Here is a 115343-nt window from a genome sequence, read left to right as displayed (position 1 = left end):
GGCGGCGAAAACTTGCCCAATCACCAATGCGGTAAGAGAGGCTGGGTAAGCCTGGGCGGTTATATATTTCTGGGATATTTTTATTAGAGTTCATAGAAGTTTGGATATATTTTTTACTTAGTAAAATTCATATTTTTTTGTCTCACGCAGAGGCGCATTCGGCGAAGCCGTTCCCGAAGGGTAGGCGCAAAGAAGAATATAAAATTCTATTCTCAATACAAGAAAAACTCTCTTTAACTTCTTCCTTAGCGTCCTTCGCGTCTTCTCTGCGAGACGCTTCGCGAACGCGGTTCGTTACTCTTCCCTCCATTACAACCCACCCTCCATCAAAAACTCAATCTTTCCCCTTGTTGGCGTATTTGGATCGTTCTCCAACAAAGCAATTTCTAAACGCCCAAAGCTAATTTGACCCGCTTTAATTTCCTCCTCCGAAGATTGTTTTTCTAAATTCCAACGCTGAAATTTCTTCACCTTCACAGATAAAACCCCTGTAACTTGCATCGCCGTGGCTATCACTTGACTTAAAAATACAGGTTGAGCAAAAGTAAAATTATCCGGGTGAAAGAAACCTAATTGACCATTGCGTAATACCCGATTACTAAATACATTCAATAGTTCTTCTTTGACTTGACTGTTAAAATAACTCGGCGCAACTTTCACCGTCATCGCAATATCTAAAGGTACAAATATCGGCCCGTCAATTCTGATATCTTGACCTACTAAACGGTAACTTTCTAAAAAATTCCCTAACTTACTTTTAAATCCATCAACATCATCTACTGGCTTTCCACTCTCCCGGTCTACAGTAATAAAAATTGTGTACCAACTACCAGTCCACCGTCGCGTAGCTACAGCTTTACGTACCCCAGGGAAACGTTGGGCTATGGTTGCATAGTCTTCTTCTGTGACAGCGCGTTTTTGAATGCGGAAGGCTTGCGGTGCATACAACCGCACTTGTTCCAGATCTTCTGGTTCCACACCACCCCGCGCCGGTAAGGGGTTACGGACTGTTTCTACCCATTGACGTAATTGTAGAGAATTGCGATCGATTTGGTTAATTGCTTCCGCAGCTACATTCCCAACTGTCCCGTTACCAATGCGATAGGTGGCTAAAAATTGGGTTTGGGCTTCCGGTTCTTTACCTAATACCCCATCACCAAACCGCAGATAAGCCCGTCCATCTTCTTCTGTCTCCACGACAAACTCGCGGGCGAAGCTATCACTATTGAGTAAATCACGTTGCGATCGCCAACGTTTACCTATAGAGTAAGAGGCGGGTAATGGTGATGTGGGCAGAGGCGAAGATCCTGGATCTGGGCTAGTTAATACGCTAATCTGTCGCATCTGGGTTAAAGTCAATTTCCTTTTCCCCGTTTCTGCTATCTCTTGTAACCAAATTTGCGGTAAAACATAACGCATATCCTTTTCTAACGCCTCAACAGCCGGCGCTTTGAGATTAAACGGACGTTTGCGGTTTTGGGCGTAAGCTTGCTGTGTCAAAGGCCCAAACTGCAATCGTGGGCGATAGCGTCCTTGTTCTGGAACTTCTGGGAGTAGTTCTTGTACTGTACACCCATGATCTACCAGTACCACATTACCCCGTGCCACGCTGATGTTAGATATTGGTTTATCATCAATAATTGTGGCAACGCATAAAGCAAAGGGTAATGCATCCTCAGCCGCCCATTCAATTTCTAATAACTCTTTGTTTTCATGTAAAGGGTCAGTATTTTTAGTTACTTTAGTTAATCGCACTACATGACGCTGATTTCTATCCGCATCTATGGTTAAACCTGTATCTACGCCCTTAATTTCTTCAAAAATCAAGACATCGCCAACTTGCAGCTTGAGGTTTTTGTTTTCTAGTGTGGCTTTTGTTGCCCCTGCTTTTAAATAATATTCCTGAGCATCCCAGGTATAAAAATTAATTTGATTATGCGCTCTATATAAAGTAATTTCGTGCATCGTTTCAAATATCTGCACGCCAGAATTGACTAATGAGGGGTAGTCATCAAAGGTGAATTGTTCGCTCAGGGGTGCAACTCTAGTATAAAATCTGGTTCCTGGGCGATTGTTATTAATATCGGGGCCTAGTAACTTCTGATTATTCCCCAATTCATTCACTTCCAGCGTTAACCATGCACGGGCATTGCAACCATCATGCATGGGATAATCTAACAGTCGCGCGTGACGACGGATAGACACTCGCCGCCTAGCTGTACCTAAATAAGCTTCCGTCGCCACTGCATCTTGAAAATAGCTAAGCCTGTCAGCCGTGTATGCGAGTAACTCCACCAACATCACCCCAATATCAGAGGGGTTACGTTCTTGCCATTGAGGGATAGTTACAGTCATGCGGTCAAGCATTAACTGCCGAAAACTTGCATAATCTTTAGCTAGGTAATCAATAATTGGTGGTGTTATCCTCTCTTGATTGGAGTCTAAAACAGGCTGACAATCAAACTCGCTCAAACTATCAACCCGAAAGGTAAATTCCACTACCGATAACTGGGGGTCAAAGCCTTGAAGTTGTTGAGATGTATCAGTGATATCTACTAGGCTCAATGTATAAGTAGAAAATTCATCGCCTGTAGTATTAACTCTGACAGTCAAGACATTAGCAAAGCTGCTAACAGAGATTGCAGAAATATCTTTGATGGTAACGCCGCCAGTAATGAGTAAATTGTCTTCAGTTAAAGATGGTGAATTCGCGGGGACACCCTCTTCCTGTCCGGGGAGATTGTGGATAAAATGCACCAGCAGAGTTTTGCGGTCTTTTGCCAACTCTATATAATCAATACCATTGAGGTTTTTTTGATTGCGAGCGATCGCTCTTCGTTGTTCGCTACCAGCTTTATGCTTGTAAACTTGATTTGGCGACGTAACCATCTCATACCTCACGCGAGAATACTCCGATTTGTCTTTCTTGAGTCCGACGCACCAAGAACCGAATAGTAATTTCCAATTTGGAATCGATAGCTTCTACCCGCAAAGCCTCCACTTCAATGACATCACCTAGCCATTGTTCCAATGCACCTTTAACAATAAACTCCGTAGCCGCAGCCAATTCTGTACTATTGGGTGCAAAGATAAGTTGCTGTAAACCACAGCCAAAATCGGGACGATTCACCCGTTCGCCAGGGATAGTAAACAACACTTGTTCAATCATTTGGCGAATATGGTCATCTTCCGTAGCCTCAGCTACTCGTCCGCGTCCATCAATCCGAAAAGGATAAGCGATTTGCATAATTAGTCAGTGGTCAGTTGTCAGTTGTCAGTTGTCAGTTGTTAAGGGTCAACGGTCAACGATAAATGCTTCAGGGTAATGATTGATTTAACTGTGGACTATTGACTATTGACTATTGACTAATCACATTGCTTTTACTCGCGTTTGTGTCAGTACAACAGTTAACGGTGTACCAGTAGGCACACATATAGCTTGACTATCCATCAATAGCACCGGCATTCCCATCGACTTGACACGGAGGGAGGCGACAACCCAGTTACCAAGAACACAAGGGCCGACATTGGCGGGCGGTGGTGGATTGACGCAACCTGCAATGATATAGGGCGGCCCCTGGGTGGCGGTGGGTAAACCCATCGCCCGCACTCGCACGTTAGGAACAGAGGGTTTAGCTTGTCCACCGTGAACGCACAAAACAGTGCTACTCAAATTGAGCAAAAAACCAGGCATTAAATCACCTCCAAAGCACCATTATTAACATTGACGGAAACAGGCGACATTTTAATACTGGCTGCACCAATGGTTAACTCAATACTTGCAGGTGTCAGCTTTGTATTAGCTCCTGGGTTACTTAATTCAATACCCGTACTTGCTGTTAATTTAATATCTCCAGGCGGACTCTTTAATTCAATTTGATTACTGGTGAGATTAACCTCTACAGTTCCTTCTTTGACTTGAATATTATTAGCTGTAAGAGTTACAGTAGAATTTGCCCGATTTTTTAATTCAATAATATTTTCCGTAATTTTTATTGTTAGCTCATCATTATTATTTATTTCAATTCCTTGAGGATTAAAAACCATCTTGAGTGGTCTATTAACTACAGGTTCTTTGACTTCAATAGATAAACCTTTATTATCTAAATTATTCCAGGTAAATGTAATACCATTAGTTTTCAAAACTTGTACTTTATCGGGTTCGCTCACCCTCGCAGCTTGTGGTAGTTCGTCTTCACCCCAAAAGCAACCACTCCAAATTGGATAATCTGTGTCGCCTCCCTCAAATTCTACCCATATATTTGAACCTACAGGAGGGACAGTAAAAAAGCCGATATCTTTCCCAGCATAAGGCGTTGCAGGCAGCGCCCAGCTTGCACGGCCTTCACCAAAAATTGCTGGTACGCTTACTTGAACTCGACCTAAATTTAATGGGTCTTGACTACTAGTAACTTTGCCCCGATATTTACCATAATAACGTTGTTGCATATTGTTATTTGTTAGTTGTCAGTTGTTATTTTTTTATTTGTCCTTTTATTTCCCATTTTCTATCTTCTGCCCTCTGCCTTCTGCCTTCTGCCTTTTATTCACACGATCGCCACCTGCATGATTGTTGTCCCCAAGCCTTCACGAGTGAGTATAAAAAGTTGTCTATACTCCCCTCCTCCTAATCTATGAGTGACTGAATTGATGTAATAACGACCATCGTAGGTGTAACCAACACCGCGCAATTCTACGATTTTGCCCATGTTTAATACATCGCCGTAGGTCAAAGTATCTAGTTCCCCGTTAACGGTAATTACCCGATCTATAGAGCGATTAAGCATGGCTTGAGACCGAGAATCTGCTTGTAGTTGCAATCTTGCAGTTTCGCGAAATTGGGTTTTACGTATGGAGCTTTGATTTTGCAGTGCTGGTTTTCTTGATAAATTCTCGCGAGTGCTGTCATTAACCTGAATTGGGTGAATTTGGTTGGTTTTGCGGTCTTGTACGCTTCCGCCTACAATTGCAGGCGCTAGAGCATTCATCTGGAGATTGATACTATCAACGTTAGTAGAGGAACCCATGTTGACTGTTAATGCTTTTTGCGGCGCTGCATTTAGTTGCGGTGGCCCCCAATAGGCGGTATTTTTCCCCGTTACTGGCCCAGGAATAATGTAAAACAGGTAAGAATGGCGTTCTGCTAAATATTGAATATATTCCAGGTCAGTTCCTTGCTGTACGGGTGTGCGTTCGTTGGGGGTGGGGCGATCGCTGATTGGCGGGTTAATGATTTGCCCAACTAAACCGTATTTAGAGTAACTAGAGATAATTTGGTTAATAATATCCTGTTCTGCCAAACCGGGATGTTCAATAGATTTTTCTTCCAAGTCCATCATGACGCTGACATCTTCGCCAGTAATAATCAAGGTAGATTCTCCTGGATCATTGCTGGGTGCAAATTCTTGGCGAGTAATGATTCCATCCATCAATACTTTTGGCATGGCATTGATAACGACAGAGATAATGACTCGATTGAAAGGATTAAGTAGTTGACTAGAAAGTAATTGCTCGTCACCTTGGTCGCTAATAGAACGACTAGCAGCAAAAGTAATTTGAAAAACCGATCTACCAGTAACGTTTTGGATAATTTCTATATTATTGATTGATTCTACTAACCAAAAGGGCGCTGGTTGGGGATTATTTTGCCCAATAAATAAACTTAAATTAATGCCAGTAAGCATAATTACCTCCTTAAGCACGAGGTAATGGGACGCGAATTCTTTGACCTGGTTCGGCGGTCAATTCTGCTGGTTTCATGGCATTATTAGCATCACATATTTGCCAAAATTGGTCAGCGACTCCTAAGGTACGTGCTGCAATTACATCTAGGCGATCGCTATTTTTCACGGTGACTTCCATTAATAATGGTAAATCTTGCCCCTGTGGTAAAAAGCGTCTTTCTTTAAACGCTATTTTGCGACCGTCAGCAGTGGTTAACTGTAATGTTTGTAAGTTGTAATAACGACTAGTTGGGTCAAACATTGAATAATCCTATACAATTATTAAAAAATCTTACCTAGTACATCACGGCGTAAATAAACATACCATTCCAAATCTTAATTTTGAATTTTGAATTTTGAATTCCGTCTTGCGGTACTAGCTCCTAGAGTTAATTTCCCCATCGTCAACGCTATAACTCTGATAAAGTCCGGTTGACATTCACCCCTGTAATTTGAGTGCGATCGCCTCCACTAGACAAATTCGCCAGTTGCTCTTTCTTCTCTTGGTATTTCAAAAATAGTTTGGCACCGCGCTGATCCCAAGGTAAATCGTCATAACTCAACACTCGGAAGCCGAACCTAATCTTGGCACGAATTGGATTTAGTTTGACATCAAAAGCTGTTTCATCAATCGTTAAATCCATCAGTCGCCCTGGAACTACCCGATTTTCTCCCCACACTAACAAAGTTAAAGGAGCCTCTAAAGGCACAATTTCCACATTTCCCTGACGTGCATTATCCATCTTTCTTCTCACCTGAAGACTTTTCGGATAAACTAGGATTTCCAGCGCCGAAAGTTGGGGATAAATGCCATAATCCTTAATACTCTGATCGTCTCTTTCTAGTTGGTCTGTGGCGTCAATCTCTACTTCATTAAAATTTATCGTCTCTGTTGGCGCTCCTTGCAAACGTAAAGCCTCTGTTCTGGCATTTTGGTCATTGTTTTCTGCTCGAATATTTAATGTGCGAGTTAGTTTTTCTGGGTTGTATTGAAAGGCTACTGTACTAACTATCGTGTTGGATAAATTATCTAGGGCAACAATTGCCCCTTTAAACACACGCGGAAAGTCAACAAAGACAGACATAGGCAATACCTTGGCATCGATTACTGATAAAACTACTTGTACCGATACACACAATCGCAGTCTAATAACTACAAATATAGATATTTCAGTTCCGGAAAATTAAGTTGATTATTTTTACACTTAAGTTTTCCACGTTAAAATTATCCTTGTGAAATAAGATACCGTTTTCTTGACAATTAGACCCATGACGTAACTATAGTTCACAAAAGCAAATCGCACAACTGACATATACTTACGTATGCATAAAATAAGTTAAAAAAGTTATTTCTTTAAAATCATTTAAGCTGTATAAAGAATAACTAAATACTGAGGACATAATTCTTGACAAATTGATACAATTTGTTTAGATTTCCATACATTCTGATGTCAAAGTTGCCGTTTACAATAAAAATCAGTCTTGAATAGTAGGACAACAAGTAATACTGAATTCTTGGTCAGCGATGATTCTAAATCAGGCAATACTCTAGCAGGATATCGCTAGAACAACTGAACCTAGTTAGGTGGGCTAAATGAGATTTATTTATCGCTAAAGATTGCTCAATAGTTGATGAAGAATTATTACATTCAATAAACAAATAAATCTGTTCGCGGCTATTACCCAATTATCCACAATGGAGACAACCAGTTTATGAATCCCATCCAAAATCAAGCTGTCGAATTATGGCAGAATATATCGGATAAAGACACAGCTTTAACTTTAAAGAAAGGCTTGCAAAAGTTTTGGGAGTTGCTACAGCAAACATTACAACTCTGCTTTTTTATTGTGCTGTTGGGAGTAGCTTTGATAATTTGGTTTTGGAGTATTGGTTACCAAAGCGGCCGCTATTTTCGTAATTGGACGGAAAATGATGTTAAATCTCCAGATGACTTGGTCACTCAGTTAATAAATATGCTACTCAAGCCGTTGCAAGTTTTACCAGATTGGGCAAAAACGCAAATTCAAGAATTATTAGGAATTGAATTAAAAGCACTACCATCTGCAAAAACTCAAAATATCTTACCTGCAACTAAAGATACTAGTCTTGCGGTAGATGTGAAAAAAGAAGTTTTAGAAAATGAAACTTCCAGTTTACGCAAGTGAGAAAAGACGGCAGAGGGTACACTTCCAAAGGGTATATCCACAGTTTCTCTTCTCTTCTGCCGTCTGCCATCTACCTTATTTGCTCAAGTAGTCTTTTTCAAGACAATGTGAATTGTCTGTAGTAATTGGTTAATGGTGTAGGGTTTGAGTAAAAAAGCTTGCACGCTAATACCATGAACTTCTAAAACTTTGCGATTGGATGTAAATCCGCTCATGGCAATTATTTTGACAGATGGATTGATATGTTGTATTATCCGCGTCGCCATTAATCCATCTATTGACGGCATCTGTACATCCATCACAACTAGGCTAATTTCATTTTTGTGCTTGGTGTAAAGAGAGATTGCTTCTACCCCGTTCATCGCGGTAATGGTTTTGTAATTGTATTCTGCTAGTAATGTTTTGGTAACCTCTTGAATCGATGCTTCGTCATCGACAATCATGATTAATTCGCCGTCACCTCTAGGTAAATCGCAATTATCGGCTTCTGGTGTTGAACATTGCTCAATAGCTGGTAAGTAAACCGAAAACTTACTTCCTTTACCGAGTTCGCTCTTGACTTGCACAAAACCACCGTGATTTTTCACAATTCCCATAACAGTAGAAAGACCTAATCCAGTACCTTTATTTAGTTCTTTAGTAGTAAAAAAAGGCTCAAAAATTCGCTCTAAGAGATTTTCTGAGATACCGCATCCTGTATCTGCAACTGAAATCGCTACATAATTACCGACTTTTGCTGCTAAATCCATCTTGGCATAAGCTTCATCGACAAAAAAGTTTTCGGCAGAAATAGTGAGAACGCCACCATCAGGCATAGCATCATAAGCATTGACGCATAAATTCATCAATACCTGATGGATTTGTGTCGGATCTACCCAGATTGTGAAAAGATTTGGTGTGGATATATCAATACAGACTTCGATTGATTTGGGAAAGGTACTGCTGATAATTTGCTCAATTTCTCTAAGTAGGTGTTTAATTTGTAAGGGAATTTGCTTACCTTCTGAGCCGCGAGCAAAGGATGTAATTTGCTTGACCAATTCCCCACCGCGTTTAGAATTATCTGCCAAAATCTTGAGTAATTGGCGGTTTTTATCATCTAAATTCGGAAATTTATACAGTAGTAGTTGAGCAACTGTTAATACAGGTGAAAGGATATTATTTAAATCGTGAGCAATTCCACTGGCTAAAATGCCAAGACTTTCTAAACGCTGTGTTCGGTAAAATTGTTGTTCTAGTTGTTTTTTTTCCGTAATATCAGTATCAACTGTGAGAATTGATTGTGGTTCTCCCATTGGGGAATACATGAGAGTCCAGCGACTAGAAACAATTAATTCTTGCCCAGATTTAGTAATTTTATTGAGATCGCCATGCCATTCTCCTTGGTCAACAACAGTTCTTAAAGCTTCTTCTACTTGCGGCGATATCTGTTTATATAAAAATTCATGACATTCCTTACCCAGAATCTCGGCAGATGTCCAGCCATATAAGCGTTCCGCACCTTTGCTCCAAAATAAGATTTGATAATTCAAATTACGGACAAAAATTGCATCTGGTGAGATATCAATTAAAGCTGCTTGTTCGTGGAGTTTCTGTTCTGCTTGTTTGCGTTCGGTGACATCTCTACCAACAGCTTGTATTTCAATAACTTCACCTTCTTGATTGCGTAAACCTGCAACTTCCCATTGAAACCAGCGGATACCTTTGACTGTGAATGCGCGTTGCGCTTGTGTAGTTAAGCGGTAAGGTGGTGAGGACAAAGCTTGCATATTTGCCATGACATCAGGTAAATCATCTGGATGCACAAACTGAAGTATGGACTGACCAAGAAACTCATCCGGTTTAAAACCAAATGTCTCACCTGTAACTGCATTCGCAAATGTCAAGCAACCATCTATGTCCATACGGATAATCAGATCGGTTTGGCTTTCAACTAATTTACGGTAAAGTTTTTCGCTGTTTTCTAGCTGTTTAATCAAGCGCGTTCTTTCTAAGACTTTTTGAATCGCTAAGCGCAAACTAACTGCTGTTACATGTTTTTTAATGAGATACTCAGCAGCACCGCTTTTCATCGCCTGTAATGCTATCTGTTCGTTTCCCTGATCTGTCAAGATAATGACTGGTAAGTTGGTTAAATCTAATTGAATTTTTAAATCACTTAAAAAATCCAGTCCATCCACATCAGGAAGTAGATAATCTAAGACGATCACGTCTGGGAGTTGCTGCTGACATAATAAAAGTGCTTGTTTACCAGTTTCCGCCTCTAAAATTTGATAGGTATGTTGCTGATCTCGCAGCAAATAGCGTTGGTAGGTTTCCCTTTCTTCCCAAGACTCATTAACCAGTAAAATTACTTGTAGTTTTTCACTCATATCTACCTCCGCTAATCTATTTAAAAATTTCATCGAGCTAGTTAGGTGGGAAATGCGATCGCCTCTTGCTCTTTCTTGACCAACATGGAAAAATACAGCTTTTTTACTGGGTTCTCATCGAGGGCTGATGGAGGTAGTACGCACAACTGAAATTCAGTAAGATATTAATTTTGCACAATTATGGGCGATCGCTCCATTGAATGTTTTCGTTACTAACAATAGCCGCAGACATTAATAAATGAGGTTTATTTCATTTGATGGTGATATTGATCAAGTCGATTTGTAATAAAATCAATCTTGGGAAATAGAAATTAATATTTTTATCTCCTCCTGATAGCAGATTTAATTTAAATTTAATAAAAAACTTTGAGTAACTTGTGAGGATAAATTTTATTAGGCAACGCTTGTCAGTTTTTCTGCCACTGACAACTGTACGGGCGGGTTCACAGATATCCTTAAATATCCATAACGATCTCCCATAAACCCGCCCCTACTGACTACTGACAAAATAGATATATTGGGCACTAAACGAATACTGAGTACGTCATTGATTTTTAGTTGCTGAGTTTGCTTTAAACAAAGTCAGATCAAGATTTCGATGGACAGGGAATGCATATCTACCAGTTAATCAATTTTCTAGTAGGCATAAATGCTTGTAGACTATATGACTAGTAGATTTCATCATCAAAGCCTGCGCGTGTGGGTAGCTAATGCATTAATCAAACCTATGAAACTAATTTTGAAAGTAATTTCTGTTTTTCAAGGTTGGCGACGTAGACACGCGTCCACTTTTAGTCAGACATTGCGCAAGCGTCTTTTTGCGATCCTAGTCTTGATGTCGTGTATAACGATATTACTGGTAGATAACTTCACTGCGGCGATCGCTCAGAATCCCCCATTACCCCGCCAAGAAATTCGCGGAGTTTGGATGACTAACAACGATATTGACGTTCTCAAGGAACGAGCCAAAGTCACTGAGTCCGTCAGCAAACTCCGCAGACTAAATTTCAACACAATCTATCCTGTAATCTGGAATTCCGGCTACGTCATGTATCCTAGCGCTGTCGCCAAGCGTACAGGTATTCAACCCTTTGTCTTGCGAGGCTCAGACGGACATGATATTTTAGCAGACCTCATAAACCAAGCCCATCGTCAGGGATTACTCGTAATTCCTTGGTTTGAGTTTGGCTATATGGCTCCGCCAACATCAGAATTGGTAATGGAGCATCCCAACTGGTTTACCCAAAAGCAAAACGGCGGTCAAACCTCGATTAGTGCGGCTGGTGAGGTCATGTGGCTGAATCCTTTTCATCCAGAAGTCCAGCAGTTTATCACTAGTCTGGTAATGGAAAACATCACCCAATATGATGTGGATGGCATTCAGTTTGACGATCACATGAGTTTGCCAGTTGAATTTGGCTACGATAAATACACCGTTGCGTTGTACGCTCAAGAGACAAAGAAAAACCCTCCCACTAATCCTCACGATCCGGCATGGGTGCGCTGGCGTGCAGATAAAATGACAGCATTCATGGTACAACTCAACCAAGCTGTTAAAGCCCAAAAACCTCGGTTGATTTTCTCTGTTGCGCCTAACTACTACGACTTTGCTTACAAGTTTCAACTCCAAGACTGGCTCAACTGGCTCAGGCTGAATATTGTCGATGAGCTAATTGTGCAAATTTATCGCCCCAATCTGCAAAGTTTTGTGGCTAATATTTCTCGCCAAGAAATTCAAGAAGCGCAGAAATCTATTCCCACTGGTGTGGGAATTATGGCAGGTTTGCGAAACAATCCCGTATCAATACAGCAAATTAAATCTCAAGTGCGAGCTGCTCAAGAACGGGGTTTAGGGGTATCTTTCTTTTATTACGAAAGTCTTTGGGAATATCCTAAAGAAACATCTACACAAAGACAAGAAGCATTCCAAACCCTTTTCCGCTCTCCAGCACTGCGGGCGAGATTAGAGTAAGCTCATAAGTTGCATGATAAGTTGCATGAGCTGAATTTTTGAGAACAGCGAAGAGTCCAGAGTTAATTTTGACTTTGGACTCTTGACTATAGCGATGGTTAATCGTTCAACTTCTTGCTCGCATTAAATTTGTATCCCATGTATACAATCCAACTTTTTCGGGAACTCTAGAGAATCGCCCTGTACGATAACCCCGCGATAGCTCATTCAGCACCTTACTTTTAACCTCTCGCAGTTCATCCGCATCTAGTTCGCCATATAGCCCAGCGATCACTTCCGCTACGGTAAAAACTTTGCCGGAATTTTGCCTTAACAAAGAGGTGATGGCGTCAATTAAAAATTGGCCCTCATATGCTCTGAGCATGGGGACTATTTTGCTCTTGGAAAGAATTATGGGTTTCTTCTTTTTCTGGGAGAGAGTTCTGGTAGAAGCGTGGCTATTATTTGCATTGAGCAACTTTAGATCCAAGGTATAACAACCAGGTTCGTCGGGTATGGCAGACCAACTACTACCTTTACCTTGAGTAAGTGAAGATTGGACTCTACCTTTAACTACTTTGAAAATACTTGGGTCTAAATCTCCATAGAGCGATCGCACGATGAAATCTATATGACATACTGTACCGCTATATGCCTGCAAGACCCTTTTGATCGCTTCGATGCGATTGATACAGTCTCGATACTCAGGTAGCATCGGAAAGTCCTGTCCTTTGATTGATTGCTCTTTAGTTTCTAAAGAGGACTCACCGGGGAAATTAATACTTGCAGATTCAGACTCTCCATCATCTGTAGTCGCAGACGATAGATTCTCTGGCTGTAAATTTTGCGAGTCTGGAAGTTCAGGTTCTGGAGATTTTGAGTTAGTAGACTCTAGCAAATCGCTATCCGCATCAGAAATGCTATCTAGGGATAATATCTCTTGTGCTTGACGAGCTAATGTCTCATCAGTTACATCAGAACTGACAATTTTTTGACTGGTAGCTAAGTTTGACCAGTTAGATAACAACGCTTCTACATGATTGAGATGTGATCGCGCTTGTGTATATAAGCGTTCGTACTCTTCTACAATGCGTGCATAGTAGTCTCTTAATTCCAATAGTGGAGAGAGGTAAGTATCAGGAGGAGGTTCTAATTTTCCCTTAACAGTCATAAAAAATTAATCAATCCAAATCAGATTTACTTTTGTAAGTCATCGGTCTGGGCTTAGCTTTAGCCGCTGGTTTCTGCGGTTTTTTCGGCGCTTGGGGAGGGCGACAGCGTTCACAATATAACGGTCGAGGCCCATAAGTCTCCCGTTGTGTACTCTCATTACACTCCTTGCAGATAAAGTGAAAAACACGAGTGTGGATTTCTCTTTGATGTGCCCGAACTGTGTACTCTCTAACGTTTATTAACTTACTTGGCATAATAACAAGTTGTGAATTTCCGTCCTATCAATATAGCTATTCAAGCAAATGAAATAGCATCAGTGTGTATCTAGTTGCCGATTTTCGGCAATTTTTTTGGCTTAAGCTATAGACTTTGTCATGACAAGAATCCTATGGAGTTGGAAATAAATATTATCCACTCTCATCAGAGTCCGTCTAAAAAGTCATTACCGATACACTAAGCAAGTTAACATTCCTCTAAACCGCCCTGAAAAAGGGAGACTTAAAGCTGCACTTGTCCCCGTTCACAGTTGGCTAGGGAGCAAGAACAAAATATCTAATATTTCAAGATACATCCTATCTGAAGAATTTTGCTTCTAAATTAAGTCATACTTTATCAAGAAAACTAGATAACAGTTATGTAGTGTGAATGCAGTTTTTGCATTGCGATTTATGAACGAGGTCTCAGGGAGCAGTAGAAGGAAGACAACTTACCAATGATTAATGACAAGCGAGCGTTAATTTTAAAGCTGTGTTGCAAATATTAGGGAAGCTGAGGCTGATATAAGACAATAGAGTGTGTTCAAAAGTTGATCGATCGTCGTCACCTAAGAGCGGTAGTACCTACTTTCAAATATATCTAGGATGGGGTAGCGATCGCTAGTGACGACAAATTATAGAGGGCAGAAGGAAATTCCCACAAATCATTGCGCTGAAACTGTATCAAGAAAATCCCAGTTGATTTTTTGCCTAAATTTCAACTGCATAGCAGAGAACTGAGAACTGACTTTAAAACAAAAATTATACTTTTTCCTCCTGAATTGACAGAATCATTTCTTTGCGTCTTTACATCCCCTTGTCTGTTTGTCTCGCTTACATCGATGACGATGAAAATTTGTCATCGGGGCTGCTTCCTCTGTCCTCTGCTTTTCTTCAGTAACCTAAACTAAGTCAATAACTTGGGATATGGATGTACTAAAGCGTCGCATTGGTCTTGAACAAGAGTTTTTTCTAGTAGATGAAGCTGGCGATCTCAGTCATCGTAGTGATGAGTTTTTGCAGGGTTGTCATTTGATGGCTCAAGCACAAGGTTTAAACCCTCAATACTTTGTGCCAGAGTTCGTCAAAAGTATGATTGAAATTAATACTCCGCCCGCTTACTCAGGTACAGAACTGGCCGCTGAGTATCTCAAAAATCTGAAACTGGCGCTAGCTGTAGCCCGACAGATGGATTTACGGCTGTATCCGCTTTCCAGCTATCCTTTGCATATTATGCCAGTAATGCGCGATCGCCCCAATTACCATATTCAAGCCCGCACTGTCGGCTACGATCGCTTTTTGCACGCCGGCAAATGTACGGGCACGCACTTACATTTAGAAGTACCGACAGGAGTCATAGATCCTCGTGTTGCAGTCGCCTATAACTCTACAGCCAATGAGCGAGAAGAATTACTGAATATCTACAATTTGGCTACTGCTTTTGACTCAGCGCTGATTTCTTTGGGGCGGGCTTGTCCTTTTTATGAAGGTGAGGCGATTGGGCTAGCTGCACACACAATTCGTTATCGTGGTAGTGAAATCTTCGGTTGGGAGGGAGTGTATACTTATTTGCAGCCCGTAGGTGGACTGATGCCCTATGCTGAGACTGTAGAAAGTTTAGTAGAACAGCAATTTTCCCGTTATCATGCTTGGTTGCAAGCCTTAGATAAAGCCGGAATCGAACGTCACCTGTTCTTAGAAGCTGGCGGAAGCTTACTGAAATCTGCTTGGAATCCGATTCGACTCAATAAACTGGGAACTGTAGAAATTAGATGTATTGACAGCAATTACCCATCGGTAATTCTGGCTATTATTGCACTACTGGAAAAAGCTGCCCACCGAGTCAGAAACGAGCAGTTAAAAGTCAAACCAGCCAAGGATGTATATACCTTTGAACTTGACGGTAATTTCCTTTGGGTACCAGATTTTGACTATTTAAATGGTGAATTGCTGTATGCGGCGGCGACAGAGGGAGTTAAACACCACAAAGTCAAGGCTTACGTCGATTCTATTTTGCAGTTTGCCATTACAGATGGTGGTGATGGCGCAAAGTATTTAACAAAATTGCGAACTCAATTAGATAAATATCAAACTATCGAAGCCGATATTCTTCAAGAATTTACCCCAGCAACTGCTAAACTTTCGCGAGATGAAGGTTTGCGTTTGGTGCGAGAATGTTGTGACAAATTAGAAGCCCAAGTTGCATGGCTGGATACTAACCACCCCCTAGCGGCTTTGGATGAAGAACCAGTTACTTTATGAACAGATAGGAAAGCGATCGCATCTTCATGAGATCCTAGATGCGATCGCCACCTTAGCCAATCTTAGATAAATTCAGGCCACTTGAGGCTTGTAGCAGGGCAAAGTATTGTTTCCTATGCCCTATGCCCAAAACCTACCCAATATTAACCTTGACCGATTTTTGCTTATCTGACATCGATTTCGGTAAAGTTAATCGAAGAATGCCATCTTTATATTCGGCTTCTACCCGATCATTTTGCACTTCCCTCGGTAATGGAATCACTCTTTGAAATCTGCCATAACGGAACTCAGAGCGAGCTATACCTTTTTCTTCTGTCTTAGTTTCTGATTTCCGTTCACCGCTAATAGAAACTGTATCAGAAGTGACTTCTACATTAATATCTTTAGCTTCCAAACCTGGTATTTCTAGTCTTAGGTGAATTGCGTCTTCAGTTTCTTCCAGTTCTGCTGCTGGAACGAAACCAAAGCCAATACCTTCATCACCATTGTTTGTTGGCATTAACCGATCAAATAGGCGATTCATTTGCCGCTGTAAAGTGTCAATATCGCGGAATGGTTCTAACCGTTCGATATCCCGAAATGGATCCCAACGAATAAGTGCCATACTGTCACCTCATTAGAAGCAATCTTTTGTTTTCAGAAGCTCAATCTCAAGCTTCCTAATTAATAGATTAGTCCAACTTCAGAGGCTTGTTAGTTCGGTTTTATTACCAAGACATATAGCAATAGCCGTACCAGTTGTTTAGTGTCGTAAAAGGGAAGGAGGACAAATGACTAATGACTAATGACTAATCACTATCGTCTTCTTTGCAACTGCATAAAAACTGCACCAATAATTAATCCGGCTGCTTGTGCCCAGTAGCCCATGCTAAATTTATTGACTCCCCAAGGTGGTATATTTAAACTGCCAATTCCGTAAAAAAGTTGTTGGATAAACCACCAAATTAAATAAGCAAAAGCTGGTAGTTTGGCAGGAATATAAACAATTATCAAGGGAATTACGCTATCAATTTTCGCTTGAGGAAACTTCATCATATACGCCCCTAAAATACAGGCGATCGCACCGTTAGCACCAATTAAGGGAACTGATAAACTGGGTTCAGCCACAATTTGGACTAATGCTGTCCAAATACCACTTAATAAATAAAATCCTAAATACCTGCCATGTCCAAGAATGTTTTCTAAAGTCTTGCCAAAAACCCATAAAAAGATAATATTCCCTAATATTTGGCTAAAACTACCATGTAGAAACATTCCCACCGGTAAAGCAATCAACCGCCAACAGACAACTATCCAAGCTGCTGGGTTAGCGATCGCATTTGTCATCGCTCCAGCAATCTGTGCAGGAATTACACCCCAACTATAAATAAATTCACCTAATTTATTACCGAGTTCTAATTGGATTTCCCATAAAAACACGGCAAGATTAATGCCAATCAGCCAGTAATTAATAATTGGGCGATGGCGAGTGCGCACATTATCACTAATAGGAATCATTAATGGGCATGGGGCATAGGGCATTGGGCAACGCAACAGTCAGTAGGGGCGGGTTTATTGAGAATTATCATTGATCGGTGAGGATATTTGTGAACCCGCCAGTACAACCGTCAACCGTCAACCGTCAACCTTCCAGAATAGAACTCAGCAGATGTTAGGATAAACCATCATGACAAATGATTATGAATCCGTAAAGAAATGTAAAATTTAATTGCGGTATTGTAAAAAGAAGCTTGCTATTAAATTTAAGCTATGAGCCAGTCAGAAGACAATCTTGCCTCAACGGCTTCTTTGACGAACCACGATCGCAAACCAATTCACCTACCTGGCTCTATCCAACCTCATGGTGTACTCCTCGCTCTCAATTCCCAATTACATATAGTACAAGTTAGTAGCAATACCCAAGAAATCTTGGGTAAATCTATTTCGGAATTGTTGGGTAAACCCCTAAATAGCTTACTTGATACTCAACAAGTTGAAGCGATCGCCCAATGTTGGACAAAAAAGGCTGGTATTTACACAAACTATAAAGTATTTATCAATACTTTCAATCGCGAGCAATATTTTGACTGCATTGCTCATCGTACAGAAGACACTCTGATTTTGGAGCTAGAGCCGAGTGAATCTCAATCGGAATTGAGTTTTTTAAGTTTCCATGCTTTAGTCAGTGAAGCGATCGCGGATATTCAAAAAACATCCAATTTGAGTGACTTTTTGCATCTAGTCGCCAGTCAAGTCAGAGAAATCACCGCTTTTGACAGGGTGGTAATTTATCAATTTGACCATGAGGGAGCCGGTTCGGTGGTTGCGGAAGCAAAACGAGAGGATTTACCACCATACTTAGGGCTACATTATCCGGCTACAGATATTCCTGTCCAGGCGAGAAATTTATACAAGCGGGGTATACTGCGATTCGCGCCTAATTTAACTGCGACCGCTGTCAAGCTAGTCCCCCTCGACAACCCCATCACCCAGCAACCTCTAGATTTAAGCTTATCTGTACTCCGGAGTGTTGATAGTTGCTGTATTGAGTATTATCAAAATATGGGTATAACCGGGATTTTGGTAATTGCACTCATTCAAGATCAAAAACTTTGGGGTTTAATTTCCTGTCATCACCACACCCCTCAGCATCTTTCCCATGAAATGCGGCAAATTTGCGCCTTTTTGGGGCGAATTGTCTCATCGGAGTTAACCCATAAAGTTAACGAATTAGAATTAGATTATCAAGTCAAACTCAAATCTCTCCAATCTGAGTTTATTGAATCGATTTCCCAAGCCGATAATTTTATCGATGCGCTAATTAAACCCGAAATCCGCTTACTAGATGTTGTCAGCGCTTCTGGTGCAGCAGTTTGTTTAGATAATGAAATTACCCTCGTCGGGACAACACCGGCAATTGAGCAGGTTCGTGCTGTAATTGAATGGGCAGATGATCAAATTAAAGACAATCTGTTTGCAACTAATTCCCTACCCCAGCTTTATCCAGAAAGCGTTGCGTTTAAAGACACAGCTAGTGGATTGTTACTACTGCGAATTTCCCAAGTCCGGCGTTATTACATTCTCTGGTTTCGTCCTGAAGTGATTCAAACAGTAAACTGGGCAGGTAACCCTAATCAAGCTGTTCAAGTTACCGAGGTAGATGGTACTGTGAGCTTGAGTCCGCGAAAATCTTTTGCGAAATGGCAACAAACAGTCAGGTTAACTTCTCTACCTTGGAAAGAATGCGAACTTGATAGCGCGATCGCTCTCAGAAATGCGATCGTTGGGATTGTTCTTTCTAAAGCCGATGAATTAGCCAAAATTAACCGTGATTTAGAACGCAGTAACCGCCAATTAGCCTCTTTTGCTTACGCTGCTTCCCACGATCTCAAGGAACCTTTGCGCGGTATCTACAATTACTCAACTATTCTTCTAGAAGATTACGCCCAAATATTGGATGCTGACGCCCTGGAATGTCTAGAAACAGTGGTAAGTTTATCGGTGCGCATGGAAACTCTCATTAATGCACTCTTAAGACTCGCCCAGCTAGGACAAGCACAATTACGCAAACAACCTACCGATTTTAATGATCTAGTCAACGAATTAATTGATGTCTTTCGTGCTAGTCGTCCAGATGCTCATCTGTTTAATATTCGCATCCCTCAACCTTTACCAACAGTTCAGTGTGATTCAGTTCTCGTGAACGAGGTATTTAGTAATCTGATTACCAACGCATTTAAATACAACGATAAAGCCGAGCAATGGGTGGAAATTGGCTACCTAAATTCCCACCCACAGCAGAGAAAACAACAATCTTCTGTCACGCCTATATTTTATGTCCGCGATAATGGTATTGGCATTCCCGAACATCATCGCGAAACCATCTTTCGACTATTCAAACGCCTTCATTCCCAAGAAAAGTATGGTGGGGGAGTCGGTGCAGGATTAGCAATTGTGAAGAAAATTGTTGAACTTCACAACGGGCAAATTTGGGTGGAATCGACCCTAGGCATTGGCTCGACCTTCTATTTTACGCTGGAATAGTTTAAGATAAGTAACAAAAATCTTTTAATTATTACGTTTTGTTAAGACAACTAATGACGACAAAACTTCATGAACCTCTACTAGTCGTTGAGGACAGCAATGAAGATTTTAGGATGCTACAACGGCTGATGCGTCGCATGGCTGTAAAGAATCCTATATATCGCTGTACTAATGGAGACGAGGTTTTAGATTTGCTTTATCAAAACAGCAGGAGTGAAAATCCTCAGAAGACCCTGAGACCCTCTGTAATCCTGCTGGATTTGAATTTACCAGGTATTGACGGTCGTGATATCTTAGAGCGGCTGAAACAAGATATTAGTCTCCGAGAAATCCCGATCGTTGTTTTCACCACATCGTCTAATCCAAGAGATATTGAGTTCTGTTACCAAAAAGGCGCAAATGGCTATCTCGTGAAGCCAATGGATGCACAAGAACTACAAAAGACAATTCAAGCATTTGTAGACTATTGGTTAGCAACTAATACTCCGCCTGTCTCAACGTAATTTGTGTATTTCTGGTTGATGAGATAGTCGGGAGCAGAAAAGTACGCGGAGCCTGATACAGCAATAGACTTTGTTCGTCTATTGGTGCTGGTGTTTCGTACTCATACTGCATATAGGTTCTGAGTAGATCTGTGTCTCTGTATCTTCGAGATCTCTTAGTTCTCCGCGTCACGCTGTCTCCCCCCTCTCTCTAGCGATGTTTGCGATTTACTCTGTCACTATTGGTGCGTCGGCTAATACTTACGTAATTTTTTCAGCACTTTAGCCGAGCACTTAAAGTTTTTTCAAGAAATTTTAGATTTTATTTATATTTATTTTAGATTATTTTTAGAATTATGCAATAGCTACATAGACTAAAACAATCCCCCTTATTCCCCGATCCTCATAATTTTATGGTGGACACATGGACGCTACTGATTGTTGATGATTGTGCAGCGGATCGGAAAATTTATCGTCGATATCTTTTGCAAGATCCGTACAATACCTATAAAATTTTCGAGGCAGACTGTGCAGAAAGCGGGCTAGCTTTGTGCCAAAAAATGCATTGCGATGTGATTCTGCTAGATTTTTGCCTACCGGATATGAGTGGTTTGGAACTATTCGATCGCCTAAATAAAGAAATCCTTGATACTCCAAAAACAGTAATTATGCTGACTGGGAGGGGTGATGAAGAAGTTGCCGTACAGGCAATGAAACGGGGTGCGCAAGATTATTTAGTTAAGCAATATCTCAAACCAGATGTGTTGCAATTAGCTGTGCGGAATGCGATTAAACAATCGTACTTGCAAGCCCAACTCTACAAAACACGAGAAAGACAGCGCTTAATTGCGACAACGGCGTTACGAATTCGCCAGTCTTCAGATTTAGAGCAAATATTGAATACAGCGGTAGTAGAAGTACAGCAACTTCTCAAGTGCGATCGCGTTTTATTGTATCAATTTGCCCCAGATAATCGCGGTAAAACCGTAGCTTCTTCTGTTGAATCTGGAGAAACTTTAGCCGCATCTCATGATATCCAAGATATTTGCCAAGAAGTAGGCGGCGAAAACCATGTGTGGGGATGTAAATTACCGATTACTCAAGTTTGTGAAGTTGGATTAAGTAATGATTATTTACATTTATTAGAACAATTTAAAACAAAAGACAATTTAGTTGTGCCGATTCATTTAAGTAACAATGGCGATCGCGAAAATCCGCTTTGGGGGCTGTTAATTGCGCACCATAGTTCTCAAGAACGCCAATGGCAAACTGATGAAGTGGAAATGCTCAATGAATTATCAGTACAATTAGCGATCGCCATCCAACAAGCTGAATTACTAGCCCAAACACAAGCCGCCCTCCTCAAAGAAAAGCAACTTAATACCTTTAAATCGCAAATTGTCGCCACAGTTTCCCACGAGTACCGCACGCCGTTGACTTCCATTTTGGCGGCTGCATCAACTTTAATCAAATATGGTCAACAATTAAATGAATCTAAACAACAAAAGTTTTTAGGCATGATCGAGGAAAAAGCTAGGTCAATGTCTAAACTAGTGGATAACATGTTGATGGTTAACCAAATTGAACTGGATAAAACTAGATTTAAGCCGATTCCACTCGATTTGCTGCAATTTTTTACCGATATTCTCGAACAAGCACAAGAGACATTAACTCACGAGCATGAATTAATTTTTAACAGTAGTGGAAATTATCAAGACTTTTGGGGCGATCGCGGGCTTTTGCAACAAATTTTTATAAATTTAGTTTCTAATGCTATTAAATATTCTCCAAATGGCGGCAACATTAAATTTGAGTTGATTGGTACTGAATCAGATGTGATGGTTTACATCAAAGATGAGGGGATTGGTATCCCCATAGCCGATCAACAAAAGTTATTTCAATCCTTCAGTCGTGGAAGTAACGTTGGTACAATTCCCGGTACAGGTTTAGGATTAGCGATCGCCAAATCTTGTGTCGAGTTACATGGGGGTAATATTCAATTATCTAGTCAAATTGGGCAGGGAACTAAAGTGATAGTTAGTTTACCCAAACAGCCGAGTTTTGTTTAAGTATAGGGCATTGGGCATTGGGCATTGGGCATTGGGCATTGAAAGGCGGTAGTTGAGCGAAGCCGAAACTACCGCGTGGAGTCCGCACACTGAGCGTTCGCGCAGCGTCTCCCCTTGGGAGAAGTCGAAGTGTCGAAGTGTCGCTGCTAAGGCAACCAAAAATCAGGCAGAATAGATTTGCTTAAATGACGCACTGTTTGATTGAGCGATCGCGCTACTTGGATATGGGCTTCATCGGCTTCTACAGGTAAAATCTCAGATGGCTGTCCTTGTCCTAAATAGGAAACTACCAAATTTGCCGCTTCTAAACCAGTAACATAAGCCTTTTCCTGCGACCATGAACCATGACGGTTAACAATCCAATCACCACTCATAAACACATTTGCCAAACTCGTCTTGGCTGGTAACATATGACGATAGCTTCCTGGGGCAAAATGAGTCACTGCATTAGGTAACCGAATCACACTACTATCAATCACCTTGGCTTCTCGAAAACCTGGAATGCAAGTTGTTAAATAACGCTGCACTATGGGAATAATTTCCTCATCAGCTAAATGTAAAAACTGATTTGCGTGATAAAAATCAGCTTCAATAACTGTTCCTGATTCATTTTTATATTCATCATGCAGGGCATTTAAATCAAAAAATGTCCAACCTGTAGTATCATCAAATCCAAAACAAGCATTAGAAGGACGCGGAATATTTAATTTTCTATCAAACCATAAGCGAGTTGCTAAAACATCAATTGCGCCCAAATTATTTAAATCACGAAATTCTTGCCGACTTTGTAAACTGGGGCTATTGGCAACAATTTTCTTCATTCCTGTCACCCCAACAGCAAAAATTACAGCATCAGCATCGAATACTTCACCATCACAAACCACGCCTTTAGCATGATTATTACTATCAACAATGACATCAGTTACCCGCCGTTTTGGTAAAACCTTAGCGCCAGCTTTTTCAATGCGTTCTACCCAAGGACGGAATATTTTTTCGCCCACCGTTCCCCGACACCAAACCACATCAAAATCGCTTTGATGTGCCAAAATAAAAAAGTACAACATTCCTAAAGTGGCGGCGGCGGAACACTGTTCGCCAGGTGCAAATAAACCTACCAATAACATTGGTTCAAATGCATCTTTATAGAGTCGTGCTGACACGCCAAAATCCTTAAATAATTCTCGCGCTGTGACAAAATCATAACGCCGCCATGCATCATGAGAATTATCAAAATCAACTACAGCATAAAGTAAAGGTAAGGCACTCAAACGGTCAACTAATGGGAGACGTTGAAAATGTGTGTAGAGAAAAGTTCCTAAAGGCGAGGGAAGTCTGGGTAACTCTTGAAAAATTGGTGATTCTACTTCCAAACCCGCAGGGGAATATTGCGCCGAACGAGTCCAAGATGTAAAAGGATTAATTCCTAATTCATTGATGAGTGCAAAAATATTTCTGTAAGGATACCAAAAGCCATGTATACCTGCTTCTACAGAACGTCCTGCGGCGGTTTTCCAACCCGCAACCAGTCCCCCAGGATAAGGCCCAGCTTCTAGAAGCGTCACATCATATCCTTGTTTGGCTAAGTGGTAGGTTGCACCTAAACCAGCCCAACCTGCGCCCACAACTACTACCCGTTTTTGTTGTGACTCTTCATTCATTGCCGCACAGTCTCCGATAATTGCCGTCTATAATTTAATTTAAAGTATTTGTAAACTGATTTAACTCTTTAGTAGTAAAAATACTGACAAGCAACAACAATTCTCTGGGAGAATTTTGGGCAAATATTGTTGTTTAACAAATTTTTTCGTTACCAACGACCGCGTTTTTCAGTAGTTATCAAACTCTAGATAAATTTTATCGGTAGCTAAGTCCACTTGGATGGATAAATTATAGAGAAATTATCGTTAATTTTTAAGCTATAAGTATCGATAAAATCCAACGCTGGCGACTAGTGAATACCCTAGATATAAATATACGTAATTTTTTTGAGAACTTAAATTTAATTACTTAGATAAAATTACACTTGCAGGTAATTATTATTTAGGAGTATAACAGGAAAAATGGCTAGTTATCCTTATAAATACTCTTATGACTCAATTAGCAAATTCTCCCAGCAGCTTAAGTGAATTTCAATTGCGTGATGGCATATATTTTCCGCATAATTATGCACAGTTAAATAATACTGCACATAAACAAAAATGGGATGCAATTGGTAAGACCTACTATGGTTCCCAAAAAATTGAGACAATAACAGAAACATCAGCCATTAAACAAGATTACACATTGTTAGGTGGTAGACCTGGGGGAACTTGGAATAAGTTTCCTATGAATAAATCTGTGGATTCTATTCTAGAAATTGGTTGTGGCTATGGTCGCGCTCCCTTACATCTTTCTAAAGATAAAAATCTGCAATGTCAAAAATATTATGCTATTGATATTTCCGAATCTTTATTGAGGCGACTAATTAAAGTTAAAGAAGAATATAATTTTTTTCCCGATGCTGAATTTAATATAATTTGTAATTCGGCTGAAAATTTACCTTTAGCAGATAACTCTATGGATTTAGTAATTTCTAACTGTGTATTTATGCACATACCACATGCACAGTTAAGAAATTTATTGACTGAGATATTCCGAGTTTTAAAGCCTGGGGGAATGTTTGTTTTTAACCATTCTTTTCATAACAAAGCTTGTCCCTCGCATATTATCCATAATTTCATTAGAAATCTCAATATATTTAGCAAAAATCCTATTTACCTCAAGCAATATTCAGCCATTGAAATTCAAGAAATGTTGAATTCTGCTGGGATTCAAACTAAGTGTCCCCAATATATAGTTGAACCGACAACAGAATATGCAATTTTACCGGAAACGATCAAAGGTATTCCCCTACCATTTGCGAAAGCAATTAATAGAAGTCTCAAACCTTCAGATGCGTGGAAAGACACTTTAGCTTATGGCTTTAGTGCTTACAGTATTCCCCTGGAGTGATTCGAGAACAAGACTTGTAGCGATTGTCTTAGATGTAAAATAGTGCGATCGTTAAGCAATGTAAAAATACAAAAATTGATTTCGTAGTGTTCGCGCAGCGTCTCGCAGAGAGGACTTTAGTCAGCAAATAAGGACTAAAGTCCTCACTACATTGGTATCTTATTGTCTCAGACCAGAGAGGGAATGCTCAACACGAGTCAAACGTTCTGAGTAGTTTTTCATTACTTGTAGCGCAAACAAAGGAGTTTCTTGCACTACAAAGAGAAACCTTTGCTCATCCAAAAAAGCAAGTTTACAATCTGTTTTAGCAATAGCTGTATAAGTTCTATTTTTTACGCCTACAAGTGCCCCGATCGCAAAAACTTCTCCAGCGGAAATTGTTTCTACAACCTTGCCATCAACTAATATATCAACTGAGCCTTCGATAATACCATACATACAATCACCAGGCTCTCCTACCTCAAATATTACTTGCCCTGCTGAAAGTACTTTAGGATTTGGTTGTCTTTGAAAGATAGTGATAGTCTGTACAGCATTTAACATTTAAACTGCCCCGAAATTGTATATTGTTTACCTATGTTTAGCTGAGTGCAGCCAATTGCTAATGTCAAAAACCATTAGACCCGATTAAGAATTTTGCACAGAGATATATATTATTGTAATTCAGTACACAAACGCCATCTTTGTGGATAAATTCGTAGCCAGGAATTTAGTCCTGACTACGAAGAAGGCAAAGTTCAACTACTAAATTACATGCTAGAGTAAACCAGGCAAGGTTAACGAAAGATTAAGCTTTGGTGAAACGTAATTTTATATTTGTTGCTAAAGTTTCTCTCATAACTGCATAATTAGTTTTGATTTATACCTGAGCTTTGTCTCATACAAATTTTTGCAACACAACCCTTGAACAATCGCCACTTGGGCAGAATATTTGGATAAGCTCTACGAGACAGAGATCGGATAAATCATCAATCTCAGCAACGAAAAAATTCTCGCAAGTCTTTCTTCGCTTGAGTTTTGAAGTTCTCTTTGAAAAACTACATGCAATTAGTTCCATGAATGCTTCATCCTCAGATAATTTGACAAGTCTGCCAATTAATCAAAGCCTGGAGACAACTAGGCAAGAATATCGATATAACCATAGCCATATTCCACCGCTCGCAATGGTGGATGAGCTACCTGCTGCGGAAAAATTTTCTACTAACTGGTATTTTTTGTTAGCGCAGCAGTTACGAGTGCTGTTTGTCAATACTTTGATTACCAACCGTGGTAATCGCGGTTCCAAGTCAATTCGCGACGATGTCAAATTGTTTATCTTAGAAGCTTTATTCAAGGGGGCGATTCCTTTGAATATCAGCATTATTGCTAGGGTGCTGCAAATTGTCCCCCAGTTTTTGATTAAAGGCATATCCAAGGATTTTCACGAACTTGACGATCTGTTGTTTGCTATTCTCAAAGAGAATGGAGTCCAAATTCTCAGAGATTCCCTGAATCGGGTAATTGAAATGCTGTATGCAGAACATCCGACAGGACATGTAAGCAGCCTGACAGATTACGAAAAGTTATTTCCGGTGATTGGAGTACCAGCGATCGCGCAAAATTTTCAAGAAGACGAAGTATTCGCTTATATGCGCGTAGCGGGTTACAATCCCGTGATGATTCAGAGAGTCAGTAAATTAAGCGATCGCTTTCCCGTTACCGATGAACATTACCAAGCTGTCATGGGAAGTGACGATTCCTTACAAGCAGCAGGGGAAGAAGGAAGACTTTACCTGACAGATTATGGCATTTTTGCGGGTGCGCTCAACGGAACCTACCCCAAAGAACAAAAATATGTTTATGCTCCCCTAGCGCTGTTTGCTGTACCTAGAGGTTCCAAAAGCGATCGCTTACTGCGCCCAGTCGCTATCCAATGTGGACAAACTCCAAGCCCCGATTATCCAATTATTACGCCTAATTCTGGTAAATATGCTTGGTTATTTGCCAAAACAGTTGTGCAAATTGCTGATGCTAACTTTCACGAACCCGTTACCCACCTAGCGAGAACTCACTTATTCGTCGGTGCGTTTGTCATCGCTACTTATCGACAACTACCAGCTACCCATCCCCTCGGCTTACTGCTACGTCCCCATTTTGCTGGTACTTTAGCGATTAATGATGCGGCGCAACGGATTTTGATTGCTCGTGGTGGTGGTGTAGATAGATTACTCTCATCCACAATTGATAACTCACGGGTGTTAGCCGTTAAGGGATTGCAAACCTATGGCTTTAATAGTGCCATGTTACCCAAGCAATTTGAACAGCGCGGAGTAAGCGATCGCAATTTACTACCGATTTATCCTTACCGAGACGATGCTTTATTAGTCTGGGATGCTATTCGTCAATGGGTGAGCGACTACCTGAAACTTTACTACGCCACAGATCGAGATATTCAAAATGATACCGCCCTACAATCGTGGGCGGCTGAAGTTCAGGCTTATGAAGGTGGGCGGATCAGCGAATTTGGTGAAGATGGACGTATCCAGACGCGAGACTACCTAGTTGATGCTGCAACACTGATTATATTTACCGCCAGCGCCCAACACGCAGCAGTTAACTTTCCCCAAAAAGACTTAATGGGCTACGCCGCTGCTTTACCATTAGCAGGTTACGTACCCGCCTCAATTCTCAAAGGAGAAGTCACAGAGCAAGACTACCTTAATTTGCTCGCACCTCTAGAGCAAGCCCAACGGCAATATAACCTGTTGGCTTTACTAGGTTCTGTATATTACAACAAACTCGGTGAATATCCTCAGGGATACTTTACCGACAGCCGTGTCAAATCCTTATTGCAGAATTTCCAAGAAAATCTCCAACAAGTTGAACACACCATCAATCAGCGCAACTTGAGCCGCCCAACCTATGACTATCTCCTCCCTTCCAAAATTCCTCAGAGCATTAATATTTAAAACTAGTTAATAGTCAGTTGTTAGTTCCATGCCATGCCCCATGCCCAATTTTTACAACTTCTCCAATAACTCTTGGGCTAATTGAAGAAAAGCTTTAGAACCAGGAGATTGCGGATTCATTAAAACAGCTGGCATAAAACTATCAACAGCCTTAGCCACATTCACATCAACAGGAATTTGGTTCTTACAAATTTTATCTACACCAAAATCTTCCACAACGCGATGCATAACTTGTTTATAATATCTGCCAGTGAGCAGATTTGCACTCGACATACTGAATACAATCCCCAGCATTTTTATATCAATTTTTGCTTCATGTTCGTGACTATCTTTTAATTGTCCAATGCGTCTTTCTAACAATTGAATACCCACCACCGATAAAGGTTCTGGTTTAGCAGGCAGGATATAAAAATCGCTGCAAGCTAAAGCACTGCGAGTTAAAAGATTATAGCCAGGAGCACAGTCTAAAAGAATAAAATCATATTCGTCCCGCACTGGCTTTAAGATATTATTAATTAACACTCGTTCAAAGCGATTCCAAACAGTTTCAAAATCCTGCTCGCCTAAAGCCACCGATTGTTGATGCAGCATTTCCGAAACCACAAATTCATCGTATAAATCAATATCTCCAGGCAGTAAATCCAATCCCGGCAAATTACAAACTTTGCTCTGAACGATATCATGAATCGCAAACTTAGGATTTGGTTCAGGTGTAATAACTTGATCTATTAGATATCTAAAAGTCTTTCTAGTCTTCCGCCGCTTGGCAAATTCTAAAGGCGACATCAAGCTGAGTGTGGCACTAATTTGACTATCTAAATCAAGAACCAACACCCGCTTACCGTGATTTTTCGCTAAGCAAGTAGCTAAATTGACTGTAATGGTGGTTTTGCCGACACCACCTTTCATATTTGCAGTTGCAATTACATATCCCATTGGTAAGTCCTTTGATGACGCATCCCCATCTGGGTAGCGTACACCTCTCCTGATATATGGAAATTTACGTTCAATTTAATCTTTCTGGAATACACAAAGTGATTCCAGTGACATTGCCACAATTGAGGCAGTCAGAATTATATAGCAACCTGACTTAAGTTGCGAAACCTAAGCAAAGATAAATCAATATTTATCTTTTACATCACTTTTATTTGATTTTTGAAATCCTAATAGACTGGGCAATGCCCAGAAAATCAGAGTTTTGTAAGCATTTCCCACCCTACATCATATATTTGAGCAGCTTCAGTAGGGCTTTAATTTAGATACCCATCAATTTTATTAGATTTGGTTACTGTGAATTTGTCATAATGTCCAGAAGTTTCAGTATAAATACTAAAAATTTTATGATTTTTTACAATTTATCAAACACTTTTTGTAATCAATACTACTGAGTCAATGCCATAATCAAACAAGTATGAGCTTCTTTCCCATCACAGCAGTTTTCTATAGGGAGTAAGAGATTGCCTTTTAATCCTAAACTGTGCCGCAACGAAAGCGAAGTTGAAAGTAAACTCATCGTTCAATATTTGCTACCAGCACTAGGTTATACTCCTGACACCTGGCATCAAGAGGTAGTACTTGGTAGCATCCGCTTAGATTTCTTAGCTTTTGCAGTGCAAGTGGTTCCCTTTGTTTTAGATGCAAACTCGCCATTGAGTGTCGTCATGGAAGCGAAGCATCCGAAGCACAATTTAAATAATCATGTTTCCAGACTCAGACATTATTTAACAACCTTAAATGTGCGTTATGGATTGTTAACCAATGGTAAGGAAATCAGAATTTATGAAAAATTTCAATATGAGATTCAGCTAGTTTTTCAGTGTGCTGCTAAAGAAGTAGAAACGAAGATAGAAGATATTAAAAATTTAATTGGTAGAGAGAGTCTACAAGAAAGACAGAATCTAAATAATTTAGATATTCAAATATCTGAAACTAAATCAAGTTCTGAAACCAAGAGGCAAAATTCAATGAAAACGATTGCGGTTTACCATAATAAAGGCGGTGTGGGTAAAACAACTGTTGCCGTTAATTTAGCAGCAGCTTTGAGTAAAAAAGGCAAAAGAGTACTTTTAATAGATATAGATTCTCAGGCGAATACTACTTTTGCTACTGGATTAATCAAGTTTCAATTTGATGAAGAAGATGATTTACGCGCACTAAATGTATCACATTTATTAGAATCTGGAGATTTTAATCATATATCTGAAATTAGGCGGCAGTCTCATTATTTTAATAATCCCGAAATCGATGTTATACCTTCTCATATTAGCTTGATTGATAAGCAAGATATGTTAAATAAAATGGCAGTTAGCAGACCTAGGTTGATTTCTAAACTCAAAAATGTAGAAAATGATTATGACATTATAGTAATTGATACTCCCCCATCAAGAGACTATTATGCTCAAGTTGCCTTAATTGCTTCTGATTACTTAATAATTCCTTCAGATTTAAAACCCTTTGCAAACCAAGGCTTGCCAACGGTCAAAATTTTTGTTAATGAAATTAACGAATACAGAAACATGATAGGGAAACCAGCCCTTCAAATCATAGGAGTTCTTGCTTCTAAAATTTCAACTAATCCTAAATTTTTACAGTACACTTTTCCCAGACAGAGAAATGTAATATCTGATCGATATGGCTTACCTTTGATGGAAGCAGTTATCTATGACAGAACCTCTCTATCAGAATGTATGAATAATTTTATAACGATTGGAGAATTAGAATACCCAGATCCTAAATCAATTATTAAGTATGCAGAATCAAAAGCTAATGCTCAACAGTCAGCTATGGAATTTGAGGTTTTAGCCAAAGAAGTTTTAGAAAAAATCGGAGCCAAATAATTATGAAATTTTATACAGTTGATGTCAAAAATATAATTTGTGATGTTCCTGCTTCAAATTTTGAAGATGATGCTTTAAATAACCTCACTAATACAATAATCGAAAGCGGTGGGCTTATTAAACCCTTGGTTTTAAAAAATATCGATTTAGAAACTTATACAGTAGTTGATGGGCATTTTGAATACTATGCTGTTGTTAAGGCAAGAGAGAAAAACCCTCGCCAATTTGAAATGGTAAACGCTTTTGTTATTTCATCCAATGATGAGGAGAAAATACTTAAGCAAGTAGCTACTTTTAAGCAACTAAACTCAAGTGGAGACCCAGAAGATAATACATCTATCGAAATAAGAGCCAAATCAAATTACTCAAATTTTACAAATGATGACTTCAGTGTATTAAAACAGCAAATTGATCATTTAAGGTCTGAACTAGCACAAGAAAGACAGGACAGGCAGAAGTTGTATGAAATTATGAAGTTACTTGAAAATAAAATTCCTCAACAAATTCAACCATTAGAAATATTTAATAATCTAAATTTATTAGAACTTAATTTCAGATTAAGAACGGCTGGTTTTACTGATAAAAAAGCTGTTCAGGTTGTTGAAAGTATTGAGAAAGAACGTAAAAAGAAAAAGTTTGAATCCTTGAAAGATGTAGTAGAAAGAGTAACCATTGCAAATGGTAAAAAACGGATTAAGGGTATAAGTAGCGATAAAATGGTAGATATAGTTGATATTTGGTCACGTATTTTATTTAATTAAAATTGCAGATGATTAAACGCTTTTGGTTTGCGTAAGTCCTGAGTTCATTGACCTTTTTTGGAAAAATAAAAACTGGGATGCACCCTTCATAACCTTTCTACAAGCGCTGAACCCTCGTAAATTGGCAAAGATGTGGAAGTTGACGAACTCAAAACCTTGTTAGCTGTGACTACAGTCGATAGATATTTATGTACTATATCCAAAACTTTATCAGCATCTATGGGCTTATTCATAAAGTCTGTCGCACCAAAAACCTTAGAGCGAACTTTATCGAACAGACCATCACTACCTGTTAATATAACTACAGGTGTGTTAGCTAAAACAGAACTTCGCCTTAACTGAGCACAAATTTCATATCCATTAACAACAGGCATAAGCAAATCTAAAAATATCAAGTCTGGCTTATGCTGTATAAGAATTGGAAGAGCTTGTACAGGGTCTTGGATATTAATAAACCTCATACCATTTGAGGTAATAATTTCCTGGAGGATTTTACAGATTTGAGAACTATCATCTATACAAGCGATGAGAGGAGAATTTAGTTTTTGAGGCGGTACTAAGCGCTCGTTATTTTTAGATTTAGTGGCTGGTAAAGTTAAGTCGGGTACTTCTATAAGTTCAATGATTCCTTGACGGATATAGGGAAGTAGAGAACGAGTTATTGATAAAGGATTCTGATTTCGGAGCGCAGCTAAATCCCATAAGCTATATTTGCCGTTAATAGAATTTGTAAAATTTTTGTAGACAGATGAGTTTACCTGCTGCTGGAGTTGTTCTGGTTTGCGAATGATTGGTGCTAAGTGAGGAGAAAGATTAGTCAAACCAGCGGTTGACCAATTATTCCAGAATTCTTGTGCTTGTTTAATAATGGTATTGGGAATTTTTACATCAGTTGATGCTTTTAAAATTACGTCTTGATGGCGCTCATGACGTAAGGTTCCACTGTTTAGATGTTGAGCTATATCGAATAATATTTCTGATATTATTCCCCTAGTAATAGCATCGATTTGCTGAGGTTTGATTTGATATTTTTGACAGAGAATTTTTATGAGCTTATAATCCCAATAATCTATTGAGCTATCTTCAATATGTGATAGCAATTTGTTAATTTCAACTTGATAACAATTTGGTGTTATGTATCGATAAAACCGCCGACATTGACGCTCGCTTCCAGTTATCCAAACTATCTGTCCTAGCTCATAATAAAAAGTCCAATGAGTTTTTTGAGAACTTTGAATTTTTAGCTTGCCGCTATACTGAATTTTATTAAAGTATTGAAGCTCATCCCATAATTTATTTAATTTTGTCTGTTCTAAAGAGAGCATAATTTTAATGAGTAGTGCAGCCAATAAACGTGGTGTCAGCCAAAGAAAATTTATCAGATTAGCAAACATACAAATATTGAAAAATTAGCAATTTTCATCTCGGCTAATATTTTCTTAATTTGTATGAAATTAAATTTGAAAAAATAAGAAATTGTTGTCTGAAAAAATAAACTACTTTTGTTGGATGAAACTTAACATTAATTAAGTTTTACGTCATTTACTTACTTAATTTATAGATTAGAAATTATATTAAAACATATTAAGTTTTCAGATAACCGTAATAGTACTGGTTTCAAATTTCATAGCTTTTAAGCCATATATCAGACTTTTTTGCCTTGCAAATTATCAGAAAAATTTAGTTAATAAAGTTTAGATTTAAACAACTCAGAAAAAGATTGAGTAAAGATTGAATATATTAAACTTCATTCAGAATTGAGTAAAAGTCTAGCACTATAAATAGAATTATCTCCTCATCGCACCTATGAGCAACAAAAAACCCCGGCGAAACTAACCGAGGTGATGCAGAGAAGAACGAATGACGATGAGAGATAACAATAAGTTTAAAAAGTTAGTTGATGCTCAAAGCAACCAAAACTAAGGTTGTCACAATTAAGCTGGCAAAAATACCTTGAATAACATATTTACGTTGCTCCCAAATTGCAGGGTATTCAGCGTAATACATTTGGGGTTCAGTTGCATAGTTGTTGAGAACGCCATCTTCGTTAATGGTGGTATACATAATTGTTTTCCTTTGCTGTTTTTATTGTGGTTGTTACTTTATGTAAATAAATTTAACAATATTGTTACAAAAAGTCAACAAGGATTGACAAATTATTATAGATGGGCTTAATAAGCCAGGCTTATGTAGTCGGACTATGATGGGAATAGGGCTTCTGTCAAGGCTTGAACTCCGTGAATGAGGCTTTTATCTCCATGAATGAGGCTTTTAGCTCGGTGAATGAGGTTTTTAGCTCGGTGAATGAGGCTTTTAGCTCGGTGAATGAGGCTTTTAGCTCGGTGAATGAGGCTTTTAACTCCGTGAATGAGGCTTTTAGCTCGGTGAATGAGGCTTTTAGCTCGGTGAATGAGGCTTTTAGCTCGGTGAATGAGGCTTTTAGCTCGGTGAATGAGGTTTTTAGCTCCATGAATGAGGCTTTTAGCTCGGTGAATGAGGTTTTTAGCTCCATGAATGAGGCTTTTAGCTTCATTCCTTGCACAGGTATGTTGATCAGTAATGAAAAAATCTAGCTTTATATCTCTAACTGCGGTGATGCTGACGGCGCTGACTCTTAGTAGTTGCAGTACTGTAACTACTAGCGAATATGAAGCAACAGCGCTGACGACTTATACCTGGCGAGTGCAGTATATTGATGAACCATCACCGCAATTTGAAACTTTCGCCAGTACTTATTTGCTAAATCGTAATGGTTTGAAGCCAGAAGGTGCGGTTACTGGGCCTGACGATCGCGGTTTATGGTGGGCGGCGCTACCACCGCGTCCTTCGGTTGGGGAAGTTGAACAGCGCCAAAAACCTCAACAACAGGTAAGTCAGCCAGAATTATTGAAAACTGTAGATTATAAAATTACCTATGGAGTCGGTTCGCAACGGCAGACATTACCGACTAACTATGATGTGTATCGCGAGGTAGTCAAGGCGTATCCATCGCGCATACCTTTAGAACTGACCTTGGGAGTTAACGGTGATACCGTGGAAAAAGCAGAACAGGCTGATTAAGACAATAAATCTATCTAAAGAAATCAATAATTTCTACCAAATGACAGATAATTTTTGATAGAGCTAGGTGTGATTTACACTGAGGGTAACTTCTGGATCGATATTTTCTACAGGAGAATCAAGACGGTTGTCACAAGACGTTTGGCAAGGCATGATGATTCAGTCGGTGGATTTAACAAACTGCGATCGCGAACCGATTCACATTCCCGGATCGATCCAGCCACATGGAATGTTGCTAGCAATCGATTTAGCGACATTAAAAATTATTCAGGTTAGCAATAATACATTTGAGTTCCTTGAGCGCCAACCCCAAGATTTAATAGGTAAGTCGTTATCAGCCTTATTTGACTCTCAACAGATTAATACTATCCAGCAATGTTTAAACGGAGATTTTGAAAGCCTGAATCCCTTACACCTTTACATCAAGCATCAAGGCAAAAATTTGCGATTTGATGGCATAGTACATCAATGGGATGGGGTGGCGCTGTTGGAATTGGAACCAAAGAAAATGAAGGGGAAAGCTAACTTCTTTGGTTTTTACCAGCAGGTGAAAGGAGTAATCACTAAAATTCAAAAAGCTGGCACAATGCAGCAGATGTGTCAGGTGGTAGTCCAGGAAGTGCGCAAAATTACTGGATTTGAGCGCGTCATGATCTACCGTTTTGATGATGATGAAACTGGTATCGTGGTTGCGGAAGATACAAACCAGGATATTCCTTATTTAGACTTGCGTTATCCACCTAGTGATATTCCCAAACAAGCGCGACAACTCTACATGCGCAACTGGCTGCGGATTATTCCGACTTCTAATTATCAGCCTGTAGAGTTAATCCCGACAAACAATCCTTTAACTAATCAACCACTAGATTTAAGTTTGTCGGTGTTACGCAGTGTTTCACCAATTCATCTGGAATATCTGCAAAACATGGGGGTAGCTGCTTCCATGTCCATATCTTTAGTGCAAGACAAAAAACTTTGGGGCTTGATTGCTTGTCATCATTCTTCAGCTAAGTATATTCCTTACAGCTTGCGGGCAGCTTGCGAGTTTATTGGCCAGGTGATGTCACTAGAACTAGCAAATAAAGAAGCCAGCGAAGATCGAGACTACAAAATTCAATTGAAGTCTTTGCAAACTCAATTTGTAGAATCTTTATCCCAAGCTGAGCATTTTCTCGATGGGATTGCACAGATGGGGTCAGAACTGCTAGCGTTGGTGAGTGCCACTGGTGCAGTAGTTTGCAGTAGAGATCGCTTGATTTGCATCGGTGAAACACCCCTAGAAACTGATATTCCGCCTCTGTTAAATTGGATTAAACCCCAACTGCAAGATAATTTATTTCACACGCGATCGCTGTCACAAGTTTATCCGGCGGCTGAGTCTTTTAAAGCCATTGCTAGTGGGGTTTTAGCTCTAGAAATTTCCAAAATTCACCAAAATTACATTATCTGGTTCCGTCCAGAAGTGATGCAAACTGTGAATTGGGGTGGTAATCCCCATAAACCTGTGGAAGTTCTCGATGATGGCAGTTCGCGTTTGTCACCACGCAAATCCTTTAGCCTATGGCAACAAACAGTTAATGGTTGTTCTCTACCTTGGAAACACTGTGAAATTGCCGCCATTGCCGAATTGCGCAGCCTGATTGTCGGCGTAATTCTGCGACAAGCAGATGAACTGGCATTAGTGAACATGGAACTGCGGCGGAGTAATGAAGAATTGGATTCCTTTGCTTATGTCGCTTCCCATGATTTAAAGGAACCACTGCGAGGAATTCATAACTACGCCAATTTCTTAATTGAAGATTATGGCGATATTTTAAATGAAGATGGCGTTGCCAAACTACAAACGCTGGTCAGACTTACCCAGCGCATGGAGAATTTAATCAATTCCTTGCTGCACTTTTCCCGGTTAGGAAGGGCTGAACTCATCCGCCAACCAGTGAATTTACATGATTTGGTGCAACAAGCGATCGCTACCTTAACTATATCTCGACCCCAAGACCAAGTTGACTTTCGCATTCCCCAAACCCTACCGATAGTCGAATGCGATCGCGCTCAGGTAAATGAGGTATTTACCAACCTGATCGGCAACGCCATGAAATACAATGACAAACCAGAAAAATGGGTAGAAATCGGCTTTCTGTCAACAACTGACAAACCAGCGACTAGTCCCTACACCTTCTACGTGCGCGACAACGGTATTGGCATTCCCCAGGAACATCAAGAGGAAAGGGTTTTTCAAATTTTCCGGCGATTACATGGAAGAGACGAATACGGCGGTGGTAATGGAGCCGGATTAACAATTGCCCGCAAAATTGTTGAACGGCATGGCGGTAAAATTTGGGTTGAGTCCACAATTAATCAAGGTAGCACCTTCTATTTCACCTTAACAGCGGAGGCGATGGGGTAAGCGAACAAGGGACGAGGGCGTGTTTTCATACTTGCCGTCACCTCCGGGTGCGACGCAGTTAACCGTCAACCGTCAATAATAAACGCTAACCTTTATGTTCAAGTTATGCGATCGGGGTTGAAAAATAATTCTTTCTTGCCCAAGCAAGTTTTTCCGCACAGCCGCGATCGAGATTTTTGGGAAAATGTTCAGTAGTCAGTTTTGCTCCTTGTCTGCCTTGCCCTCTGTCTCCCTTGTCCTCTTTGCCCCTAACCACTGCTATGATCGACGTTTCCAGCCCTCCTCTCAGGCAAACTCCGCCCCTGTTAATTGTGGAAGATAGCAATGAAGACTTTGAAACTATCGAACGTTTTCTGAAGCGATCGCCATTGTTGATGCCGATTCATCGTTGTATTAATGGCGATCAAGCATTGTCATTTCTTTATCGCACTGGCAGGTATACCGCGCCTGATATTGCGCCTCGTCCAGGAATGATTATCCTTGACCTCAATTTACCAGGAACTGATGGCCGGGAAGTATTGCATCGGATCAAACAAGATGATAGTTTAAAAACCATTCCTGTTGTGGTTTTCACTACATCCAATAATCCTAAAGATATTCAAGATTGCTACAAATACGGCGTCAATAGCTACATCGTCAAGCCGATTAACTTTGCCCAATTGAAGCGAGATATCCAAACACTTGTGGATTATTGGTTTGAAGTCACAATTTTGCCTGATTATCCCGAAAATCTGTCATGAGTCAGCAACAGTGCACTGTATTAATTGTAGATGATTCCCCCGAAGACCGAGAACTCTACCGCCGCTGTCTGTTACGTGACAGGGATTATACTTACAACATTCTCGAAGCAAGACTAGGGCAAGAAGGTTTAGGACTGTGGCAGCAGCATCAGCCAGATGTGGTATTGCTAGACTACCGCTTACCCGATCTAGATGGGCTGGAATTTCTGACTAGATTGCATCCTCCTTCTCCCCAGCCCTACTTACCCGTGATTGTTGTGACTGGGCAAGGTAGTGAAGCGATCGCGGTGCAAACCATGAAAGCCGGGGCACAGGATTATTTAGTTAAGGGGCAAATTACTCCCGAACGGTTGATATTGGCAGTCAATTCCGCGATCGCTAGGGTGCAGCTACATACCCAATTGCAACTGCGCATTGAAAAAGACAGATTAATATCGCAAATTACCCAAAGAATTCATCAATCTTTGGATATCGGGGAAATTCTGCAAACTACTGTCAGTGAAGTCAGGGATTTTCTTAAAAGCGATCGGGTGCTAATTTTTCGCATCCAGTCAGATGGATTAGGAATTGTGACTACAGAATCGGTAGCACCAGGCTGGACACCTCTACTCTCAACTTCTCACTACGATCCTTGCCTGAATGAAACCTATGTTAACCCCTTTCGCCAAGGACTTGTCACAGTCAAACCGGATATTTATGATGGCAGCATCGATCCTTGCCATGTTGATTTATTGGCAAATTTACAGGTAAGGGCAAATCTAGTTGTGCCTATTTTACAAGATGGTCAGCTGTGGGGAATGCTGATTGTACATCAGTGCCAAGCACCACGCCACTGGCAAGCCTTAGAAGTAAATTTGCTCCAAGAACTGGCAACTCATCTAGGTATTGCCTTGCAGCAAGCGGAGTTGTATCAACAAGCAAAGCATGAATTAGCAGAGCGCAGGCGGGCAGAAGCATTATTACAAGAAGCCAATGAATCTCTAGAACAAAGAGTTGGCGAACGGACGATGGAGTTAGAAAATGTCAACGCCCAATTGCAACAAGAACTATTACAAAGACAACGCACCCAAAAAATCTTAGAAGAACAGGCACAGCTGTTAGATTTAGCTCACGATACCATCATGACTCGTTCCCTTGATGGCAGAATTACCTTCTGGAACCAAGGAGCAGAAGGCATGTATGGCTGGAGTGGCGCTGAGATATATGGGCTAATCTGCCATGAACTGTTGCAAACACAATTTCCGCGATCGCCAGTTGAGGTAGAAGCAGAATTTTTTAGTCAAGGCTACTGGGAAGGAGAACTGGTACAGTTGCGCCGCGATGGCATACCCATCATTGTTGCTAGTCGTTGGGTATTGCAGCGCGATGAGCAAGGTAACCCAATAAAAATCTTAGAAATTAACAATGATATTACCGAGCGGAAACGTGCTGAAGAACAGTTACGCCGTAGTAGCGAGCGCATCAGTTTAGCTAATGCAGAATTAGAAAGAGCAGCTCGCCTCAAAGATGAATTTCTCGCCAGCATGAGCCATGAATTACGAACTCCCTTGAACTCGATTCTGGGAATGGCAGAATTACTTTTAGAAGAAGTATTTGGCAGCTTAACCTCCCAACAACGCCAGTTTTTACAGACAGTAGAACAGAGCGGTCAACACTTACTAGAGTTGATCAACGATATTTTAGATCTGTCGAAAATTGAATCAGGCAAAATGGAGTTGCTACTAGGTTCAATATCAGTTCGTCCCCTGTGTGAATCCAGTCTCAACTTTGTCAGACAAGAAGCTAGACAAAAGCAAATTCAACTTACCTGTGAAATTGCAGAAAACGTATCCGAAATAGAAGCCGACGAACGCCGTTTACTACAAGTATTAGTCAACTTACTAGCAAACGCTGTCAAATTCACCCCCGGAGGTGGTAGGGTCAGCCTGGAGGTAAAAATGAACTTCCCTCAACAAGCTGTAAAATTTCGCGTCATGGATACCGGCATTGGTATTGCTGCGACAGATATGAATAAGCTATTTCAGCCATTTGTCCAGTTAGACAGTTCCCTGTCACGGCGTTATCCCGGTACAGGCTTGGGATTGTCTCTAGTCCGGCGGATTGTTGATCTGCACGGAGGAAGCATTAAAGTTGAAAGTGAGTTAGGTCAGGGAAGTTGTTTTAGCGTGCTGTTACCTTGGCATCCCTTACAAACTCAGGATCAATTACCTTTTGTGTCAGATACAGAACTAAAAGACATTGTCATGCAGCAAGCTTTAGTAGTAGAAGATTCCACTGCTGCTGCTAGTCAAATTAAGCACTATTTAGCGCAAATGGGGGCAACCAGCATCATTCATCCAGTGGGAGAAGGTGCAGTGCAACTGGCTGTGCGAGTCAAGCCAGATGTGATAGTTTTGGATCTATTGCTACCTGATTGTTCGGGATGGGAAGTTTTAATCGCCTTAAAAGAGCATTCTCAAACTAAGCATATACCTGTGATTGTCATCTCCGTTGTCGATCGGCGATCGCGCAGTTTGGAATTAGGCGCTGCCGAACACATTTTAAAACCCCTATCACGACAAAAATTTTATCAAGCATTGAGTCAGATTTTCGCTAACGTGCAACAGCCAAATTTACAAACCGCCCTCGTGATTGCTGCTATGGAGTCATCACAAAAACCCAGAGTTTTGTTAGCGGAAGATAATGAAGCTAATATCACCACCGTTATGAGCTACTTAGAAGCACACAACTTTCAGGTGATTCTGGCACGCAATGGCATAGAAGCGGTGCAAATGGCCAAACAGCATCAGCCTAGTCTGATTTTGATGGATATTCAAATGCCAGAGATGGACGGCTTGGCAGCAATTAAACAAATCCGTGCTGATACCCAAACCCAACCTATCCCCATTATTGCTCTGACAGCTTTAGCCATGCCTGGTGATGAACAACGTTGTTTAGATGCAGGCGCAAACAAATATTTAGCCAAGCCTGTCAGACTCAGGCATTTACTAGAACTGATGAATGAACTTCTTTCCCAAGTTAGTAGCTAAAATTTAATGTCCCACATGGCGAGATTGGGGTTGAGTTGTTCCAGAAGATGGTCGAGGCGAAACAGAACTACGCAACAGCAGTATAGGAATACTCAACAATCCAAAAAACATGACTAATGCTGTAATTATCCACACCGAGAAGCGCCGCGGTTGATAGTTACCGCTTTCAATTTGCCAGAAAACCTGGTTATATTGCCAAGCTGCTAAAGCGATGGTCATAATCCCCATAATGACTAAAATAACTCCTAAATTCTGCGAATTGAATATAGGATTGACTGTTGGCTCTTTTTGTGTTAAAGCGGTATTAAGTTGATGCAAAAATAAACCAAATCGCGCGATCGCAAAACCAAAACCAATTAAAGCTATAGAAGTACGTAACCAAGCTAAAAAAGTCCGTTCGTTAGCTTGATGCTCGCGTTGACGGTCTATTTTTGGCGTTTTATCCATTATTCTTTTCCTATTTCACCATCCCCCGACTGAATATACATAAGTGCTAAAACAGCAAAATACATCTCCTCAAGGATACAAAATTGTCCGAAAATTTGGAAAAACATATCTGCTGGCAGAGACTTTAAACCAGAGCAATAAGTGAAAATAATTGTGAGCAATGAATTAGGGTGATAATATGCTTCGTTTAACTCAAATTATGCGGAACTTTTACCTTCGGATAGAAGGTTTTTTCTCTGTAATTTTCAACAGCATAGCTAATGTAGTCAAAAATTTCTTTGGTATTTTTGCCAAACTGTTTGGATTAACTGAATCTGGTTATTACTTAGAATCAGATCAGGCGCAAACTCTTAAGCGGAGCGAAACTCAACAGCCAGTTGAACCTCAGCTGAATAACAATACTCAAACTCCCACCAGCAAGCGCCGTGCTAATGCCAAAATGGATTATTACCTCAATATGGCTCGCGATTTGAAAAAGAATTAAGGCATAGAGCCATCCACAGTCAATTTAACATCAAATCCTTCTCTACTCTCAAACGCCGCTACCCGTTAGTAGGCTCTAGGGACTGTTTTTAAACCCCAAATTAATTTTAAATGTAGGTTGGATTGAGGAACAAAATCCAAAATCTGCGTTGTTCTGTTGGGTTTTGTTATGCTTAACCCAACTTACTGGTTGATACAATTCAAATAATGTTTGCGGTACATCAATCTATTCTAGAGGGCATAGCAGTGCTATGCCCCTACTATCTGTCCCATTCTTTTTTCAAATAATTATGAGTTTGAAAACTATGGGAAACTGTTTGTAACACCTGTGCTAAGTAGCCAGCATGTTTAGGGTGCGTTACCGACGAGAGTATGGTACCGTTAATGACTGCATCTGCTCTGGTAAGGCAGATTACCAAAAACCAATATTAGAGATTGGTTCCGACAGCTGTGCTGTGTCGCCAATAAACCCCATTATCTCGCTGCATTAATTTGCAACTAATTAACTCTCGCCGCAAGGTAGCGTAGTCAGGATGGTAACGCTTTAATGTTTCATTCACATTAGGTTCTGGATACTGAACTCCTTCCTCAAATTTATTCGCCAGCCACTTGAGAATGACTAGACGCTTTTTCCGACTGGCGGGAATCTCCTTCAGGCGTTGTATCACCTCTAAATTGTTGGTGTTAGTTTCTAAATAGTGGCTTAAAACTTTGCTTTCCCAAGCTTCAGTATCTACATCCTCAATTAAAGAGGCTATTTTCTCCGGGGTAAAAATCTCCTTGCTAATATTTTGCAACGCTTCGCTATCTAATTGATAGAGGCGGCTATTACCCTCTGGGCGCATAGTCACTAAATTCAGTTCCTTGAGTTTTGACAAATGATGGGATACTGTCGGTTCTTTGAGTTGTAATAGCACCGCTAACTCTTCAACACTACACTCCTGGTTCGCTAAAATACCTACAATTTTTAATCGGCTCTCATCCGCCAAGGCTTTAAAAAATTGCAGTAGAGTCTGAAATTGTTCTTTCCTCATAATTTGTTATAATCAAATTCGACTCCGATCTAATTAGAAAGAAATCGAATTAGCTATGTTGTTCTCCTCTGAGTAGTCAGAGGAAGTGTTTTGCTTTGATTGTGAATTATTGTTAATTCTGCGACTTGTTCTGTCCAAAGTTGAGATTTCTTAAGTTGTTCTTTACATTTCGCTATGTTCAGACCATTCTCAAATAGACACAGATGGAGAGGAAGTAGCGCCAAGCAGGGTACTTCTTTAGTGCAAGCGGCTAGATTTTTAGGTGTAGACCAAAGTACTCTGTATATGGCTTTGCAAAAAGGACACATTCCCACCAGCAGAAGAAATGGGCGCACGTTTATTAGTCAAGGCGCTTTAATGGATTATCAAGTTAGAACTAGACCTCTGTTGTAAGCAGATGTAATTCTAACAAAAGGCGACAGCATACTTATTCCTAATTCCGATGGAATAAGTATGCTGTTAGCGATATTTGGCCTTAATTAATCAACTTGATGTCTGTATAGCATTTGATAGATTATTTAGTCTTTTTTCTAGTAATTATTTAATAATTTTGGTAGATTAAGTTTAGGCGATCGCCTGAATATTTCTCTGCAAAACATTAAAGCGATCGCCCAATTACAGCGAATAAAGGCTTGTTAAAAGGTATTTGGTTGGATTTTAGATAAATAAGCAATCCAAAATCCCAAAACAATTTAGCTAAATTGCTCTTCTGCGTCCAGGTTAAATAGCATTTGCAGAGTTTGCATACATCGCCGTCTAGCTTCCACATCCTGCTGCGCTCGCAATTGCACCATCGGATCGTGTAAAATTTTGTTAACTATTCCCCTTGTCAGGGCCTCGATTACCTCTTGATGTTTCTCGGCAAATTCTGAACCTAAGCGCGACAATGCTTTTTCCAATTCTTGTTCGCGGATGGTTTCGACTTTATTCCGCAGACAGCTAATAGTGGAGACAGTTTCTAAACTGCGCCACCAAATATCAAAGGCTTCTACTTCTTCATCCAGAATTTTCTCCGCTTCTTGGGCCATCTTCCGCCGACTTTCGTAATTTTGCGCCACAACCGCCTTCAAATCATCCACATTGAAGGCTTGGACGTTAGCTAGCTCATTCACGTCAGAATGGACATTACGGGGTACGGAAATATCAAATAGCATTAGAGATTGGCTAGGCTCTAAAACCATTTCTAATTTTGCACGATCCAATATGGGATCTGTAGCTGAAGTACTAGTAAATACTAAATCGCTCTGGGAAATTACTGTCATCATTTCCGAGAGTGGTTGAATATCTAGAGGTTGATCGGGGAATTGTTTGGCTAATTCCAGGGCGCGATCGCGGGAGCGATTTAAAATACTAATTTGCCCAGCACCTTTAGAAATTAAATGCTGTACTAACAAACGCGACATTTTACCCGCTCCAAGAATCGCTACACGACAAGCGGCTAAATTTTCCACTTTCATGTGCGCTAATTCTACAGCCGCCGAACTGATGGAAACTGCACCAGTACCAATGCTAGTTTCAGTACGAACTCGCTTACCTGCCGTTAAAGCTTGTTTAAATAACCGATTCAAAATTGTTTTTATACCACTATATTGCTGACCCAGTTTGTGAGTATTTTTCACTTGAGCCAGAATTTGCCCTTCTCCTAGGACTAAACTATCTAAACCTGCTGCTACGCGCATCACATGCATGACAGCATCATCATGCAACAACATAAATAGGTGTTGGCGCAAAGATGTTACAGCTAATTTACTATATTCAGCTAAAAACTGAGTTACTTCGCGGATACCGTGTTCTGTTTCACTGGTAACGATATAGATTTCTAGGCGGTTACAAGTGCTCAGAATAGCAACTTCGTCAATATGGGGATAGCTAGTCAATTGAGCGATCGCGCTTTCTGTTTGGGGTTCGGGGATGCTCAACTTTTCCCGGATTTCAACTGGGGCTGTTTTATGGCTTAACCCCACCACTGCTATATTCATCTGCTAATTGGTAATTGCTAAATGGTAAATGGTAAGTGGTGAATGGTAACTGAGGAGTTAGGTAGAGAATATATCGCTCCTAACTCCTCACGGTTTATTGCTTAGTGCAATTGTACGATCTTAGGACTATCGAACATGTGAATGGTATCCACAAAGCGAGCGGTGTTCGATTGGTTAGAAATAACTAGACTTTGAGTTCTGGCTCCACCTTTGAAGAAGCGTACACCTTGCATGAGATTACCACTGGTAATACCGCAAGCGGCGAACAGCACGGTTTCACCAGATGCGAGTTCATGAGCATCATAAACCTTATCGGGGTCATTGATGTTCATTGACCTCAGACGCTCCAAGTTAGCTTCTTTGCTTTCGCCAATTAACCCTGTTTTGACGATAGCGGGGTCATAAATGAGCTGACCTTGGAAATGTCCACCTAAAGCACGCATAGCGGCGGCGGAAATTACACCTTCAGGCGCAGCACCGATACCCATCAGGGCGTGGATGTTGGTTCCAGCAAAACCACAGGAGATAGCTGCACCCACATCACCATCAGAAATCAGTTGTACTCTCGCTCCAGCGTCGCGGATTTCCTTAATTAAATCGTTGTGGCGTTCGCGCTTCATCACGACTACCACAAGTTCTTCAATAGCGCGATCTAGACACTCGGAGAGAATTTTGAGGTTTTCTGTTGCTGATTTGTTGATGTCTACCTTGCCTTTAGCTGCTGGAGGCGCTGCTAACTTCTTCATGTAGAAGTCAGGCGCAGCAAATAAGCCACCTTTTTCCGAAATTGCTAGTACAGCCATCGAGCCTGGTTGTCCGTATGCTACCAAGTTCGTACCTTCACAAGGGTCAACGGCGATATCAATTTCGATTAACTCGTCTGGGTTACAGAAGTCCTTAGCATCTGGACGGGAGCAGATACCCACCTCTTCCCCAATATATAACATAGGGGCGTCATCGCGTTCACCTTCACCAATGACAATGCGACCGCGCATATAAATTTTATTCATGCGTTCGCGCATTGCTTCCACTGCCACTTGGTCAGCAGTGTTCTTTTCGCCTTTACCCATCCACTTTGCGGATGCGATCGCGGCTTGTTCTACTACCTCAATAATCTCTAATCCAAGTGTATTTTCCACAGAGTCGCCCTCTAAACTGCTTGACTTAGCGTCGTTTTATCTAGCTATTCCAGTCTTCAAGTCTACCAAAGGGCGGATACCCGTGGAAAATACTATTGCTATGACTCTATGTTAAGTTTTGCTGCTACTATTTCTTGCTTGTAATAAATATGACTTTTTTTAGGATGGTACTTATCTTCTAAATAAGAATAATTCTTAATTAAGATTCTCTTTCAACAAACAGATGGCGATCGCTTTCAATCCTCCTCAGCTAAATAAAATCCAGATAAAAATATATAACTATTAGTTCTGTGGTTAGATATACGAATTATTCAGATTATGCAAAAGTATATTTTTAAACTAGAAACTATTGAGAGGTAAAACGTGTTTATTGACTACATCACCCTAATGTTAATCAATATGGTAGCTGGTTTATTTTTACTAGCAGATTACGTATATCGCGGGATAGATAGTGATCGCCAGAAACGCTGGGTTCCTGGTTTTGGGATTACAGGGGCGATCGCATTGACAACTGGCTTACACATGACTTTTACTTGGCCCATTAGGGGTAGTTTTAACATTGCTTTTGGGGAAACGACCGTTTTATTTGGCATTTTGTTTATTAGTAGTGCGATCGCTCTTTCTTTAGGTTGGGATTTAGTCACAGTAGCAATTTACGCTTTCTTCGCTGGTTTAGTTGCAATTGTTATTGGTATTCGCATCATCAACTTAGGGATGACACAGCAACCATTAATGTCGGGAATCGGCTTTATTCTCACTGGTTTGAGTGGCGTATGTGCTGCACCAACTCTCTATTGGAAAACAAACCGCACTTGGCGGTTAATTGGCGTAGCAGTGTTAATTATAGCGGCATTGATTTGGGCATTTACTGGTTATTTAGCCTATTGGAATCATCTCGAAACTTTCCAAAAGTGGGTTCCCACCCCTATGCGCTGAATAATTCTCGATTGAGTTAATGCCATTGCTATCGAGTTAAGCATTAATACTGCAATATTGAATTTTTATGTATCCAAAAAAAATCAGTGTCTTTACTACCTTACGCAAATAGACGAATAATATGCTATTTTGCATACAAAATAAGGCATTAATGGATAGTGAAGCGCTTTAGTTCGGTTGCTTTCAAACTCTTTCTTAACTACTTTCATAGCTGTTTAATGTTCTTATTTTTACAGAAAAGGGCATTCTATGTTGAGAAAACAAAGTTAAGATGAAGCAGCCACAAAACGGATGATTCAACAAAGATCCCCTATATTTCCTCAGAGGCTCAAGCAAATTGGATGCATCATTGTTTTAGCGATCGCCTACTATGGAATGGCGGAAATATCCCGTTATCTAGCTTCCACACCTCAGGATGTGACTCCAGTTTGGCCTCCCGATGGAATTGCGACTGGGGCTGTTTTGTTGTTTGGCAATTGGATGGGCTACGGTGTGTTGTTGGGTTCATTTTTCGCCAACTTTTGGGCATTTAGAGATCCAACCAGTTTCTTATCCCTAGTGACTTCCTCAGTACCGGTTCTGTTAATTGCCATCGGCACCACCCTTGGGACTTTATTCGGTGCCTTACTGCTACGAAAAGCTATCAATTTGCGATATCCCTTAGAACGTGTCACCGATGTATTCAAATTTTTAATTTTAACTGGCATGGTGGGGCCGACAATCAATGCAACTGTTGGCGTCGCTTGCTTAGTGTTGAGTGGTAAAGTTCCCTGGATAGCCTATGGTAAAGTTTGGTTAACCTGGTGGATTTCTAACGTTTCGGGAATTGTAATAGTTACGCCAATTTTGCTGAGTTGGCAGCAATTCAGGCAAAAAAATCCCCAAATTTGGCAATGGTTACCACTCACTTCAACATCAGAAAATTTTGAACATTTTCCTCATCGTTTAAAATTCTGCTTTGTTGTCGTAGAGCCAATTTTCCTCATGGGGTTGGTAATATTCATTGGTGACATTGCTTTTGCTCAAGGATATCACCTGGAGTATATGTTGATTCCTATGTTAATTTGGTCTGCTTTTCGACTGGGACAACTGGGTGCAACCTTATTAACTTTTATTGTGGCAGCGATCGCTGTCATTGCTACTGTTAATGGTAAAGGTGGGTTTGTAACTCAGGATCTCAATCAATCTTTGTTGCAATTGCAATTATTTATTGCTGTGATTACACTTACTATTCTTGTACTAACAGCAACAATTGCAGAACGAGCACAAGCAGAAACTAAGTTGCGTTTAGCCTTTGCCGAATTAGCCAGAACTAATGAAACTTTAGAAGTGCGAGTACAACAGCGAACCGAAGAATTGAATGAAAAGAATACAACTTTGAAGCAAACTCTAAAAACACTGAAAAAGACTCAATTACAGATGCTTCATAGTGAAAAAATGTCAGCATTAGGACAGATGGTCGCAGGAGTTGCCCATGAAATCAATAACCCAGTCAATTTTATTCATGGCAACTTAATTCACCTTTCTGAGTATATCCACGATTTACTCACAGCATTACAAACTTATCAACAATATTATCCAAATCCACCTCAAGCCTTGCGTGCAAAATTGGAGCAACTTGACCTTGAATTTTTACAGTCAGATGTGAAGAAAATTCTTAACTCCATGAGTATGGGTACCGAGCGCATTCTCACTATAGTCTTATCATTAAGGAACTTCTCTCGTTTAGATGAAACAGAATGGAAAGCGGTAGACATTCATCAAGGAATTGATAGTACCTTAGTAATTCTGCAACACCGATTGCAAGCCACAGCAACTCGCCCACAAATCCAGATAATTAAAGATTATGGTCAGTTACCACTAGTTGAATGTGATGCTGGCTCCCTCAACCAAGTGTTTCTCAATATTTTAAGTAATGCTATTGATGCATTAGAAGAATCTCATCAGGGGCATTTAGCTACAGAAGTTTCAGCTAAAATTGATGCCATCTGTATTCATACTTGTCAAATAGATATAAACCAAGTAATGATTACGATTTCTGACAATGGTACTGGGATTGCTCAAGAGATTTGTTCTAACATATTCGATCCTTTCTTTACCACCAAACCTGTTGGCAAAGGTACTGGGTTAGGTTTATTTATGAGCTATCAAATTGTGACTCAGAAGCATGGCGGTAAGATTCGTTGTGACTCTGCACTAGGCAAAGGTACAAAGTTTGTCATTGAAATTCCGATCAAAGTTCAGACTATGGCTTCAGTAAACCAAGTATAAGTGCGATTCAGGTCAAGTATAAGTAGCCTTTTTACTGGGAAAACTCTGTATTGCAAAACACATCCAAATTGGTGCTTAATTGGTATGCAAGTTTTAATTATATCAGCACTAATGTAGGCATTCACTGATTATTTATCGAGCGATAATCATCTCAAAACCTTGGCAAATTGGGTTATGCTCTCCAGGTGATGAAAAATTACCTGTGACAAATAACTTAAGCTAGAGAAAATTCGTAAAAAGCGATAATATGCAAATATGCTAAATTTTCTCAATCCTTTATTCAACCGTCATCCAGAGCGAGTTAAAGCTAACGTTGAAATCTACACTTGGCAAACTTGCCCTTACTGTATCCGCGCTAAAATGCTACTTTGGTGGAAAGGTGTTCAATTCCAAGAATACAAAATAGACGGTGACGAAACTGCTAGAGCCAAAATGGCACAAAGAGCTAACGGACGCCGCACAGTTCCCCAAATTTTTATTAATAATCAACATGTTGGTGGCTGTGATGACCTTTATCAATTGGATACTCAAGGTCATCTCGATCCACTATTAGCGCAAAAAGCCGTTTAAATTCAAAAGTTTCGCCTCCAGGCTATTTGAATACTCCCAGTTAGAACAGCAAATAAACATCAAATTAGCCCGCTAAGATGGGCTTTGTCATGCTAACCCTTAGCAACTCTTGAGGGCTATCAAAGTCACTTCAGTGACTATTAATCATGCTGATCTTTGGGTTATAGAGAATAATTAGCAATAATCTCATGTTAATTGAATACCCAGAATATCTTGTCCACCGACAATGGATGAGTCGTGCCTTAGAATTAGCACAAGCAACCGGTGAAGCCGGGGAAGTACCTGTAGGTGCAGTGATCATTGATGCTGCGGGCAATTTGCTTGCAGAAGGTGAAAACCGCAAAGAACGAGACAAAGACCCTACCGCGCACGCAGAAATTATTGCCTTGAGGGCAGCTGCGAAGAATTTACAAAATTGGCATCTCAATCAATGCACACTTTACGTAACTTTGGAACCTTGCCCAATGTGTGCAGGTGCCATTATACACGCCCGTGTGGGATTGCTGGTGTATGGAGTAGACGATACCAAAACTGGTGCAATTCGTACTGTTACCAACATCCCCGACAGTGCAGCCTCTAATCACCGCCTCAAAGTCATTGGAGGTGTTTTAGAGTCTGCTTGTCGTCAGCAATTGCAAGCTTGGTTTGCTACCAAACGTCATAAGCGAAATTAGCAGACAGAGACGAAACTGTCCAATAGGTACGACACAAGTTATGAAAGAGAATTTACGGTGTAACTAATCAAGATTTCGTCACATTTTACCAGGCAATCGGCAGTTACCAGCATGATGGACATTTACCCTGCTACTCCTACCTCTGAGCAAAAACTCGCAAATACTCGCGCCCACACCCAGGTGGCTAATACTACCGCTAAGACTTCACGGGTTTCTTCTTGGTTAGCGCCTGTGGCGTATCTATTAGGACGGTACTTTCTGATACCGTCATTCTTTGGGCATATTCAAATTCTTGGTCAAGAAAATATTCCTGAATCCGGGCCGATAATTCTCGCACCTACCCACCGTGCGCGTTGGGATGCATTGCTTGTACCTTATGCTGCGATCGCTTGTAATAGAAAAAAAGACTTGCGATTTATGGTCACCAGTAGCGAATGCAAAGGATTGCAGGGTTGGTTTGTCCGGCGCTTAGGAGGCTTTCCTGTAGATCCTAAACATCCGTCAATTACGACCTTACGGCATGGTGTCGATCTGCTTCAGCAGAGAAAAACCTTAGTGATTTTCCCCGAAGGTGGAATTTACCGTGATGGCGAAGTTCACCCCTTAAAGCCAGGAATCGCACGTTTAGCTTTAAGTGCAGAATCTAGCCAGCCAGATTTAGGAGTTAAGATTATCCCTATTAGTATCAATTACAGCCAAAGTTATCCCAACTGGGGTACTGATGTCATAATTCACATCGGTTCATCCATCAAAGTTGCAGATTACAATCATGGTTCTCTCAAACAAAATGCTAAATGCTTAACTAGCGATCTAGCCAAAGTTTTACAACAACTCAGCCACGCAGAAACAGAAATTGCTAATCATACATTTGCACAAATGCCTAATTCTTAATTTAGTCAGTTGTCAGTTGTCAGTTGTAAAAAATATCAATGTCCAATACTTCTCTGCGAGACGCTCCGCGTAGCTTGCTTCCCGTAGGGTACGACTTCGCTCAGTACAAGTGCCCAATGCCCAATGCCCAATGCCCAATAATTAAACACTCAAACTGAGTTCCCAACTATTCAATTGACCAACATCCTGGGGTACGTAATCAACTAGCCACAGTTGCCAACGTCCTTTAGTTGAGGAAGAAAGCAGTTGTTTGAGGGTTGGTTGCGATCGCATTGTGTATGTTGTTTGTAAAGTAGTCCGTCGCCCTAAGGTGCGATTTTGTAACAAAACTTGTTGATTATTGGGTGCAATTAAATAAATTTCTAAATCACCTAAAAAATCGTGGGTGATATTAACTGTTACTTGAATATCTTGGATGATACTGGCTTCGGAAATAGCGATCGCGCTTTTGATTCCCTGACGATTATTATCGGGAATCCCTAGGGGGCTATTATTTCTGCCCTGAATTTGCTTGCTTGGAGTTGATATCCCCGTTCGCATTTGCTGTGCTAGTTGCACGGCTTTAGCTGCATTCACTTTGCCATAACCAAACCATTGGGAATGACCGTTACTATCGTAAGTACCTTTACGAAAACCCAATTGGGGGTCAGGATCGGTGTCTACAATTTTATCTGTGGTTTCTTGTAATATCCGTCTGACTTGTTGGGCAGTTAAGTCAGGATTTGCTGACAAAATGAGTCCTGCCACACCAGCGACTACAGGTGTTGCCGCAGAAGTACCGCCAAAGTTGCGGGTAAAATCGCCTTGATCGTAACCTGCGACTCCTAATTGATCGCTAGTCAGCATTCCTAAGCCAGAAAGAGAAGTAGCGATCGCGGGTTGAGTTTCCATAAACCCCGTTTCCTGAAACCACATTCCCGGTGGCGCATTGTTACTCGGCGCACATACAGCAATATTATTACCCCAATTGCTATAAGCTGATTTTTTATTCAAACTAGTACTTGCCGCGATCGCCATTACATCAGCATGTACCGTAAAACCACTTAACCAATCTGTATTACCTGATAGTAGATTCTTCGGCCAATTGCGCTCGTTAATAGTCCCGTCAATTGGGCGGTTAGCATTTCCCGCCGCAAATAAAACCACACAACCCTTACCCTTGCGCCCTTTTGTAGCCGCGCGAGTAATCGCCGCGCGTTGACGCAAAGACAAGGGGAAATAAACAGCCGATGCGCCCCAGCTGCAAGAAATTACACTAGCGCCTTTGTCTATTGCCCAATTGAAGATATCTTCAATGGATTCATCATCTAAAAACCCAGTGGTACGAATTGGCATTAAAGCACAACCAGGAGCCACCCCGACGATCCCTTTACCATTTTCTTCGGCTACAGCTATACCCGCACAAGCTGTTCCGTGGCTAGTTTCCTCTTCATTAGGTAAAGGTAAAAAATCATTTTCTTTTAAATCTCTAGGAGCGACAATTTTACCGCTACCTTGAAAATCGGGATGGTTCAAATCAAAAGAATCATCAACTACAGCGACAACTACAGAACGGACACCGCGAGTGATATCCCAAGCTTTTTCTATAGAAATATGCGAACCAACTGCTAATTGATTACCACCATTATGGTTGAGATACCATTGCTGGGCGTAAAGCGGATCGCGGGGTTTATAGTGAGTTTCTTGACGCACCAAAATATTAGGTTCAGCAGCTAATACTTCCTGACGTAATTGCAATTGATTTGCTATTTTAATGGGATTTTCTGTGGCTTGTTTACTGACAGCAAATACAAAAGTATTAGGCAAACCCAGCACTGGTTTGTCTTGGACTAAGTTAAATGTAGTTGTGAGGGCATTTATCCTGGGATTATCTATATCAGAAGCAAATTGAATTGTAATTTGGTCATTCAGATAAACATAAGTCCCCGGATTATCTTTAAGCTTATAAATATGGCTAGCAAAAGCAACATTATTATCAGCACGGGCTTGGGACATCGCCGTTTCTAACTGATTGGCTGCTACTATAAAAAGTTCTAGCCTGGCTTGGGGAATGCTGCGTTGCCAAGTACCCCAACTAATCCCAGATAATTCCTGGGGAGAGCGATCGCCAACCAAACGCACGGTGAAACGATCTACAGCCTTTTCTAAAATTAATTCTTCTCCACCGCGTTGTAATACTAATCCCAGATTGCTAGCTGGAATAACTGGATTGGGAGAATTTGCAGAATTATCGGTATCGTTCATAGGAACACTTTTAGATACTATGATTAAAAGCTGAGGGAACTCAATTAGCCTGATTTTCAGTCTAAAACAGAGAAACTGGAATGTTACTTTGCTTGGTCACAGACAAAAACAGAGTTAAGATACCCGAAGTTTCCATTTGCTTTTTATATATTTTGTCGCACGAATTGATCCCATGAACCTAGCCGTTGCTGTTCCCTGGATTAGCTTCACTTCTTTATCGCTCATAGCAACCCTCAGTCTGCTATCACCTACTCATGCTCAGCAAATCAATTTACCAAACAATAATCAAGCACAACCTATTGACCCCAACAATCCGAATAATCTGCGTCCTGTAGCGCAAAATACTACGCTATTGAGCATTGATAATGGACAGCGTCTGCTAAAAGAAGCTGAAGCTGCTGTATCTGCCCAAAAATATGATGTAGCTGCCAAGAAACTCCAAGAAGCACGTCAGGTTTTTAATCAGCTGTCTAATTTTTATCAGGATCTGAATGCTAGTTTTTCGGGAATTGATAATAGAGTTTCTGAGTCTCAGCGTCAAAAAGCGCGAGATACCGCCCAACTGCGAGATGAAGCTACCTATAGGCTGGCATTAGTACATCGCGCTCAAAATCAATCAGAATTAGCCGTACCCTTGCTGATCCAAATTATCAAGAGTCAAAACCCCACAAGAGATTTAGGCAAAAAAGCTTATCAACAGCTATATGAGTTAGGTTTTGTAGATGCACCCTATCCCCGCCAAGGTGGGAGTTCATCTTCCCAAAAATAAATCAACAAATGCCAAGATTCCCTGTGATGGGATGCTATGGCTGGCAATGCCTTAATGGTAGGATGTAATTATCTATAGTCCGTTGAGGCATTCTCAACAACAAGTGCTTAGAGTGCCTTAGCCCTTAACCTGAGCAAAACTGGCAACGGTGAAAGGCGATCGCTCTCTATCTGTTAATAATAGAAAAGAAGTTTTTTCAGGAATTGCGATGATTAGTCCGCAGCAGGTTGAGGCAATGATCACAGCGGAACTGCCAGACGCCCAAGTTCAGGTGCAAGATTTGACTGGTGGTGGTGACCACTATCAAGTAACAGTAGTTTCATCGCAGTTTGCAGGCAAGAGACTGGTGCAACAACATCAGCTAGTGTACGGTGCATTGCGGCAAGCTATGTCAACTGAAGCGATTCATGCACTGGCAATCAAAACCTATACTCCCGAAGCTTGGCAGACAACAGCCGCTTCTTAGTAGTTTAATACTGACTGTTGAATGTCAGCCGCCTTAAATTGCGTAGGCGTAGCCCGCCGCAGGCATCGCTACAGGCGCTGGCTCCTCTAGACTATAAGCAAAAGCAGGAAACAAAACCATGACGCCAGAACTCCAAGCAAAAATTGACAACTTAGTAAAACAAAACAAGATTTTTGTTTTCATGAAGGGAAACAAGTTAATGCCTCAATGTGGTTTCTCCAACAACGTTGTGCAGATTCTTAATACTTTGGGTGTTCCCTTCGAGACTTATGATGTTCTCTCCGATGCAGAAATTCGTCAAGGAATTAAAGAATATTCCAACTGGCCGACAATTCCCCAAGTGTATATTGATGGCGAATTCATTGGCGGTTCAGATATTCTCATTGAACTTTATCAAAAAGGCGAATTACAGCAATTAGTAGAAGTAGCTTTAGCTTCGTAAATATTCTGGCTATTTCTCATCCATATTCCCCGCACCAACTTTTGTGATGTTGCGGGGTTTTTTATGTATGGGGCATTGGGCACTGGGCATTGGGCATTGGGCATTGGGCATTGGGCATTGGGCAAGTGGGTAACGCTAACCTTCGGAACCACGTTAAACAATGTCTCCTTCTGCTTGCAACAACCAAAATCCACTGTAAGTCATCCCAGAATCGTCTGGTTGCACTAACAAAAAGTGTAGTCCGCGACTTTGTTGTTGACGCTGTTGATAAAGTCTAGCGGCAGTAGCAACTTCTGCATCTTCAAAAGTCGCCACAATCCACCTATCGACTAAACCGGCTTCTAACACCAAGCCATCAGGCGCACCAGCTACATAATTCAACTCTACGGGACGAGCTTCGTGTAACCACCGGGATAAACGCATCGATTGTCTCCCACCGTAAATGATGACACCAGGAATTGCGGCTGTTGATGGTAAACCGAGATTCAGGGGTTTGAGAGACTCTGGTAGATGGAGAATAGGAATAGGGCGATCGCTAAATGCTGTTTCTACATCTCCAGCACTCAAAGTTACAAACCGCCATTGTTCCCCCCAAAGATTTTCTGGTAAAGGTACAGGTGGTGGTTTATCTACAACTGTGGAATACTGTTTTTCTTGTAACCACTGCTTGAGTGCTAACGTCTTGCGGGTAGATTCGACTCTAATACCTAAATTACGCCCAGCCGCCTCCATTAAACTCAAAGATTGCGGGCGAAAAACTTGAATTACATCCGGTATTTGTTCACCTGCTGCTAGTTGAATTTGACTAGTCAGCCAAGTTGAATTCGCTTCTTTTTGCGGACAGCTAGCTACATACTCTAAGCTGCGAGTCGGATCGCAAATTAACAACTCCCAGATATTTTGTCCGGTAGTATTTTGTTGTGGACTGCGGTAAAAATCAGCTTGCCAAATTTTCATTTTTATAACCAATCAAATAAAACTGTTAGGGAATTGTTAAACTCATCTCTGTGTCCTCTGCGTTCTCTGTGGTTCAAAAAAAGTAACCGCAGAGGGCACAGAAAACACAGAGTAAAGTAATCGCTTAATTCTTTGGCTTAATTCCCATAGCGCTACCAGCTAAATAGGCGGTAGTCCAAGCACTTTGGAAGTTAAACCCACCAGTCACACCATCAATATCTAAGACTTCGCCAGCAAAGTACAAACCTGGAACTAACTTGCTTTCCATTGTTTTGAAATTGACTTCTTTAAGATTGACACCGCCACAGGTGACAAACTCTTCTTTGAAAACGCCTTTACCTGTAATTGTGTACTCTCCTTGAGTTAGTTCTGCTACTAATTTATTGAGCATTTTATTAGGCAATTCTGCCCAACGCTCTTCTGTGGTGATACCAACACGGGTGAGAATGTATTGCCATAAGCGATGAGGTAAGTCTACACCTCGATGTAGCATAATCGGCCGCTTACCCCATTCAGTCTTAACAGCGAGGATTTTTTGCCGTACTTCTTCTTGCTGGAATTCTGGCAGCCAATTAATCAATAATTTAGTTTGGTAGCGATTTTGATGTAAAACTCGCGCACCCCAAGCGGAAAGTTTGAGAACAGCAGGGCCACTTAAACCCCAATGGGTAATTAATAATGCTCCTGTTTGTTCTAGTGGCGGTTTACTATTAGTTGATAAGCGCAACTTGACAGGGTTCACACTAATTCCTGCTAATCCCCGCAACTTAGGATCGGGAATATTGAAGGTAAACAAAGAAGGTACTGGCGCTTCAATTTTATGACCTAAATCTTGGGCGATTTTATGACCTGCTATGCTGCTACCTGTGGCGAGTAAAATGCGATCGCACTTTAGTACTTCTCCCGATTTCAGTACAATCTCAAACCCTGCTGTCTCGGTTTGGCGTTTTACTTTAACAACAGGTGTCCCAATGCGCAATTCTACTCCAGATGCTTGCGCTGCATCCATCAAACACTCAACAATCGTTTCCGAATTATCAGTGATGGGAAACATCCTTCCGTCGGCTTCGGTTTTTAGCTGGACTCCCTGAGCCGCAAACCAAGCTATGGTATCTTGAGCTTGAAAGCGAGTAAAAGCGCCCAACAGCGGTTTCCCACCTCTGGGATAGTTTTGTACTAATCTTTCCGCTTCAAAACAGGCGTGAGTCACATTACAGCGTCCCCCGCCAGAAATCCGAACTTTCGCTAGTGGTTGGCGGCTGGCTTCTACTAAAATAACTTGAGCATCAGGATTGACTCTAGCACAAGCGATCGCGCCAAAAAATCCCGCAGCCCCACCCCCAATAACAACAATCTTCAATGGCAACAAGTTAAAAACTATCTCAATAGCACCTACTTTACTAGGCTAGCTTGAAAATGGGTATGGGGCATGGGAGAGCCAGTGCGTTGGGCGACTTTGCCGACTTGAAGCAACTGGCGTCATGGGGTATTGGGCATGGGAAGAAAGATTTTTTTGTTTGATTGTGGGATTTGCTGCTTTACTCTTCTACTTCAAATTCATCTTTTGTGGCTCCACAAATTGGACAGACCCAATTTTCTGGGATATCTTCAAAAGCTGTGCCTGGTTCTATTCCACCATCTGTATCGCCTAGTTCTGGATCGTATTCATAGCCGCATATAGTACAGATATACTTTGCCATTGTACTTCCCCCAGAGAATTGGTGATTTGCTTGACTATATATACTCTGAACCACAATCAACAGTTATTGCTTTCTTAGTTCACGAATGTTAAAAACGCCACCAGGTCTTTTGCACATAGCTGAGAATGCCAATAGCGATCGCTCCTAGCAATAATAGCCAAATAATACCGCCGGGAATAAAAGTTACCAGACCGAAACCTCTCAGTAACCATACGGCTATACCTATGCCTAGAAGGATACCGAAAATTTGGGTTAATCTACGATTTAAAGAAGACTGACTCATGTATTTTGCCTCTAATCTAAATAGTTGACAAATCTAACTTGCATATTTGATGATGTTTGTGCCATTCTATCTTGTAGAAATTCAGTTTTTTAGCTGAATTTCTCATAGGTAAAAAATCTCTAGACTACTTGCAGAACTCTTGATTTTGTCAGTGGTTCGCAGTCAGTTTCAATATATATACCATTATGCCAATTGCTACAAGCGAGCAAGGAGACACCCAAGGAGAAAACGAGGGCAAACAAGCGAATAGCAAATGATTATTACCTATTGCCTTCGGTATAAATGACAATCAGACACGTAGCGGATAAAAGTATCCCCATCTTTATCTTTAAATTTCTTTCATAATAAGGACATATTTTTCCCTATATTCATCAAATATTTACCGATAAATTACTATTTCCGGAAATTTTATTTAGGTAAGTGGAACTAGAATTTAATGGACTAGACTCGATTCAGTTAAATGATTCGGAGTTTAAACCATCTTAGGCGGATGATTTGAGGAGTAATGGAAATTAATATGTCTGCGTCTTATATTTCAGACTCATTTATTAAAGGTTCAGATATGCCTTGGAGTCAAAACGAGCAAAAGTTGCTCATGCAGGGTGAAATTTTAGTGAAAACAGAATCGCACACAGCTTGGGGTGGTGCTGTTACAGCTTGGATGTATGTACCACTAGTGCGATCGCAAGTATGGCAGCAATTGACAGACTATCCGCGTTGGGTACAGTATTTTCCAGACATTACCAGAAGTGAGGTTTTGTCAAAAGGTGACGTGAAGCGTCTATATCAAGCAGCACAAAAAGCCTTTTTCTTTTTCACAGCCCAAGTAGAAATTTACTTGAATGTTGTGGAAGTGCTGGGACAGCAAATTCAATTCCGCATGGAAAAAGGGACTTTTGAGGACTTTAAAGCCAATTTAGAATTGCAAGATTGCGGTAATGGGACAATGCTGGCTTATAATGTGAGCGCTACTCCCAACCTTTTGATTCCTTCGGTTTTTATTCAACAAGCAATGAACTTTGAGTTACCTGCGAATATGCGTAAAATGCGACAAGTTCTTTGTAAGGGTCAATAACAGCAATGTCACAGGCAAAAGCTATTTTGGAATTCTGGTTTGGTCATCCCGATGAACCAGGTTACGGTAAACTCAGAGATTTTTGGTTTAAAGCAACACCGGATTTCGATCGGGAATTGACAAGTCGCTTTCTAGAAGCTTACGAAAAGGCCGCAGCAGGATTATTAGACGAATGGGTGGATTCATCACAAAGCTGTCTAGCATTGATTCTGCTGCTAGATCAATTTCCGCGAAATATGTTTCGCGGAACGCCTCAAGCTTTTGCTACTGACTGGGAAGCACTTTCAGTAGCACAGCAAGCTGTAGCTAAAGGTTATGATCGTGAATTCCTGCCTGTGCAACGCTGGTTTATTTACTTACCCTTTGAACATAGCGAAAACCTTGAGGATCAGCGACGCTGCGTGAAGCTATTTCAGCAAATCAGTCACGATGGAGAAAGCGCGATCGCCATTAAGTCCGCTTTTAAACACATGGAAATAATTGAGCGTTTTGGGCGGTTTCCCCATCGCAATTTGATTTTAGGACGCGCTTCAACTCCAGAGGAAATAGAGTTTTTAAAGCAAGCAGGTTCTTCATTTTAAATGCTTAGCTATCTGCCACATTAATGATGATGAATAATTCTTTGGGTCTGCGCTGACTAGGAAATCATCACAATTAATGTGGCAAACTACTAAGTAGCCACAACCGTGAACCGTCAATATAATTTTCAAATCAACAAAATTGGCAGATTACGCCAGATTTAGAGAATTGTCTGCACTGCTGGACTCGCTGTCAAACCATATTTGGTCGAGTTCATTTTCATTAAAGTTATAGCCATGAGTAGCGGCAAATTTGACAATTTTTGTTTTATCCCAATGGTAACTGCCAAAAAATCCTTGATTACAGCACTTTTTAGAATATTGGTCGTAAATTGTTGGGTCTGATGTTAAAAGGTCATAAAAAGCCTTTACCTGTTCTAAGGACATACAATATCTTTCTCCTTTGATGAAAATTTTTTAATGTAATAACAACTACATGAAAATCAAATCTAGTTCCGGGCTGAATCTTGAAGCTTGTAATCAGCTTGGTTCATTTTCTCATAAACTTTTGTCAAAGTTATGGAGGTTTGATTTTGAAAAACATAACAAGGTATAAATAGTCAACTATTAAAAGGAAGATTATGGAAAATATATCGTAATTTATTTTTAACTACAATGGTAGAATATTTTTTGACAAAAATTTACTAAAGTCTTCAGACTAGAAATATCTGACTGAGATTTTTGCAATCATCAAATTGAATGTTTAAGGCTATTTTATAATGTGGATGCTAGCAATTTTCGGCGGATTTTTACCGCGCCATGCACAATTCCTAAAACTGCACCCAGATAAAGTCCAATATGAATTCCCCAAACCAAAATAAACTTGGGAATTTCTGCCGGTTCAGCGATTGGCTGAATTTGCTCGATCAAGAAGGGAAACTGAAAATAATAAAATATCAATCCTGTAATTGGAGCAACCACAATTGCCCAAGCAATAGGATATTTTGCCATTTTCAATAATTGACGATGGGGCAAAGGTAACTTTCGTCTCTGATTAATGACTAAAAATATGCCGTAGCTAAAAAAACCTGCGAAAAAGCCTGCTTCAAATCCAACCTTACTTACTTGCCAGCGAAAACTAGAATCATAAGGGACATTTTTGAAGTAATAAAAGTAAGCAGGTGAAAGAGTGCAGGTAATTTGATCGTTAATAATACCAAATATTGCACCGATTAAACCGGAGACAATTAAAAACAAGTATTCTTTAAATTTCTTCGGGTTAGTTGGATTACGCCAGTAGTCATAGGCGATAACTAAACCCATCAATGAAAATAAGATTAACAATCGATAGTGGTAGGGAACATTTTGCATAAAGTGATTTTTTATGTGTAATTAAAAAATATAATTTCTATAATTATTTGAGTGAAAATTTTGATTGTTGATTAGGTATATCAACGGCGTATTCAGTATTATCTTGCTCTTTAAATTCGCCCACAGTATTTAAAACAAACAAAGACGCCAAGAATTCTTGGCGTCTTTACTTTGTCTGCGGTTATAGATAACCAAATTAGCTAGTAAACACCTCAACCGGCAAGCGGCTGAAAGATAGGCGTTCATTTTGCACATCTACAAAGATAGAATCACCATCGTGGAATTCGCCACGCAAGATAGCTTTGGCAATTTGAGTTTCTAATTCTCGTTGAATTGCTCGTTTTAATGGACGCGCTCCAAACACGGGATCGTAACCAACTTCGGCTAAAAAGTCAAGGGCAGCATCCGAGAGTCGCAGGGACATTTTGCGATCGCTCAATCTTTGGCGCAATCTATCAGCTTGTAGCATAACAATCTGGCGGAGTTCGCGCTTCTGCAAGCTGTGGAAGATAATAAACTCGTCAATCCGGTTGAGGAATTCTGGACGGAAGCTACTACGCATCGCTTCCAATACCCGATGGCGCATTTCGTCATAGCGCATGTCATCCCCAGCCACATCGAGAATATATTGAGAACCGATGTTACTAGTCATGATAATAATCGCATTTTTGAAGTCTACTGTATGACCTTGGGCATCGGTGACGCGACCATCATCGAGAATTTGCAGGAAGATGTTAAACACATCGGGGTGTGCTTTCTCAATTTCATCAAAGAGAATCACAGCATAGGGACGACGGCGAATAGCTTCAGTGAGTTGTCCCCCTTCTTCGTAACCAACATATCCGGGAGGCGCACCAATTAAGCGAGAAACTGTGTGCTTCTCCATGTATTCCGACATATCAATGCGTACCAAAGCTTCTTCGGTATCGAACATGTATGCTGCTAAGGCTTTGGCTAACTCGGTTTTACCGACACCTGTGGGGCCGAGGAAGATAAAGCTAGCAATGGGACGGTTAGGATCGGCTAAACCAGCACGCGATCGCTGAATCGCATCGGCTACAGCTGTAACGGCTTCATCTTGTCCAATCACTCGGTGGTGCAGTTCATCTTCTAGATGCAGCAGTTTTTCTTTTTCCGATTCCACCAATTTACTAATGGGAATTCCTGTCCATTTAGAAATGATTTCCGCAATATCGGCTTCGGTGACTTCTTCCCGCAGCAGAGATTTACCCGTACCTTGAGCTTGGGTGAGTTCATTTTCAGCAGCTTCTAATCTCCGATGTAAATCGGTTAATTTGCCGTATTTTAACTCAGCAGCCCGATTGAGGTCGTAATTCCGTTCTGCTTGCTGAATTTCCAGGTTTACGCGGTCGATTTCTTCCTTAACACCCTGAATTTTGGTAATTACATCCTTTTCTGATTGCCATTGTGCACTCAGGGTTCTTTGTTCTTCTTTGAGATCTGCAAGTTCCTTCTCTAATCTTTCCAACCGTTCGCGAGAAGCTAAATCGCTTTCTTTTTGCAAAGATAGCTTTTCCATTTCTAGTTGGAGAATCTTGCGATCGATTTCGTCAAGTTCTTCTGGCTTAGAAGTAATTTCCATTTTCAGCCTAGCGGCGGCTTCGTCTACTAAGTCAATGGCTTTATCTGGTAAAAAGCGATCGCTAATATAACGACTCGATAATGTCGCCGCAGCTACTAGGGAACTATCGGAAATCTTCACCCCGTGATGCACTTCATAGCGTTCTTTCAACCCCCGCAAAATAGAGATAGTATCTTCGACGCTGGGCTGATCTACATAAACTTGCTGGAAGCGTCTTTCTAAAGCGGCGTCTTTTTCTATATATTTGCGATATTCATCTAAAGTTGTCGCCCCAATACAGCGCAACTCGCCTCTAGCTAGCATGGGTTTTAATAAATTCCCCGCATCCATTGCGCCTTGAGTTGCACCAGCACCAACTACAGTATGAATTTCATCAATAAATAGAACAATATTCCCGCCAGATTCGGTAACTTCTTTTAATACTGCTTTCAGGCGTTCTTCAAATTCTCCTCGGAATTTCGCCCCAGCAATCAAAGCACCCATATCTAAAGCGATCAGCTTGCGGTCTTTGAGGGATTGGGGAACATCACCGGCAACGATACGCTGGGCGAGTCCTTCGGCGATCGCAGTTTTACCTACACCAGGTTCGCCAATCAAAACGGGGTTATTCTTGGTACGACGCGAAAGGATTTGAATCGTGCGGCGAATTTCATCATCGCGCCCAATCACCGGATCGAGTTGACCTTTACGTGCTGCTTCTGTGAGATCGCGCCCGTATTTTTCCAGGGATTGGTATTTACCTTCTGGATTTTGGTCGGTCACTGTCTGGCTCCCCCGAATTTGTTTAATAATATTTTTTAGTTTGCTTTCATCTAAACCAAATTCTTGCAATATACCTTTACCAAAGCGGTCATCTTTGGCATAAGCCAGCAATAAATGCTCAATAGAAATATATTCGTCCTTAAATTCTTTGCGATAAGCGTCCGCCCTGTCTAACAGAGTATCCAAGCTGCGTCCTAAGTAGACAGAAGTGCTGCTACCGGATACCTTGGGCTGACGTTGAATAAATTGTTCGGCGCGATCGCGGATTTTTTGCAAATTCACACCCGCTTTGGTCAAAATCCCGCTGGCTAGACCTTCTTGTTCCAGCAGCGCCTTCATCAGGTGTTCGCTTTCAATCTGTTGTTGCTGATATTGTTTCACAATATCGGGGGTATGGGCGATCGCTTCCCAGGCTTTCTCTGTAAATTGGTTTGGATTAGTGGGTTGCATAGGCTTGTGGAGAAACCACTCCAGACACAGGACTATAAAGATAACTCACACTCGCTTAACGGTGAATCCGTTCTTGCACAGTGTTCGTGACTAAGAAAATCAAATTAATTCTTATAGAATCATTGTAAGAAGAGCATGGTAAATGGCTGGATCGGTCTTCACGGCTTTCTCAGTAGTATTACCTCCCTTCACTAGGTTTGTTGACGGTTGACGGTTGACTGTTGACTGTTGTAAGGGCGGGTTCACAAATATCCTCACTGATCAACGATAATTCTCAATAAACCCGCCCCTACTGACTTTTGACTGGGAAGAAATTCGCTCAATATACTTGTGTATTTTGTTGCATCAGCCTTTCAGTGATAAATTTATTTGCCAGCTGTGTTAAGCGAACAAAAGTTTTGTTAAAATCCGGGAATTTATTTTCTTTATCTTGTAGTAAAAAAATATTTTGGACAATTTTAGCGATGATTATTTATCTTATGACTTTTGTCAGAGTAACTTTCAGCATATTTATGGTATGTATTTTTCCTAGTCATGTTAGCTTTTAAGATGGAAAATTTATTTTTCTTTCTGTAAAAGTATAAAAGAGAGTAATCAAAAGGTGTTAAGAATTTAAACTAATATGAAAATAAGCGGAGGAGATAGAAATGAAATTTGGTATTGATATTGGACATAATTGCCCTCCAGACACTGGAGCAAGAGGTATCAGATTTGAAGATAATTTAACCTTAGATGTGGGCAATAGAGTCATATCTAAACTACAAGCTTTAGGGCATCAAGTCATTCCATGTAGACCCGCTAGAGCTAATAGAGTCGGTGAATCACTTGATAGAAGATGCGACATAGCCAACGCTAATAAAGTTGATGTGTTCGTCTCAATTCATTTTAATGCTTTTAACGGTAAAGCAAACGGCACAGAAGTATTTGCAGGTAGCGAAACTAGTCGCAGAATTGCTAAACCAGTATTAGATGAAATTGTCAAATTAGGATACTTTAATCGGGGTGTGAAGAGTGGTTCCCATTTATATGTATTGAGAAATACAAATATGCCTGCAATTCTTGTAGAATGCTGCTTTATTGATTCTCAAAAAGACATGAACATTTATGATTCAGAATCAGTAGCAAATGCAATTGTTAAAGGCTTGACTGGTAAATTACCAACTACTACTGTAAACCCTGTCCCCGATGAAGAAATGAATGTAGATGTCACAGTTCTGCGTCTACAGAAAGCATTGAATCAACTAAAAATTACCGATAGAAATGGTAAACCTTTAGTAGAAGATGGTATATCGGGTAATGCTACAAGTTCTGCGGTTACCAAATTTCAAAAAGTAGTTGGTATAGCAGAAACAGGAACTGCTAACAAAGCTACCTGGGATGCCATCAATTTGATTTTAGCAAGAAGAATTATTCGTCCAAATCATGCTGGTGGGACAGTAGTTCGCTACTTGCAATATCGTTTGGGTGTTGAGGTCGATGGTATTTATGGGCCGCAAACAGAGGCGACAGTGAAAAATTTTCAAAAGCAAAATGGCTTAGTTGCTGATGGCATTATCGGCCCTGCTTCTTGGCAGAAATTACTTTAAATATGGTGATGCAATTCAAGATAATTGACAAGGCTGTCATTGTTTGCTAATGCCAAAGTTAGGCAATCATTATCAGGAATAATTTCCTTTTTTAAATATCATCCTGAGTAATCCATAGACGGCTTGCAAAAGTACCTGAAGTAACAGATAAAATCCAGCAAAATGCTGACTGTATTACTAAACATCAAGCTTTTGCAAGAAGTCTATAATTTTTAATGGGGAGAAAATTATGGCTTTTAATGTTAGCATTCTGAAACTACCAGTAATCAGACTTGGTTCCAAAGGGGCGATTGTAGAAGCTTGGCAACGCTTCCTGAAAAATGCTCAATTTCCTATTGATGTGGTTGATGGTGATTTTGGTAAACAGACTGACCAAGCAACTCGTAACTATCAGCAAAGAAATAACTTAACCGCTGATGGTATAGTAGGAAATATGACTTATTCTGTAGCCCTGAATCAGGGTTTTATTTTACAGATTCCTAATCTTTCACCTAGCACATTGCTAAGTTACCTTGGTTTTGGGGAAGCAGAAGTTAAAGATTTCCAAGCATCTATCAATAAAACTGGACAATTAAATCCACTTTTAAAAATAGATGGAGATTTTGGTAATAGTAGTAATAAAGGTTTAGCTGAAGCATATAAGAAAAGAGATGTGCGCTGGCGTAGCGAAATAGAAGCAGCTTTAAGCAATAATACTAAACAAAAACTCGGACAAGATTTAACACCAGCCTTAGATATTTTAAATGGTTATGCGAAAATTCAAAGATTTCGCCTCAGTGGCGCACATTGGGTTGATAATTTCCCTACTAGCAGATTAATTGCAGATTTAGCTTTACCATTTCGTCAAAGAGTAGAAGCATTTCAAAAAGCACTTATTGATGCAGGATGTCAAGTAATTGTCACTGCAACCCATCGTCCTAAAGAACGTGCTTATTTAATGCATTATGCAGCACGAATCAATAGACAAGAAATTGCTGCGAAATTTGTCCCAAGTATGGCGGGAGTTAATATTGAATGGGAGCATTATACCAATGCAGGTTCAGTACAAGCTGCTAAAGAGATGGTAAATGCTTATGGAATTGGTGGTAATCCTGTTTCTTTAAATTCGCGCCATACTCAAAGATTAGCAATTGATTGGAATGTCACCTGGAATGGCACAATTAGTATTAGAGATGGTAATGGGAGAATGGTGAATGTAGGTAACCCAACAAACGCAGCCTTAAATCGAAGTTTATGGACAGTAGGTAGTAGCTACGGCGTGTATAAGTTGAGTAACGATCCTCCCCATTGGTCTGTGGATGGTTATTAAATGCTGGTGTTCAGATCTCTGATTTCTATCAGAAATCGGAGATCTTGCAAACCAACAGCCTAGGAAGAATATCTCCTCTGCAATAATTATGTAGAATAGCCGAAGATTAACTAGCCGCGATTGCGTTCTAGGAGCAGCATCATCATTAAACTTAACAGAACTTGCTCTTGTTCGCGATCGCTTAATTGATCGACTTGTTTAATCGTAAATCTTCTGGAGAGAAACGAGGGAATTTTCTCTAACCGCATGACAACAGTACCATCAGCCCGGCTGACTAGATAAACTGGGTTGAAGACATAACCAGTAAACAACCCCACAACTGGTATCTCTGCAAATAAAGCATCAGCAACTTTTATCCAAGGATTTTTTTCTTGGATGGTGAGATTGCTAGTATCACCATCAAATATGTCATAGCGGGCGCGCCAAAGCGATCGCAATCCTCGCCGTTTGACAGCACCAATTTCTTTACCGTTGCTATCGCTAAAATTATAACGTGCCGAAAAATCGATAATTCGGTCAGCTTTGATGTAATAAAGCGGACGAGTTTGTTCTACATCAGCAAAAATCGTGATTGCTTCCTTTAGCTTAAAAAGCTTCTGCTTAACATAAAACAGCAAATTACTTTGGTTATCAACAATCGAGATTTGCGGCGCTAACGCCCAAAATTTGAAAGTCAGTTCTAAAGGGTACTGCATAATTCGGTAAAAACCTCAAGACGATTCACTTATTTATCCCAATTTTTGGTCAATAGTCATTAGTCAGTTGTTTTTTTCCTTGTCTTCCTGATCCTTCAATACCTCCGCTAGGATTTACAAAAAAATTTCCCTCAGGGGTGCATAAACTTCTTAAGTTCAACCTATGAGTAAGTGAAGGGATGAAAGCCCAAGACAAACACTGAAACTAAAGGAAAATGACTATGAAATTCCGTAACCTAACTGGCTCTTTACTTACTGCTACTGCACTTTTAACCGCTACACTACCAGCATTCGCCGGGCCATTTGATGCACAGCCGGCTGGTATCTTTAAACCTGGTATTCTTACCCCTGGCGCAGCTGTAGGTAATGGTACTCCTAACACTTCTACACCTAGCAATCCCGTAGGTAACAGTGAAATTCAAGGTTTGGGAGATCATCAATCTTGGGTTGACCCGAAAACTCTCGCCAATGACCCCCGTGCTTTATGTAGTGATGTTGGTTTAGGTAGCAACACCCGCAACAGTTCTACTAAAATAGCGATCGCTACTTCTACTAGCACTCGTTCTAGTTCTGCTCAAAGCCACAATGATGGCGGTGGCGGTGGTGTCAGCTTCTTAGGTATTGGCGTTAGTGGTAGCGGTGCGAGCCAAGGTAGCCGAAATAACAGCGATTCTAAAGATAGTCGTAATAACCGCAATGAAGAAAATAGCAGCAGTTCCTCTACAGTAGTTCAAGGTAAAAATTGCGATGCTTTCGTTAACTCTGCGGCTGCTAGAGATATGAACTACCAAGATAACCTCACCCGTCGTTATGAAATTAAAACTGGTCGCAGAGGCGCGCAAGTCAATCAATTGCTAGAAGATAAATAAGTTATTACTAATTAACACTAGTATTTGATTTGAAATTTTAAATGAATTCCACGCCGGGGTTAGCGCCCTGGCAATTACTGTTTTTAATTAACAGGAGATACCATGAATAGCCCACCTAGAGCTAGAATGATTAGCTTGAGTACAATTCTCTTGCTATCAATCACTTCTTTAGCCAGCGCCGAAACTCCGAGAAATCGCGACTCTTCAGTACTACCCTATCTTTTAGATAACCCTAATGACAGTTCTTTAGTAAGAGTGCGTTGTCTTCCTAGCAATAGAGTAGCGAGAAACCGACGCATCATCAGAGATAGCCTCTTACGCCCAAACCAGAGCGATAATCAGACTGTGACAATTGATATTGAAGGAAATTGTCAGAATTTGAGAATTCGTGTCCATGATGACAATCAATTTTCTGATTTCCCTAACTATAATCCCGATTTAGAAGATTCCTGGCTGACTCGTAAAGGTTCTGGATGGTATTGGTTTCTCCGTCGTCCGCAAAATCAGCCGCAGCACGAGAGAGAATAATCAAAAGTTTTCAATTGGTAAAGGTTCTACAGCATCAGCTAATTCAAAGCCGAAAATCCGCGAGTAAAAGTAAAGTTCCCCTTCTAAAGAACGCTTGATATTTTCGGCTTGTCGGAACCCATGCTGCTCCCCTGGAAAGGGAAGATAAGCCACGGGAACGCCTTTAACTCGCAATGCTGTTACCATTGCTTCTGTTTGGTTGGGTGGTACTACTTGGTCTTCCAATCCTTGAAAGAAAATTACAGGCGAGGCTAGACGTTCAGTAAAATTAATTGGCGATCGCTCTTGATAAAGCTGCTGCTGTTCGGGATACTTACCAATTAAGCGGTCTAAATATCTCGATTCAAATTTGTGGGTATCTCGCGCTAAAGCTTCTAAATCGCTCACCCCATAGTGACTCGCACCTGCTTTAAAGGTATCGCGGAAAGTTAAAGCACACAGCGTTGTATAACCACCCGCACTCCCACCAGAAATTGCTAGACGGTTACCGTCTACTTGTCCTTTTTCTACCAAATAACGCGCCCCATCAACGCAATCATCAACATCGACAATTCCCCATTGTCCATCTAATCTTTGGCGGTATTCTCTGCCATAACCAGTACTACCACCATAATTGACATCTAAAACTGCAATACCGCGACTTGTCCAGTATTGAATGCGAAAATTCAAACTGCTCCCAGCCGCAGCTGTCGGCCCCCCGTGGCTTTTGACAATTAGCGGCGGTTTCTCCCCATCTGGGGCTGTGTAATCTTGATTTTGCGGGGGATAAAATAAGGCGTAGGCTGTCTTACCATCACTTGTAGGGTAGGCAATTGGTTGGGCTAAGGAAAGATAACCAGCCTCAATCTGCACATCACTGGCGCGGCGTAGTACTTCCAGTTTTTGACTCGCCAAATCTAACTGCACAATTGATGTTTGCTCGGTTGGCGAACCACCGAGCAGAAATACTTTACCAGGAGCGGTGTGGAGTGAAGAAATATCTGTGTAAGGATTTGGCAGAGATTCTAATTGCTTAGTTTTGGTATCGAGACTTGCTAAATGCCAAATACCTTCTTGAGTATAAGTGCAAATAATGCGATCGCTTGACTCAAAATCATAGGTGCGCATTCCTAACACCCACAGAGGTTTACCAAACTCTGCTTTTATCTCGGTTAAAGGTTCCACACTGTGATTTTGCCAGCGATAGAGATTCCACCAGCCTGTGCGGTCTGAAATAAAGTATAGTGTACCGTCTGGCGACCACTGAGGTTGAAATATAGATTCTTCTATACCCCCGGCAATTTTTTCGGCTTTTCCTAAAAATCCATCTGCATTAACTTCTGCTACCCACAGTTCCGTACCATCCCAGGGCATATTTGGATGGTTCCAACTTAGCCAAGCCAAGCACGAACCATCAGGACTCAGGCGCGGTGCGGCGTAAAAATCGTTACCTGCAACTAGTTGCTGTGGTGTACTATCTCCTGTCAACCCAATACTTACCACAGTATTGACAGCTTCTTGCCCAGCAACGCTATGATCCTCGCACACGCAAATAATCCGTTGGCGTTGATGGTCAAAAATAGCGTCTGCGTAGCGTTTTGCTACTTCTGGTGTGATGGCTTGTGGTGCGCTATCAGCAGATTGACGATAAAGGCGCTGGTCGGCAAAGTTAACAAAGTACACTGTGCCATTAACTACCAAAAAAGAAGCACCGCCATATTCATGGACACGGGTACGGACGTTATACCCTGTAAGGGTTACGTCGTAAGTTTGACCATTTTTTAACTGTACTATTACGTTTCTACCTTTTTCTGATGGTCGTAATTCACTCCAGTAGATATCTTCACCATCGAGCCAAATTTGTCCTAAGCCAATTGTTTGGGAGGTAATTAAATTTGTGGTAATCGGCGATCGCCACGCTCCATAAGCTGCTATCTCTGGTTTAGTCATGCTTTAGCTATCTCCCTGTCTCAAAATTTAGCAAGCGGTAGCGTCTCGTAGAGAAGCGGCTTGTCGTCAGACATCGCATGTGCGTGCAAATACAAAACCTTAGCACACCACACACAGCAAAAAACCTTTCCCTAGGCACAATCTTTCATATACATGAGCTTATTATTTTGTTACACAGATAAAATTGCTAATAGTAAAGCAAATTGTAAGGATGGATACGATTTATTTGTAAAAGTCAAGGTAAATTTGGGCAGTGCAATGGAGTGTCAAGGGTGCATTTACCAAAATTCAACACCCACAATTGCTAGAACAGTTAACTTCCGCACCTGAAACTAGCACTCTGTAATCGATGTGATTTTAATTAACTGCTATGCAGTTTTGAAAAATCTTAAAAATTAGGCTAACTATTCCCAGATAGGGTTTAAATCGCTATATTTTTTCAATTTTCAGTGACGAATCAGGGAAGCAAGAAAGAATTAGGTAGATGTCCTGAAGAGAATTAAGATAGATAACTGCAACAGTCTTGCCCTGAACGCTTCAATTTTTAATCTGAAAATTTAAAACGCGATCGTAAATACTGGTAACTTAACTAAAAAAAATGCACCCCGAAATAGAAAAATCAATGATACACCTGATGATTTTCTAATTCGTGAAGGAGCCAAATTGTGAATTTAAGCTTGTTCCAGCACCCCTGGAGGTATGGGTACAAGTTGGGGACTCGCTAAGCTGATTCCCTGTCTGTACCAAATACCCTCCACCTCAAAAGCCTCAAATTGCGTAGTTAAGATTGCCCAAGCTCTCTCATTTAATCCCGCAGAATAAGTCCAAGTAAACTGCCTATCATTGTGCAATCTGCGTTCCAGTTCGGCTAAATCCTCAGGTAGCCAAAACTGAGTCATGATCCTTTGAGTGGCAATTTCTGGGGGTGTCTGTAGCATTTGGGCCATTGGCTGATTAACAATAATTTGCTTGCGAGTATCTTGTCTAACGATGCTCACCGGACGCTCATTTTCCGCAGCAGCAACCATACGGTACAACAACTGCGATGGTACCCGTAACTGGCTGCAAAACACTGCACCCTCATTTTGAAGAATTTGCTCGGCTGTTTCCGATGCTGTAGGTGGTTGTTCGCTAGCCATCCACCCAAAAAATTCAATTGGTTGCTTGCAGCCTCGCCACTGAATTTTTACTTTGCCATTAAGTTTACATGCAGTTTCGCTAAAAGCCTCACCATAACTGCGAGCTATATAAGTGGCATCACGCTTAGTAGGGGCAAAAATTGAAACCCCATCATAAGACATTTTAAAGTTCCACCCCGGTAAGTTGAGGATTCTAAGAATACTCACACTCATCTTCTTTGACACCTCCAGAATTTCTATATACTTTTACACCCGGATAATCTTGATACACGGAAATTTTAAAAGTTTCTTGCCAAATTTTTTGTCTGTCTTCCTCAGGAATGTCTAAAGCCGATGTAATAATTGCAAAGTCTCCTGGAGTTGGTAGGACTTCACCTTTGGCTAAGGCGGGCAAATTTTTTAACCCACAGCACTTAAGTTTTGCCATGTTAGCCCTTACTACATCGGCAATTGTTAGGGGAGAAGGTTTTCGAGCGTTGAGAGAATGCGAACCTGTTTTTTTGGCTACCCACTCTTGCGCCATCTCTTCCATAGCGTCGCTTTGGGAAATGCCTAAGCGGGCACAGGTGCTTTTAAATTCCAAGGCTAAATCCAGTGGAATGTAGCCGCTGATTTGCTTGTAGTCATCAGAACGTCTTCTGTCAGTCATATGCTGAAGTCCTCAAATATTATGCTTGTCTTTATTTTCTCTCATGAAGTCTGAAAAGCAAGACATTTTTTTATGTCATTTTTAAATGACAACTTGACAAAAAAAAATGACAAGCCTACTATGGGAAATGGAGCAGTAAACGGCTGAAGACAAAAAACGGTAGATTACACTAGAAGCTAGCTGCTTTTTTGGTAGTTAGCTTCTCCCCTTTATTCAGAACTTGGAAAGTTTTTTTAACCCTCTTCTATTCAGTATATCTGCTTGTAAAAATTTTGCAACACCTTACCCTGATTCCCTCTGATATTAAGCAATGATTAATATTCTGTATTTATTTTTCCGGAATCATGTGATGTAATAATGTAGATCATTCCTTGTAGTATGTCGGGAGGAAGCAAGATGACTGATTTTGTAACAGTCCGGGTAGTATTAATCACTCCAACTCAACGGACACAAGGTACAGAGATTCTTGTTCAATCCGCAAACTTCCAGGAATGAAATCGAGAATTGACGGACACTTATCTAATTCACAATTAGGTAAATTTGGGATTGATTGCCGAATTTGAGAGAAGTGGCTCATTTGCCATAAATTAGGAAGTGTCTCCTCTGTGAGCCTTGTGCGGAACAAGTAGCACACATTGAGGAAAAATCAGTGAATTTGAATGACTTAGGCTGGAGTAGCTTTTTTGCTCACAGCTTTGAAGCATATCGCCAACAAGGATTTACTGTTGGTAGAGTTGCTGTTGAATACAAAGATACATATACCCTGATTGGCGAACAAGGTGAACTAAGAGCGAAAGTAACAGGTAAACTCAGACATCACGCTGTTCAACCCCAAGACTTTCCTGCTGTGGGAGATTGGGTAACTATTCGAGTAAGAGATACAGAAAAGCAAGCAACAATCCACGGAATATTGCCCAGGAAAAGTAAATTTTCTCGCAAAACTGTAGGTAATAAAACAGAGGAGCAAATTGTTGCCGCCAATATTGACACAGTATTCCTTGTATCGGGTTTAGATGGTGACTTTAACCCTAGAAGAATTGAACGCTATCTAATTCTGGCTTGGGAAAGTGGTGCCAATCCAGTTATCGTTTTAAATAAATCTGACTTGTGTGATTCTCTCGAAGCTTGCTTGGCGGAAGTAGAAGCTGTTGCTATTGGCGTACCAATAGTAGTGTTAAGCGCTACCAACAATCAAGGATTGGATGCTTTAACATCTTACTTGCAACCAGGACAGACAGTGGCTTTGTTAGGTTCTTCTGGTGTTGGGAAATCTACTATTACCAATCAACTCAAAGGTGAATCTGTGCAAGCTGTGCAATCAGTACGCCAGAGTGACGACAAAGGAAGACATACAACAACCCATCGTCAGTTGATGTTACTCTCCAATGGGGGCTTGATTATTGATACCCCAGGTATGAGGGAAATCCAAATATGGGCAGGTGATGAAAGTTTGCAAGAAACTTTTGCAGACATTGAAACCTTAGCCGAAAATTGCCGTTTCCGCGATTGTCAGCATCAACAACAACCGGGTTGTGCAGTGCAACATGCTTTATCAGAAAAGCTACTTGATTATTCGCGATTCCTCAGTTACCAAAAGTTACAAAAGGAACTGGAATACTCAGCTCGTAAACAAGATCAAAGGGCACAATTAGCGGAGAAAGAAAGATGGAAGAAAATCCATAAGGCTATGCGACATCACCACAAAGGTTGATTCTCTAGGGGCTAGGGGCTAGGGACTAGGGGCTAGGGACTAGGGGCTAGGGACTAGGGGCTAGGGACTAGGGTATCAATGCCCAATGCCCACCCCTATTATTTTCCTAAATAAGCTTCCAATACTTGGGCATTAGTTTGAATTTCTGCGGGTGTACCGTCGGCAAGGTTTTTACCTTCAGCTAGTACCCAAACGCGATCGCACAGGGACATGATTACGTCCATGTTGTGTTCGATAATCAGAAAAGTCATGCCGTCTTGGCGGTTCCAGTGGAGAATGCGATCGCAAATATCGTCAATCAATCGCGGATTCACCCCCGCGGCTGGTTCATCTAACAAAATTAACTTGGGATTAGTCATCAGCGCCCGCCCCATTTCTAGCAGCTTGCGTTGTCCTCCAGATAAACCGCCGGCGTAATCATGGGCTTTTTTTGCCAAACCCACAGATTCTAAAAAAAACATCGCTTGTTCTTTAAGTTGCTTTTCTTCCTTCGCCACTATATGAGGTTGGAATTGTACCTGCCAAAAATTCTCGCCAGTTTGCTTTTGCGCCGCTAGCAGCATATTTTCTAGCACCGACAACCGCGAAAGAGTCCGGGCTACTTGAAAAGTTCGGACTATGCCTTGTTGGGCGATTTGGTATGGTTGGAGGTGATGAATTGGTTCGCCATCAAAAATCACGCGCCCCTTATCTGGACGAATGAAATTAGATAGTAAGTTAAAAAAGGTAGTTTTACCCGCACCATTAGGGCCAATTAATCCTGTGATACTACCTTTAGCTACCTCAATGCTGGCATCATTGACGGCTTTAATTCCACCAAAGCTTTTACAAAGTCCAGTAGCCGCCAGTAAGGGAAGTTGGGGTGACTGGTTATTTACCAAGGGTAAGTTCCTCCTTTTTCCCTAAGATACCTTGTGGACGCCAAATCATTAGTACCATCAAAATTAAACCAATTACCATGATGCGAAATGCACCCAACCGCGCTTCATCTAGGGGAATAATTTTTGGTAAAAGTTCGCGGGTAATAGCATCATAGGCAAAGAAAATCACAGCACCCAAAATTGTGCCGATGTTATTTCCCGAACCGCCCAAAATCACCATAATCCAAGCGTCAAAAGTTAGCTGTGGTTGGAAATTATCGGGATAAACGGCGCTGAGTTGCCAAGCAAAGAATGCACCTGCTATTCCCGCGATCGCACCACCTAACATCAGTGATTGGAGTTTATACCAAAAGACGTTTTTTCCTAGGGCTTTAGGAATTTCCTCGTCTTCGCGGATTGCTTTGAGGACTCTACCCCAAGGCGATCGCACTAACATTTCCAACCGCCAGAAAACAAAAGCTAAAACTAACAGCGCTACCACCATTAACCCTGCTTTGGGGATGTAGTTATACAAGGTGACGATGCCAGAAATATAAACAATTACCGCCAACAGTCCCAAGACAAGACTCACACTCAGCCGGGATGCGAATTCTTGTTTACTAGTTTTCTTCGTTACAGCCTCAGTACCGCTAGCTACCCTAGTACTATTTATCCAGCGCCATAATGAGAAAACGGTAACGCCCAAAAGCAGCGTCAACAAAGCCATCATCACAACTCTGAAAAATAAATTTGGTGTAGTAGCCAAAGGTATAGGGTAACTTTGAACACCAAAAGCACCAGAAATCCAAGTATTACCCACAGGTAACTCTTGGTTATTTACCACCAAGCGAATTAGTTCGCCTACGCCAATGGTGACAATTCCCAGGTAATCTTCTCGCAGGCGGAGAGTAGCAAAACCAATTACCAAACCTAACAAAGCGGCGACAATAGAGCCGACAATTGCCGATAATAATATGGGAATACCTTTTAAGGTCAACAATACTGTTGTGTAGGCTCCCAAGGTCATAAAAGCAATATGACCAAAGTTAATTAACCCCGTGAAACCCCATTGCAAGTTCAGTCCCAAACTGAACAGGGCAAAAGTGGCTGTAGAAATCGCTAAAAAGATTAAATATTCAAACATATGTCATTAGTCATTAGTCATTAGTTATTTGTTATTCTCCTTGCCTCATCTTCTTTCCCTAGCCCCTAGCCCCTAGCCCCAGATTGTAAGGCATCGTGCCATCTTACGGTTAACGATCGCCTAATTTATGGGCATACTATTTTTGGATTAGGTTAGGGGAGACACGCTGAGGGTGAAACGCAGCGACACAGAGAACAATAAATGACGAATGACAAATGACAAAGGTTAAATTTATGAATTTATTACGAACGAGAATCCATCACTTAATCGAGCAATTAGCGGATGAGGATATACCAACCACTTGGGAAGTAGTCCACAATCTGTATTGTGACTTTTATATGCTCAAAGCCATAGAAGAGGCCAAGCGATCGCAGCAACCGTGGGACATCTTAACTCAAGACGAAGCAATTCGACAGTTAATGTATTGGGGAAGTGAGATTTAGTGATTGTAGAAGTGCGTTATACCAGGTCTTTTTTACACGACCTGAAGAGTTTAGAAACATCTGCTTATGAGCAGGTGTATAATTTTATATTTTACGAGTTTCCGCACCACTGGCAGATGCGTTCTCTCCCCCAAATGCGGCAACTTGATAGTGATGGTATATTTCACCGCTTTAGTATCGATAATTATTTAATAGGTATAGAAGTCAGAGGTGAAATTGTGAAGTTTTTGCGTGTCATACCTATGCCGGATGTTTAAGGGTAAAGCTTAGATCAACACTTAAAACTGTATAAGGCAAAGCAGGGATCGCTATAACCTTACATTAAACTGGTTTTTGAAAAACACTTTAAAGTTGAGATTTCCCTTATGGATGCTAAAGCACTTTGGCAACGATACCAAAATTGGTTATATTTCCACGAGGGATTAGGGCTGTATCTTGATGTGAGTCGGATGCGGTTTGATGATACCTTTGTAGATTCGTTGCGGCCGAAGTTTGAGAAGGCGTTTGCGGATATGGTAGCACTGGAACAGGGTGCGATCGCTAATCCGGACGAAAATCGCATGGTTGGACATTACTGGTTGCGAAATCCCGATTTAGCGCCAACTCCAGAACTTACCCAAGAAATTGTCCAAACCCTGGAACAAATCGAAGCCTTTGCCGAAAAAATCCAAACAGGTGCTATTCATCCTCCTAGAGCTAATCGCTTTACTGATATTATCTCCATTGGCATTGGTGGTTCTGCTTTAGGCCCCCAATTTGTCGCTGAAGCCCTGTCCCCCGATTTTCCACCTCTAAAAATTCACTTTATTGACAATACAGATCCCGCCGGAATCGATCGCATTCTCACCCAATTGCGCAACAGTCTCGCCAGCACTTTAGTTTTGGTGATTTCCAAATCTGGCGGCACGCCCGAACCGCGCAATGGCATGATTGAAGTTAAAAAAGCCTACGCTGGGCAAAATTTAGACTTTGCTCAATATGCAGTAGCTATTACCAGCGTTGATAGCAACTTAGATAAAATCGCCAAAGCTGAAGGTTGGTTAGCGAGATTCCCCATGTATGACTGGGTGGGAGGACGCACCTCGGAAATGTCTACAGTGGGCTTAGTACCAGCCGCATTGCAAGGCATTGACATTCGCGCCATGCTAGAAGGTGCGAAAGAAATGGATGATGCTACCCGAAAAGCCGATATCAAAAATAACCCAGCCGCCCTACTGGCCTTGTCTTGGTACTATTCTGGCAATGGTAAGGGTGAAAAAGATATGGTTGTGCTTCCCTACAAGGACAGCCTGCTATTATTCAGCCGTTATCTGCAACAGCTGGTAATGGAATCTTTAGGTAAAGAAAAAGATTTAGATGGCAATACTGTATATCAAGGTATCGCCGTTTATGGTAACAAAGGTTCAACAGATCAACACGCTTACGTACAGCAGTTACGTGAAGGTGTACCCAATTTCTTTGCTACCTTAATTGAAGTTTTAGAAGATCGTCAAAGTCCATCTCCAGAAATCGATCCGGGAGTGACATCAGGCGATTACCTTTCTGGCTTTCTCCAAGGAACCAGACAAGCACTTTACGAAAATCAGCGCGATTCCATTACAGTTACTATTCCCCAAGTTAATCCACGTACTGTTGGCGCTTTAATTGCTTTATACGAGCGTGCTGTTGGGTTATATGCTAGCTTAGTCAACATCAACGCTTACCACCAACCAGGAGTAGAAGCTGGTAAAAAAGCCGCCGCTGCTATTCTTGATTTACAAAAAAGCGTCATCGAAGTACTGCAAACAGAAAAATCGGCCCTGACTTTAGAAGAAATTGCCGAAAAAGCAGGCGCAACCGAAAAAATTGAGGCAATTTACATAATTCTGCGTCACCTGTATGCCAATCAGCGAGGTGTGGTGTTGCATGGTAATCTGGCACAACCCAGCAGTTTAAAAGTTTCTCTCGGCTAATGGATACCCTGGTTGTTGCCAATGCAACAATTTTTTATCCGTAAGGGACTTCCAATTAAAAATATCCAAATGTAAGGGCACGGCACCGATAAAGAGCGTTTTAATGCAAGTCTGTAATGCCGTGCCCTTACTTGTCTTTGAAATTGATTTTTTATCTTCGGGAACCACCTTTTTCAGTTTCTTCTAAAGCCCTTTCTGTTCGTGAATAAGGATTAGTTTTTGGTTGCCAATCGGGAAATAAGCCAATGATAAATTGATTGATTTTTGTTCGAGTCTGCAAGCTAGCAGTACTTAAGGGTTTGGGTAGAAAGCTATCGCCAAAACCTATAAATATCAACGACAACAAAATAAACCATGTACTAGCTGTTTTGCGATGCATTTTTTTATAAGTAGTCATATTTAATTCATAGTTTAAGCGAGATTTTTCGCAAATAGCTATATCTTCATTTACTCTTTGAGGTAGCTCAAAGACAGCATCATAAATTTTTGGCAAAGTAAAAGTAAGATAACTGCTGAGGGTTACAGAGATGATATACCCTAATTTTGATTTTTCCACCGCACCTGCATATCCAGTTTTCACCTCCTGATTAATACCAATTATTTTCTATCTGCGGTTGTAAATCGCGCATAAACATGGCTTCTATAATGACAATAAACCAAGCTTTAAGTATTCAAATCAAAGAACAGATTGAATATCCCCATAGCGGAGTTTTGAGTAAAATTTTACTCAAGGATAATGTTTGCCAATATACTTTATTTTGCTTGGCAGCTAACACGGAAATTTCGGAACATACTTCAACGCGCAATGCCACAATTTATGTAATTTCAGGTAAGGGTTTACTGAATTTATCAGGGCAAGAAATTGTCCTAGAACCGGGAATTTTTGTTTTTATGCCAGCTAATGCTACCCATGCTTTACAAGCTGAAGAAAATCTTGCCTTCTTACTCATTCTTTTTGAGAAAGTAGCAGATAACGATTAATTATTTATTCAGGGATGTACTATGGAATCTTTAATTGCAATTTTTGAGAAACACTTAGGTTTTTCTCCATCTCAGGTAGAATCTATTCTTAACAAGCCACTAGTAGAAGCTCTCAAATCTGTGGAATTAAATCAGGAATTAACTAGCTTAGACAGCAATTTATTGAAGAAGACATTACCAACAGCCGGAGCAGTTTTGGCGAAAGAACTACCACCTTTTTATAACTGGTTGAAACATGAATTAGGCGTTAAGCGCATTCCTGATAGTCCAGAACATACAACAACTTGGGTAATTGGATTTGTCCACAATCGCGAAAGTTTGACTAGTTTAGTAGATTTACACCGTCCCGTACCCAGTGGAGCTTTAGAGGCTTCTGTACCGCGCTTAGTGCATTTATTTGATGGTGTAGAAGATGCTCAAGTAAGACAAGAATGGCAAAAAGCGATCGCGGCTTTGTGTCTGGTTCTAGTTGTCGCTGCTCGCGAACAAGATAAATTGGCTGTAGCTACTTGATAATCTGACTTCATAGTGAGTATTTTAGAGGGTAAGGCAATGCCTTGCCCCTACAATCTGTCGCTTTATTTTTTCAAATTGTTATGGTTAATATATCCGTGCAATCTGGGGTTTAGCAGTGCTAAATTACTACAGAAATCTCAACAAATTTATTTAATTTATTGTAAATATTTAAACAATAAAATTAAGAGTAGTTTATCACCTTAATTTTGTTGGTTTGTTAGATATCCACAGGCGATCGCATCTAATTTCTGCTTATTAATTATCACCATTTTACCACCGCGACTATAAGTAATCATCGACTTGAGGCTTTTGATTAACCGCACGCACTCTTCATAGGAAATTCCCACGCTCCGCGCCATCCGATAGTACGATAATTTAACTTTTAAAAGTTCGCCTTGGGGCGTTAATTCTGTTCCTGATTCAGTAGCAAAATATTGAATTAATCTCGCCAGTCTAACAATCGCCCTTTCAGAAACTAATCCATGCACTGTCTCATGCAATTGCTGAATCCGATTGTTAAAAACCATCAACATCCGTAAAGCAATTTCTGGATTTTGTTGGATAGCTGTTAATAAAGCTTCCCTTTCTACTGTGAGAATTTTGCAATCAGATTCAGCAGTGACAGTGGCTGGAGAAATTCCATTTCCTAATAAAGCAGGCGCAGCAAAAATTTCCCCATTGGCTAAGGTACGTAGAATTGTTTCTTTACCTGTGGTGGCTATTTTGCTTACTTGAATGACACCACTGACAACAGCATATAACTTGGCGGGTAAGCGATCGCCTTCATGTAGAATGATCTCTCCCTTGATATAACTTTTTACCTGGGTTTGTAGTTGCAAATTTACCTTGTCTGTTGTTTCTAAGTCTGCAAACAGGGTAATTTCTGAGATTTGTTCTAATGAGGCTTGCATGAGTTACACCGCCATAGCTGGGCGATGCTGTAGCCAAGGGTTAGCAGCTTCTAGTTGTGCGGCTAGGCTGATGAGTATTTCTTCTCCACCAGGTTTTCCAAGTAACTGCACGCTAATGGGTACACCGTTACTATCAAAGCCGACAGGAAGTGCGATCGCAGGTTGTCCTGTCGCATTTGCTACTGGGCATGGTGCTACCCAGTTAATAATATTTTGGAATGTCTCTTCTGGACTCAAATCAGCCCATTCTCCCACTTTAATTGGTGTATGTAAATATACTGGTAATACCAACACATCAACATTGTGGAAAAATCCGACGATTTGCCGCGATACCATCTGCATTTGCGCTACAGCTTGTAAATACTCCGCAGCTGAACCCGATCGCGCTAACAAAAATTGATTGAATGGTTGTAAAATTTGCGCCGGAATTCCCGCAGCACCTACCCCAGCTTGCCAGACAATTTGAAACGGTTCGACTAAGCCGCTAAAATCTGGTGATTTTTGTTCTAGTTTATGACCGAGTTTTTCTAGTAACTTAACTGTTTGCAAAACGCCTTGTTCGCAGTTAGCGTCAGCTACACCCAGAGGCGGGATGATAGTGGTGTAAGCAATCTGTAATTCCCCTGGTGGTTTTTCTGTGGCTGCGAGAAAAGATGACGGTGGTTGTGGTAACCAATAAGGATCGCCCAGGAAATAACCGGAAATAGTATCTAAAAGTGCTGCCGCATCCGCAACAGTACGGGCAAGCGGCCCGTTAGTGGCAATTCCCGACAGGCGATCGCCTACAGGCGCGTTTGTCACCCTTCCCCGTGATGGTTTAATACCTACCACACCACAACATGCCGCAGGCCCCCGAATGGAACCGCCGCCATCGGAACCTTGCGCGAGCGCACACAACCCGGCGGCGACGGCTGCGGCAGCACCACCGCTAGAACCGCCTGGGGTGTAATCTAAATTCCAAGGATTTCTAGCTGTGGGAAAACCAGTAGGTTCACTGTAAGGAAAAGAACCTAATTCCGAGGTAGCAGTTTTACCTAAAATCACAAACCCGGCTTGTTTAATCCGCGTTACTACCCCATCATCATAGTTAAGGATATTGTTAATTAATACCGGATTGCCGTAAGTACAGGGTACACCTGCGACAGCGTTTAAATCTTTAATGGAAATCGGTACGCCAAAAAATGGCGGTAGTTCGGAATTAGTGGCGAGAAATTCCGTTTTGGCTTTTGCATCTGCGATCGCAAAATCCGCCATCACCGTAAAATAACTTCCTAATTGAGGATTTAACCGCTCAATTCTTTCTAAATAAATATTTACCAACTCTAGAGGCGAAAGTTCGCGGCGACGAATCAATTGCGCCAAATCCAGCGCTGGAGTAAAAGCTAAATCAGTTTCATTCATGCCTTAACTACGGGGTAGTTGGAAAAATTCTGCAAAAATTCAAACTTAAGTTGTTACTTTAACAGGATTTTTGGGAACTATAGCTATTACAGTTCCTGGATTTTTCCATCAACTAGGGTACTCAGCTGCAAAAAGCGTGGTTATCTTGTGATACCACATGCGGAAATAGCCTGGTTTGAGATTCTGGCAATCGCAGAGATTTTACATCCCACATCTCTAAAATCCCCCATCTAAAAATCTCAAATCTCAAATCCCAAATTGGGATAACCGCGCTGCATAGTCATTTTAATTGTTTGGCATAATCTTTCGACCCATCCCCAAGGGGTATTTATGGCTAATCTAGAAAAGCTTTTACATGAATTGACAAAACTTGTTGAGAGTCTTAAGCTCACTGTTGGTGATTCTCATGCCATTAAGCAAGAAATTATCCGACTAAGTTTTATTCAAGAAAAACTGCGCAATTTACAAAGTGCGATCGCTGAAGAATTAGTTGTTACAAAAATTAATAGCCCGCCAGCCAGTGTACTTTCTACTAGTACAGAAAGTCCCTTATTAACCTCTAACAGTTGTTTTGTTGCACCCTTGCTCACAACTGGCGAAAAATTTATTGCTGAGAAATTTAGTAATGGCTCAGGTAATATATCTTTAAATGATTTAGACGCTAAAATTTCTCGGTGGTTGGAATGGGGAGAACTGCTGCAAACAATAGCTGAAGATATTTTGAGTAATTCCCAATTTATTAACCAACTCAGTTTTAATATTAACTATCCTAGCTTATCGAGTCAGTTTCAAGAGTTGGAAGCTAAACTCAAGATTGATTTAGCTTATGGTAAATCTAGAATTTTACACCAGCAACACCAGCAAATTATTAATGCTCAAGAAGAATTGTTGCAAGTACAGCAAAGATCCACAGAAGTCTTTGAAAATATTAAAAATACGCAAAATATTTTATTAATATTACTCAATTTATCAGCCTTTTGTGGTAATTCAGGTTTGGAATTAGAATGGTTTGACGATGAATATGGATTTATTATATCTAGTGCAGGAAATTGTCAAGCCTTAGGAGATATTATTTATGATTGTGAATCATTTCAAGGAAAAATTCACGATTTAGTCTTAGAGACAAAAATTTTATTAGATCAATCAGAAACAGCCTTGAATAATCTGCCTCAACGTCCAACTTTATCAGAATTAGGGCAATTAATCGCCGCCAAACCAGTCCATTCATTTTTTGCTATCGGTGCAAGTTTATTGATATTAGGTTTTGGTACTTGGACAGTTACAAATCAAATTATCCATATTCAGCATCAGCAAAAGCTCAAACAGGAAAAAACTTCTTTATCTAATTTAAAATCTGCTCAAAAGTTAGGTATGGAAGCTGCTACCTTAGTTCAAAAAACTCCCTTACCCCTCAAAGATTGGCAGCAAGCACAAGAAAAATGGCAAAAAGCAGTTAAATTACTAGAGTCTGCTCCTAAGGACACATCTGTTTCTGTAAAAGTTCAAGGTCAATTAGTTAAATATCGGAGTAACTATACAACTATTAGTAAAAGAGTAGATTTGGAAAAAAATGCTGCATCAAAATTAGAAACTGCGGATAAATTAGCTCAAGAAGCTGCTTTTATAGTTAAAAATGCGCCTCAAGAAGCAGTAATTTTACAGCAAGCCAAGGATAAATTAAAGGAAGCAATTAATTTACTACAAACTATTCCCGCCGGGACATTTGTCTCGCCACAGGTGCAAGAGAAGTTAGCTACTTATCAACAGAATTACGAAAAGATTAAGTGAAAATAGAATTTCCCACGCTCACAATTCCCGACCATTGCACTTTTTTCTGTTGTTCTCGCCGGTAAGAAAAGAAATGCTCTGGCGTTTGGTAGGTACAATAAGGTGCGATCGCAATTTGTTCGCCGCTAATTCCCAGGCGTTCTATTTGTAGGGTATTTACCCGACGCACATCTACCTTGACTTTACCAGGCTCATTATCGGCAATTAAAGGCGAATCGGGCAGTTCGTGCAAAGCATCAACTATTGTATTTTCGTCATCATGTGATATAATGCTAGACCCAATTTCCGCAGCCACTGCCACTGAAACTTGGTAAACTTCTCCAGCGATCGCGGGCCCCATTGCAATGCGCAAATCATCAAGCTTGCTACCTTGGGTTTGTAAACGGGCGATCGCTTGCGGCACAATTTTTTTCGCTGTTCCTCGCCAGCCTGCATGAATTGCGGCTACCTGTCCGGTTTTGACATCACCAATCAGCACGGGCGTACAATCAGCGCTGGCTACCCACACAGCTTGCAAAGCCTTCTGGCTAACCAAACCGTCTGCTGAAGCTAAAGCAGAATCATCATCAGATCCTTTACCTAACTTGCTTTCAATTTCTTGTGGGGTCAGCACAGTATTGCCATGAACCTGTTTCAAGCGATAAACTGATGCCTCTGGTTGTAGCACCTGTGTTAACTCTTCGGGCGATCGCGGCCAAAACGGATGGGTAAAGAAGCCATGTGACCAAGGTTCCAAGAGACTACAAGTAAGGTAGGGCATTCCTTGCCAATTGCGCCAGTGCCAAGTGTGCATCTTAAACCAAACCTAAACAGAAAATTATCAGCCAATTAATGCTAACTTGTAGAACGGGATTTAGGTTAACTGCGTGGGATTTGATTTGCAAACTTTGACAGCAGCCTTGGATTCAGGGCGGCAGTATTCATATTTACCATTTTCTTTGCATATTTTTGATAGTGTAGCTTCAACGAATCAAACCCTCTGGAATTTGCTAGCACAGGGGGCGGAACCAGGATGCGTAGTAATTGCGACTCAGCAAACGGCTGGGCGCGGACAATGGGGTCGCCAATGGATTTCAGCAGATGGGGGATTATATATTTCTGTAGCAATTCATCCCAAAATAGCAGCAACAGACAGTTACCAACTCACCTTTGCTACTGCTTGGGGGATTGCAGCACAATTGCGTAACTGCGGTATCAACGTCGGAATTAAATGGCCTAACGATTTAGTTTTAGACAGTCGGAAGTTAGGCGGTATTTTAACGGAGACTAAAGTTAATCAGGGGAAAATTACCCAAGCAGTTATCGGTGTAGGAATTAACTGGGTAAACCCAGTACCAGACACCGGAATCAACTTAGAATTATGGCAAGCCTCCCAGCCTGTAAAACTCATTGCTTGTCTAGAAATGTTAACTGCTCAGGTTTTATTAGGCATAGAATCCGGTATTCAGTGCCTTTTTGAAGAAGGAGTAAACGTACTCTTATCTCACTATCTAGATTTACTGACGAATATGGGCGATCGCATAGAGGTTAATAATCTCATAGGCACAATAGTTGGAGTGACCCCTCAGGGTAATTTACGAGTTAATGTAGAAACTTATAATACAAAGGAAGCAATCCTACCAGAAATTTACATTCAACCCGGTACAATCAGTTTGGGTTACCAAAAATCTTCGGTTTAATTTAAGGTTTGTTCAAAATTTCGCTCTTTGGGCAAGACAAACCACCGGCATCATTCTGTTTAGACTATTTAGACAAAATTTGAGAGAACAAATGACGCAGCCAAATAACTCTGCCCATAAACGTTTGCTAGTCACAACAAAACGCTTTGCTTCTACGCTACCAGCACAGGGCCTTTGTTGGCTCAGTAGCTTTAGCCTCCTGGGTAATAGTATGGTGCTAGCACAAACGGAAACATCTATAGACAACATCGTTCCTACTATTGAAAATTCTCAACCGACTACCCCAGTCAAAATTCCAGTTAAAAAAGATACTGTAAATTCAGAGGTAACTCGTCCCCAAGTAGAATTTTCGGAACGGCGAGCCAGACTTAAAAAAAGATTACAACGGGAGAATGTCTCCCAATCTCCACAACCAGTTAGACAGGCGCAACCAACAAAAACTGAAGCAGCTGAGCCTGTTGTTATCAGACGCGCCAAACCACAAGCAGAAACTTCCCAGGTAGCGCCAGCTAGAGTTAATCAGGAAAAACCTGCACCTACACCTTTACGCACTGTACCTGAGAAACTTCCCGAAGTTGCCCAACCACCCCAAAACACCAAAAGCCCTGTGGGTAGCACGGAAGTAAAACCCCAAGAAGATTACAATAACGCTTATATTGACCCCACTGATTACAAAGTAGGTGGTACTTATCAAGCACCTAATTCTGTAATTATCACCGAACGTTCTAGTGGTTGTAAAACGACTTTACCCACAGGACAATCTATAGCGGGTAGTCTTTGTGGCAAAACACCCAGTAGTCAGCCTGTAGCTGATGCTAATAGCAAAACTTCACCTAGTTGGTTGAGAAGAAGTCAAACTGCTAATTTAGGCAACGGAAATGTTGTTAGACCAATAGCAAATGCTGGTAACAGCCGCAGATTGCGTAATTCTCCAATTGCTGCCAATAATGTGGCTAATCGTATTGCTTCTAGTGTAGGTAAGAGCGACTATAACCCCAATCGCTTTATTCCTAGCCCTGGTTATTTTGCGAATACAACAACAGTCAGTGCAACACCAATCGCCCCCAGTGCAGGTAGTTTACCAGCACCAATGGCTGATGGTAATTTTGCACCCCGGCCTAGCACCGTTGCTTATGACTTCCCATTGGCTTCCACCTTACCGCAAATTCCTTATGCAGGTAGAGTTGCCTATAGTGGTCAGGGAATGATGTTCCCCCTATCGATTCCAGCACCAATTACCTCATTATTTGGCTGGCGGATTCACCCGATCACAGGCGATCGCCGTTTCCACGCTGGTACAGATATCGGTGCGCCCACAGGTACACCCATCCTAGCTGCTGCTAGCGGTCAAGTAGAATCTGCTAACTGGATGGGTGGCTATGGTTTAGCCGTCACCATCAATCACAGTTCAGCCCAGCAAACTCTCTATGGTCACATGTCACAAATCTTTGTGCGCCCTGGTCAGTTTGTTGAAGCGGGAACTGTCATTGGGCAAGTTGGTAGCACTGGTAACTCTACAGGCCCCCACCTGCACTTTGAAGTCCGCCACCTATCACCAAATGGTTGGGTAGCAATTAATCCAGGCGTATACTTAGAAACCGGCTTGAGCAACTTACTGCAAAGCTTACAGACAGCGCAGTTGAGTAAGCAACCTGGTTCTTAGAGGGGCTAGGGGCTAGGGACTAGGGGCTAGGGGCTAGGGGGCAGGGTGCAGAGGGAAAATAATACTGGGAAAGACATGGTGAAGCGGAAAAATAAATAATTCCCAATGCCCAATGCCCAATGCCCAATGCCCCATGCCCTATGCCCAACTAAATATATCCATGTTCTGCCAGGAATGTTGGTGTAATTCCTTCAGAATGGGAATCTTCCTGAGAATTGGGGTTTGGTTTGCCGGAATAAAGAAATTTCTCTACATATTTGCCGAGAATATCTCCTTCGAGATTTACCAAACTTCCCGGTACTAAATAACGAAGATTGGTGTCGGCGTAGGTGAGGGGAATTACCGCCACTGTAAATTGGCACAGTTCTGGTTCGTAGGTGGCTACTGTGAGGCTAATGCCATTGACAGCAATACTACCTTTGGGGACAATGTACCGGGCGATCGCCTCAGATGCTTTAAAGGTCATTTCCCAAGAAGTCGCTGTTTGTTCTGCTGTCACTAACCGACCTACGCCGTCTACATGACCCATGACAAAATGACCGCCAACTTTACTTCCTACCCGCAACGAAGCTTCGAGGTTAACATATTTCTGTGGTGTGTCCTCGTCTTTTAAGGTAGTGCGGCGCAAGGTTTCTGGTGATGCAGTGGCAATAAAACCATCCTTTAAAACTTCTTCCACTGTCAGACATACGCCATCAACGGCAATACTGTCGCCATAAGCCAGATCCTGCATAATTAAATCAGATGACTGACTTACACAAGTAATTTGCCAAGAATCTCCCCCTAGGGGTTTCATGGTTCCTAAAGCTTGGATTAGTCCTGTAAACACAGCTTGTTTGCCAAAGTAAATCGATTTATTGCCTAATTGTGCCTAAAATCTCCTCGTAATTCCCTCCATAAATGTTGCAAAATCTGAGTATATTTTCTGACTTTATTTAAGATAGGGATATTATCACATTAGCATCCTGAAAAAGGCATACTTGGGTAATCAGGATATTGTCTAAGTAGACCACTTTGACTTAATCTGGTGTTCACATCAAGTTCAAAGTTCAATATCAGCAATTATAGAGCACAAATGCCTATGTTTATTTCTCCGCCGGACTTAACCCATAAAGGGTATTATTTGTTACTTATTAACCAAGTACTCCAAGGAGCGTAGAGGCAAGCGCCAATGATTGAAATGAGAGTCGCTGGCATAGCATTAGATGCCATAACCCGCAGCCCAATTGTACTTTTAAAAGATGCATCCGATCGCCGGGCTTTACCAATTTATATTGGTCAGGAACAGGCTAGGGCGATCGCGGGAGCCATCGAGAGTCAAAAGCCTCCACGGCCTTTAACTCACGATTTAATTGTAAATATTCTCGAAACCTGGAACTTGACTCTAGAAAAAGTAATTATTCACTCCTTGCAAAAGGATACATTTTATGCAGCATTAGTTGTCAAGCAAGGCGAGACTACAAAAGAAATTGACTCCCGTCCTAGCGATGCGATCGCCATTGCTTTGCGCACCAATACCCCCATTTGGGTAATGGAAGAAGTGATTGCTGATGCTTCTATTCCAGTGGATCGAGACGCTGATGAAGCAGAACAACAAGCCTTCCGCGAATTTGTTTCTAATCTCCGTCCTGAAGATTTGATCAAACGCTTTGGTAATGGCGAAAGTTAGAAAATTAAGTGTTAATTGCTAAACCAAAAACAATCAACAAATTAAACAATAAACAACTAGGAAGAAGAAGTAAAGAAAAGCACACAATTTCTTTATTTTTTCTTCTTATGAGTCAATAGTCAGTGGTCAATGGTCAATAATTAACTAACAACTAACAACTGACAACTGACAACTGACAACTAACCTTTATGCAATATCGACGCTTTGGCAAAACTAATTTAAATTTGTCTGTTTTTTCTTTGGGAACAATGCGCTATTTAGCTGATGCTGAAAATGCCCATAAAACTATTGAAAAAGCCTTGGCGTTAGGTATTAATCATATTGAAACGGCTAGAGGTTACGGCAAAAGTGAGGAGTTTTTTGGTAAAGCACTCCAAGCTGGGTTGTCTGTACCCCGTTCCCAACTTTATATCACTACTAAAATTCCGCCGACAGTCGATGCTGATACGATGCGTCGCTATATTGATGAATCCCTAGAAAAATTGCAGCTAGATTATCTCGATTGTTTGGGAATTCATGGTTTAAATACTTGGGAACATCTCGAATTAGTGCAAGTTGGTTGTATCCAAGCTGTACAGGAAGCGATCGCCGATGGTAAGGTGCGATATGTGGGGTTTTCTACTCACGGATCGTTAGATTTAATTCAGGCGGCAATAAATACAAATTTATTTGAATTTGTCAATCTGCATTATTACTATTTTTTTCAACGCCACGCACCAGCAATTCAATTAGCTGCTGAGAAAGATATGGGGATTTTTATAATTTCTCCAGCAGATAAAGGGGGAAGACTGTACACACCACCCCAAAGCTTAAAAGATTTGTGCGCACCATTTTCACCCTTAGAGTTAAATTATCGGTTTTTATTAAGCGATCGCCGCATTACTACCTTAAGTGTAGGGCCAGCCAACCCAGAAGAATTAATTGCACCTTTGCAAGTTGCTGATAAGGTTGATGAATTAACACCAGCAGAAATTGCAGTTTTTGAACGGTTAGCAAATCAACAGCAAATTGCTTTAGGAACCGAGAAATGTAGCCAGTGCTATGCTTGTTTACCTTGCCCAGAAAATATTAATATTCCTGAAGTATTGCGGTTACGAAATTTAGCAGTAGCTTACGACATGACAGACTATGCTAAATATCGCTATGGCATGTTTGAAAATGCCGGTCATTGGTTCCCCGGAATGAAAGGGAATCGTTGTACAGAATGTGGAGATTGTTTACCCAGATGTCCTGAAGAGTTAGATATTCCCGCTTTGTTGGAAGATAGCCATGAGAGACTAAATGGCAAAGCTGGCAGGAGATTGTGGGGTTAACCACGTTAGACTGTTCGTTACATGCAATGTTAAATGCGATCGCTATTCCCGAAAATTATGCCAGTCACACAACAGCGATACTACACCCCAGAGGAATACTTAGAGTTAGAGGAAGCTGCTGACTACAAAAGCGAATATATTGATGGGCAAATAATTCCAATGGTTGGTGGTACATTAAATCACAATCAAATAGCGCTCAACTTAAGTACTGATTTAAATTTTGCTTTCAAAAAACAACACTACCGAGTGTACATGGGTGATGTTCGTTTGTGGATTGCACAAAAGCGTACTTACACATATCCAGATGTGATGATTCTGGCAGATGAACCAGAATATTTCAACAATCGTCTAGATATAATTGTGAATCCACAGGTGATTGTAGAGGTTTTATCCAAATCAACCAAAGCCTACGATCGCCAAGGTAAATTTGAGGCTTACCGAACAATTCCCACATTTAAAGAATATTTATTAATCGACCAAAATCGGATTTATGTAGAACAATTTTCTAAGACGGGTAAGAAACAATGGGCGCTGCGTGAATATGATGCAGAAGATAATGCGATCGTACTTGTAACCGTACCTTTTGAAATTTCCTTGCAAGATTTATATAACAAAGTGCAGTTTGAGCTTGTAGAGTCGGAAGCCGATAGCGACGATGTAGAGGGATAAGTGAACGCGACAGATTGCTTTACCTCTCGAAAATAGTTAATTACTTTCTTTTTTACAGCAGTTTTCACCTATTTAAACCACATCTGTCGTAGGGGCACGGCACCGACAATCTGTTGGTACATACAATAATTTTACTAGTGCCGTGCCCCTACTAGTGCCGTGCCCCTACAGCGTGGTCTATTTACCTGAAAATAGCTGTAATTTTAAAATTAAGAAGTTTTGGTAATGTACAGCAGATTGCCAGTTGATGAGGTACAGATTATCTTTAATTGTAGGGGCACTGGCATTGCCATGCCCTGAAGTGGGTACATCATTTACCTGAAATATGCTGTATCTAAAATCAATTCATTTTTAATAGTGTAGGCAATTTTCTTGCTTGTTTCAGGAAGTTTAAATCACTTGTCGTACTTCTGTCTATATTTTTGAATAGCAAATTTAAGTTTTCCTTTCAGTAATGGCGGATTTTGCATTACTGACATAAACAAATCTCTGTCACGATCGCTTAACACTAAACTTTTAGATTTTTTTAACATAGTTAATTTATGGATTCAGCGTATTTATCCTTAGTTAACACTGTATACAAAGTATTTATTTTTAGCATCACATCGTGTTTTTATCCTCTCTAATGAAAAATTAAATTGTGATGGAGTAGATAACGATCGCACTTTTTACCCCACAATCCCTAACTAACTTCGATAAAATCACTATGGTGCTACTTAAACCTTTCCTAGCCTGATGAAAAGCGATCGCCCTCTGACTCCTCAACCCAACTCACTCACCCTCAAACGTCCGGAACTACTCGCACCAGCAGGTAACTGGGAGTGCGCCAAAGCTGCTGTGGAAAATGGAGCAGATGCAATTTACTTTGGTTTGGATCGGTTCAACGCCAGAATGCGCGCGGAAAATTTTACTGAGGCGGATTTACCTCAATTAATGGCTTTTCTTCACCTGCGAGGAGTGAAGGGATATGTCACAGTTAATACATTAATTTTTCCCCAAGAACTACCAGAAATAGAGCAATATCTCCGCTCAATTATTGCTGCTGGTGTGGATGCAGTCATTGTGCAAGATGTCGGATTGTGTCGTCTGATTCGTCACCTATCGCCTGATTTTCCCATCCATGCTTCTACGCAGATGACTATCACCAGCGCGGCTGGGGTGGATTTTGCTAAATCTCTCGGTTGTCATTTGGTGGTGCTAGCTCGTGAATGTTCTCTGAAGGAAATCAACAAAATTCAGCAGCAAATCCAGCAAAATCAGGCTTCTTTACCTTTAGAAGTATTTGTTCACGGTGCTTTGTGTGTGGCTTATTCCGGTCAGTGCTTGACGAGTGAAGCTTTAGGTGGACGTTCTGCGAATCGGGGTGAATGTGCCCAAGCTTGCAGAATGCCATACGAGTTAATCGCTGATGGAGAAAGTGTTAATTTAGGCGATCGCAAATATCTTCTCAGCCCCCAAGACTTAGCCGGGTTAGATGTTCTCCCTGATTTGGTGAATTCAGGGGTAACTTCTCTCAAAATTGAAGGTCGGCTGAAAACACCAGAGTATGTTGCTAATGTTACTCGTGTTTATCGGGAAGCTTTGGATCGGGTGATGGGAGAAGGGGACGCAGGGAAAAGGCGAGAAGAGGAACTTTATAACTTAGAAATGGCTTTTTCTCGTGGGATTTACACGGGTTGGTTTGGGGGAATTAATAATCAAGAATTGGTACATGGGCGCTTTGGGAAGAAGCGCGGGGTGTATTTGGGGGAAGTGATTCGCATTAGTCATGAACAGGTAGCAATTAGATTAGAAGCGCCTGTGAAACCTGGGGATGGAATTGTCTTTGATTGCGGTCATCCAGAGGCGAAAGAAGAAGGTGGACGAGTTTACGCAGTTACCCAGAAAAGAAGGGAGACATTGCTGACATTTGGTCGCAGTGACTTAAATTTTAGGCGAGTGCATGTAGGCGATCGCGTTTGGAAAACTAGCGATCCAGAACTGGATAAGCAACTACGCCAAAGTTTTGCAGGCGAAAATCCCCAATTTCAGCGCCCCATTGACTTCGAGATTTATGGCGAAGTCGATGGATTGTTAACTGCGATCGCCCGCGATAAACAAGGTCATGTCGTCCAGGTAGACTCTACAATATCTCTGGTAGAAGCACATACCAAACCCTTAACTACAGAACGTTTACAAGAACAATTTGGTCGTCTGGGTAATACTCCCTTCTGTTTAGGAAACCTCACCAATCACCTTAATGGTGCGGTAATGATACCCGTGAGTGAGTTAAACAGAATGCGGCGCGATATCGTATCTCAGTTATCAGAGTTACGCAGTCAACCCCAACGTTGGGAACTACGTTCAGACGTTTCTTTCAAAGATTTACTCCCCCCATCTCCCCGTATCTCCCCGTCTTCCTCTCCCTCACTCATCGTTTTAGTCCGCAACCTCAAGCAACTCCAAGCCGCACTTAAAGCTGGAATCCCTACGCTGTACTGTGAATTTGAAGACCCCCGTTTTTATGGGGAAGCAGTGCAGATGGTGCGACAAGGACAAACTATTGCTAATCAAACTATCTGGGTTGCACCTCCGCGAATTACCAAACCTGGGGAAAATTGGATTTTGCAACAGGTGCGTGATTGTAATGCAGATGGCTATTTGGTGCGGAATTACGATCAGCTACAATTCTTTGCAGCAGAACGCTGTATTAGTGATTTTTCCCTCAATGTGGCTAACGCTTTAACCGCAGACTACTTTCAGGGGCGCTATAGTTTGGAAAGGTTAACCGCATCCTACGATTTAAATATTAGTCAACTCGAAGATTTGCTGACTAGTTGTCCGCCCCAGTGGTTGGAAGTGACAATCCATCAGCACATGCCGATGTTCCACATGGAGCATTGTGTATTTTGTGCTTTCCTTTCTAACGGGACAGATTACACTAACTGTGGCAGACCCTGTGAAAAACAGGAAGTAAAATTGCGCGATCGCGTTGGTAGTGAACATGTCCTGAAAGCAGATGTTGGTTGTCGCAATACTGTATTTAACGGCACAGCCCAAACCGGAGCCGAGTACGTACAGCGTCTAAGAGATATTGGATTACAGCACTTCCGTATCGAGTTTGTGAATGAAACACCGGAGCAGGTGAGTAAAACCATACATTGCTACCAGCAGCTACTGCAAGGTGAAATTACAGGTTCCCAACTTTGGCGAGAATTAAAATTGCAAAATCAGCTAGGCGTAACTCGCGGGCCGATGGGAGTATCTGGGCTAGGGGTTAGGGGCTAGAGGTTTTCTCGTGAATGGCTAATTTGCAACAACAATGTGACACCGCTTACCGCAAGGAACTGAAGTTCCTTGCTAATACTCAAAGTCATCTCCAGATGACTAAATATCCTCAAATCTTCAGTCTACTTCAGTAGGGGCGGGTTCACAGATATGCTCCAATAATTCACGACTATCTTGCTTAACCCGCCCGTACAACAGTCATCAGTCAACAGTCATCAATCAACAGCTATATGTCTAATAATTGGAATACTACTCTTTATCAAGATAAACATGCCTTCGTATGGCAATATGGTGAGGACTTATTACAACTACTAAACCCCCAGTCTGGAGAGTTAATTTTAGATCTCGGTTGTGGAACGGGACAACTCACAGAAAAAATTGCTCAAGCTGGCGCTGCGGTAATGGGAATTGATAACGCCGCAACGATGATTGAGAAGGCGAGACAAAACTATCCCCATATCCAGTTTGATGTTGCGGATGCGACGAACTTTCAAGTAGCACAACCATGTGATGCTGTATTTTCTAACGCTGTTTTACATTGGGTGAAACCAGCAGAAACAGCGATCGCATCGATACACCAAGCACTCAAACCTGGCGGAAGATTTGTGGCTGAATTTGGCGGTAAAGGGAATGTAAAAGCGATCGCCACAGCTTTAGAAAATGCGATCGCTTCTTTGGGAATTCCCGAACCAAAAACACGCAATCCTTGGTACTATCCCAGCATTGGCGAATATGCTACCCTCCTAGAACAGCAAGGATTTGATGTCATCTATGCCAATTTGCGCGATCGCCCCACTCCCCTAGCAGACAAAGCAGCAGGTTTAGCCAACTGGATTGACATGTTTGCTGGTGCATTTTTTGTTGACTTGTCTGCTGAACAAAAAGCACAAGTAATTCGTCAAGTCGAACAACAACTAAAGCCAAGTCTCTATCAAGATGAAACTTGGATAGCAGACTATCGACGTATTCGCATTCTTGCAATCAAACTTTAGAGAAAAATCCTAGATGAAAATATGGCATAATCAGAACATATTGACATTCAATTATGTCTTATTACTTACAGCTATTTACCCTAGATTGAACCATAAGTATTGCTAGAAATTATTTATGCCTTAGTTCATAAAATAAGTTTGATTTTTCAGCGTTGAAGTGCTGACTATAAACTTGCCAATCCTTAATCTAGATAAATGCAAATCTCTGTAAAGCAAAATAAATCGGTCGTGCAAACTAATGAAAATTATGTTTACTCAACAAAATTCTGGTCGAAAAACATCGCTACCACTATTAGTAACTATCAGCCTAGCAATAATTTCTCTGCTACCAATCCGACCTTCACTAGGAGAAAATAATGCTCTACCGCAGGCTTCTGATGCACCTTTAGAACTTAGCTTGTTAACAAAACCAAATAACTCTGTAATTACAGCCTCTACTATTAGCCAGAGAAATTTGACCATTCCTAGCTTATGGCGCGCACAAAATAGTGCTGAGAACAAGTTATTAGATAATTGGATAGCATATCCAGCTTCTCAGGACGAACCTGCACGGGTAGATTTAATAGTGAACCAGCAAATATGGAGTTTATTAGATTATCTAGAACGTTACGACTTTATTAATCGTTTGGGTACTTCTGCCAGAAGGGATAATTATAATATTCGCGTGTTTAATTATCAGCAAGAACTCTTAGGAACTTACACTTGTAACTTTCAGGTAAGTCCGGTTTCGTGTAATATCAATATGCCTTCACAAAATAAGTTAGGTTGGCGACGTTCTTTTTAAAATTATTAACATAGGATTTTTTAGGGGAATTCCAAAAATAAATTATCCCAAATTGTAGGGGTGAGATCAACCCACCCCTAAAAGTTAAAGCCTTGGTAAGTTAATTATTGCTTTTAACGCTGCATCAGCCAAGATTCTGTGAGCCGCAGTTGTGGGATGAATCCCGTCCCAAAATAAAAACTGATCTGGATTTTTACAGCTAGTAATATTAGATAAACAAGAACTAGTCACATTTGTAAATCCAAATTTAGCTGGATAGGAAATTGCTTCTCGATAAAGGTGATTAGTATCGAGTTGGATGATATTCTTATGAAAACCTAATTTTTTTTGGAGTGAATCAATAGATTTACTCAGCTCTAAATTATGCTGATTTGTAATGAAGCTCAGGTTACTAGCATTTGCGGTATTGTAAGTGGCTGGTATTTTACCCAAATCAGGTAAATTCGCTACTAAAATTGTGTTTACTCCGGCTGTTAATAATGACTCTACTGCATTGGAGATATTAGCGATCGCAGAATTAGTATTCGTTGCTCCAAAAAGATAGTCATTGGCTCCAGCCCAAAGAATATACAGCGCATTTGGGTTTACCTGGGGTAGGGATTTTGTATAACTATTGACTTGCGCTAATGTTCCCGGAATACCGTTCAGACTACTGCTAACAGTAGTTGCACCACCAAGGGCAAAATTCATATTTTTGGTTTGATTCAATCCTAACTTAGAGCTAAGATGTTCTACCCAAACCGGCCCGTTAGAATAACGCCCTTGAAAATAAGGAGGACTAGGAGGATAAACTCCGTTTGTGGCTTTGAATATATTACCTGTATCAGAAAGACTATCCCCAAAAACATAGATTTCATTGATGTTCTCATGAGAAAGACTTTGAGAACTTTGGGTAGAAGCTGCAAGTATAACCATAATAAAAGTTAAAAGAGCCAGTGCTACTGCAAAAATCTTTTTTTTCACGCAGAAAGTTCTGATGTAAGGCTGTTCAATTTTATTTTTTGACAATATTTACCTCCGGAATATAGAGACGCGAGTCAGCGCCTCTCTACATTCCGGAGTTCGATAATTCCTTACTTATAGTTGAGGGAGCTTATATTTAAATTGCTCCCAAATATAACTACCTGATACCGCGATGGTAATGCTTTTTCTTGGTTCTAGGTGTCAGTGTTTTAGCTGCTGACTTCTCAAATATAACAAGGCAAACTTCACTTCTCTGGAGTATTAACCGTACTTTTTGCGGATGGTTATACTAGTTCACTTGGGAGTACAAGCTTAATGTCTTGGTTACTTGTTTTGTCCAGAAATCAAGATTTTTACACAGAAAACAGTAGCGATCGCTCTTTAATTCACCTGTGATTACTTACCATGAATTTAAAGCACGCAGCTGGGGTGTCTTTTTTTGTTGATGGGCTTCCATTCTGGTTAACACATCATCCAAAATTGTCACCGCCTCGGCAATAAACGGGCCCTTGTTTAACATTACACATTCAGCCCGTTCTGCCATTGCCGCATCAGTAATTTCTGCCCGTGAGGGAATGCCTTTTTTCACAAGTTTTTCTAAAACCTGTGTAGCCCAAATTACAGGAACATGAGCCGCTTCACACAACCAGAGAATTTCTTCTTGGATTTCCGCTAACCTTTGATAGCCAATTTCAATCGCTAAATCTCCTCTGGCAATCATAATCCCAAAGGGCTGTTTGCCTGCTGCTTGCACAATTAGTTCTGGGAGATTGCGCACAGCTTGGGGCGTTTCAATTTTAGCGACAATTGCTGGAGGTTTATTTGGTCTTCTGCGTTCTAACTCCCATTGCAAACGCTCAATATCTGCTGCTTGTTGCACAAAGGAGTAACCCACAATATCTGCATGAACTGCGACAAAATCCAAATCTTGCAAGTCTTTCTCTGTGAGGGGATTGAGAAGTAAATCAGTATCAGGAAAGTTTAGACCCTTTTCGTGAGGAATTTTGTTACCCTTTAAGTCCGCATAGGTAATACGTAACATGACGCCTTCAGGCTTAATAGATTCTACCTTGGCACCTAGACTACCATCATCAATCCAAACAGTAGCACCAACTTTTAATTGTTCTAGAACTTCAGGAATAGAACAGTTTGCTTGGAAACCGTCTGAGGAAATTGTGGTAGGTAAATTACCTGTCAACAGTATCGTCTCTCCCCGATATAAACGCTTAGGAGAATTCGGCGCGATCGCCATACCAATGCGCGGTTTGGGGCCTGCTAAGTCCATCAGCACTTTACAAGGATATCCTCTTTCTCTCGCCGCTACGCGCACATTAGCAATCATAGCTGACCATTCAGTAGCAGAATCGTGAGCGCAGTTGATCCGCACGCAATCACATCCACGCAAAAGTAAATTCCGCACTAATCCATAATTGCTAGCTGCTACGGTTGGTAAGGTAACCATAATTCTTACCCGGCGTTGTTCGGGTTTGTTTCCGAATAATTCATCTGTATTTTGTTGAAGCAAGCGATCGCCTGCAAAAAATTCCTCAAGTGATGGACGTGGAGGTAAGGAATGAGGATCGGCTTGACAAATAGCTCCCAAAGTTGCGATCGCTGCATCTAAATTGGGCAATACTCTAGATTCAATTCGTCCTAAGGAAGACAAACCCCAAGGCATCAAAGCTGCTTGCACTGGTCGCAGATCGTGTCGCCTTAGTGCTAAGTAATAGGCCAGATTTTTGCTACTGCTGAGAAAAGTTGACCTCTCGATCTGCGATCGCCACTGCTGAAAAATTTTCTCTCCTTCTTCTTTTACTATCTGACGCAACTGTTGCAGCGTATTCAGCAATGTTTGAGCATCTGATACTTCCATACTTGAGTAATTATCTACAACTTTGCTATTTTTCTCTAACTTAAACATCATGCTTTACCTTTTAAAAGATATTTGCTCTTGTAATCAATAGAACATTGATTATCAATTAAATATTTAAGTTGATTGTGATCAGAATCACTATTTTACAAGGTTATTTTAATATATTAAATCTATGTTGCTTAATGTTTTATTAATCCAAATTTAACCATTAGTTAATATTAGCAAGCTATGTAAAGTCAGTATTTTTAGATAATTCACATAGCAATCCTATTTAATTTGTCACCTGGAGTAGGAGATAGCAAAATCTAGCGTAGTTCAGATAAACGATGTACGCGCTTTTAGACAAATTATCTCTACCTCACCAACTTACAATCTGTTGTCAGTGTTTTTCTCCCTATTTCTTCATTTTTATCCAAATTAATGATTGTTTTATATATCTTGTAGAGTAAAAAAATATTTTATCTAGCTTCAGCTAGAAGACTCCCGCTACATTGCGAGACTCAATTAGCGGGAGAGGAGGTCAATTCCTGAAATATAGGTAGCTGGAGAGTGGACTGGGCTTCCCTACACTACGTTTCGGTTGCAATGACAAATTTTACTTGCGTAAGTCTTAAAAATATTTGATAATAAATTTACAAAATTCGGTATATTAAATTTTGATTCCTATCCAGCTAAATAATTTTTAATTTAGTATCTGGCAAAAATCTAGCAACTAACTGCATATCAAAATAATTGTATAGTCAAAAAATGTAATTAGCCGTAAGGGTACGGCATCAATAAAATTAGTTGATCTTCCCCAAGATTGGGATTGCTGCACCCTTACTTATCGCTGTTAACTGATTACAACGAACAACTCAATTCACCAGCTTTTTGAGTAAAGCGGCGATTTTCACGATAGTCTACAGGACAATCGATAACCGCAGGTACATCTTGCGCTAGGGCTTCTTTAAGTACAGGAATTAAATCAATAGCAGATTCAACTCTATAACCTTTTAAACCCATACTTTCAGCTAATTTAACAAAATCAGGATTACCAAATCTGACAAAAGCTGACTGTCCCGGCCCAAAATGATTTTCTTGCTTCCACTCAATTAATCCATAGCCACCATCATTAAAAATTAAGGTGACAAAAGGAGTACCAACACGCAAAGCTGTTTCTAATTCCTGACAGTTCATCATAAAACCGCCATCACCAGTTACAGCTACAATTTTGCGATTCGGATAGACGAGTTTTGCAGCTAAAGCGCCAGGAATCGCAATTCCCATTGCAGCAAAGCCATTAGAAATAATACAAGTATTGGGGCTATGACAATGATAATGGCGAGCCATCCACATTTTATGCGCCCCGACATCAGAGATGACAACATCATCTGGCCCCATCACTTGGCGCAAGTCATAAATTAACTTTTGCGGTTTGATGGGAAAACCATCATCATGGGCATGTTCTTCGTAATCTGCACGGATATTTGCGCGTAAACTGATAGCGTAGGGATTGGGTTTTCCTTGTCTATCTGCTAACTTTAAAATTTCCATTAATGAATCGGAAATATCACCGATTACTTCAGCATAGGGAATATAACTGCTATCAATTTCTGCTGCACTTAGACCAATATGAATAACGGGAATTTTGCCGTCAGGATTCCATTTCTTCGGAGAAAATTCGATTAAATCGTAGCCAATAGCAATTACTAAATCGGTGTTATCAAAGCCACAAGTAATAAAATCTCGCTGTTGCAATCCTACTGACCATAGGGCTAAGTTATGGGTATAAGGAATTACGCCTTTACCCATAAAAGTATTAGCTACAGGAATATTCAATTGAGTAGCAAATTGAGTAACAGCATCACTAGCTTGGGCACGAATCGCCCCATTACCTACTAAAATTAAAGGATTTACTGCTTGGGAAATTGCGGCTGCGGCGGCGCGAATACTCGCAAAAGATGCATAAGTTTTTTCAATTTTATCCTTATGTAAGGGCTTGCCTTCTACAGACATAGCCGCAATATTTTCTGGTAAATCTATGTGTACTGCACCAGGTTTTTCAGATTGCGATCGCTTAAAGGCTTTGCGCACAACTTCTGGTGTAATACTAGGGCGAACAATTTGTTTATTCCATTTAGTAACCGGGGCAAACATTGCCACCAAATCCAAATATTGGTGGGATTCAATGTGCATTCTATCCGTTCCCACTTGTCCGGTAATAGCGACTAAAGGCGCACCATCAAGGTTAGCATCAGCAACCCCAGTCATCAAATTTGTCGCTCCAGGGCCAAGAGTAGAAAGACATACGCCAGCTTTCCCCGTCAAACGTCCATAAACATCAGCCATGAAAGCTGCGCCTTGTTCGTGACGGGTAGTAATAAATTTAATGGAAGATTTTTTTAAGGCTTCTAAAACATGCAAATTTTCTTCACCAGGAAGACCAAAAACGTATTCTACACCTTCATTTTCTAAACACTGTACTAATAAATCTGCTGTATTCATTTGATTTCCTCTATTTTTTCATTCTTACAAAGTTCTGCTCGCCGGAAGCCGGCGCTCAGACTTTGCGCTTAGTCATTGGTCATTAGTCATTAGTCATTTGTTCTTTGACCAATGCCCAATGCCCAATGCCCTAGATTAACTACTTAACCCACACTGTTTTAACATTGACAAACTCATGTATCCCCTGGATACTCAATTCTCTGCCATACCCAGAACGTTTTATACCGCCAAAAGGTAAGCGGGGGTCGGATTTCACCATACCGTTGATAAATACGGCACCAGCTTCGATTTCTTCAACTAGGCGATCGCATTCTTGGTCGTTGGTTGTCCAAGCACTAGCGCCTAAGCCAAAGGGTATAGAATTAGCGAGTTTAATGGCTGCATCAATATCGGGGACACGGAATAGTAAAGCTACTGGCCCGAAAAATTCTTCTTGGGCGATCGCACTATCTTGAGGAATATCCGCGATCATCGTCGGTGCATAGTAATTACCAGGACGATCGGATATTGCATGTCCACCGGTGAGGACTTTCCCACCGCTTTTGACAGCAGCTTGCACTTGTTGGTCTAAATCCTGGAGAATACCGGGAGTTGCCAAGGGGCCTAAGTCAGTGTCTAGTTGCATGGGATCGCCAACTTTTAAGGCCAGGAATTTATCTAACAACAGTTTTTCAAATTTATCAGCGATCGCTTCTGCCACAATGAAACGTTTCGCTGCTATACAAGATTGCCCGTTATTTAACATTCGTGCTGTAGTTGCTGTGACAACTGCTGCTGTTAAATCAGCGCTCTCTAACACGATGAAGGGATCGCTTCCACCTAATTCCAGAACTGTCTTTTTAATTTGCTTTCCCGCCGCTACCGCTAAAGATATCCCTGCGGGTTCACTTCCTGTTAAGGTAGCCGCTTTAACTCTGTCATCAGCCATGAGATCGGCAACTTTCGCAGCCCCGATTAACAGAGTTTGAAACACACCACTAGGAAAACCTGCACGTAAAAATATATCTTCAATTGCTAAGGCGCATTGGGGTACATTAGAAGCGTGTTTCAGTAAACCTACATTACCTGCCATCAATGCCGGCGCAGCAAAGCGAAACACTTGCCAAAAGGGGAAATTCCACGGCATGACAGCCAGAATTACACCTAAAGGTTGGTAGCGAACAAAACTTTTGCTAGCATCGGTTTTTACGGCTACATCAGCCAGAAAACTAGCAGCGTGTTCGGCGTAGTAGCGACAGACAAGGGCGCATTTTTCGGCTTCTGCGATCGCAGCTTTCAAAGTCTTACCCATTTCTAGAGTCATCACTTTAGCAAATTCTGCCTTCTCTTGCTCTAAAATATCGGCAGCTTTTTGCAGCCATTGCGATCGTTGTTGAAAACTAGTCTTACGGTAATGCTCAAAAGCCTGACCTGCTAAATCCAGCTTAGCGGCGATTTCAGTATCACTTAGCGACTCAAAGGTTTTGAGCGTCTCCCCAGTGGCGGGATTAATGGTGGCGATAGCCATTACCTGACCTCCCGTTCAAAAATAACTTAAGTAGCTTTTGAGTGTTACACAGATAAGTTGTGGAAGCTACCACCCAAATTGTAGTCTTTTCATCAAGAATTCGTGGATTAATATTACGATTTCAAAATAAAAATAGAAATAAACTATACAATATGTTCTGTATTTGTACTTGAAAAAGCAAAGGGCAGCACTACCCTGTGGGTTCTGCTACTCTACGAGAAGGGCTACTCTGCGAGAACCTCCAACGCAGTACGACAAGCTCAGTGACTAGGCAAATGGCACCAGGAAAGACAAAGAATTTTGTTGTGAAGATAGTCCTCTGCTATTTACTACATCAGTAGTAAAGTTTGTTGATGGAAGTCGGTGGGGAACTCCATTCTCTTATGGGTGGAGTTTTTTAGTTATATATATGGGTAACGCCCTTGTAAATCTATCGGTGATGCAAACGATACCTTCGGTAAAGCTTCACTAACACAGTTAATCTTTTGCGTCGAAATGGTTATTCTGCCATCACAATTGCTCAAAGATTTATTTCTATGATATTGACAAACTCTTATCCCTTGTGGGACGAAACAGCCCTGCTTCAAGGGTGGGGAGTGTGTCAGAGAAGCGATCGCTCATATCTCAGAGATATGCAAAATTTAGTGTGGAATTAGATTAACATAAAAAAAATCTTGCCAAAAACATGATTAAAAACCATAAAAAATTCAAATTAAACGAGGGAGAAAGGGAGCATGTTTTACAAGAGATTAGCTCTCTTTTAAAAATCAAATTTGCTTTAAAACAAACTATTCACCAACAACAACAGCAAGCCCATGCCGAATCGGAAGAACTTTTTTTAGAACTCATAGAATTCTTTGATGCTTTAGAATTCTTGCACAACTACATGAGCGAAAATCTAGAGTCTTTAAATCCATCTGGGCAGCATTTACTCGCAACTATTGCTAATATTGAAAATCAGCTTCTCCAGATACTACAAAAGCAAGCAGTTCAACTTATAGATTTTCAGGAGAATCAGCCCGATTTCCGCTATTGTAAAGTCGTAGATATTGAAGTTCGTAACGATTTAGAAAATCAAACAATTACAAAAATTATCCGCCGTGGTTTTAGTATGGGTGATAAAATTCTCAGGCCTGTTGAGGTAATTGTTTCTAAAATTCAAGAATAATTATTTTAAATATAAACTTAAGTAAGGAAGATATATTTAATGAAATATTGGCGGGAAATTATAGCGGTTACTCAGCGGATTTTAATTGAACTATTACGCCGCAGACGCAGCTTAATTTTTTGGAGTATTTTTCCGATTTCAGTATTACTTCTCAGTGGCTTTATCTTAGCAGAACGGGCACAATTACCAATAAATACGGCTTTTGAATATGCTGCACCCTCAACTTTGGTAGGAGCAGCAATGTTTTTTAGCTGTTTAGGTGGTAGTGTCGCTACTGTAGTTGCAGAAAGAGAACAGCAAACTCTCAAACGCTTGTTTCTTTCTCCCTTAAGCGGGATTTCCTATTTTTTAGGAATTTTTCTAGCTCATAGTTGCATTGCTGTAGGACAGACAATTTTAATTTATACTATTGCTGCCTTTTGGGGTGCGACTTTTAAGGGATCTATTTTATTAGGCTTGATAATTATTTTTATGACGATTATTGCGTATGTTGGCTTAGGTTTCATTTTAGGCACACAATTAGCACGGCGAATTGAAGATGTTAATTCACTCATCGCCGCTTTTGGCGTACCTTTGTTAATTCTTGGCGGAGCATTCTTACCTGCTGCTCTTTTCCCACCAACTTTAATAGATATTGCTAAATTTAATCCCATTTATCACATGAATGAAGCTTTTGTAGCAGTTTCAGCTAAAGGTGAGTCAATTAGAGAAATTTCTGCACATTTTTGGTTTTTACTGATTTTTTCTATAATCATGCTTGTTTGTGGATGGTTATCTTATCGCCGCATGTTAATTATAGAAAGGCGTTTATGAAATAATATATTTAGTTTTTTATATATTACCCAATGCCCAACTCCCTGATGGCTGAATCTCGACTGCGCTCGATTTCAGCGAAGCCAATGCCCAATGCCCAATGCCCCATGCCCATTTATAATATATGCTGAAAATTCAAAACGTAAATAAATCCTATGGTAATAGACAAGTTCTGAAAAATTTGAACTTGCAAATAAATCCTGGAGAAGTTTATGGCTTAATAGGTGCCAATGGATCGGGTAAGACAACTACCATTAATATTATTTGTAATTTACTGAAAGCTGATAGTGGTGAAATTATAATTGATCGGCAATCAGTTACAGAAGCCACAAAAAAAATTATCGGTGTTGCACCGCAAGATAATTTACTTTATAAAAGTCTATCTTGTGCAGAGAATCTAAAATTTTTCGCTGATATTTATGGGTTAGATAAAAAAGAACGTCAGCAACGCATCTTAGATACCTTAGCATCTGTCAATTTATTAGAGAGAGCAAAATACCCGGTAGAAACTCTCAGCGGTGGGATGCAAAGACGGTTAAATATAGCAGTGGCTTTAGTACATCAGCCACAGCTAGTGATTCTTGATGAACCGACAACAGGGTTAGATATTGAAGCGAGATATGAAATCTGGGAGTTAATTCGCCAACTGAAAAATCAAGGAATTACAGTTTTACTGACAACTCACCTATTAGAGGAAGCTGAACGCCTTTGTCAGCGGATTGGCGTTTTAAAAAACGGTCAGATAATAGCTGAGGGTAGTTTAGCAGAGTTAAGCAGATTAATTCCCGCCCAAGAAATAATATTAGTGCAAACTGAATCTGAAGCAGAAGCGATCACCAGAGCTAAAGAATATGGTTTTACTCATAGGCGTTATGGTAATGATTTAGCTTTTTGGTTACCAGAACCTTTGGAATTAAAAGAAATTATTGCCCGTTTTGAAGGTATAGCTATCAATTCAATCGCCCGTCAGCCTGTAAGTCTAGAGCATATTTATCTAGAATTGATGCAGTAAAATCAGCAATATTAATTGCCGAAAATAGGATTTTTTGGTCAATTATCCTATTTTATAGCCTGTATGCGGAATTACCATCGATGATGGCAGTTTAATTTTAATAAACGTTTATTTTATGTTAGTATCCGTTTAAGCATGGCCGAGCAAACTCATCAATAATTTTTTTGCTAAATCCAGATTTTTTATCTTGTAAATCTCTTAAATCAGGGTTTTTATTAACATAATGCTTACTTGCAAACTAATACTTGAGTAGGTTTGTAATTACTTATCAATATCAAATCGAACTAATAAAATTTCAAATATTTTTTTTATAAAGGTTGCATAAAGATGACAAATTGTGTAACATCTGTCTAAGTAAATTCGTCCGGGCAACTCAACTTGGTTAAGTTACCAATGTAACTAATATCTAAGTAAAATTGCCATAGCGAATAAAGTTTGGCTGAAGTTATAAAGTGTACATGAACATAATGCTGTTGATTCAATAGAATCCAAACAGTGATTAATTGATGCATCTCTAAAAAAGAGAAAAATTTGGCTGATATTGCCAGTTATTTCTCAATATCAAATTGAATGAACTCTGAAAAAAACATCACAACAGGGTGCTCTGAATCCCATCATCTCGACTAATGAAGAATCACAAAAGTGGTGATTCTAGGCAAAAGTCGGACTGAAAACGTTATTTAATTTAGGGAATTCAAAGCATGACAATTATTAAAGTGACCACATCTGCTGATAGCGGCGCAGGTTCTTTACGCAATGCGATCGCCTCTGCAAAAACAGGAGACACCATCCAATTTTCCGCTTCACTTGCCAATAAAGTCATTAAACTCACAAGTGGAGAACTGAACATTACCAAGAATCTGACAATTGATGCATCGGGAGCAGCAAATTTAAAGATTAGCGGTAATGGTGCAAAAAGAGTACTAAATATTGCCAGACATATCGATGCTAAGGTAAAAAACCTAACGATTGCTGATGGTTATACAACTGATGCTGGTGGTGGTATTAAAGTTGGTCAATACGGTTCCCTCATCGTAGAAAACTGTAGATTCAATAACAATCGTGGAGGTAAAGGCGGAGCCATCTTTGTTGGTTACAGCGCTAAAGCTACAGTACTTAACAGCAGCTTTGACAAAAACGATGGTACTGTCACCAACTCTGGACATAGCAGTGGAGCGATTTCTACCTACGGTTCTGGCGAGTTGACTGTCAAAAATAGCCAATTCACCAACAATAAGGGAGTCAATGGCGGCGCAATTTATAGTCTGCTGGGTGGGTTAACTGTAGAAAACTCAGTCTTCCGCAATAACAGTTCAGCAGGTGATATTGGTGGCGGTGCAATCTTTACTGATGGTGCAAATCCAGTCGGCTCTGGTTCTTCTGTCGGCGGTAAAATCGCTATTCGTGGTAGCCGATTTGAAAACAATCAAACCAAGGGAGAAGGTGGCGCACTCTTTCTCTATGGTTATGGAAAAGACAAAATTCTTCTGGAAAACAGTACCGTTGTTGGTAACACCGCTAACGTGAGTGCTAAAGGTGTGGCGCGAGGTGGTGGGTTGCGAGGTAATAGCGCTTTGACAATTCGCAACGTCACCTTTGCCAATAACACCGCAGAGAAACAAGGAGGTGCTTTGTGGTTAGACGGTGGCTCAGAGAAGAATATCATCAATAGCACTTTTTCTGGGAATAAGGTCAATCGAGATGCTGGTGGGGCAATGTTTGTGAATACTGACAAATCCACCCCCGTCAACATCATTAATTCTACTATCGTCAATAACTCCGCCGGAAGAGCCTCTGGAGCAATTTGGACTGGATGGGCAAACAACCCCATAACGCTGACTAACTCAATTGTTGCTAATAACAAAGCTGGCGATAAATCACAACAACAAGTTAACTATCAATTACGAGATGGTGGTAGAAATATTGAATTTCCCGCTACTTCACGAGGTAGCAGAGTTGTAGCGGGTAGTCAGATTGTCGATCCTCTACTTGGCCCTTTACAAAAAATTGGTAATTCTTTATTGCATCCCCTTCTAGCCGGTAGCCCTGCCATTAATACTGGTAAGACAGGTAGTAGTATCCCCACAATTGATGCAAGAGGAATATCGCGAGATTTCAAACCAGATATTGGCGCTTTTGAGATAGCTTCGCAGACAAATGTAGCAGCTATGAGCATTGACATGTCTGGCCCGAATTTATTACGCGGTACTCGCGGTAACGACACTATCAATGGCAGTTCTACTAACAATATTCTCCAAGGTGGTGACGGTCACGACATCCTTAAAGGCGGTGCTAGTAACGATATCCTTCAAGGTGGTGAAGGTAACGATGTCTTGATAGGTGGTAAAGGTGCCGATATTTTAAGTGGCGTAGGCGGTAGCGACCGATTTGTCTATAACAGTTTTTCCGAAGGAGGCGATAAAATTCAACATTTTGAAGCTGCAAAAGACAAAATCGATTTACGCAAAATTATTGATGGTGCCAATTTTGTTAGTTCTAATCCTTACAAGGCATTTATCAAAAAACAACAGGTTGGTTCTCATACAGTTGTTAGCATTGACCCTGATGGTAACCGCAGCGCTAATCAATTCCAACCGTTGCTGACATTGACTAACTTTAACAGCAGTAATCTGACCGAGAAAAATTTCCTTCTTTAGAAACCCTGGGCGGGAAAACCCGCCCCTACAAATACACTTGTTTTATATGTTAGGGCTGCGTAATATAAGAAGAAAGAGAGAAAATAAAGTTGAGAGCATTCATTAACTTTTTTTCAAAGTCATCAGCAAGGTGTCGTCAATACTCACAAGTTTCTCTGTGTGTAATCGGCAAATAGGGTAATGGTAATTCAGGCAGTATTTAACAGCCTACAGTAGGATATATATTCTCAAAATTTGATAGATAATCACAATTACTGTGCAGTAATTACCAGAAAAATTGGCAGCGCGATCGCTAGCTGCTATCGCTAACGATCGCGCATAGAGAGTAGATTCGGCAGCCTTCTGTATGTTCCACAGAATTAAGCGATGCGTCGCTCTCACCTGATGGAGGTAAAGTTATGTCTATCAAGTTCCGTACCCGGACTGAAGCTGGTAAGTTTTTAGCTAGAGAACTGACAGCCTATGCTGATTGTGAAGATTTGTTGGTTTTAGGTTTGCCTCGTGGTGGTGTACCAGTCGCGTATGAAGTAGCAAAGGCATTAGATGCGCCATTAGACATCTGTTTAGTGAGAAAAATTGGCGTACCCGGTCATCAAGAGTTAGCAATGGGTGCTATTACATCGGGAGGTATTCGCGTTTTAAATTACGATGTTATTAGTTCGTTGGCTATTACTGAGCAAACAATTAACAAAGTTACAGCTGATGAATGGCAAGAATTACAGCGCCGCGATCGCGTTTATCGTGGCGATCGCCCACCATTAAATGTCAAAAACCGCACTGTAATTTTAGTGGATGACGGTATTGCTACTGGCTCAACTATGCGAGCTGCTATTGCTTTATTAAAACAGCAACAGCCTCGCCGGATTGTCGTTGCAATTCCCGTTGCTCCTCCAGAGACTTGCGACAAACTCAGCGAACAAGTAGAAGAAGTCGTGTGTTTAAAAATGCCAGAGCAGATGTATGCGGTCGGGGTTTGGTATGAAGATTTCTCCCAAACTACCGATGAAGAAGTACGCTATCTACTTGCCACGCGATCGCATCTCACAACTACTTTGAGTCAACCATCTACTAGCTAACTTGAAAATAGGGGCTAGGAGCTAGAGACTAGGGGCTAGGGGAAAGAGATTTTCATGTTTGGTTGTGAGTTTTTCCCATGAGGGGCTAATTTGAAAATGGGTATTGGGCATGGCACTGCCATGCCCTCTAGAATATATTGATGTGCCGCTTAGCTGGCAATGAACTTTAAAGCTGCACCATTCATACAGTAGCGCTTACCAGTAGGTGCAGGGCCGTCGTTAAAAACATGGCCTAAGTGCCCGCCACAACGATGACAATGGACTTCAACCCTCGTCATAAAAAACGACTTGTCTACCGATGTGGCGATCGCTCCTTCAATAGGTGCATAAAAACTAGGCCAGCCCGTACCACTATTAAATTTTGTTTCTGAGGAAAATAGCGGTAAATCACACCCAGCACAGAGGTAAGTTCCTTGAGCATATTGCTTATCCAAAGGACTAGTACCAGCACGTTCAGTTCCATGCTTACGCAATACATGAAACTGTTCTGCTGTCAATGCCTTGCGCCATTCTTCTTCAGTTTTGGTGATTTCAAATTCATTTTTTGCTGCTGTCATAACTTCTGATTTCCTAGTGAAATATTGTGATAAAAATGCTGTGCTAACAATTACTGTACTAGTTTCTAAAAAATATCGCCGGGTTTGGTGGGTCATTGGTCATTAGTCAGTTGTCAGTTATCGGTTCTTTTCCTCATACCCTCATCTATTGCTGATGGGTGGGGATTTTTACCTTGCTCATTTGCTATTTTGAGCGATCGCAGTGAATTAGCCCTGATAGCAAGATGAAAATCTTCTAAGAATTATAAAACTTACCCAAATCACGCACTCAGTCAGTTGACTTCAAAATTTTCGCCTTTAAAAGGCAGATAGCACAAGGGAAGCATGAAGCAATGTCTCAATGCCTTATGCCCCATGCCCAAGAACTCCACCCACAAAGGGGTTAGTTTTTTATCTATTTCCGCATTTGTTTGTCTAAAAATTTACATTATAAATGGTCTCTCGGTTTAGCTTCTGGGAATACTCAATTGTAAGCATCCTTGATGAAAAATTGTTGCGAGCGAGCTACCAGAGATGACTATGGATAATTTAGATTTAGCGCTGAGAATGGAAGGATATCAAGTTGTTAAACAAATCTACTTTAGTTCTAAAACTATTGTCTATAAAGCTATTCGAGAAATAGATAGACAAGCTGTAATCATTAAATACTTACAACGCGATTACCCATCCTTTAGTGAATTATTGCAGTTCCGCAATCAGTATACAATTACCAAAAATCTTAATTTACCAGGTATTATTCAACCCTATAGTCTGGAAATATATCTCAATAGCTATGCGCTAATAATGGAAGACTTTGGAGGCATTTCACTAGAAGAATATACTCAAAGAAAACCAATAAAAATAAATGAATTTTTAGCGATCGCCCTTCAGTTAGCTGACATTCTCAACGGATTATATCAGCATCGAGTCATCCACAAAGATATTAAACCTGCAAACATTATCATTCATCCAGATACCAAGCAAATTAAACTAATTGACTTTAGTATTGCTTCTTTATTACCCAGAGAAAACCAAGAAATTAAAAATCCACAAATATTAGAAGGTACTCTTGCTTACCTATCCCCAGAGCAAACTGGAAGAATGAACCGGGGTATTGATTATCGCAGTGATTTTTATTCTTTAGGAGTGACTTTTTTTGAATTACTTACAGGTCAACTTCCCTTCCAATGTTCCGATCCAATGGAACTAATTCACTGTCACATTGCGAAGCAAGCACCATTTTTGGGGAACAGGAAAGAGATTCCTCAAGTAATTTCCCAAATAGTGATGAAGTTGATGGCGAAAAATGCTGAAGACCGCTATCAGAGTGCATTAGGACTAAAATATGATTTAGAAATTTGCCTACTTCAATACCAAGAAACGGGAGCGATAGACGATTTTGAATTAGGACAGCGTGATGTGTGCGATCGCTTCCTCATTCCCGAAAAACTTTATGGTCGAGAAACTGAAGTTACTAGCCTTCTCCAAGCTTTTGATCGCGTCAGTAATGGTAGTACAGAAATCATGCTTGTAGCGGGTTTTTCTGGTATTGGTAAAACAGCAGTGGTGAACGAAGTCCACAAGCCAATTGTACGCCAGAAAGGTTACTTCATCAAAGGTAAATTCGACCAGTATCAGCGTAATATTCCTTTTTCTGCATTTGTTTTGGCATTACGCGAATTGATGTCACAACTACTAACAGAAACAGATGCTCAGCTTCAGCAATGGCAAACAAAAATTCTCTCGGCTTTGGGTGAAAACGGACAGGTAATTATTGAAGTAATTCCAGAACTCGAACAAATTATTGGTACGCAACCTGTGGCTGTAGAACTGACTGGAAGTGCAGCCCAAAATCGCTTTAATTTGCTGTTTCAGAAGTTCATTCAGGTATTTACTACCCCAGAACATCCCCTAGTCATTTTTCTGGATGATTTGCAATGGGCAGACTCGGAATCACTACAGCTAATGCAAATGCTGATTAGTGAAGCAGAAACAGGCTATTTGTTGCTGATAGGTGCCTATCGAAATAATGAAGTATCCCCTGCTCATCCACTGATGTTGTTATTGAATGATATCGGTAAAACTGGGTCAATAATTAACACAATTACCCTAAATTCCCTGAAGTTATCCGACCTGAATGATTTAATTGCTGATACCTTAAGTTGTCCTGCATCATTAGCAGTGCCATTAACTGAATTAGTCTATCGAAAAACTCAAGGTAATCCCTTTTTCGCTACGCAATTGCTCAAAGCATTATATGAAGAAGGATATATTAACTTTGATAGCAAAAAAGGTTATTGGCAAGGGGATATTGTGCAAATTCAAGCACTGACTCTTACCGATGATGTAGTCGAATTTATGGCACTTCAGTTGCAAAAATTACCCAGCGCTACCCAATCGATTTTGAAACTGGCTGCTTGCATTGGCAACACTTTTGATTTAGCAAATCTGGCTATTGTTTATGAAAAATCTTTAGCTGAAACTGCTGTAGATTTGTGGAAAGCGCTGCAAGAAGGATTAATTTTACCAACTAGTGAAGTTTATAAGTTTTTTCAAGAGGAATCAGCAACTAAAAACCAAAATTCAGGAGAATTTTTAGGTTTAAATTCTCATACCTGTGTTTACAAATTTTTGCACGATCGCGTCCAACAAGCGGCCTATACTCTTATTCCTGAAGAACAAAAACAAGCTACTCACCTAAAAATTGGACAACTACTACTGCATAATACAACCCCTGCTCAGCAAGAGGAGAAAGTTTTTGAAATTGTTAACCAATTAAATATTGGTAAAAATCTCCTCACAGAGGAAACACAGCAAATTGAACTTGCTCAACTGAATCTCAAAGCTGGACGCAAAGCTAGAGCCGCTACAGCATACAAAGCAGCGCTTAAACTTTTCCTAACTGGTATCGGCTTGTTGTCACACAGTTCTTGGCAAACACAGTACAAACTAACTTTAGCGCTTTATGAAGCGGCTACTGAAGCTGCTTATTTAAGCGGGAATCTAGAGCAGATGACACAATTCGCCACAGTAATTTTAGAACAGGCTCAGTGTTTATTAGATAAAGTTAAAGTTTATGAAATTAGAATTCAAGCAGCTCAAGCCCAACATCAATTTCTTAAAGCGGTGGAGATTGCTTTAGACATTTTGGCATGTTTAGGCATTAGTTTTCCTCAACAACCTAGCCCATCGGATATTGGTCAGGCTTGTGCGGTGACACAGACAATTTTGGCAGGTAGAGAACCATTAGATTTAATTGCTCTACCCTTGATGCAGGAACCGGAAAAGGTAGCTGCTATTAGGATTCTCGCTGGTGTTTCGTCTTCTGCTTATGTTGCTACACCAAATCTCTTGCCATTTATAATTCTGGAACAAGTAAATTTATCAGTTAAGTATGGAAATATTTCCTACTCAGCCAATGGTTATGCCTACTATGGACTGATGTTATGTGGGGTGATGGGCGAAATTGAACGCGGCTATCAGTTTGGACAGTTAGCACATTTGGTGCTGGAACAACTGAATGCCAAAGAAATGATCGCTAGAGCTTATGTAGGTGTTCACTGTAGCGTGTGGCATTGGAAAGAACCACTGAGAAATACTTTACCATTTCTCAGAAAAGGCTATCAAAGTGGGCTGGAAACCGGAGATTTAGAATCGGCAACTATTTGTGCATTTGTTTATGTGATGCATTCTTGGTTTATCGGTAAAGAATTAAATGATTTAAGCGTTGAAAGTGCGGCTTTTTATGTACAATTAACACAACTAAAACAGGAAGGGCTTCTCAGTCATTTAACGATTTTTCAGCAAGCAATTTTAAATTTGATTAGTGATTCTCCGCAAGCATGGGAATTAATTGGAGATGCCTTTAATCAAGAACAAATGCTGCCGAAAATAGAGCAGGCAGGGGATCAGACAGCGCTATGTTATTTCTATACAAGCAGACTTTTACTGTGTTATTGGTTTGGTCAATTTGAATTAGCAGTAGCAGCCGCGATCGCTATCGAAAAATACTTGGGTGGGGCAACAGGATTATTTTTGGTGCCACTGTTTCACACCTATGATTCTTTAGCACATTTGGCAATTTATTCTCAAGTTTCTCAAGCAGAAAAAGAAAATATTCAGCAACGGGTAATTGCCAACCAAGAAAAGCTAAAAAATTGGGCAGAGCATGTCCCAGGCAACCATTTGCATAAATATTATTTAGTGGAAGCAGAATGGCAAAGAACTCTTGATAATAAAGCAGAAGCAATTAAATATTACGATTTGGCGATTGCTTTTGCACAAGAAAATCAGTATTTTAATGAAGAAGCTTTAGCCAATGAACTTGCCGCCCGATTTTACTTGGCATGGAACAAACAGCGACTCGCGCAAGATTATTTGTTGCAAGCTTATTAGGTTCTTCAGTAGCTATTATGCCAAATTATTAGTTATAGCACTCATATAAACACAAAAAAAGCATCTTTATTTTGCCAAAAGCCTTATATGTATTGACATC

Annotated in this window: 99 protein-coding genes (1 of these 99 running past the window's edge); 52 read left to right on the top strand and 47 right to left on the bottom strand. The window is 40.7% G+C overall.

The features are described 5' to 3' along the window. The 8 genes from H6G41_RS15395 to H6G41_RS15360 all read right to left on the bottom strand — a co-directional run. Positions 1–94, bottom strand: the 5' portion of a protein-coding gene (locus H6G41_RS15395; RefSeq protein WP_190747054.1) for a putative baseplate assembly protein. The gene continues 5066 nt to the left of window position 1, outside the view; only the first 94 of its 5160 coding nucleotides appear in the window; it begins with the start codon at positions 92–94; its stop codon lies off the left edge, out of view. A 215-nt stretch (positions 95–309) separates the two neighbouring features. Then, complete coding sequence (locus tag H6G41_RS15390; protein ID WP_242037938.1) at positions 310–2889, bottom strand: putative baseplate assembly protein; 2580 nt, start codon at positions 2887–2889, stop codon at positions 310–312. A 1-nt stretch (position 2890) separates the two neighbouring features. Further along, positions 2891–3247: a GPW/gp25 family protein gene (locus tag H6G41_RS15385; protein WP_190747053.1), complete on the bottom strand. Its 357-nt coding sequence runs from the start codon at positions 3245–3247 to the stop codon at positions 2891–2893. Positions 3248–3370: 123 nt separating this feature from the next. Then, entirely contained in the window at positions 3371–3694 is a 324-nt protein-coding gene (locus H6G41_RS15380) for a hypothetical protein (protein ID WP_190747052.1), read from the bottom strand. After that, positions 3694–4449 (bottom strand): phage baseplate assembly protein V, encoded by a 756-nt coding sequence (locus H6G41_RS15375; protein WP_190747051.1) that lies wholly within the window; start codon positions 4447–4449, stop codon positions 3694–3696. Before H6G41_RS15375 ends, H6G41_RS15380 begins: the two co-directional genes overlap by 1 nt. A gap of 98 nt (positions 4450–4547) precedes the next feature. Further along, entirely contained in the window at positions 4548–5684 is a 1137-nt protein-coding gene (locus H6G41_RS15370) for a hypothetical protein (protein ID WP_190747050.1), read from the bottom strand. 10 nt (positions 5685–5694) lie between these two features. After that, complete coding sequence (locus H6G41_RS15365; protein ID WP_190747049.1) at positions 5695–5985, bottom strand: hypothetical protein; 291 nt, start codon at positions 5983–5985, stop codon at positions 5695–5697. Between the two features lie 148 nt (positions 5986–6133). After that, positions 6134–6808: a hypothetical protein gene (locus H6G41_RS15360; protein WP_190747048.1), complete on the bottom strand. Its 675-nt coding sequence runs from the start codon at positions 6806–6808 to the stop codon at positions 6134–6136. A gap of 628 nt (positions 6809–7436) precedes the next feature. Between H6G41_RS15360 and H6G41_RS15355 the strand changes: the two genes are divergently transcribed. After that, a complete protein-coding gene (locus tag H6G41_RS15355; protein ID WP_190747047.1) occupies positions 7437–7889 on the top strand; it encodes a Rab5-interacting family protein in 453 nt (150 codons plus the stop codon). 83 nt (positions 7890–7972) lie between these two features. On the opposite strand, the gene H6G41_RS15350 is transcribed toward H6G41_RS15355, so the two are convergent. Further along, the gene (locus H6G41_RS15350; protein ID WP_190747046.1) at positions 7973–10261 is read right to left on the bottom strand and encodes a response regulator; all 2289 of its coding nucleotides are present in this window, start codon (positions 10259–10261) and stop codon (positions 7973–7975) included. 664 nt (positions 10262–10925) lie between these two features. On the opposite strand from H6G41_RS15350, the gene H6G41_RS15345 reads away from it, so the two are divergent. Then, on the top strand, positions 10926–12233 hold the full coding sequence (locus H6G41_RS15345; RefSeq protein ID WP_190747066.1) for a glycoside hydrolase family 10 protein: 1308 nt from the start codon (positions 10926–10928) through the stop codon (positions 12231–12233). A gap of 106 nt (positions 12234–12339) precedes the next feature. On the opposite strand, the gene H6G41_RS15340 is transcribed toward H6G41_RS15345, so the two are convergent. Further along, positions 12340–13383, bottom strand: coding sequence for a hypothetical protein (locus H6G41_RS15340; RefSeq protein WP_190747045.1), 1044 nt, complete (start codon positions 13381–13383; stop codon positions 12340–12342). Between the two features lie 10 nt (positions 13384–13393). Beyond that, on the bottom strand, positions 13394–13639 hold the full coding sequence (locus tag H6G41_RS35140; RefSeq protein ID WP_096642757.1) for a hypothetical protein: 246 nt from the start codon (positions 13637–13639) through the stop codon (positions 13394–13396). 927 nt (positions 13640–14566) lie between these two features. Between H6G41_RS35140 and H6G41_RS15335 the strand changes: the two genes are divergently transcribed. Continuing rightward, entirely contained in the window at positions 14567–15901 is a 1335-nt protein-coding gene (locus H6G41_RS15335; RefSeq protein WP_190747044.1) for a glutamate-cysteine ligase family protein, read from the top strand. 133 nt (positions 15902–16034) lie between these two features. Here the strand turns inward: H6G41_RS15335 and H6G41_RS15330 are convergent, their stop codons facing one another. Both H6G41_RS15330 and H6G41_RS15325 read right to left on the bottom strand, forming a co-directional pair. After that, positions 16035–16505, bottom strand: a complete 471-nt coding sequence (locus H6G41_RS15330; RefSeq protein WP_190747043.1) for an Hsp20/alpha crystallin family protein — start codon at positions 16503–16505, stop codon at positions 16035–16037. A 191-nt stretch (positions 16506–16696) separates the two neighbouring features. Beyond that, on the bottom strand, positions 16697–17398 hold the full coding sequence (locus H6G41_RS15325; protein ID WP_190747065.1) for a rhomboid family intramembrane serine protease: 702 nt from the start codon (positions 17396–17398) through the stop codon (positions 16697–16699). 252 nt (positions 17399–17650) lie between these two features. On the opposite strand from H6G41_RS15325, the gene H6G41_RS15320 reads away from it, so the two are divergent. From H6G41_RS15320 to H6G41_RS15310, 3 genes are all read left to right on the top strand, one after another. Beyond that, the gene (locus H6G41_RS15320) at positions 17651–19924 is read left to right on the top strand and encodes an ATP-binding protein (protein WP_190747042.1); all 2274 of its coding nucleotides are present in this window, start codon (positions 17651–17653) and stop codon (positions 19922–19924) included. Positions 19925–19977: 53 nt separating this feature from the next. Beyond that, complete coding sequence (locus H6G41_RS15315; RefSeq protein ID WP_190747041.1) at positions 19978–20427, top strand: response regulator; 450 nt, start codon at positions 19978–19980, stop codon at positions 20425–20427. 392 nt (positions 20428–20819) lie between these two features. Further along, positions 20820–22475 carry an ATP-binding protein gene (locus tag H6G41_RS15310; RefSeq protein WP_190747040.1) on the top strand — a complete coding sequence of 552 codons (1656 nt, stop codon included), beginning with the start codon at positions 20820–20822 and terminating at the stop codon, positions 22473–22475. Between the two features lie 146 nt (positions 22476–22621). Here the strand turns inward: H6G41_RS15310 and H6G41_RS15305 are convergent, their stop codons facing one another. Further along, positions 22622–24151, bottom strand: coding sequence for an FAD-dependent oxidoreductase (locus H6G41_RS15305; protein WP_374939431.1), 1530 nt, complete (start codon positions 24149–24151; stop codon positions 22622–22624). 412 nt (positions 24152–24563) lie between these two features. On the opposite strand from H6G41_RS15305, the gene H6G41_RS15300 reads away from it, so the two are divergent. Next, positions 24564–25466 carry a class I SAM-dependent methyltransferase gene (locus tag H6G41_RS15300; protein WP_190747038.1) on the top strand — a complete coding sequence of 301 codons (903 nt, stop codon included), beginning with the start codon at positions 24564–24566 and terminating at the stop codon, positions 25464–25466. Positions 25467–25625: 159 nt separating this feature from the next. Here H6G41_RS15300 and H6G41_RS15295 read toward each other — a convergent pair whose 3' ends face one another. Beyond that, positions 25626–26009, bottom strand: coding sequence for a cyclic nucleotide-binding domain-containing protein (locus tag H6G41_RS15295; protein WP_190747037.1), 384 nt, complete (start codon positions 26007–26009; stop codon positions 25626–25628). Between the two features lie 512 nt (positions 26010–26521). Here H6G41_RS15295 and H6G41_RS15290 point away from each other — a divergent pair. Then, positions 26522–28414 (top strand): lipoxygenase family protein, encoded by a 1893-nt coding sequence (locus H6G41_RS15290; RefSeq protein ID WP_190747036.1) that lies wholly within the window; start codon positions 26522–26524, stop codon positions 28412–28414. A 51-nt stretch (positions 28415–28465) separates the two neighbouring features. On the opposite strand, the gene H6G41_RS15285 is transcribed toward H6G41_RS15290, so the two are convergent. After that, the gene (locus tag H6G41_RS15285; protein ID WP_190747035.1) at positions 28466–29350 is read right to left on the bottom strand and encodes a ParA family protein; all 885 of its coding nucleotides are present in this window, start codon (positions 29348–29350) and stop codon (positions 28466–28468) included. 521 nt (positions 29351–29871) lie between these two features. Here H6G41_RS15285 and H6G41_RS35770 point away from each other — a divergent pair. Then, the gene (locus H6G41_RS35770; protein WP_190747034.1) at positions 29872–31251 is read left to right on the top strand and encodes an AAA family ATPase; all 1380 of its coding nucleotides are present in this window, start codon (positions 29872–29874) and stop codon (positions 31249–31251) included. A gap of 2 nt (positions 31252–31253) precedes the next feature. Then, positions 31254–32012 carry a chromosome partitioning protein ParB gene (locus H6G41_RS15275; RefSeq protein ID WP_199316182.1) on the top strand — a complete coding sequence of 253 codons (759 nt, stop codon included), beginning with the start codon at positions 31254–31256 and terminating at the stop codon, positions 32010–32012. 86 nt (positions 32013–32098) lie between these two features. On the opposite strand, the gene H6G41_RS15270 is transcribed toward H6G41_RS15275, so the two are convergent. After that, positions 32099–33406: a response regulator gene (locus H6G41_RS15270; RefSeq protein ID WP_242037937.1), complete on the bottom strand. Its 1308-nt coding sequence runs from the start codon at positions 33404–33406 to the stop codon at positions 32099–32101. Positions 33407–33905: 499 nt separating this feature from the next. Next, positions 33906–34076, bottom strand: coding sequence for a photosystem II assembly protein Psb34 (psb34, locus tag H6G41_RS15265; RefSeq protein ID WP_190747033.1), 171 nt, complete (start codon positions 34074–34076; stop codon positions 33906–33908). A 173-nt stretch (positions 34077–34249) separates the two neighbouring features. On the opposite strand from psb34, the gene H6G41_RS15260 reads away from it, so the two are divergent. The 5 genes from H6G41_RS15260 to H6G41_RS15240 all read left to right on the top strand — a co-directional run bounded on the left by H6G41_RS15260 (position 34250) and on the right by H6G41_RS15240 (position 41248). Continuing rightward, positions 34250–34585, top strand: coding sequence for a hypothetical protein (locus tag H6G41_RS15260; protein WP_190747032.1), 336 nt, complete (start codon positions 34250–34252; stop codon positions 34583–34585). Beyond that, positions 34572–35072: a hypothetical protein gene (locus tag H6G41_RS15255; RefSeq protein WP_190747031.1), complete on the top strand. Its 501-nt coding sequence runs from the start codon at positions 34572–34574 to the stop codon at positions 35070–35072. The genes H6G41_RS15260 and H6G41_RS15255 overlap by 14 nt, the downstream gene beginning before the upstream one ends. A gap of 151 nt (positions 35073–35223) precedes the next feature. Beyond that, the gene (locus tag H6G41_RS15250; protein WP_190747030.1) at positions 35224–37479 is read left to right on the top strand and encodes an ATP-binding protein; all 2256 of its coding nucleotides are present in this window, start codon (positions 35224–35226) and stop codon (positions 37477–37479) included. A gap of 260 nt (positions 37480–37739) precedes the next feature. After that, the gene (locus H6G41_RS15245; protein ID WP_190747029.1) at positions 37740–38219 is read left to right on the top strand and encodes a response regulator; all 480 of its coding nucleotides are present in this window, start codon (positions 37740–37742) and stop codon (positions 38217–38219) included. Beyond that, positions 38216–41248, top strand: a complete 3033-nt coding sequence (locus H6G41_RS15240) for a response regulator (protein WP_190747028.1) — start codon at positions 38216–38218, stop codon at positions 41246–41248. The genes H6G41_RS15245 and H6G41_RS15240 overlap by 4 nt, the downstream gene beginning before the upstream one ends. A 3-nt stretch (positions 41249–41251) precedes the next feature. On the opposite strand, the gene H6G41_RS15235 is transcribed toward H6G41_RS15240, so the two are convergent. Beyond that, on the bottom strand, positions 41252–41695 hold the full coding sequence (locus tag H6G41_RS15235) for a YidH family protein (protein WP_190747027.1): 444 nt from the start codon (positions 41693–41695) through the stop codon (positions 41252–41254). 178 nt (positions 41696–41873) lie between these two features. Here H6G41_RS15235 and H6G41_RS15230 point away from each other — a divergent pair, with 178 nt between their 5' ends. Beyond that, the gene (locus H6G41_RS15230) at positions 41874–42179 is read left to right on the top strand and encodes a threonine dehydratase (protein ID WP_190747026.1); all 306 of its coding nucleotides are present in this window, start codon (positions 41874–41876) and stop codon (positions 42177–42179) included. Positions 42180–42606: 427 nt separating this feature from the next. On the opposite strand, the gene H6G41_RS15225 is transcribed toward H6G41_RS15230, so the two are convergent. Further along, positions 42607–43212 (bottom strand): metalloregulator ArsR/SmtB family transcription factor, encoded by a 606-nt coding sequence (locus tag H6G41_RS15225; protein ID WP_190747025.1) that lies wholly within the window; start codon positions 43210–43212, stop codon positions 42607–42609. Positions 43213–43386: 174 nt separating this feature from the next. Between H6G41_RS15225 and H6G41_RS15220 the strand changes: the two genes are divergently transcribed. Further along, positions 43387–43605, top strand: coding sequence for a helix-turn-helix domain-containing protein (locus tag H6G41_RS15220; RefSeq protein ID WP_190747024.1), 219 nt, complete (start codon positions 43387–43389; stop codon positions 43603–43605). Positions 43606–43904: 299 nt separating this feature from the next. Here the strand turns inward: H6G41_RS15220 and H6G41_RS15215 are convergent, their stop codons facing one another. Together H6G41_RS15215 and glpX are read right to left on the bottom strand one after the other, a co-directional pair. Further along, positions 43905–45191: a glutamyl-tRNA reductase gene (locus H6G41_RS15215; protein ID WP_190747023.1), complete on the bottom strand. Its 1287-nt coding sequence runs from the start codon at positions 45189–45191 to the stop codon at positions 43905–43907. A gap of 101 nt (positions 45192–45292) precedes the next feature. Continuing rightward, positions 45293–46330: a class II fructose-bisphosphatase gene (glpX, locus tag H6G41_RS15210; RefSeq protein WP_190747022.1), complete on the bottom strand. Its 1038-nt coding sequence runs from the start codon at positions 46328–46330 to the stop codon at positions 45293–45295. Positions 46331–46693: 363 nt separating this feature from the next. Between glpX and H6G41_RS15205 the strand changes: the two genes are divergently transcribed. From H6G41_RS15205 to H6G41_RS15185, 5 genes are all read left to right on the top strand, one after another. Then, a complete protein-coding gene (locus H6G41_RS15205; RefSeq protein ID WP_190747021.1) occupies positions 46694–47266 on the top strand; it encodes a DUF981 family protein in 573 nt (190 codons plus the stop codon). Positions 47267–47557: 291 nt separating this feature from the next. Beyond that, positions 47558–49537, top strand: coding sequence for an MASE1 domain-containing protein (locus tag H6G41_RS35125; RefSeq protein ID WP_190747020.1), 1980 nt, complete (start codon positions 47558–47560; stop codon positions 49535–49537). 255 nt (positions 49538–49792) lie between these two features. Next, a complete protein-coding gene (gene grxC / locus H6G41_RS15195) occupies positions 49793–50107 on the top strand; it encodes a glutaredoxin 3 (RefSeq protein ID WP_190747019.1) in 315 nt (104 codons plus the stop codon). A gap of 188 nt (positions 50108–50295) precedes the next feature. After that, the gene (tadA, locus tag H6G41_RS15190; RefSeq protein WP_190747018.1) at positions 50296–50781 is read left to right on the top strand and encodes a tRNA adenosine(34) deaminase TadA; all 486 of its coding nucleotides are present in this window, start codon (positions 50296–50298) and stop codon (positions 50779–50781) included. A gap of 111 nt (positions 50782–50892) precedes the next feature. Then, complete coding sequence (locus H6G41_RS15185; protein ID WP_190747017.1) at positions 50893–51672, top strand: 1-acyl-sn-glycerol-3-phosphate acyltransferase; 780 nt, start codon at positions 50893–50895, stop codon at positions 51670–51672. A gap of 141 nt (positions 51673–51813) precedes the next feature. On the opposite strand, the gene H6G41_RS15180 is transcribed toward H6G41_RS15185, so the two are convergent. After that, positions 51814–53916, bottom strand: coding sequence for a S8 family serine peptidase (locus H6G41_RS15180; protein ID WP_190747016.1), 2103 nt, complete (start codon positions 53914–53916; stop codon positions 51814–51816). A gap of 172 nt (positions 53917–54088) precedes the next feature. Here H6G41_RS15180 and H6G41_RS15175 point away from each other — a divergent pair, with 172 nt between their 5' ends. From H6G41_RS15175 to grxD, 3 genes are all read left to right on the top strand, one after another. Then, positions 54089–54685, top strand: a complete 597-nt coding sequence (locus tag H6G41_RS15175; protein WP_190747015.1) for a hypothetical protein — start codon at positions 54089–54091, stop codon at positions 54683–54685. 208 nt (positions 54686–54893) lie between these two features. Continuing rightward, the gene (locus H6G41_RS15170; protein WP_190747062.1) at positions 54894–55151 is read left to right on the top strand and encodes a BolA family protein; all 258 of its coding nucleotides are present in this window, start codon (positions 54894–54896) and stop codon (positions 55149–55151) included. Between the two features lie 118 nt (positions 55152–55269). Continuing rightward, complete coding sequence (gene grxD / locus H6G41_RS15165; protein ID WP_190747014.1) at positions 55270–55593, top strand: Grx4 family monothiol glutaredoxin; 324 nt, start codon at positions 55270–55272, stop codon at positions 55591–55593. A 153-nt stretch (positions 55594–55746) separates the two neighbouring features. Here grxD and H6G41_RS15160 read toward each other — a convergent pair whose 3' ends face one another. From H6G41_RS15160 to H6G41_RS15145, 4 genes are all read right to left on the bottom strand, one after another. After that, the gene (locus tag H6G41_RS15160) at positions 55747–56550 is read right to left on the bottom strand and encodes a Tab2/Atab2 family RNA-binding protein (protein ID WP_190747013.1); all 804 of its coding nucleotides are present in this window, start codon (positions 56548–56550) and stop codon (positions 55747–55749) included. 124 nt (positions 56551–56674) lie between these two features. Then, a complete protein-coding gene (locus H6G41_RS15155) occupies positions 56675–57919 on the bottom strand; it encodes an NAD(P)/FAD-dependent oxidoreductase (RefSeq protein WP_190747012.1) in 1245 nt (414 codons plus the stop codon). Between the two features lie 169 nt (positions 57920–58088). After that, positions 58089–58250: a rubredoxin gene (gene rd / locus H6G41_RS15150; RefSeq protein ID WP_190747011.1), complete on the bottom strand. Its 162-nt coding sequence runs from the start codon at positions 58248–58250 to the stop codon at positions 58089–58091. 88 nt (positions 58251–58338) lie between these two features. Next, the gene (locus H6G41_RS15145; protein ID WP_190747010.1) at positions 58339–58533 is read right to left on the bottom strand and encodes a hypothetical protein; all 195 of its coding nucleotides are present in this window, start codon (positions 58531–58533) and stop codon (positions 58339–58341) included. 517 nt (positions 58534–59050) lie between these two features. Between H6G41_RS15145 and H6G41_RS15140 the strand changes: the two genes are divergently transcribed. Both H6G41_RS15140 and H6G41_RS15135 read left to right on the top strand, forming a co-directional pair. Continuing rightward, entirely contained in the window at positions 59051–59608 is a 558-nt protein-coding gene (locus H6G41_RS15140) for an SRPBCC family protein (RefSeq protein WP_190747009.1), read from the top strand. A gap of 5 nt (positions 59609–59613) precedes the next feature. Continuing rightward, complete coding sequence (locus tag H6G41_RS15135) at positions 59614–60189, top strand: DUF924 family protein (RefSeq protein WP_190747008.1); 576 nt, start codon at positions 59614–59616, stop codon at positions 60187–60189. A 147-nt stretch (positions 60190–60336) separates the two neighbouring features. On the opposite strand, the gene H6G41_RS15130 is transcribed toward H6G41_RS15135, so the two are convergent. The 3 genes from H6G41_RS15130 to clpB all read right to left on the bottom strand — a co-directional run bounded on the left by H6G41_RS15130 (position 60337) and on the right by clpB (position 64312). Further along, entirely contained in the window at positions 60337–60573 is a 237-nt protein-coding gene (locus tag H6G41_RS15130; protein WP_190747007.1) for a Nif11-like leader peptide family natural product precursor, read from the bottom strand. Positions 60574–60900: 327 nt separating this feature from the next. Beyond that, positions 60901–61497 carry a hypothetical protein gene (locus H6G41_RS15125; RefSeq protein ID WP_190747006.1) on the bottom strand — a complete coding sequence of 199 codons (597 nt, stop codon included), beginning with the start codon at positions 61495–61497 and terminating at the stop codon, positions 60901–60903. Positions 61498–61693: 196 nt separating this feature from the next. After that, positions 61694–64312 carry an ATP-dependent chaperone ClpB gene (gene clpB, locus H6G41_RS15120; RefSeq protein ID WP_190747005.1) on the bottom strand — a complete coding sequence of 873 codons (2619 nt, stop codon included), beginning with the start codon at positions 64310–64312 and terminating at the stop codon, positions 61694–61696. Between the two features lie 647 nt (positions 64313–64959). On the opposite strand from clpB, the gene H6G41_RS15115 reads away from it, so the two are divergent. Beyond that, positions 64960–65898, top strand: a complete 939-nt coding sequence (locus H6G41_RS15115; RefSeq protein ID WP_190747004.1) for an N-acetylmuramoyl-L-alanine amidase — start codon at positions 64960–64962, stop codon at positions 65896–65898. A 229-nt stretch (positions 65899–66127) separates the two neighbouring features. Continuing rightward, complete coding sequence (locus H6G41_RS15110) at positions 66128–67207, top strand: peptidoglycan-binding protein (RefSeq protein ID WP_190747003.1); 1080 nt, start codon at positions 66128–66130, stop codon at positions 67205–67207. Between the two features lie 110 nt (positions 67208–67317). Here the strand turns inward: H6G41_RS15110 and H6G41_RS15105 are convergent, their stop codons facing one another. After that, the gene (locus H6G41_RS15105; RefSeq protein WP_190747002.1) at positions 67318–67902 is read right to left on the bottom strand and encodes a hypothetical protein; all 585 of its coding nucleotides are present in this window, start codon (positions 67900–67902) and stop codon (positions 67318–67320) included. 221 nt (positions 67903–68123) lie between these two features. Between H6G41_RS15105 and H6G41_RS15100 the strand changes: the two genes are divergently transcribed. Both H6G41_RS15100 and H6G41_RS15095 read left to right on the top strand, forming a co-directional pair. Next, on the top strand, positions 68124–68771 hold the full coding sequence (locus H6G41_RS15100; RefSeq protein WP_190747001.1) for a hypothetical protein: 648 nt from the start codon (positions 68124–68126) through the stop codon (positions 68769–68771). A 102-nt stretch (positions 68772–68873) separates the two neighbouring features. Then, on the top strand, positions 68874–69299 hold the full coding sequence (locus H6G41_RS15095) for a hypothetical protein (protein ID WP_190747000.1): 426 nt from the start codon (positions 68874–68876) through the stop codon (positions 69297–69299). Here H6G41_RS15095 and H6G41_RS15090 read toward each other — a convergent pair whose 3' ends face one another. The 3 genes from H6G41_RS15090 to H6G41_RS15080 form a co-directional block, all read right to left on the bottom strand. After that, on the bottom strand, positions 69300–71228 hold the full coding sequence (locus H6G41_RS15090; RefSeq protein WP_190746999.1) for a S9 family peptidase: 1929 nt from the start codon (positions 71226–71228) through the stop codon (positions 69300–69302). A 671-nt stretch (positions 71229–71899) separates the two neighbouring features. Then, the gene (locus H6G41_RS15085; protein ID WP_190746998.1) at positions 71900–72580 is read right to left on the bottom strand and encodes a PAS domain-containing protein; all 681 of its coding nucleotides are present in this window, start codon (positions 72578–72580) and stop codon (positions 71900–71902) included. Beyond that, positions 72561–73016: a hypothetical protein gene (locus H6G41_RS15080; RefSeq protein ID WP_190746997.1), complete on the bottom strand. Its 456-nt coding sequence runs from the start codon at positions 73014–73016 to the stop codon at positions 72561–72563. The genes H6G41_RS15085 and H6G41_RS15080 overlap by 20 nt, the downstream gene beginning before the upstream one ends. A gap of 649 nt (positions 73017–73665) precedes the next feature. Between H6G41_RS15080 and rsgA the strand changes: the two genes are divergently transcribed. Beyond that, positions 73666–74727, top strand: a complete 1062-nt coding sequence (gene rsgA, locus H6G41_RS15075; protein WP_190746996.1) for a ribosome small subunit-dependent GTPase A — start codon at positions 73666–73668, stop codon at positions 74725–74727. A 98-nt stretch (positions 74728–74825) separates the two neighbouring features. On the opposite strand, the gene H6G41_RS15070 is transcribed toward rsgA, so the two are convergent. Continuing rightward, positions 74826–75608 (bottom strand): ABC transporter ATP-binding protein, encoded by a 783-nt coding sequence (locus tag H6G41_RS15070; protein WP_190746995.1) that lies wholly within the window; start codon positions 75606–75608, stop codon positions 74826–74828. Next, a complete protein-coding gene (locus H6G41_RS15065) occupies positions 75598–76731 on the bottom strand; it encodes a branched-chain amino acid ABC transporter permease (RefSeq protein ID WP_190746994.1) in 1134 nt (377 codons plus the stop codon). Before H6G41_RS15065 ends, H6G41_RS15070 begins: the two co-directional genes overlap by 11 nt. Before the next feature lie 233 nt (positions 76732–76964). Here H6G41_RS15065 and H6G41_RS15060 point away from each other — a divergent pair, with 233 nt between their 5' ends. The 3 genes from H6G41_RS15060 to H6G41_RS15050 all read left to right on the top strand — a co-directional run bounded on the left by H6G41_RS15060 (position 76965) and on the right by H6G41_RS15050 (position 79126). Then, on the top strand, positions 76965–77174 hold the full coding sequence (locus tag H6G41_RS15060; protein WP_190747061.1) for a hypothetical protein: 210 nt from the start codon (positions 76965–76967) through the stop codon (positions 77172–77174). Then, a complete protein-coding gene (locus tag H6G41_RS15055) occupies positions 77174–77431 on the top strand; it encodes a cytotoxic translational repressor of toxin-antitoxin stability system (RefSeq protein ID WP_190746993.1) in 258 nt (85 codons plus the stop codon). The genes H6G41_RS15060 and H6G41_RS15055 overlap by 1 nt, the downstream gene beginning before the upstream one ends. 108 nt (positions 77432–77539) lie before the next feature. Further along, a complete protein-coding gene (locus tag H6G41_RS15050) occupies positions 77540–79126 on the top strand; it encodes a glucose-6-phosphate isomerase (RefSeq protein ID WP_190746992.1) in 1587 nt (528 codons plus the stop codon). A gap of 151 nt (positions 79127–79277) precedes the next feature. Here H6G41_RS15050 and H6G41_RS35120 read toward each other — a convergent pair whose 3' ends face one another. After that, positions 79278–79706 carry a hypothetical protein gene (locus H6G41_RS35120; RefSeq protein WP_242037936.1) on the bottom strand — a complete coding sequence of 143 codons (429 nt, stop codon included), beginning with the start codon at positions 79704–79706 and terminating at the stop codon, positions 79278–79280. Positions 79707–79759: 53 nt separating this feature from the next. Here H6G41_RS35120 and H6G41_RS15040 point away from each other — a divergent pair, with 53 nt between their 5' ends. Together H6G41_RS15040 and H6G41_RS15035 are read left to right on the top strand one after the other, a co-directional pair. Next, positions 79760–80107, top strand: coding sequence for a cupin domain-containing protein (locus H6G41_RS15040; protein ID WP_190746991.1), 348 nt, complete (start codon positions 79760–79762; stop codon positions 80105–80107). A gap of 21 nt (positions 80108–80128) precedes the next feature. After that, positions 80129–80620 carry a hypothetical protein gene (locus H6G41_RS15035; RefSeq protein WP_190746990.1) on the top strand — a complete coding sequence of 164 codons (492 nt, stop codon included), beginning with the start codon at positions 80129–80131 and terminating at the stop codon, positions 80618–80620. 203 nt (positions 80621–80823) lie between these two features. On the opposite strand, the gene H6G41_RS15030 is transcribed toward H6G41_RS15035, so the two are convergent. Beyond that, complete coding sequence (locus tag H6G41_RS15030) at positions 80824–81534, bottom strand: Crp/Fnr family transcriptional regulator (RefSeq protein WP_190746989.1); 711 nt, start codon at positions 81532–81534, stop codon at positions 80824–80826. A 3-nt stretch (positions 81535–81537) separates the two neighbouring features. Further along, positions 81538–82935 carry an amidase gene (locus tag H6G41_RS15025; protein ID WP_190746988.1) on the bottom strand — a complete coding sequence of 466 codons (1398 nt, stop codon included), beginning with the start codon at positions 82933–82935 and terminating at the stop codon, positions 81538–81540. A gap of 330 nt (positions 82936–83265) precedes the next feature. On the opposite strand from H6G41_RS15025, the gene H6G41_RS15020 reads away from it, so the two are divergent. Next, entirely contained in the window at positions 83266–84723 is a 1458-nt protein-coding gene (locus tag H6G41_RS15020; RefSeq protein ID WP_190746987.1) for a hypothetical protein, read from the top strand. Here H6G41_RS15020 and pgeF read toward each other — a convergent pair. After that, complete coding sequence (pgeF, locus tag H6G41_RS15015) at positions 84716–85516, bottom strand: peptidoglycan editing factor PgeF (protein WP_190746986.1); 801 nt, start codon at positions 85514–85516, stop codon at positions 84716–84718. The genes H6G41_RS15020 and pgeF overlap by 8 nt on opposite strands. A gap of 73 nt (positions 85517–85589) precedes the next feature. On the opposite strand from pgeF, the gene H6G41_RS15010 reads away from it, so the two are divergent. Continuing rightward, on the top strand, positions 85590–86402 hold the full coding sequence (locus H6G41_RS15010) for a biotin--[acetyl-CoA-carboxylase] ligase (RefSeq protein WP_190746985.1): 813 nt from the start codon (positions 85590–85592) through the stop codon (positions 86400–86402). A gap of 91 nt (positions 86403–86493) precedes the next feature. Beyond that, entirely contained in the window at positions 86494–88065 is a 1572-nt protein-coding gene (locus H6G41_RS15005) for a peptidoglycan DD-metalloendopeptidase family protein (protein WP_190746984.1), read from the top strand. Between the two features lie 148 nt (positions 88066–88213). Here H6G41_RS15005 and H6G41_RS15000 read toward each other — a convergent pair whose 3' ends face one another. Next, complete coding sequence (locus tag H6G41_RS15000; RefSeq protein WP_190746983.1) at positions 88214–88894, bottom strand: riboflavin synthase; 681 nt, start codon at positions 88892–88894, stop codon at positions 88214–88216. A 342-nt stretch (positions 88895–89236) separates the two neighbouring features. Here H6G41_RS15000 and H6G41_RS14995 point away from each other — a divergent pair, with 342 nt between their 5' ends. The 6 genes from H6G41_RS14995 to H6G41_RS14970 all read left to right on the top strand — a co-directional run bounded on the left by H6G41_RS14995 (position 89237) and on the right by H6G41_RS14970 (position 96759). After that, the gene (locus tag H6G41_RS14995) at positions 89237–89734 is read left to right on the top strand and encodes a bifunctional nuclease family protein (protein WP_190746982.1); all 498 of its coding nucleotides are present in this window, start codon (positions 89237–89239) and stop codon (positions 89732–89734) included. Positions 89735–89922: 188 nt separating this feature from the next. After that, a complete protein-coding gene (locus H6G41_RS14990) occupies positions 89923–91047 on the top strand; it encodes an aldo/keto reductase (protein ID WP_190746981.1) in 1125 nt (374 codons plus the stop codon). 57 nt (positions 91048–91104) lie between these two features. Next, positions 91105–91716 (top strand): Uma2 family endonuclease, encoded by a 612-nt coding sequence (locus tag H6G41_RS14985; protein WP_190746980.1) that lies wholly within the window; start codon positions 91105–91107, stop codon positions 91714–91716. 735 nt (positions 91717–92451) lie between these two features. Beyond that, positions 92452–94983, top strand: a complete 2532-nt coding sequence (locus tag H6G41_RS14980; RefSeq protein ID WP_190746979.1) for a U32 family peptidase — start codon at positions 92452–92454, stop codon at positions 94981–94983. Between the two features lie 230 nt (positions 94984–95213). Beyond that, positions 95214–95975: a class I SAM-dependent methyltransferase gene (locus H6G41_RS14975; protein WP_190746978.1), complete on the top strand. Its 762-nt coding sequence runs from the start codon at positions 95214–95216 to the stop codon at positions 95973–95975. Between the two features lie 238 nt (positions 95976–96213). Then, positions 96214–96759 carry a hypothetical protein gene (locus H6G41_RS14970; protein WP_242037935.1) on the top strand — a complete coding sequence of 182 codons (546 nt, stop codon included), beginning with the start codon at positions 96214–96216 and terminating at the stop codon, positions 96757–96759. A gap of 84 nt (positions 96760–96843) precedes the next feature. Here H6G41_RS14970 and H6G41_RS14965 read toward each other — a convergent pair whose 3' ends face one another. The 4 genes from H6G41_RS14965 to H6G41_RS14950 form a co-directional block, all read right to left on the bottom strand. Further along, on the bottom strand, positions 96844–97767 hold the full coding sequence (locus H6G41_RS14965; RefSeq protein WP_242037934.1) for an SGNH/GDSL hydrolase family protein: 924 nt from the start codon (positions 97765–97767) through the stop codon (positions 96844–96846). A gap of 355 nt (positions 97768–98122) precedes the next feature. Continuing rightward, positions 98123–99646, bottom strand: coding sequence for a pyruvate kinase (locus H6G41_RS14960; RefSeq protein ID WP_242037933.1), 1524 nt, complete (start codon positions 99644–99646; stop codon positions 98123–98125). A gap of 789 nt (positions 99647–100435) precedes the next feature. After that, entirely contained in the window at positions 100436–102079 is a 1644-nt protein-coding gene (locus H6G41_RS14955; RefSeq protein WP_190746976.1) for an acetolactate synthase large subunit, read from the bottom strand. Between the two features lie 139 nt (positions 102080–102218). Then, entirely contained in the window at positions 102219–103586 is a 1368-nt protein-coding gene (locus H6G41_RS14950) for an NAD-dependent succinate-semialdehyde dehydrogenase (RefSeq protein ID WP_190746975.1), read from the bottom strand. Positions 103587–104271: 685 nt separating this feature from the next. Between H6G41_RS14950 and H6G41_RS14945 the strand changes: the two genes are divergently transcribed. From H6G41_RS14945 to H6G41_RS35765, 4 genes are all read left to right on the top strand, one after another. Then, the gene (locus tag H6G41_RS14945) at positions 104272–104754 is read left to right on the top strand and encodes a nucleotide exchange factor GrpE (RefSeq protein ID WP_190746974.1); all 483 of its coding nucleotides are present in this window, start codon (positions 104272–104274) and stop codon (positions 104752–104754) included. A gap of 39 nt (positions 104755–104793) precedes the next feature. Beyond that, positions 104794–105567 carry an ABC transporter permease gene (locus H6G41_RS14940; protein WP_190746973.1) on the top strand — a complete coding sequence of 258 codons (774 nt, stop codon included), beginning with the start codon at positions 104794–104796 and terminating at the stop codon, positions 105565–105567. A gap of 124 nt (positions 105568–105691) precedes the next feature. Then, a complete protein-coding gene (locus tag H6G41_RS14935; RefSeq protein WP_190746972.1) occupies positions 105692–106579 on the top strand; it encodes an ABC transporter ATP-binding protein in 888 nt (295 codons plus the stop codon). Positions 106580–107280: 701 nt separating this feature from the next. Next, on the top strand, positions 107281–109236 hold the full coding sequence (locus H6G41_RS35765; RefSeq protein ID WP_190746971.1) for a choice-of-anchor Q domain-containing protein: 1956 nt from the start codon (positions 107281–107283) through the stop codon (positions 109234–109236). A gap of 207 nt (positions 109237–109443) precedes the next feature. Here the strand turns inward: H6G41_RS35765 and H6G41_RS14925 are convergent, their stop codons facing one another. Continuing rightward, complete coding sequence (locus H6G41_RS14925; protein WP_190746970.1) at positions 109444–109617, bottom strand: hypothetical protein; 174 nt, start codon at positions 109615–109617, stop codon at positions 109444–109446. A gap of 17 nt (positions 109618–109634) precedes the next feature. Here H6G41_RS14925 and H6G41_RS14920 point away from each other — a divergent pair, with 17 nt between their 5' ends. Further along, positions 109635–110312, top strand: coding sequence for a phosphoribosyltransferase (locus tag H6G41_RS14920; protein WP_190746969.1), 678 nt, complete (start codon positions 109635–109637; stop codon positions 110310–110312). 149 nt (positions 110313–110461) lie between these two features. Here H6G41_RS14920 and msrB read toward each other — a convergent pair whose 3' ends face one another. Continuing rightward, on the bottom strand, positions 110462–110965 hold the full coding sequence (msrB, locus tag H6G41_RS14915) for a peptide-methionine (R)-S-oxide reductase MsrB (protein WP_190746968.1): 504 nt from the start codon (positions 110963–110965) through the stop codon (positions 110462–110464). A 423-nt stretch (positions 110966–111388) separates the two neighbouring features. Between msrB and H6G41_RS14910 the strand changes: the two genes are divergently transcribed. After that, entirely contained in the window at positions 111389–115243 is a 3855-nt protein-coding gene (locus H6G41_RS14910; protein ID WP_190746967.1) for an AAA family ATPase, read from the top strand. Positions 115244–115343 lie beyond the last annotated feature (100 nt).

It is taken from the genome of Tolypothrix sp. FACHB-123, assembly GCF_014697075.1.
Classification (GTDB): Bacteria; Cyanobacteriota; Cyanobacteriia; order Cyanobacteriales; family Nostocaceae; genus Aulosira.
This window is presented reverse-complemented; position numbering and strand designations above follow the sequence as displayed.

Coding starts and splice junctions, on each gene's coding strand:
- H6G41_RS15390 (WP_242037938.1), bottom strand. CDS start 2,889: ATGGTTACGTCGCCAAATCAAGTTTACAAGCATAAAGCTGGTAGCGAA.
- H6G41_RS15385 (WP_190747053.1), bottom strand. CDS start 3,247: ATGCAAATCGCTTATCCTTTTCGGATTGATGGACGCGGACGAGTAGCT.
- H6G41_RS15380 (WP_190747052.1), bottom strand. CDS start 3,694: ATGCCTGGTTTTTTGCTCAATTTGAGTAGCACTGTTTTGTGCGTTCAC.
- H6G41_RS15375 (WP_190747051.1), bottom strand. CDS start 4,449: ATGCAACAACGTTATTATGGTAAATATCGGGGCAAAGTTACTAGTAGT.
- H6G41_RS15370 (WP_190747050.1), bottom strand. CDS start 5,684: ATGCTTACTGGCATTAATTTAAGTTTATTTATTGGGCAAAATAATCCC.
- H6G41_RS15365 (WP_190747049.1), bottom strand. CDS start 5,985: ATGTTTGACCCAACTAGTCGTTATTACAACTTACAAACATTACAGTTA.
- H6G41_RS15360 (WP_190747048.1), bottom strand. CDS start 6,808: ATGTCTGTCTTTGTTGACTTTCCGCGTGTGTTTAAAGGGGCAATTGTT.
- H6G41_RS15355 (WP_190747047.1), top strand. CDS start 7,437: ATGAATCCCATCCAAAATCAAGCTGTCGAATTATGGCAGAATATATCG.
- H6G41_RS15350 (WP_190747046.1), bottom strand. CDS start 10,261: ATGAGTGAAAAACTACAAGTAATTTTACTGGTTAATGAGTCTTGGGAA.
- H6G41_RS15345 (WP_190747066.1), top strand. CDS start 10,926: ATGACTAGTAGATTTCATCATCAAAGCCTGCGCGTGTGGGTAGCTAAT.
- H6G41_RS15340 (WP_190747045.1), bottom strand. CDS start 13,383: ATGACTGTTAAGGGAAAATTAGAACCTCCTCCTGATACTTACCTCTCT.
- H6G41_RS35140 (WP_096642757.1), bottom strand. CDS start 13,639: ATGCCAAGTAAGTTAATAAACGTTAGAGAGTACACAGTTCGGGCACAT.
- H6G41_RS15335 (WP_190747044.1), top strand. CDS start 14,567: ATGGATGTACTAAAGCGTCGCATTGGTCTTGAACAAGAGTTTTTTCTA.
- H6G41_RS15330 (WP_190747043.1), bottom strand. CDS start 16,505: ATGGCACTTATTCGTTGGGATCCATTTCGGGATATCGAACGGTTAGAA.
- H6G41_RS15325 (WP_190747065.1), bottom strand. CDS start 17,398: ATGATTCCTATTAGTGATAATGTGCGCACTCGCCATCGCCCAATTATT.
- H6G41_RS15320 (WP_190747042.1), top strand. CDS start 17,651: ATGAGCCAGTCAGAAGACAATCTTGCCTCAACGGCTTCTTTGACGAAC.
- H6G41_RS15315 (WP_190747041.1), top strand. CDS start 19,978: ATGACGACAAAACTTCATGAACCTCTACTAGTCGTTGAGGACAGCAAT.
- H6G41_RS15310 (WP_190747040.1), top strand. CDS start 20,820: ATGGTGGACACATGGACGCTACTGATTGTTGATGATTGTGCAGCGGAT.
- H6G41_RS15300 (WP_190747038.1), top strand. CDS start 24,564: ATGACTCAATTAGCAAATTCTCCCAGCAGCTTAAGTGAATTTCAATTG.
- H6G41_RS15295 (WP_190747037.1), bottom strand. CDS start 26,009: ATGTTAAATGCTGTACAGACTATCACTATCTTTCAAAGACAACCAAAT.
- H6G41_RS15290 (WP_190747036.1), top strand. CDS start 26,522: ATGAATGCTTCATCCTCAGATAATTTGACAAGTCTGCCAATTAATCAA.
- H6G41_RS15285 (WP_190747035.1), bottom strand. CDS start 29,350: ATGGGATATGTAATTGCAACTGCAAATATGAAAGGTGGTGTCGGCAAA.
- H6G41_RS15275 (WP_199316182.1), top strand. CDS start 31,254: ATGAAATTTTATACAGTTGATGTCAAAAATATAATTTGTGATGTTCCT.
- H6G41_RS15270 (WP_242037937.1), bottom strand. CDS start 33,406: ATGTTTGCTAATCTGATAAATTTTCTTTGGCTGACACCACGTTTATTG.
- psb34 (WP_190747033.1), bottom strand. CDS start 34,076: ATGTATACCACCATTAACGAAGATGGCGTTCTCAACAACTATGCAACT.
- H6G41_RS15255 (WP_190747031.1), top strand. CDS start 34,572: ATGAAAAAATCTAGCTTTATATCTCTAACTGCGGTGATGCTGACGGCG.
- H6G41_RS15250 (WP_190747030.1), top strand. CDS start 35,224: ATGATGATTCAGTCGGTGGATTTAACAAACTGCGATCGCGAACCGATT.
- H6G41_RS15245 (WP_190747029.1), top strand. CDS start 37,740: ATGATCGACGTTTCCAGCCCTCCTCTCAGGCAAACTCCGCCCCTGTTA.
- H6G41_RS15240 (WP_190747028.1), top strand. CDS start 38,216: ATGAGTCAGCAACAGTGCACTGTATTAATTGTAGATGATTCCCCCGAA.
- H6G41_RS15235 (WP_190747027.1), bottom strand. CDS start 41,695: ATGGATAAAACGCCAAAAATAGACCGTCAACGCGAGCATCAAGCTAAC.
- H6G41_RS15230 (WP_190747026.1), top strand. CDS start 41,874: ATGCTTCGTTTAACTCAAATTATGCGGAACTTTTACCTTCGGATAGAA.
- H6G41_RS15225 (WP_190747025.1), bottom strand. CDS start 43,212: ATGAGGAAAGAACAATTTCAGACTCTACTGCAATTTTTTAAAGCCTTG.
- H6G41_RS15220 (WP_190747024.1), top strand. CDS start 43,387: ATGTTCAGACCATTCTCAAATAGACACAGATGGAGAGGAAGTAGCGCC.
- H6G41_RS15215 (WP_190747023.1), bottom strand. CDS start 45,191: ATGAATATAGCAGTGGTGGGGTTAAGCCATAAAACAGCCCCAGTTGAA.
- H6G41_RS35125 (WP_190747020.1), top strand. CDS start 47,558: ATGATTCAACAAAGATCCCCTATATTTCCTCAGAGGCTCAAGCAAATT.
- grxC (WP_190747019.1), top strand. CDS start 49,793: ATGCTAAATTTTCTCAATCCTTTATTCAACCGTCATCCAGAGCGAGTT.
- tadA (WP_190747018.1), top strand. CDS start 50,296: ATGTTAATTGAATACCCAGAATATCTTGTCCACCGACAATGGATGAGT.
- H6G41_RS15185 (WP_190747017.1), top strand. CDS start 50,893: ATGATGGACATTTACCCTGCTACTCCTACCTCTGAGCAAAAACTCGCA.
- H6G41_RS15180 (WP_190747016.1), bottom strand. CDS start 53,916: ATGAACGATACCGATAATTCTGCAAATTCTCCCAATCCAGTTATTCCA.
- H6G41_RS15175 (WP_190747015.1), top strand. CDS start 54,089: ATGAACCTAGCCGTTGCTGTTCCCTGGATTAGCTTCACTTCTTTATCG.
- H6G41_RS15170 (WP_190747062.1), top strand. CDS start 54,894: ATGATTAGTCCGCAGCAGGTTGAGGCAATGATCACAGCGGAACTGCCA.
- grxD (WP_190747014.1), top strand. CDS start 55,270: ATGACGCCAGAACTCCAAGCAAAAATTGACAACTTAGTAAAACAAAAC.
- H6G41_RS15160 (WP_190747013.1), bottom strand. CDS start 56,550: ATGAAAATTTGGCAAGCTGATTTTTACCGCAGTCCACAACAAAATACT.
- rd (WP_190747011.1), bottom strand. CDS start 58,250: ATGGCAAAGTATATCTGTACTATATGCGGCTATGAATACGATCCAGAA.
- H6G41_RS15145 (WP_190747010.1), bottom strand. CDS start 58,533: ATGAGTCAGTCTTCTTTAAATCGTAGATTAACCCAAATTTTCGGTATC.
- H6G41_RS15140 (WP_190747009.1), top strand. CDS start 59,051: ATGTCTGCGTCTTATATTTCAGACTCATTTATTAAAGGTTCAGATATG.
- H6G41_RS15135 (WP_190747008.1), top strand. CDS start 59,614: ATGTCACAGGCAAAAGCTATTTTGGAATTCTGGTTTGGTCATCCCGAT.
- H6G41_RS15130 (WP_190747007.1), bottom strand. CDS start 60,573: ATGTCCTTAGAACAGGTAAAGGCTTTTTATGACCTTTTAACATCAGAC.
- H6G41_RS15125 (WP_190747006.1), bottom strand. CDS start 61,497: ATGCAAAATGTTCCCTACCACTATCGATTGTTAATCTTATTTTCATTG.
- clpB (WP_190747005.1), bottom strand. CDS start 64,312: ATGCAACCCACTAATCCAAACCAATTTACAGAGAAAGCCTGGGAAGCG.
- H6G41_RS15115 (WP_190747004.1), top strand. CDS start 64,960: ATGAAATTTGGTATTGATATTGGACATAATTGCCCTCCAGACACTGGA.
- H6G41_RS15110 (WP_190747003.1), top strand. CDS start 66,128: ATGGCTTTTAATGTTAGCATTCTGAAACTACCAGTAATCAGACTTGGT.
- H6G41_RS15105 (WP_190747002.1), bottom strand. CDS start 67,902: ATGCAGTACCCTTTAGAACTGACTTTCAAATTTTGGGCGTTAGCGCCG.
- H6G41_RS15100 (WP_190747001.1), top strand. CDS start 68,124: ATGAAATTCCGTAACCTAACTGGCTCTTTACTTACTGCTACTGCACTT.
- H6G41_RS15095 (WP_190747000.1), top strand. CDS start 68,874: ATGAATAGCCCACCTAGAGCTAGAATGATTAGCTTGAGTACAATTCTC.
- H6G41_RS15090 (WP_190746999.1), bottom strand. CDS start 71,228: ATGACTAAACCAGAGATAGCAGCTTATGGAGCGTGGCGATCGCCGATT.
- H6G41_RS15085 (WP_190746998.1), bottom strand. CDS start 72,580: ATGAGTGTGAGTATTCTTAGAATCCTCAACTTACCGGGGTGGAACTTT.
- H6G41_RS15080 (WP_190746997.1), bottom strand. CDS start 73,016: ATGACTGACAGAAGACGTTCTGATGACTACAAGCAAATCAGCGGCTAC.
- H6G41_RS15065 (WP_190746994.1), bottom strand. CDS start 76,731: ATGTTTGAATATTTAATCTTTTTAGCGATTTCTACAGCCACTTTTGCC.
- H6G41_RS15060 (WP_190747061.1), top strand. CDS start 76,965: ATGAATTTATTACGAACGAGAATCCATCACTTAATCGAGCAATTAGCG.
- H6G41_RS15050 (WP_190746992.1), top strand. CDS start 77,540: ATGGATGCTAAAGCACTTTGGCAACGATACCAAAATTGGTTATATTTC.
- H6G41_RS15040 (WP_190746991.1), top strand. CDS start 79,760: ATGGCTTCTATAATGACAATAAACCAAGCTTTAAGTATTCAAATCAAA.
- H6G41_RS15035 (WP_190746990.1), top strand. CDS start 80,129: ATGGAATCTTTAATTGCAATTTTTGAGAAACACTTAGGTTTTTCTCCA.
- H6G41_RS15030 (WP_190746989.1), bottom strand. CDS start 81,534: ATGCAAGCCTCATTAGAACAAATCTCAGAAATTACCCTGTTTGCAGAC.
- H6G41_RS15025 (WP_190746988.1), bottom strand. CDS start 82,935: ATGAATGAAACTGATTTAGCTTTTACTCCAGCGCTGGATTTGGCGCAA.
- H6G41_RS15020 (WP_190746987.1), top strand. CDS start 83,266: ATGGCTAATCTAGAAAAGCTTTTACATGAATTGACAAAACTTGTTGAG.
- pgeF (WP_190746986.1), bottom strand. CDS start 85,516: ATGCACACTTGGCACTGGCGCAATTGGCAAGGAATGCCCTACCTTACT.
- H6G41_RS15005 (WP_190746984.1), top strand. CDS start 86,494: ATGACGCAGCCAAATAACTCTGCCCATAAACGTTTGCTAGTCACAACA.
- H6G41_RS14995 (WP_190746982.1), top strand. CDS start 89,237: ATGATTGAAATGAGAGTCGCTGGCATAGCATTAGATGCCATAACCCGC.
- H6G41_RS14990 (WP_190746981.1), top strand. CDS start 89,923: ATGCAATATCGACGCTTTGGCAAAACTAATTTAAATTTGTCTGTTTTT.
- H6G41_RS14985 (WP_190746980.1), top strand. CDS start 91,105: ATGCCAGTCACACAACAGCGATACTACACCCCAGAGGAATACTTAGAG.
- H6G41_RS14980 (WP_190746979.1), top strand. CDS start 92,452: ATGAAAAGCGATCGCCCTCTGACTCCTCAACCCAACTCACTCACCCTC.
- H6G41_RS14975 (WP_190746978.1), top strand. CDS start 95,214: ATGTCTAATAATTGGAATACTACTCTTTATCAAGATAAACATGCCTTC.
- H6G41_RS14970 (WP_242037935.1), top strand. CDS start 96,214: ATGAAAATTATGTTTACTCAACAAAATTCTGGTCGAAAAACATCGCTA.
- H6G41_RS14960 (WP_242037933.1), bottom strand. CDS start 99,646: ATGATGTTTAAGTTAGAGAAAAATAGCAAAGTTGTAGATAATTACTCA.
- H6G41_RS14955 (WP_190746976.1), bottom strand. CDS start 102,079: ATGAATACAGCAGATTTATTAGTACAGTGTTTAGAAAATGAAGGTGTA.
- H6G41_RS14950 (WP_190746975.1), bottom strand. CDS start 103,586: ATGGCTATCGCCACCATTAATCCCGCCACTGGGGAGACGCTCAAAACC.
- H6G41_RS14945 (WP_190746974.1), top strand. CDS start 104,272: ATGATTAAAAACCATAAAAAATTCAAATTAAACGAGGGAGAAAGGGAG.
- H6G41_RS14940 (WP_190746973.1), top strand. CDS start 104,794: ATGAAATATTGGCGGGAAATTATAGCGGTTACTCAGCGGATTTTAATT.
- H6G41_RS14935 (WP_190746972.1), top strand. CDS start 105,692: ATGCTGAAAATTCAAAACGTAAATAAATCCTATGGTAATAGACAAGTT.
- H6G41_RS35765 (WP_190746971.1), top strand. CDS start 107,281: ATGACAATTATTAAAGTGACCACATCTGCTGATAGCGGCGCAGGTTCT.
- H6G41_RS14920 (WP_190746969.1), top strand. CDS start 109,635: ATGTCTATCAAGTTCCGTACCCGGACTGAAGCTGGTAAGTTTTTAGCT.
- msrB (WP_190746968.1), bottom strand. CDS start 110,965: ATGACCCACCAAACCCGGCGATATTTTTTAGAAACTAGTACAGTAATT.
- H6G41_RS14910 (WP_190746967.1), top strand. CDS start 111,389: ATGGATAATTTAGATTTAGCGCTGAGAATGGAAGGATATCAAGTTGTT.